This window comes from Faecalicatena faecalis (genome assembly GCF_012524165.2).
GTDB lineage: Bacteria > Bacillota > Clostridia > Lachnospirales > Lachnospiraceae > Faecalicatena_A > Faecalicatena_A faecalis.
This window is the reverse complement of sequence record NZ_JABACJ020000004.1, coordinates 1-115,343: the sequence shown is the minus strand read 5'-3', so window position 1 is coordinate 115,343 and position 115,343 is coordinate 1. Positions and strand designations below refer to the sequence as shown.

Here is a 115,343-nt window from a genome sequence, read left to right as displayed (position 1 = left end):
GCGGAGCACAGTAAGGCCGCTGTCTCTGGGTCCACCTCCACACATTCCTCCTGGTACATCTGATAAATAATCGTGGCAGTACATCCCACCGGTTGATTCCTGAAAAATACAGGCCCCATAGTCTCAATACTGCTTAATCTGTGATGGTCAATGATTTCCAGTACGTCAGCCTCCTCGATTCCATCGACCGCCTGGTTCTTTTCATTATGGTCTACCAGAATTACCTGCTTTTTCCTGCTGTTGAGCAATCTGCGCCTGGAGATAAAGCCTAAAAAGTTCCCCTTATTGTCCACGATCGGGAAATCACGGAAACGTTTGTGCGCCATGACATCTTTAACATCATCCACATAATCACGCATTTTAAATGTGACCAGACCATCCTTTGTCATAAAATGTCTGACTGGAATGCTCTGATTGATCTGTCTGGCAACCGTAAAGGTATCATGCGGTGTGCTGATGATGACAATCTCCTTCTCTCTCGCCTGATCGATAATATCGTCGCTGATCTCGGCTCCCTGGCAAATGACCATACATGCAACATTCAAATCGACAGCACACTGCTGTGCTTCTTTTCGATTCCCCAGAATGACCAGATCATCTTTCTCAACGAAATCTGATAGAAGATCACGGCTGGATGCAGCTACACATACCTTTCCTTTCAACAGATAACTGTGGTCATTCCCAATCACGACTCTGCCCCCAATGGTCGTGGCTATATTACGATACTGTGTCCTGGCAGTGGACAAAATGGTACTATCATATACATCCATATAAGAAGTCGCGATGTCTCCGATGGTAATCAATCCTTCCAGCTTCCCATCTCTAGTGACCGGAAGAGTCTTGATATTCAATTCTTTCATTCTTGCCCAGGCCGTCTTGATGGAGACACTCCCGTTCAGACCGTCTATTTTCCTTAGATCCACATCCTTCACCTGTACTCTGAGGTCTGAAAGAAGTGCGGGCACCTTAACGCCAAAGCGCTCTAATACATACTGTGTCTCCTCATTGAGCTGCCCTGCCCTGCGGGGGGTATACTCCTCCTTCGTCAGTCTGCTCTTTAGCCTGGCATAAGCAATGGCAGAACAGATGGAATCTGTATCCGGGTTCTTGTGTCCCACTACATAAACTTTTCTTTTATTTACTCCATTATCCATTTTATATCACCCTTTATTTTACATTCATTTATTAGTAGCTTGCCATTTTTTCAGGAATTCGTCAACCCAATTTTCAAGATTGGTTGTTTTTTATGTGAAACATATGATATACTAGACACATACCGTTTTGCGGCCTGGATAGCACACTTTTGAAGTATATCCATGTGGCTGCTGTGTGGTTACACGCGAATTAATAAGATAAGTTGAGGTGCTACGATGAGTGAAGAAATGAGAACAGAAGAATTACAGACAAATGAAGGACCTGTTGAAACAATGGCTGATTATGAGGAACATTTTGATGATGCCAATCCATGGAACCGGGTTCTTGACTACATGGAGAAGAAGACCATCCTTCCTGTTAAAGTAGAAGGGATCGTAAACGGCGGCGCTATCGCCATGGTAGAAGGCTTACGCGGATTCATCCCTGCATCCAAGCTTTCTCTTTCATATATTGAGGATCTGGAGACATATTTGTTAAAGGATATCGAGGTACGTGTCATTGATGTTGATCAGGCCAACAACCGCCTTGTATTATCCGCCCGCGAGATTTTAAAAGAAAAAGAGCAGAAAGCACGTGCAGAACAGATTGCAAGCATTAAGACTGGTACTGTTATGGAAGGAACTGTTGAGACCCTCCAGAACTACGGTGCATTTGTGAAGTTAGAGAACGGATTGTCCGGTCTGGTACACATTTCACAGATTTCACAGAAGAGAATCAAGACTCCAGGTGAAGTGCTTAAAGTCGGTGATACGGTTAAGGTAAAGGTCATCGGTATCAAAGATGGCAAGATCAGCCTGAGCATGAAGGCTTTAGAAGAAGTTCAGGAAGAAGTGGAAGAAAAGGTCGAGATTCCAAAGAGTGAGAATATCGGAACAAGCCTTGGAGATCTCTTCAAGAATATTCAACTGTAAAACGATTGAATTGATAAGATTTAACGCGGAAAACAGAAGCAGTCAGTCTATATAGCTGGCTGCTTTTTCCTGTTCTAAAACAAACTAGCGGAAAAATGGAATCAAAAAATGCCGTTCCACAGCTACGTTTTTACTATGGTACGGCATCTTTTTTATATTACAGTTCAATATCTTTTAAGTATGGATTCTCAGTCTCATAGAACTTCTCAGCCTCGACAGCCTCTGCGATTTTCGTATCGATCGGCATCTTTCCAAGAACCGGAACACCGAGTTCTGCTGCGATCTCATCAATATGGCTTTCGCCAAATACTTTGATTTCTTTGCCGCAGTCAGGACATTTTACATAGCTGTAGTTCTCCACAACACCGAGCACCGGAATGTTCATCTGCTTTGCCATGTTATAAGCCTTCTTCACGATCATCTGAACCAGATCCTGCGGAGATGTCACGATGACAACACCATCTACAGGAAGTGACTGGAATACAGTCAGCGGTACATCACCTGTTCCTGGCGGCATATCCACGAACAGATAATCGATATCTCCCCACATAACATCTGTCCAGAACTGTGTTACAACACCAGAGATAACGGGTCCTCTCCAGATGACCGGTGTATCTTCGTCCTCCAATAACAGGTTGACAGACATGATCCTTGTCTCATCCTTCGCTATACACGGGAACATTCCCTCTTCACTGCCTTTGGCAGTCTCGTGGATTCCGTACATCTTCGGGATAGACGGCCCCGTAATATCTGCATCCAGAATTCCGACTGTATATCCCTTTTCACGCATCATCCTGGCCAGAGACGCCGTCACAAGAGACTTGCCAACACCGCCCTTACCACTGATAACGCCGATTACCTTCTTCACCTGTGAGTACTTGTTGCCAGGGACTCTAAAGTCCTCCTTCTTGCTCTCACATGTACCTGCATGCTCACATCCTGCACAGGATTCTTTGCTGCATTCTTCTGCCATATCAATCTACCTTCTCTCTATAAATAGTAAAATTCAAAACAGGAGCCTGCCCAAGCGGCACGTTCCGTTTTTTATTATAACATAGTTTCTTCAAACGTCAAAGCCCCGAGTTTCGGTTTAAACCTCTTCCCTCTACTCGATCTCGCGTGTCACGTCTTTAATCCATTTATAGCTGCGGTATCTTGCCCATGAGACAGGCACCTTGAGCAGCTCGTCACACATCAGTATCATATAGACCACCGGCACGCTGCACTTGAATACAAAGGCAGCGATCCACCCGCATAGGATGGAGCCGCCCCACATAGTCGAGACATCCAATATCAATCCGAACCTGGTATCTCCACCGGAACGGAATGTTCCGACGATCATGGTGGTATTGAAAGCCTGTGCAATTACAAAATAGGACATTACGAAGAACATAAATCTTAAATATCCCTTTGCTGCATCCGTCAAGGATAAAAATGATGCTGCGATCGGAGACGCGATCAGAATCAGTACACCACCTATGGCCCCCATCACGACACTGAGGATGAGGAAACGATGGGCATATGCCTTGGCATGTTCATATTTCTTCTCCCCAATCGTCTTCCCAAGGTAAATGGCTGTTGCACTGGACAGCCCAAATGCGACGACCGTTGCAAGCTGCCTTGCCACCTGTGCAACGGAATTTGCCGCGACAGCAGCACTTCCCATATGCCCTAGAATTGCAGTATTTGCTGCTGTTCCAAGTCCCCACATGACCTCATTCATAACAACAGGCAGCGCATAGCGCAGGAAATCCTGTAAGAGCACTTTATCTGTTTTCAGGAAATAGCGCACCCTGAATTTAATATCTTTATTAAAGAGTCTGGCATAGCCGAATACAAGAATCAATTCCACGAACCTCGCAATCAGGGTTCCGAGGGCGGCTCCCTGTATTCCCATCACCGGACAACCAAAGAGTCCGAAAATAAAGATGGCATTCAACACCACGTTCACCAAAAGTGAGATCATATATACCACAGTTGCAACGACTACACGTTCCACGCTTCGCATCACATACAGATATACCTGCGTGATTCCCATCAGAACATAGGAAAACGCAACAATTCGAAGATACAGGATTCCCTGTGCAATGACATCTGGATCATTCGTAAAAATCCTCATCAGCAGTCCCGGGATGACCAGGGCCGCCACCATAAAAATCGCTGTAACAACTACTGCTGCCTTCATTCCCAGCGCCAGAATCTTCTCAATTGTCTTCCTGTCTCCTTTTCCCCAGTACTGTGCCGTCAGCACCGTTGCGCCGGATGTCAGCCCAAATAGGAAAAGGACCATGATATACTGTACCTGCCCGGCAAGTGAAGCACCTGAAAGTGCCGTCTCACCTACTTTTCCCAACATAATAACATCGGCCGCAGTCACTCCCACATTGATCAGATTCTGCAGTGCCATGGGGATAACAAGAGCAAATACGCTCTTATAGAACTTCCCCCAGTCGATGTTCAACTCATTTGTCTTATGTATTTTCTTTTTTCCTAACGTCATAAATCTTCTAACCTTTCCTTCTCCCGCTATCCTGTCCGCAGACAGTCTTTACTCCTTATGCTCACCTTAGAAAAGATGTTCCCTGCAAGCTGCAAAGAACATCTTCTAAGAGGATATTATCATAAATTTTGAAAAAGGTACAGCAGAATCTTTATTTCTGATTTTAGTTCTGCATTTTTGTCCGTTCTATTTTTCTAGCGCTCTTTAGGTGCCCAATATCAACACATTTTCCATCATGATCCCAATCTCTGCCTTCTTCCCACGACCATAGCCACACACAGAATTGCCACAGCGAACACCAGTTGGATTCCAAACGCCTGGAAGATCTCCACCCTGATACTTCCGGTGACGGTACCAAACTCAGCCAACAAGTCATTACTCTTTTCATACCAGTAGACAGGCAGGAACTGTGCCACTGTCCTCACTCCTTTTCCCAGCATTTCCATAGGGACGAATACGCCGCACAGGAACCCCATCCCGAGGGAAAGTGTATTCACGATTCCGTTCAGTGCATTGATATTGTTCGTCAGCATCCCGACCAGGTAGGACATGGCCAGAGCCACCACCAGCATGATAAGGGCATTGAGCATATAGTAAAGCATACTCCCGCTCTTCATGAATTCGCTTCCATGTAATGCAAAACCGCCCGCGATGCTGATTCCCCACAGGAACAGCCCGAACAAAAATGCTGCCAGAAGCGCTTCCAGATTCTGCCGCTGTACGGAAACAGCGCTTGCCTGCATCCTCTTGCGGATATCCGCCTTGTGAAATGAGGAAAGGATACTTCCCAGCACATAGCAGAGGACATTGATCATCATATACGGAATGAAACGATAGTAGTAATTATAACCGGGAGTCACACCTCCATTACCGCCCTCATCCAGCATCGTGACCTTCGGCTCCTCTTTTCCATTGACTGCCTTTACAGTCTCCTCCACAGTATAACCGGCCGCATCATAGGTCTTCGCACTGTTCAAAAAGCTGTTGATCTGCTGGTCGATGTAAAAGCTTGTGTAGGAACCTGGAATCTTGGTCACAGAGAGCTTTTCATCCTGCTTAAGACATTTCTCTTCAAATCCTGCCGGAATCTTTACGATATATTGAATATTTCCATAAAACAGATTCTCCTGCAGTACTTTCTTGTCATTCTCCATCGGAATTACCTGATGATATTTCTCCAGATATTCGTGCAGTCCCATTGCCAGGGTGCCTCCATCTTCATCCACAAATCCGATTTTCATGCTCTCTGCCTGATAAGTACCATCCATGCTCTGTTTTGTTGCCGCCTGAATCATCAATGTAATGAAAAAGAAAATTCCCACGTACAAAAGAATAATCGGGGCATTTTGTTTTATAATCTTAAGATATCCCTTAAATACTGTCATAACGTTCCCTCCTGACCACCAGAAATGAGCCGATTGTCAGCACCGCCGACATGATGACCAGTGTCACCAGATTCCGCGTATACCGCGCCGGGTCATCATAGACATTGATACAGTAAAATGCATCCGCAATCAGCGCTGCCGGGTTGATGCGGTTGATGATCGGGAAGCTTCTATCCACCGTGTCTTTCACGTTTCCATTCATCAATCCTGCCAGGAAACTGCAGATCATCGAGACTCCCAGAATCAGGGCAACCTTTACGCCTTCTCCCATCCTTCCAAGACTGCTGATAAAAAGCCCCATGGAGACCCCGATCATGCATCCAACGAAGGATACAAGCAGCATCTTCGGCATTTCTCCCGTGAATTCCATATGAAGCCCATAACGCAGATATAAAATCAGAATCACGACGTTGATAAAATGCAGTCCGAATGCCGTCACCATTTCCGAGAGGATCAGCTTCATCTTATGGGTCGGAGTCACACACCGCCGTGCCGCCAGAGCCGACAGGTTTGCCTGCAGCGTCATTGCCGATCCAAATCCGATAAAACAGCCATACAGACATGCCATAGCAATCAGTGCATAGAAAGAGGCTGCGTTACCGTCCGTTGTCTTTCCGCCGAGTGAGACCTGAGTCACCAGCTCCTCATAATTTTCCAGCTGTGCTGCCGCCGCACCAAGTCCCTCCGGATGATCTGCGGCAATATTTTCCATCGTCGTCTTTGCATCCCCATAACTATCCAACAGGGCCTGAAGAATGCTCTCCTCGATTCCGACGCCGCCTACAGTCAGTGACGGTGTCTCTCCTGCATAATAGATGCCTGCTACCTTCTTATCCTTCAAAGCCTTTAAGGCATCCTTTTCCTTCATCTCTTTAATCTGGATCAGCCTGGAGTCATCCGATTCCACCCCATTCAGGAATTCCAGAAATGCGTCATCCTTCTCCTGCGAAACCACCACTGCTGCCGGCACCGTCTCGAAGTCCGCCTCATCCGCTTTCCCAAAGGAAATATAGAAAAATGTCGCCAGTATCAGCGGAAAAATCAGAGGCCAGAAGATCTCGTTGAAATTCTTAAGCTTCACTTTCACGTCATATTTCATTAAATGTAACATAAGCTCCCTCCTAATCCCTCAGTTCTTTTCCCGTGATTTCCAGGAAAACATCATTTAACGTAGGCAGTTCAGAGAAGACTCTTCCGAAAGAAATATTCTCATCCTGCAGATAATTCAGGATCCTGACCAGGTTATGCTTTGCCCCCGTACAGCGCACAGTGAGCACCTGTGACTCGTACTTCACATCAAATACATGTGGAAGATTCCTGACTGCCTGAATCTGCTCCTTCTCCAGTACCGCTGCCTCTATGGTCACTGTCTCGCCCGTCTTGATCATTGACTTTAATTCTTCCGTCGTCCCTACTGCAATGCTTCTGCCGTGGTCCATGATGGCGATCCGGGTACAGATCTGCTCCACCTCTTCCATATAATGAGAGGTGTAGATAATTGTGGACCCCTGTCGGTTCAACTCCTGAATCCCTTCCAGAATCCGGTTCCTGCTCTGCGGATCTACCGCCACCGTCGGTTCATCCAGGATAATCAGGCGGGGCTTATGTGCGATTCCACAGGCGATATTCAGACGCCTTAAGAGCCCTCCCGACAATTTCTTCGGACGTATCTTCACATATTCCTCCAGCCCCACAAAATGGATGGCTTCCTCCACCAGTTCTTTCCTTCGCCCCTTCTCCTTCACATACAGCCCACAGAAATAATCAATATTTTCATAAACTGTCAGCTCATCAAATACCGCTACATTCTGCAGCACAATACCAATCTGCTGCTTCACCTTATAATTATCGGGGGCCATCTTCTCCCCCATGATTTCTACAGTGCCCTTTTCATATTTCAATAGTGCCAGCATACAACTGATCGCTGTCGTCTTTCCTGAGCCGTTCGGTCCCAGAAGACCAAAGATCTCACCCTCTTTTATTTCCAGGTTCAGGTGGTCCAATGCTACTAGACTGCCATAACTTTTTACTAGATTATTTATCTTGATCATGTTCTTTCCTCCTATGTCCGGTCTGCGTGGTTGTCTATGCATCACTCCCCAACCGGTTTTCTATAATTACAGTATAAAGGAATCTCACACCGGATAGTAGTGTCATCCGTCACAACATCGGCATGACAAATGTCCTGAATCGTCTCTACAGGTTCCTCCAACGCCTCCGCGGCCTCTGCAGGAGATATTCCTTTGTCATATTTTTTCCTGATTAGTGCAATTAACTTTAATAACTCCCCCTTTTCAATTCCCTCTCTTATCCCCTGATTTGTAGCCGTCCTTATCCTGCTGATTTCATCACTGATGGCCATCTCTCTGCGAAGATAGAGATACCGTTCCATCTCGCTTTGATTGATCTTCTCCATCTCATCTTTTGCTGCTTCCATATAAGGATTCTCCCTTGCTTCCATATATATTGCCTCCCAGTCCGTTGCCGCCAGCATCTTCGCCCAGTGATAAAGGTCCTGGTCCCCTCCATCCCGGCATGTGCTTTCCAGTTTTTTTAATTCTATCACATGGAAAATAAATTTACTACTGTAGACTTCCTTCGTCTTGTCATCCATCAGCAGAATCCGGTGATGGAATCCTGGACTCTCCATATACGAAAAATTTAAGATTCCGATATGGATACATGGCTCCATCTCTCCATATGTATTTCCATGCAGAAACCCTTCTGTAAACATCCTGCAATTGTAGAATAAGCTCCGTTCCGACCAATCCTCCTGATAGCGGTTCTGCAGTTCGATATTAATCTTCCGGGAATCATTCAGATGGAGTTTGATATCAAGGATTCCTTCTTTCTCATCCTCCATCTCTCCGGCTTCGGATAGGTCAAGAATTTCGAGCCGGACAATCTCCTCTTCCTTTAACTCCATAACTGCCATCAAAAAACCTTTTGTGACTTTAGGATTCTTGAAAACTTTCCGAAAAGCATAATCATTAGTCAGGCAGATGTTCAGACGTTCATTGCTGGCCGCAAGTGAACGAAGATATTCCTCCCGGGAAAGAGCTTTTCTAATGGGTTACTGCTGCTGTTTTTGTTGCATCATAGACTTATGTCCTCCTTTATATGTTGAAAGGAAGAAAATACTGCTATACGAAACAAATATCACCCTCGAACGATTTAATCATAACATGAGGGATGAAGCGTTACAAGTGGAGTCGTACTATAAAATTCTAAAATTAATTATGCGCTTTAGCCGCGGAACAAATGAAGGAGGACGCCAATTTTCCTATCCATTCCGCGGCTAAAGCGCGTCACTATCCTCTGATTCTTGATTTGTTTCGCAAAACAGATTTGTTTCACAAGACTTTCATGAGTTTTGAATTCGTGTTATACTGAGGATAACTTATTTTTGATTTTCGCTATCGGCACGAAGGAGACTTCCATGAGAAATATAAAAGATACTTGTCTATTATTCATTTACTGTTTTTTTACACTCTTTACTGTCCGTGCGGATTTTTTCTATGTACTGGCATTCCTGGCCGCTCTGATTCTGTGCTGCATGGATTATTTTATAGAGAGCCGTGGAATTCTTCTGCTATGTTCTTTTCTTTTTCTGGCTGCTGCATGGATCAATCCGACATTTTTATACTTCCTTCCTGCTGTTTCCTACCTACTTTTCCGAAGGAGATATTACGCGCTGATACTGGCAGGAGGCTGTGCTGCACTTTACTTTTTCTGTCTCAAAGACGTGAATTATTTTCCATTCTGCCTCTGCATATTCGGAGGAATTCTGGCTTACTTTATGGAACAGAACACAAGAGATTATGAACAGTTAGATTCCTTATACCGACATACCCGGGATGACAGCAGAGAATCGAACCTGCTGCTTACCGAGAAAAACCATATCCTTCTCGAAAAGCAAGATTATGAAATCTATACCGCGACTCTAAAGGAACGCAATCGGATTGCCCGGGAGATTCATGACAATGTGGGGCATCTCCTCTCCCGCTCTATCCTGATGGTAGGTGCCTTAAAGGCAGTGAATCAAACTTCTGCTTTAGCCGAACCATTAGATACCTTAGATTCCACTCTGAATTCTGCAATGGACAGTATCCGCAGCAGTGTGCATGACCTGCACGATGAGGCCATAAACTTAAAAGAGGCTGTCTTAAGTCTTCTCAAGGATTTTACCTTCTGCCCGGTCTCCTTTCAATATGATATGGACAGGGAGATTCCCAGGGACATTAAGTATAGTTTTATCAGTATTACAAAGGAAGCTCTGTCCAATATCATCAAACACAGCAATGCCACCCAGGTCCGGCTGGTCATGCGTGAGCATCCTGCCCTATATCAGTTATGCATCGAGGATAACGGAACAGAGGCTGTGTTATCTGATACCGGAATCGGGCTAATTAATATGAAGGAACGCATCCAGGCATTAAAAGGCAATATGCAGGTTCAGACACAGAATGGATTTAAGATATTTATTACAGTTCCAAAGGAACAATAAAATAATTTTTGACGAAAGGCGAGTAAAAATGAACATTTTAATTGTAGATGACGACTGCCTTGTAGCAGGGGCATTGAAGACAATTCTGGAGGCAACTAAAGGACTTCATGTCCCAGCCTGCGGCAGTGACGGAACGGAAGCGGTTTCCCTATATCGTAAGTTTCAACCAGATGTACTTCTGATGGACATCCGTATGAAGGAAATGAACGGGCTCGAGGCTTCTGCCGAGATCTTGAGGGAATTCCCAGATGCACGAATTCTTCTGCTTACTACTTTTTCCGATGATGAATACATTATCAAGGCGTTGAAACTGGGTGCAAAAGGATATCTGTTAAAACAGGATTATCAAAATATCGTGCCGGCCATCCAGGCAGTTTTTTCAGGACAGACGGTATTTGGCAATGAGATCGTATCGAAGATTCCCTCTCTACTGCAGAAGAAGCAGTCCTTTTGTTATGAGGATTATGACATCAACGACAGAGAATTGGAAATCATCGGATTGATCGCCGAGGGAATGAGCAATAAAGAGATTGCCTCAAGGCTCTATCTGAGTGAGGGAACGGTAAGGAATTATCTGAGTGCGATTCTTGAAAAACTGAACCTGCGCGACCGTACCCAGGTTGCGGTATTTTTTTACCAGCACAAATCCTGACGTATTTTAGCCTTCATCCGGTATCTTTCATCAACTATTTGACCTATTTTCAAAAAGGATTCCGCCATCTGCATTTTCTGCGGAAGAAAGGATATGTATATGACTGTACACGCTACTGACTTGTCCCTTGTCCCCACCGACCAGCTTCAGCCTTTAGATACCATCGAAGGCTTTCAGGTACGGCCTGGATTTTTCAATACCTTTGGGGCAACCATCATCCCTGGCGGGGTGAATTTTACCATCCAGTCACACGGTGCCACTTCCTGCGAACTGCTGCTTTTCCACCGCATGGCAGAGGAGCCCTTTGCGGCCCTTAGATTTCCCGAAAACTATAAAATCGGCTTTGTCTATTCCATGATCGTATTCGGCCTGGATATTGAAGAATTTGAATATGCTTACCGTTTGGATGGCCCTTACGATGAACAAAAAGGGCTTCGATTCGATAAGACCAAGATTCTTTTAGACCCCTACGCAAGAGCCGTAACAGGCCAGAGCCGTTGGGGCGTCACTAACTGCTGCGAGCATGGCTACCGTGCCAGGGTGGTGCGCAACAACTTTGACTGGGGCCTGGAAAAGCAGCCGCAGATTCCAATGGAAGACCTAATCATCTATGAGACCCATGTGCGCGGTTTTACAAAAGATACTTCCTCAGGAGTCTGCTGTCCCGGTACTTTTCTCGGACTCAATGACAAGATCCCTTATCTGAAAGAGCTGGGCATCAACGCTGTTGAACTAATGCCAGTATTTGAATTTGATGAGATGAGGGATGTACGTGTGGTGGATGACCATCTACTAATCGATTACTGGGGATATAATTCTGTCTGCTTCTTTGCCCCCAATACCAGCTATGCCTCTTCCATTGAGTACAACCGGGAAGGCCGCGAATTGAAGGAGCTTATCAAAGCGCTTCATGACAATGGCATCGATGTGATTCTAGATGTGGTATTCAATCATACTGCCGAGGGAAATGAACTGGGGCCAAGCTTCTGCTTCAAGGGCTTCGATAACAATATTTACTATATGCTCACGCCGGACGGCTATTACTATAATTTCAGCGGCTGTGGCAATACCCTGAACTGCAATCATCCTGTAGTACAGCAATTGATTCTGGACTGTCTGCGCTACTGGGTGACAGATTACCGGGTGGACGGGTTCCGCTTCGACCTCGCATCCATCCTGGGACGAAATGAAGACGGCTCCCCTATGAACCAGCCGCCATTATTAAGAAGCCTTGCTTTCGACCCGATTCTGGGAACGGTGAAGCTAATTGCAGAAGCCTGGGACGCTGGCGGCCTCTATCAGGTTGGCTCCTTTCCTTCCTGGCGCCGCTGGGCCGAATGGAATGGAAAATACAGAGATGATATGAGACGTTTCCTGAAAGGGGATGGTGGGCTTGCAGAGGCTGCCGCACAGAGGATGCTTGGATCACCGGACCTTTATGACCCTGCCTCCAGAGGCTTGAGCGCATCCGTTAACTTTATTACCTGTCACGACGGATTTACATTAAATGACCTCTATTCCTACAACGAGAAACACAACGAGGCAAACGGCTGGAATAACACCGACGGTTCGAACGACAATAACAGTTGGAACTGCGGTGTGGAAGGTGAGACAGATAATCCGGAAGTACTGGCACTACGCCTCAAGATGATGAGGAATGCCTGTGCTGTCCTGATGTGCAGCCGCGGAACTCCTATGTTCCTCGCAGGAGATGAATTCGGAGATACCCGGTTCGGGAATAACAATCCCTACTGCCAGGATAATGAGATTTCCTGGCTGGACTGGAGCCTGCTTGAGACGAATCAGGAGCTGTTCGGGTTCTTCCGGTATATGATAGCCTTTCGCAAGAAACACCGTGTGATAAGAAAAGACTTGGATGCAGGCAGCTTTGGTTTTCCAAATACCAGTATTCATGGACTGACACCATGGACACCGGATACAAGCCCGGAATCCCGGACTGTCTGTGTCATGTTCGCGGGCTTTGATGCAGAAAATCAGAAAGAGGACGTGGTTTATGTGGCTGTCAATCCCTACTGGCGGACGTTGGAGCTTATACTGCCCGAACTGCCGGAAGGGATAAGGTGGCATATTGCAGTCAATACCGGGGATCCGGCACATACGACATTTCCAGAGGGCCAGATGCCAATGGCAGACGGCAGCGTACTGCTTGGGGGACGGTCCGTGATTGTATTCGTGGCTGAATAAAACACCGTGATTTGGAAGATACCATGTTGAAAGCCCCCATAAAGAATTTTGTTGATCCTTGTTGCACAAATAAGGCAGATGCAACTACATCTGCCTTATTCATATTATTCTATTTCTGATCAGTTTTGTTTTCTTACTACCTTTTATTCATGAGATGAAATGGTAAGAATATTATGATTGTTGTCAAAAACTGCAAATTCGTCTTTCCCATAAAAGGTCTGATGGAGTTCCTTAACCACCTCGACATTCCCTTTCAATTCTTCATAAAGCTCTTTTACATCATCAACAGTTATAAATAAAGTAAATGCTGGCTTTATTAAATCTGTCTGCAAACTAGGATATTCTTCCTCCAATGATTCTTTTGACTGGAACATGATCGAAATATCATCCTTAACAATAATCGCAAAGTTAAAATCTTCCGACTCATTTGGAACTGTAACAACGGGTGTAAACCCCAATTTTTTCTCATAAAACTCCATGCTTTCTTTTACACTATCCACCATGATATTTGTAGTGATCGTCTTATACATAATCATACACTCCTTTCTCTTTTCGCCATAATTATAAAATAGTATTGGCAGAGTGTATTGTATAAATTGGACATATTTTATATTTTTCTAATAGGGCTGTGGGCAGGATGCCAGTATATCTTTTAATCTCTTTAATAAAATGGGCCTGGTCATAAAAGCCACTTTCTACCGCAATATCCTGTAAACTTATGCTTTTATCAAACAATAGTGTCACGCATTTATGCAGACGTAAAATATTCAATAATACTTTCGGAGAAATCCCATAATGTTTCAGAAATACCCTTTGAAGCTGACGGCTTTCGTAACCCAGTGTTTTACCTATATCACGGACACATTGATTTGTTGGATTATAATATAAATCATCCACAAAACGGATAAAACTGATATCGTCTGCATTTGAAATATGAAACCGTAAATAATTCTTTAGAATCTCTATCTGTTCCCAGATATCCGTTGTATGAAAAACAGCCGACAAATCATACTTCTTTTCTATATCAGAAAACGCTACTGTATGGTCCATTACTGTATCACCTTTGACATGAAACAGGCTGTAAACAGCTCCCGGCTTAAAACGGATTCCCATTAAATTTATGCTGCCCTCTAAAGAAACCGTTTCTGTATTTTTACTAAAGCCAGTAAATACCATCATGTGAGTATTTAAATCTATCAGCAGGTCAATACATCCATCAGGCAAGACTGTATTGAAAACCGGCTTCACCAGCCGTTGTTTAGATGTGATATGCCATATACACATGATGTAATCTTGTAGATCACCAATACAATATTCATGGTATGTGAGATTTTTTCTGTATGTTTCGTCTAATAACTGGGGGATCTGTCTTGGGTAGTACATCTTATAATTTCCTTTAACTCTTTTTTCAGTAATAGAATTTTACCATTCTAATCTTCCTGAATACTTTTGCGATACTGCTTCAATTTGTATATTTTATCACTCATAATAACCTTCCCCTTACTGCCAAAATCAGCAAGCTTTAACTCGACACATCTGAACAATTGATTACTCAACAACGTCTTTTGATTTGAACTCTTTTGAGAAAATAAATAAAAAATGAAACTGTTCCATATCTTCTCTATTGTATCAGATGAACCTAGACAATGTATATCAATTTAACTCCTCACCACTTTTACCTAAAATGAAATTTTAAATTCCATCCCCACATTTGAGGGTGGAATTTACTCCTGCACAGTAAAGGTTTACTCTTTCATATATAAATGATAAGGTTATCTTTCTTTTTTACAGCAGTAGAAAGAAGGATATCTATGAGTAAATATATTCCTGGAAACCAGAAACACCTTTCCCTTGAAGACCGCATTTATATCGAAAATGAACTGAACAAAGGGGAATCATTTAAGAACATTGCCTGCTTTCTTTGCAAGGATCCAACAACCATTTCCAAAGAAGTAAAGGCCCACCGTCTATCAGACTGGTATCACAAAGGTACCTTCTATAATGCCCGTAACTTTTGTGCAAAACGTTTCCATTGTAAAAAAACGAATGCCTGCGGGAAAATCATCCTTTGTGGTGTAAAATGTACCTCCTGCCCTACCTGCAATCAGACCTGCAGGGACTTTGTAAAGGAACAGTGCAAACGATTAGATAAGGCTCCCTATGTATGTAATGGCTGCACAAAGAGAATCAGTCATTGTACAATAGCCCATAAATATAGATACGATGCACGTTTTGCTGATAGAAAATACAGGAAAAACTTTCCAGATCCAGAGCTGGTGTGAACATGACAAAACATGAAATGCACAAGAAGGATAGCATTGTATCTCCCTTAATCGAGCAAGGACAATTGCCCTACCAGATCGTTACAAACCATCTAGAACTGGATATGTCTGTCCGGTCCCTATATATCTACCTTGATCAAGGCCTGTTCACAGCCAGAAATATTGATTTGAAACGTAAGCCAGGATTTAAACCTCGAAAATGTCACAAAACACAGATCACAAGCAGAGCTGTATTTGAGAACAGATTATACAGCGATTTTTGCGAGCTGCAGTTATCCTCTTTCGTTGAAATGGATACTGTTCACTCGTCTAGAGGATCCAGCAAGACGCTGTTAACCTTCTTCTTTACCAAGGACAAGCTCTTTCTTGCTTTTCTCCTGAATCGTTGCACAAAAGGAGCTGTGCGGCTCATCTTCGACCGTTTGGAAAAGCGGATGGGGACTTATGAATTTTTATCTATCTTCGAGCATATCCTGACCGACAGGGGATCAGAATTCGGTGATCCTGTTGCCCTGGAAACAGGAATAGACGATTTCCAGCGAACCAGCATCTACTATTGTGCCCCCATGCGTAGTGGACAGAAGGTTGGACTGGAACAGGCACACACTATGCTTCGCATGGTACTCCCCAAAGGAATCAGCTTTGAATTTCTGACTCAGTGGGATGTGAATCTAATTGTGAATCACATCAACTCAACTCCGAAAAAAAGTCTAAATGGCAGAACAGCCTATGATGCCGCAGTAGAGACACTTGGAGAAGAAGCCTTAAACGCATTTCAGCTTAAGCGCATTGAGCCTGATCAGGTCAGTCTGACGCCTAAGCTGATTCGCTTTAACCGTTAACAACCACCTAGAAATCTGCTGTCGGACTAGAAATTAAACTTCCACATTTTTCCAATGTGACCAGTGGAATTTAGTCTAGCACACTACCTTCCAGTGGTCCGTTTGTCATATCCTGAAATCAACTTATTTCTAAGAAGTTGTTCTTATTATAACAAAAATATGCGTTTTCAGCCTACAAAACTCCTAGAAAATCAATAACTTTTAAATAGGTGTGGAATTTACTTCTGCACTGGAATTTACTTTTTCAAGTTAGCCTCACCACTTTTACTCCTCATTCATCCGAAGGTCACTCTTCCTGTTCCTGTATTGTTACCCTGATTGTATCCCCCGGATATTTGTTCACTTTTTTCTGGATACTTTTAAGAACGCCTATGATATAACAAATAGAGCCATCTGAGTTTTTTACTCCCATATTCACAACACTGCCTTCATATGGAACACCGTCAAATACTGCGTGTACTTTCACACGACCTTTTCCAAATTCTTTTCTTATATCATATGGGAACCTGACAAAAGCTCCACCTTTTTCTGGCACAGCTTCAATCACTGCTTCAAATTCATATACTTTATCATTCATAACAAACTCCCTGTATTATACTTTTTATTGTGCCAGTTTCTTCAATGTATCACCTGACAGCCTGTACACAGTCCAATCCGACATAGGTTCTGCACCAAGTGACCTGTAAAAATCTATACTTGGTTTATTCCAGTCAAGGCACCACCATTCCAGTCGGCCGCACTTACGCTCAACTGCTATCTCTGCTAGTCTTTTCAGTATAGCTTTCCCATATCCTTTGCCTCTATATTCCGGCAAAACATACAAATCTTCCAGATACAGGCCTGCTCTCCCTAAAAAGGTAGAAAAGTTATGAAAAAATAAAGCAAATCCAACTTCTTCGCCGCCAACAACAGCAAATATTACCTCTGCCTTTTTCTTATCAAAAATCTGCTCTTCTAGTGTAGGCTCGTCAGCTATCACCTCGTCCAACATCTTCTCATATTCAGCCAAATCTTTGATAAATTTCAAAATCAACGAAACATCTTTTCGCTCTGCAAATCTAAACTTTAATTCTGTACTCATGATCTCTGTAATCTCCATTCTGAATTTCAGTCTGACAAACCCCATATGTTATTATACCTATTTGCTGTTTCAATTACGATATCCCTACAATAACGGCGTCTTCAACTTTAAAATAATCGCTCATGCTGCTGCTCAATCCACTGGCCTTCCATGCCTGTTCAAATGTAATATTCTCAATATTACTGAGAATCACAAAAGTACTATCCCTGGCAGCATTTCTCAATCTGCCTGTTACTTCCAACTTGTATTTATAAGTGTACTCATCTGTTTTCCATGTACCATCACTCATCTCATAATATTTCGTAGTTATGATCACTTTTGAATCTTCAGGATATGCATTAATAAGTTCTTCCGAGGTTTCTTCAAAGGTATTAACTACATAGGGCTCATTCTTACTTTTCGAGCATCCAAACAGTCCTGATACACATATTATTGATAAAATTATCATAACTTTTTTCATATAGATTCCTCTTGATTTGCAATACAATAGTCCTAATATCCAATGTTCAGTTCCTAATTTTTATCCTCTATATGAACTTATTGTAACACTTCACTTTATAAAAAACACCTTATTTCTCAATTGTTTTATTCGTGTAAAACTGCTTACCCTATTAACTGTTTCAAGCCGCCCATCTGGACGGCTCAAATCATAAACTTACTATTTCTTTATTGTTTTTCTTCTTTTGGGAAGAGATTTTCCGCCTCTTCATCCAGCCTGGTGATCTTAAATACTACGGGGCGAATTCCATCATTGCAACAGTTGATTGATACTCCCGGTGTCTGGATCCAGTCTCCGTAAAGAAGGGTTTTATCATCCATGTGGCACAAAGCAAATACATACTGATAAATCGCCTTCCAGGCTTCATCACAAAACCCTTCTGGTTTTGCAAAGTCGGCATAAAATACTTCTCCGACCTTATGAGCCGGACATTTGCATGTGACGCCATACTCTTTTGCAAGTTCTTCATCCCATGTAGTTTTAATTACTTCAATCTTACATTTCTTCATAATTCATATGTCCCCTTTCCGATTATAATTCCAGAACGCAGGCATCCACCTACGCCCCGGCATTGTATTTACTTCGCTATTTTAAAGACTCTCCATTTGTTTCAATTACGTTTTTGTACCAATAGAATGATTCCTTTTTATATCGATTCAATGTACCGGAACCGTCATCGTTTCTATCCACATAAATCATACCATATCTCTTTGAGATCGCAGCTGAAGTATTTGCAATCAAATCAATACAGCCCCAGGCTGTGTATCCCAGTACTTCAACACCATCCTGAATCGCTTCTGACACCTGTAATAAATGTTTCCGCAAATAATCAATACGATAAGAATCCTTTACAGTATATGTATCATTTTCTTTCACTAAGGTATCTTTTGCGCCTAATCCATTTTCGACAATGAAAATAGGAAGCTGATAACGATCATAATACTGATTCAAAATATATCTTAATCCCTGTGGGTCAATCTGCCATCCCCATTCTGATTCCTCTAAGTATGGGTTCTTTACCGCACTCATGATATTTCCCTGTGAGAGGATGTTCTTCTCCTCATCTGCGGTTGCACAATAGCTCATATAATAACTGATTGATATGAAATCCACTGTATTTTTCAATGCTTCTCTGTCTTCATCCGTAATTACTAAATGAATATCATTTTCCCGAAAGAACCGTTTCATATAGCCTGGATAATCACCTCTGCAATGAACATCTGCAAAAAAGAGGGACTGTCTGTCTTTCTTTAATGCTTCCAAAACATCGGATGGTTCACATGTCAAAGGATAGTGAGGGCTTCCAGCAATCATGCAGCCTACCTTCATATCTGGATCAATTTCATGACCAAGTTTTGTAACCACTGCAGAAGCCACCAATTGATAATGAATCGCCTGATACAGCTCTGTCTGGTCCATCTCTTCCGCCTTCTGATTAATTCCACCTCCATTAAAAGGAGCATGAAGCATCATATTGATTTCATTAAATGTCAGCCACATCTTAACTTTATCTTTGTATCTCCTAAATACCGTTTCTGCATAATGCAGGAAAAAATCAATCATTTTACGATTCGTCCAGCCGCCATATTCCGTTGCCAGGTATAATGGCATCTCATAATGTGATAATGTAACCAATGGCTGAATTCCATATTTCAATAATTCATCAAATACATCATCATAAAACTTGAGACCAGCCTCATTCGGTTCCTGTTCATCTCCTTTCGGAAATATTCTGCTCCATGCAATCGACATGCGGAACACCTTAAATCCCATCTCTGCAAATAAGGCGATATCTTCTTTATATCTGTGGTAACAATCTACTGCTTTTTCTTTCAGGGAAAATCCGGCAGGCGGAATTAATGGCTTTTCAAATACCCCCTCGGTTAACGCGTCTGCAGTACTGTATCCTTTACCGTCTTCCAGAATGGCGCCCTCACACTGGTTTGCCGCTACAGCTCCGCCCCAGAGAAAATCTTTAGGAAAATATACTGTTTTATTCATAATTCAACCTCTCTTATTTCACTTTTAAAATTGCTGTTCCATGTTTCTGGTCCTCTAAATTTACAATTTGAATCTCTGTAAATTCATCGGTGTTTGTTACAATAAGTGGTGTTACTGTCTGGAAACCTGCTTTCTTCACCTTTTCAATATCACAGATAAGGAGCAGATCCCCCTTCTTTACCGTTTGTCCTTCTTCTACTTTTACATTAAAGTACTTTCCATCCAATTTCACCGTATCAATTCCTACATGTATTAAAAGTTCTACTCCATCTTCACTTACCACACCAATTGCATGTTTTGTTGGAAATACAGTCACAATTGTTCCATTAACTGGCGAATAAATCTCACCACCTGTTAATTCTACTGCGACCCCTTTACCAAGCATTTCTCCGGCAAATGTAGGATCCGATACTTCTGATAGAGGAATTCTTTTTCCATCTGCAACTGACACGATCTCGACTTTTTCTTTAACTGCAGCTTTTAATGCTGTCTCTGTATTTTTCTCCTCCACACTGGCTGCCACAACATCTTTGTATCCATAAAGCCAGACAAGAACAAATGTAATGACAAAGGCAATCACCATTGAGATTACAGAATGAATCAGATTACGCCATCCATCCGGTCCAATATAAGCTACTAATGCCAATAAGCCAGGCGAGCAGAAGCTGTAGCATTTTGTATTCATAATACCTGCATAAAGACCTCCTACAGCACCTCCGGCCATAACACATCCAAGGACCTTTTTAAATCTTAATGTAACACTGAATAACGCCGGTTCTGTTGTTCCGAGAAGTGCTGTAAATCCTGATGTTAATGCTGTCTGCTTTAACTCTGTCTTTTTTGTTTTTAATCCTACCGCCAGTGATGCCGCTGCCTGTGCCATATTACTCGGTAAGTTCCCTGGTCCGGATAATTGCTCATATCCGGTTGCCGCTATAGACTGTAACATAAATGGAACCAGACCATAATGCATACCAACTGTAATCATTAACGGGAAAATTCCTCCTAAAATTGCCGGAATCAGCCAGCCGATTGGAGAACTCATTGCTCCATTTAATACAGTACTTATTCCTACTCCTAAAACAAAACCAATAGGTCCTAACACTATAAATGTCAACAGACCGACAATCAGTAAACTTAATACTGGCTTAAAGAAGAATTCCACAATTTTTGGAATTACTTTATCCAGTAATTTATCAACATATTTGAATGCAACTGACATTAAAATAACTGGTATAACACTTGAATTATAGGACGCCAGTGTTACCGGAATCCCAAATGCAGAACTGAAATGAATATTAAAAGCATCCGTAATCAGTGCTGTATAATTTGGATGGATCAATGCTGCTGCCAATGCAATATTTAAAAATGTGTTGGTATTTAATTTTTTCGAACATGTAACTGCAAGCATCACTGGCAGGAAATACAAAGGCGCATCACCAATTACATTAAGAAACAGATATGTACTTCCTGATGAATCTAAACCAATCAGTACTGCCAGAGAAAGAAATGCTTTGATCAGTCCGGCACCGATAATTGCCGGTAATACTGGTGTAAAAATAGAAGCGACAAAATCAAAAATGATTTCTGATACTTTCATTTTCTTTCCTGAAGCTTTCCCATTACTATTTTTCCCATTACTATTCATATCCCCTAAAAGCTTTTGAACCTCTGCGTATGCCTCTGGAACATTCTGTCCTATAATGACCTGAAACTGTCCTCCATTTTTTGCAACACCTAAAACACCTTTTATGTCTTTCACCTGTTCTTCATTCACATTACTATCCTCTTTTAATGTGAAGCGAAGACGTGTCGCACAATGTGTCAGACTTGAAATGTTGTCTTTACCTCCAACCTCGGAAATCAACTCTTTTGCTAAATTTTTGAAATCCATTTTTCTCCTCCTTGTTCATATCCTTATGTTTTTCCTTACTTTATGTTGTTTTATATTGTTGCCTGCAACATGTTTTATGAGATTAAAATACATGATTTTTTTTATTTATAAAAGTGAAAATGGACCGATTGTTCCAATGGTCCATTTATCATCTTTTACTATTTGGTTGTTTTGAAACTTTGTTTCATTTTTGCCGCATTTTCCATATTTCAATAGCAGCCTCTAAATTCTCTTGATAATGATCAACAATTAAAGAGGTAAAAATCACATCAATGATATAATTTGCAGAAGTAATAGATGTAATCACTTCCATACTCATAATATTCTTCTTAGTATCGATCTGAATGAACTCATGACAGACTTTTCTTAACTCTTCACTGTCTTCGCCACCCAGCCCAACAATAAATACACCGTGCTCGCTCAGAAATTTTGCTGTATGAATCATCCCTGAATTACTGCCTGTAAAAGAAATGACAAATGCAACACGTTTCTTTTTATTGACCATGATATTATGTTCGTTCACTCCGTTATAAGCGGATGCCTCCACTCCTACTGTCATAAATTTGAATGCAGCTGAACGGGCCACTGTATAGGTAATACCCATTCCATAGAACTCAACTTTTTCTGACTGCCTGATTCGGTTAATAACCCGGCGTATCACATTTCTGTCAAAACCAAGCTTTGTATTCGAAATTGCTTTATCATAAATAGATGGCAATACATTTACAATATCTTCATATGTACTTTCTCCATTTACTGGTTCTTCGCTAAGTAAAGCTTCTATTCTCGTAACTTCCTGCCTTTCCAAAACAATCTGCTGCCGGAAATCCTGATATTTTTGAAATCCCAGCTTTTTGCATAATCGAATCACACTTGCTTTGCTCGTATAAGACTGATCTGCCAGCTGAATGACCGTCATACCGCCAATTTCATTCATATGCTGCAATATAAATTGCGCAATCATCTTTTCACTGTTCGTAAATTCTTTCTGTTCCTTCAAAGTATCCAGTACCATAGACATTCTCCTTTGATAAAAAACATTTTATTTTCTCTTTATTTTATAGCGGAACAAATGATAAAACAATATTTATTTTCTGCTTTTTATGCTATGATAATCACGTATTTGAAGGATTGATCATCATCCTATTGAAGGAAAATGAAAGGAGCAATTGCAAATGTTAATACCGCGCTACTACTTTTCTGGTGAATATACCCAACTCTATGATTATTTTCTATCACAGCCGCATTCCGTCCGCACCTTTCACAAGGGAGATTACATATGGAAACCAGACGAATACATTCAAAAAACGTATTTTATCTTATCAGGAATTTGTGTCACTTCCGCCACTCATGAAGATGGCTATCAGAAAATTTTATATTTTCATAGTGTGGGTTCCGTTTTTCCTGGTTTTCATCAATCCAATTTTAAAATTGAAAAGTCTCTGACTACAACCGCTCTTTCTGACATGGATACTTTAGAATTTTCGCGGGATGATTTTTATCGCATGTTTCAGGAAAATCAAAAGCTAAGTGCAATTGCTTTTGAATCGTACGCAAAATATATCAATTTGCTCATTTACGAGACTGCACATCAGGAATACAACAATTCATTTATTAAGCTATGTAACTTATTATATTTATTTTCACAGAATTCTCCCAGCGGGAGTTCTAACCACATTGATCTGACTCAGGAAAATATCGCTGATATTTTAACCTTAAATCGTGTCAATGTTGCTAAGAGTCTGTCCCGCCTGAGAGATGAGGGAATTATCATATCTCACCGAAAGTGGATTGAGATTTCTGACCTGGAACGTTTACGTGACTATTGTTCACACGAAACACTTGATATATAATTTTTCTTCTTTGGCATGGCATATCTGCATTTTATATGCCATGCATTTTTACAGATTTCTTGCGATTCGATACCCTTCTGTGACTGCATCTGCAATTTTCCTTGTCTGTCTGAAATCACCAATCTGATATACTTCTTCCACACAATTTTGAAGTCCATCATATAAGGAAGAACTGTTTCTATAACCAACTGCCAGGATTGTATCATCTACAGAAATGGTTTCATTTTTACCATTCACTTCTACAATGATCTCCTGGTCTTTTACTTCTATCAGCTTCGTATTTTTATGTACGGCCGCACCTGTTTCTTTCAATACTTTTAACTGGGAATGCCGTGTTACATAAGAAGCATCTTTTAACACATCATCCTGCATTTCTACAATATGTACTTTGCATCCCTGCGCCGACAACACATGTGCCGTCTCACATCCAACTAAGCCGCCGCCAATGATCGCAACAGTTCCTGCAACGCTCTTTTCTTTTCGAAGGACTTCATCCGCTGTGACTGTCTTTTCAATTCCTCTTATTGGAGGTATGATTGGTTCAGCTCCGGCTGCAATAATGACTGCATCTGCCTGACATTCCTGGATGACATCTTCTGTTGCTTCTGTTTCCAGACATACCATAACATTTGACTCATTCAGACATGATCTCAGATACTGTAAATACTCTTCATACTGTTCCTTTTTATAAGATGGCGCCGCTACAATATCCAGTTTCCCACCTATTTTATTTGTCTTTTCAAACAGTGTTACACGATGTCCTCTTTTTTCTGCTGTTAAAGCTGCCTGAATTCCTCCTGGTCCAGCTCCTACAACGACAACATTTTTCTTCTTTGCAGCTGGCTGTATTTCACCCTCAAATTCCTTTCCGTGTTCTGGGTTAATCGCGCATGATGTGCATTTCCCCATCCATAAGGTATGAAGACAATAATTACATCTAAGACATGGTTTTACAGGCTTATTATGTAATGCTTTATTCACCCATTCTGGATCTGCAATCCATTTTCTTCCCACACTGACAAAATCAAGTACATGATTCTCCAAGAGATTCTGCATTTCTGCTGGATCTGATAATTTATTTTCGAATATAACCGGTTTTGTTACAGCCTGCTTGAATTTACGGAAATTTTCCATATAAATATCATTTGTTACATAGGCACTAGGTACAATGTATTCCTGATCATAGTAATTACCAATTCTAAGATGGAACGCATCTGCAAGATTCATTCTTTCCAGAGTCTGTGCGACTGCAATTGTTTCTTCCACAATCATTCCTCTCTGGACAGATACGCCTTCTGGTAAAAGGTCGTCCATATTCAGGCTGACAATCAGTGGATATTCTTCTCCTACAACTTTTTTGACTTCCTGTAATGTTTCAATAAGAAATGTCATTCTCTTCTCTAAACTTCCACCATATTCATCTGTTCTTTGATTCCAGGCTGGTGATAGAAACTGATTGATTAAATATCCACCTCCGCCCATTACTAAAAGAGCATCAAAGCCCGCAGTTTTTAATCTCCCTGCCGCTTCTGCATACGTACGGATCATATGCCTGATTTCTGCCTTTGTCATCGTTCTTGCTTTAATAGAGGGGTCATACTGTGTATCGCAGTCAGATGGTGCCAATGGTGGATATTTATCCTCCACCTTATCCGCATACCTTCCACTTCCCATTGTTAATTCACATGCTATTTTTGCTCCATAAACATGAACTGCATCAGCCGCTTCTGCAAATTCCTTCACTCTCTCATCACAGTCAATTACCGGAAACTGCATCAATCTTGGATAAGGCATAATTTCTCTTTCCGCCTGTGTTGCACAAGTAAAAATTAATCCACAGCCACCTTTCGCGCGGGCTTCAAAGGTCTTTACCTGTCTGTAGCTCATGCTGGAATCTTCTTCATTTCCCGAAAAGTATTTAAAGTCCATTGGTGCCATGCAGATACGGTTCTTCAACTGCATATTACCAATCTTTGCTGGTTTTAATAACTCTCCATAAGTATTCCTCATTTTTAATTGCCTCCTGATATTCTGTTTTTGCCAGCTGCTTTGCTGACACTTGAGACAAATTTAATACTTTTACAATAATAGTTCTGTAGTAAAAGCTACAAAAGAAAATTTTATGGAGCTTCTTAGGACACACCATCACTCTGATTCTATTCCTCTGTAATTAACTCAAGTCTCTTTCCACCATTCCAGATGGTATAAATGTAATTCATCCACTGTGAATCTGCCCCCTGCTTCCTTATTTACTTAATATCCTTTTTAGAAAAACTATAACTCATAAAACAGATCAGCATTGCAGAAAACAACAGCAAAAATACCACAGACAAAGCCGTCTGCATCCATGGCACATCCCCTTTCATCATTAACTGATTACTCCAATATGGCGGCATGAGTCTTGCAATCACATTTTCGGCTCCGGCCATATAATTCACAGCATACATGATAACCATAGTGAGAATGAAGGTGACAAACGGCCCTGTTTTGATTCCTATCAGGAAACAGATGGCAGTCAAAGCAAAGTATACCACCGCCTGGAGCATCATGGATGCTATGATTTCCCATGTAGAAAGGCCATCTATGGTAGAGGCAAACGTACCTGCTCCCAGCGGAGAATTTGAAACAAACAGATAATAGGAGACCATGCAGGCAAGAATGGTCCCTGCTATAGCCACTGCAGCCACAATCATAACCGCCACATATTTTCCTGCCACCACTGTATGCCTTTTCCCGATCCTTAAAAGCTCCATCTTAATCTGCCCATGTTCAATTTCTCCCGAAAACTGAAATGCAGCAAAAAGAATAAGAAGTATCCCCATGATTCCAAGGCCTGACAGTACGTTCCATATAATGAATACAAAATCCATACAGGAATACCTTCCACCTGCACCTACAGTCAGATTTAATTTTATAAATCCTTTCGCGTAACCAAAGGAAATCAGTACAGCCAGTATCATAGGTATCAATAAAATGAGGCTGCTCTTTCTATGTGTGTTTTTATATAGTTCGGTCTTGATCACCTGTTTTAATCCCATTCCATTTCTCCTCCTATCGCATTAACTCTATCAATGATGCACCGCTTTTTTTCAGGTTCATATAGGTGTCAGCATACTTGATTACCCCATCGTTCAATACCGCAATATCATCTGCCAGGTCACAGACCTCGGTAAGCTGATGACTGGAAAAGATAATTGCAGTCTGATTTTCCCTGCACAGACTGCGCAGTAAATCCTTGACCTCTTCGATGCCAATCGGGTCCAGGCCTACAAACGGTTCATCCAAAATCAATATCTCCGGCCTGGTGAGCAGCGACTGTGCAAGAGCCAGCCTTTGCTTCATGCCAAAGGAAAAATTCCTCACACATTTATTCTTTGCCTCCGTAAGTCCTACGAAAGACAGCAGCTCCTCAATCCGGCTTTTTTGTTCTGATAATGGAACAGAATCGGTCAGCATCACAGCCACTTTCATATTCTGCCAGGCTGTCATATCCTCATAAAAAACCACATCCACTAAAGAACCCATTCTCGCTTTCATATTTCCATCCGAAGGGTTCAACTTTTTTCCGTCAAACAGGATCGTCCCCTGGTAATTGGTATTCAATCCCAGAACAGATTTCATCAGCGTAGTCTTTCCTGCTCCGTTTTTTCCAATTAGCCCCAGGATTCTGCCCTTTCTGCATTGAAATGTCACATCTTTCAGAACTGGGAAATTTTTATAACCTTTCTGTAAATGTCTGATATCTAATAACACTTCCTGATTCATTTCGTCATTTCCTCCTACTTGTCCTTTATATAGATAATAACTGCCGCAACCGCCAGCAATATCAAAATCAGGATTGGAATGATTAATTTCCACAGCCTTGCGTTCCCCCTTTCCACTTCCTGATTCTAACAAAAAAAAGAACAGCCCTCCAAACTGTCCTTAAAACACTGGAAAACTGTCCCTGAGTTGTTGATAAAAAAGCATGACTCCCACGCTGAAACAGGAATTCTGATATTCATACTTCATGGTTCCATGATATTTTTCTGCCGCTGCTTTGACGCTTTTCATTCCCCATCCATGATACTTGCTGTCTTTTTTTGACGTCACAAGCATACCATCTTTTATAACCGGCTCATGGCTGCTGGTATTTGTAATTTTGATGATAATAAACTGGTTAATCCGCCGTATCGTAACCTTCAGCTCCCGTTTGGCCCCCTGGGGCTGCTTCATACAGGATTCTATCGCATTATCCATAAGATTGGTAAGAATGGTACATAAATCCACGGGATCAATGCTGCAGTCTTTCGGATATTCCGCATGTATCTCTGTATGAATCCCTTCTTTTTGGGCAGCTGCAATTTTCTGCCCCAATATATAATCTACCGTATCTATGCCTGTCCACCGTTTCTGAACATAGGCTGTACTGGCATTGTTGATTTTTCTCAGATAATCCTGTGCCTCTGCAACCTTGCCCTCTGCCAGATACCCCTGCAGCAAAGAGAAATGGTTGCGCATATCATGGTATAATTGTGCATTTGTTTCATACGCTTCCTCCGCTGTCCGGTAGTTTTTTTCCAAAATCTGATTTTGAAGAACTGTATCATCCTTCTCTTTCCTTATGTCACGCATCCTCATATAAAAATATCCGGAACAGACTATAAAAGCACAGCACACCCCTAAAATTGCCTGATAAGACTTTAATCCTAACGGAAAAACCATCTGGTTTGCCCAGTAAAGGACTATAAAGAAAAGGAAAGAGGAACTGAGCAGGGCTGCATAAGATACTTTCAAACGCAGCTTTACCGTTTTCAACAGGCGGCATCCCCCAACAGTAACTAGAATTTCTGCTGCTTTCATTCCAGCTATGATACAGATTCTTGTATCGCTGAATCCATGCAGCATTTTATACACCGCATCCTGAAATCCTATATTCTTAAGGACAAACAGGATGGTTCCCTCCAGAATATTCAGCCCTGTAGTAAAACAGATGGAAATAAATACAAATTCCCGAAACTTCCCCTTAAATAAAATGGCGCCCCCACAGGAAAGGGAAAAAACTGCATACACAATCGTCGGAAGGCTCAATGTAATACTGACCATGTTCAGCAAAAGGACTCCTGTTACAATCGCCAGGCAGACAAGCAGTGTCAATCCCACCTGTTTCTTACGTTGATATCTTGGCTGCGCGGCCGCATGTACGATGCAAAAATACAGCATGGTTTCAATCATGGTCGCAAGCCATTCGCACAGAATCTGAACCGCTGTCATAACAGTCCCTCCCAAAATTCAAGCATTGCGTTTTTAAACCCACTGCTCCCCGCTTTGCTGATACAAACAGATCTGTTATTCTGAAACAGAATACCCGTATCATCCATTCCGACTACATTGGCCAGATTTATAATACAGCCCCTGTCGGCAAAATAGAGATATTCTTTTTTCATCTCATCATATATCTGATTCAAAGACCTGCGTACCGCTATGGTTTCGTCATTTGCCAGATATAGAACTGCATATTTCCCATCCTTCAGAATATACAAGATGTCTCTGTATGGAATCTGCCTCACGTAATTTTTCACCTTTACAGTATAGTAATCGTTCCGCTCCAGGCTGTACAATTTAAAATAGTCCTCTAACGCTAACGGCAATTTTTCTTCCATCATACTTTTAGGAATATATCTGAAAACTGAAAATTCATAGGCAGTTATGGCATATTCCAAATGAGAGGTTATGAATATAATCTTTGCCCCTGGTATCTTGTTTTGAATGGTTTCAGCCAAATCCATTCCATTCACTCCGGGCATTTCAATATCAAGCAAGAGCAAATCGAAAAATATCCCATCCGTTAAATCATATAGCAGATTTTCACTCAACTGATAGCAGACTATATCGGTCTCTTTGCAATGGGTCCGGAAGTATAGTGCTGTCAGTCTTTTAACCTGTGTGGTCATTTCCTGTTCATCATCACAGATTGCTATCCTAAGCATATCGTCACCTCAATTACAATCTCAAATCTTTGAGCCCCAACAACTGGAATTTTTCACTACAAATCAATCTCTACATCGTACTTACCATCAATAAAAATATAATTAACATTGAACCTTTTTGCAAGTTCCAAAAACTGTGCATTATCTTCTAAAACGCTTTCCATAGTACACCATTCATCGTCTAAGCGATTTTCTACAGCATTTGCATACTTCTTGATATTGTCGAAATGATTTTTAATATAATTTTCACTCATTACAAGACAAAAATATCTAATGTTATCACGGTATTCTTTTGCAAAGTCTTTTTCCCAATCAAAAGGGATATAACACCCTTCAATAATAAGATTTTGCTTATTCTCTATGGCAGTTTTAATTATTTCACGAACAACAGGCCACAGATACTCTGTGAGCTTATTATCATCTTCAGGTGTAAGTTTGGTATAGCCGCTACGAATTAAGCCCATTTTCAAATGGTCTATTGATAAATAGGGATATTTATATCTTTCAAGAAGCTTCTGAGCAAGAACTGTCTTGCCTGTGTGAGAAGCACCAGTAATTAAAACTATCATTTTGTGTTCCTTTCCCATTCTTCAAATTCATATTTTCCAGTTCGTCAAACCGGAATTTATAGTGTCTTTGTGAAATCATTCATCAAAATAAAATAGCTCTTCAAATTTTTTATCAAGTGCTATGCATAAAATCAATGCCAATTTAGCCGTAGGACTAAATTGCCCAGTTTCAATGGAACTAATCGTATTACGAGATACTCCGACCATTTCTGCTAATGCTGACTGTGAAAGTTTATTTTCTGTTCTAGCTTCTTTTAAATTATTTTTTAAGATCAATTTATCATTCATTAGAACAATCTCCCACAAAACCTATAAAAATAGTAACCTGCTAATAATAAAAACACAATACCGCTAATTGCAGTCAATTTCTTTTTTAGTTTAAGCCCCTCATAAGTAAATGCAAGGCCTGCTGTACAAAATAAGATAGATATTATATCTGCAGGAGACTCTGCACGAAATAGTTTAATAACCATTATAATCAGACCTAAAACAATAAGCCCCCATAGAGAGAAGGCATCTCGTTTCGTGCGAATCACCTTTTCCCGTTCATCCCCATAAATATTCTCTTTTTTACTTCTAGCTAAAATTTCTTCTTTTTTCATTAATAGTATTTTCCCCTTTGTGCAAAGTTTTCTTGTCACTCATAGTATATCATTACCAAGTTTTCTTATCAATACTATTACCAAGTTTTCTTTACAAAGATGTTGAATGAAAGAAAATAAAGCAAAAATTGAAAAATTCTCGACATTCCCTCTCTTATAAAAAATCCCAGGAGATTATTCCCCTGGGATTGCTTCAAATTTGTATCCGACATCTCGGACTGTATGGATGTACTTCGGATGCCGCAGATCCGGCTCCCACTTTTTACTCAAACTGCGGATAAAGCACTGGATAACTTATATCAATCACCCCAAATCAACTCCGAATTTTCAACAATAGCTGCATAGTCCGCCAAGCCTTCCAACTCAAACTCACCATAATATATCTGATCAATCTCTTCTTTGTCCCCTAAACAAAAGGTATTTTTATAATCATCTTTTTTAAGAATTGGTTGAATGTATTTTGACCACGGTGTTTCATAATAATAGAATACTGTTATGTTTTTTTCGCTTCCATTTATTTTTGTTTTGGACGGGGCAAGAGATACTGTCCCTGCTAAATTTTCATCTTGATAGGTAGCATAAAGTTTTCCGTCTACTTCATCAATACTGATTATATCATTACCATATGGAATACAGGTTTTCGTTAAAATCGCATAAGAATGTAAACCAACAGCTATAAGAATGGTAGCAATTATAGTACTTATCAAAATAATTGTATTCTTTTTCCGCAAATGCGATTTCAGTTTTTTGAATACCCTTGCTTCTGAAAGCTGGATATTTCTATTTGACGGTAAAATAATATCTTGTTTCAAGATTTTCGCCTCATTTCTACAAGAACCACAATAACTTAAATGTTCCTCTACCATTTCTTTCGTATCATTACTCACAACACCATCTAAGTAAAGAGGAAGCACATCTTTAATAATATCACAACTAATTTTTTTCATGCTCTATCGCCTCCATATATTCTAATATTTGTTTTTTAGCTCTATAAAAAGTTACTCTTGCCCAACTGGGGCTTTTCCCAAACAATATTCCAATTTTCTCAAATGGCAATTCTCCAAATACCCGTAAACTAAACACTTCTTTATATGGCTCGTTCATGTCATGAAGAAACTGGTGAATGAGAAAAGCGTTTTCTTCCTCTACAAACTGCTCTGCAAAATCAATTTGCACATCTGCAACATTTTCGGAGATCTCTTCATCTGCATAAATTTTTTGCCGTTTACAGAATGTATAATATGTATTTCTTGCAATCGAAAATAACCACGCCCGAATATCCTTTGCTCCATCAAATGTATCTATAGATTTTAGTGCCTTTGTAAAAGTTTCTTGCGTCATTTCTTCGGCAATATCTTCATTCGCTGATAGGCTACATAAATATAAAAAAACATCTCGAAAATAAGATTTATAGATTTGTTCAAAGTCCACGCCTCTCACCCCCTCTCACTCTATTAACTATTAAGTTCCAAAAACGTTACAATATTTTATCAGAAAATTTTTCTATTTTTATCTAACCAAAAGTTTATTGTATTTACTAGAGAATTTCAAGCATCGCATATCTACTTACAAAGTAATACGTTCAGACATTCAGAATAAATTCTGTAGAGCAATTCACCATATTTCTCGAAAACTCTTTCTGCAGAGCTTTGCCTATGTAAGTCCGTCATAGTTCACTCCCTCAAATATTTGTGACTCAATAAAAAAATCCCAGGAGATTACTCCCCTGGGACTACTTTCATACACATGTACAATACCCAATTATTTTTCTTCTTTCTTATCTTTCTTTTTTTTACTCCACCAAGTACCAGCCAATGAACATCCTCCGCCTAAAAGAAGCACAATGATTAAAATATATACCCATATATTACCCATTCTTATTCCTCCCTTCCAGACATTGTGTTCTATTGTAAATCTTAACTTTCCTTTGGCAATATACTAAAATCCAACCGAAAACTGCTTTACCACAATAAATGGACACCTGCGGTCGAACTCTGTAACCGTCGCAAAAGCAAGGTCAAAACCATAGTATTGCCAGTCTATCATCAGCAGGTGCAATAAGGCAATTTGACCTCCATCATAATTCCAGCGTAATTGATAATATATCTGCTTTCAAATCAGCATAAACCGTTCCTCCCAGCTTATCCGTCAGTATTTTCACAATGTTAAGGCCCAGTCCTGTCCCCCCATTGTGTCTGGATTTATCCCCTGTATAGAATCGCTCAAAAAGCCGGTTAGGATTTAATTCTGAAAAGTTATGAACCGAATTTTCAATCCGAAACACGACTTTTCCATTTTCTTTTTGAAAGAGAGTGATTCTTATGATTCCAGAAGAGTACCGTATCGCATTGGTGAGCAGATTTTGAATCATTCGCTCCACCGTGCCTTTATCCGAGTTAATATATATAGAATAATCTGGCAGGTCAACTTGTGGAGAAAGATTTTTAGTTTCCAGAGCGGGTGCATTTTCCGTAATCAAATTGATGAGTAAATTGGAGAGATTAAAAGTTTCCATGTGTAGAACAATCTGCTCTGCATCAAGCACTGAAAGGTCATAAAAGTTCTCCAATAGTTCTTTCATTCTTTCGGCTTTCCCTAAGACAATTTCTACCCGCTGTGCCTGCCCATCCTCTAAATTTTCTTTTTTCAGGAGCTGCATGTGTCCTAGTATGACCGTCAGGGGCGTGCGCAGATCATGGGATATGTTTGCAATCGACTCTTTGAGGTATTCTTCATGCCCTAAGGCACTTGCAACTGCCTGTCTCTGCCTTTCATTATATCTGTTCAGTGTCCCGGCTAATTGTTCTAAATCCTGATCGATCAAGGAGATGTCTAACATTTTTTCTGTTCTTTTCTCCGACAGTTCATTCACTTGTTCCGTAAGACTGCGAATTTGCTTTTTGAGCCGTATATGCCGGAACAATAACAGGAAGAACAGCCCGCCCGTTATTAAAAATAATGCCTCTATATCAGACACCCCCTTTCATTTACTTTAATTCACATCTGCTAAAGCATATCCAGGAAAGAAAAGTCAATATACTTATCCAAATCACACCGATAGCAATTGGCAGTGGCTGGAGAAACATGGTTGTGCTGACAGCCTCCCTGATCTGATAGAGAACTAAAAAGGAAACCGGCAGTTTCAACATCATTCCATACCCTAGGTACAGACTCAGTAAAAAAGTGATCATAGCAGTCACTGATACCGCCTTCACAGAACTTCGCAGACAAATGCAGATTAAGACTGCCATGAGAAAAACCGCACTGTTCAGCAGAACTGAATAGAAAGCTGCTTTTACTATTTGATAAAGGATCTCTCCAAAATCAGCAATCCCAAAGCGTGTAAATTCTCTGATACAACCGGCAACAGGATAAACCAGCGCCATAAAATTAAAGGCAGTCAGATACGCAGCTACTTTACTGATGAAAATTGTTTTTCTGGAATGACCAGCACTTACTTCCAAATCCACTGTCCGGCAGGAAAACTCCTGTCCCAAAATGAGAGAAAGAATGCTGGAAACAATAATAAGAAGAAAAGTAGAGTCATAAACCATCCCATTAAAAAAATCGGCAAGTGTAGCCGCCGCTCCCCCGGTTGGTCCCATCACTTCCATAGCATAGGTATCAGCAGTCAAAAAACCCAGGAAGAAAATCCCAGCGATACCACACCAGTAAAACAAATTATGCGTTAGCTGATATCGTTCCATTTTCAATAAATTTCCCATGTAAACCCCCTCCTACTTCAAATCAGAACGTCGGAATTTTAAATACGCCCCTATATACAAAACGGTAATCCACAAACAATCTATGAAAAGAATGTTGTCAGTTCGGGTTGACGCCTGTTGCAATGAGATGAGCCGAAGCTGCCCCATCGGCAATGCCCGTGAAATCACCTGTGACTGATCTCCGTTCAATATAAATATCGTCAAAAAAAACAGAACCATCGGAACCGCCAGTGTTTTCCCCATATCACCAAAGAGGAAGCCTAAGAAAAAGGGCAGCATACACATAGCCATCACAGAAAAAACGATAGTCAAAATGGTGAAAAAATTGCCATCTGCCGTTTGCAGATGCTGGTTTCGGCAGACAGACCCAAGAATTCCATGAATAAGCAGCGGAAAAAGCAATATTCCTAAACAAGCCACCTGGTATGCCAGCATTTTTGCAAATAATACCTGTCCACGGCTATGTCCTGCATTCATATAGGTTTGTAATGTTCTTTGTCCAAAATCATTTCCAACAAATAAAGCAGCAAAAACAATCGTCAAAAAATAGAGCAAAGGGATATTAAACAGGGACGCCAAAAACAAACTCGAGGCATTTTCCGTACTGTCCAGGAGCAGCACGCTGCTCAGCAGAAAATTGAATCCTGCAATGCCCCAAAAGTACCAGCTATGGACCAATTTATAAAATTCACTTTTCAGGAGATTTGACACTTTCATTCCCCCCTATTTTATTCAGAAAATAATTTTCCAGTGTATCGCCGGACACCGAAAGCCCTGTAACAAGAATATGGGCATCGGAAAAAACGGATGCAACTGTTTCGATATCGTCCAGATAATCGTATAAGCGAATCACTCCATCTGGCATTAACTTAAAGTTTTCTGTATGCAGCTTTTCTTCCAGAACCAGCAATGCGTTCTGCGGATCTGTTGTTCTGAGTACAATATGGCGTTTGCACCTCTCATTCAGCTCATAATCAGATAGCTCTTCTATAATCTTTCCCTTGTCTATAAAAATGAATCTGGAAGCAGTTTGGTACAGTTCCTCCAGAATATGGCTGGATACCAGAATTGTCATGCCATATTCCTTGTTCAAAGATTTTAATAGATTTCTAATTTCCACAATTCCAGCCGGATCAAGGCCATTGACGGGCTCATCCAGAATAAGAAATTCCGGTGTGTTTAAGAGTGCAATTGCAATGCCCAGGCGCTGCCGCATTCCCAGAGAAAAATTGCGGACCCTCTTTTTCCCTGTCTCTTTTAAACCGACCATGTGTAACGTTTTTTCAATGACTGCCCGGTCAGGAATTCCACGTTGAATCCGCTGTACCTCCATGTTTTGGTATGCCGTCATAGTAGGAAACAGTGCGGGCGTTTCAATCATACATCCAATCCGTTTCCGCTGCGCCTGAAGCCCGGCCGTTCCAGATTCCCCCCATAAAGTGATCGTTCCGTCTGTCGGAAAAGAGAGCCCTGTTACGATCCTTAATAATGTCGTCTTTCCAGCACCATTCTGACCGATAAAACCATAGATTTTCCCCTTTTCAATCTGCAGGTCAATCTGGTCCAAAGCTGCAGTCTGTTTGTATTTTTTTGTCAGACCATGCGTTTCCAAGATAATTGAATTCATCTGCAAAACCTCCTTTATGTTTTCACTATAAAAGGCAATCATAAAGAATTTCTTAAATGCTGTCTGAAAATCCTTAAAAATACATAAAGCTAAGAGCTTACCCCTTAGCCTTATGCAGACGATAACCGATCCCCCATACAGTATCTATATATTCCCTGTCTGGGCAGACCGCTTTTAGTTTATTCCGTAAATTGCTGATATGGACATTTAATGTGTTGTCCTCGCTAATATATTCCATATTCCAGACACTTTGGAACAGGTTTGCTTTAGAAAAAACTTTTTCAGGGAATTTCATCAACAATTCTAAAATGGAAAATTCCTTTGCCGTCAAAGATAATTCAATCCCCTGTAGAATGGCCGTATTTCTTTCCAAATCCAGTTCTAAGCCATCATACTGCAAACAGCCCTGTAAACCACACTGAAACTGCACCCGGCGTAGATTGCTTTCTATTCTGGCAAGCACTTCCTCCATATCGAACGGTTTGGTAATATAATCATCTGCACCAAGCCTCAACAGATCAATCTTATTTTGTGTCATTTCTTTTGCAGAAATAATAATAACCGGAATCGTAGACTGCCTGCGTATCTTAGCAAGAACTATATCTCCACTGCAATATGGCAGCATAATATCAAGTAATATCAGATCGATCTTGTTCTCGTTAAGGCAGTCCAAAACATGAAGCCCATCATATAAGCAAAACACCTCGTATCCGTTCTCCTTTAAGAACCCGGACAGCAGCCCATTTATTTCTACATCATCTTCAACAAGCATTATTTTATACACAGAATTTAACCTCATTTCTAAATCGTCTTTTTCATTCTACCTTTTTAGTTTTTGCTCCCATCAAAATTATGACAAGGCTTCACCGAAATACCAGCACAATTCCCATCCCGTCCTTCTCCCTCTCAGCAAATACTTCCCCATCCATCTTCCGCATGATCTCCCGGCAGATATAGAGTCCCAGCCCGCTGCCCTGCTGCCCAAGACTGTTGGTTCCTCTGAAAAAGCTCTCGAAAATATGATTAAAATCATTCTCCGACACAGCCTCCCCCGTATTAAAAATGCGGATGAGCTGGCAGAAATCTTCCTCATAAAAACTGATCTCGATTCTTCTGCCATCTCCGTATTTAAAGGCATTTTCCATCACATTGTCAAACACTTCCAGTATGCGGTCAAGATCCCCGCGCACCAGTCGGTTCTCATATCTGCCGATCTGCAGCTCCACCATTCGTACAGCACACATTTCCACGTAGGTATCTGCCAGGCGCTTTACCAGTTCCTCCAGATAAAATTCTCCCATCTCCACCTGGATATCTAAAATATCTTCCTTTGAACTTCTTATGATCTCGGCCACATATCCCTCAATTTCTTCTGCTTTTGCGCTGATCTGCCGGGCAGCATGGAGCTTCTTCTCCTCTGTATCGTAGAGCCCCTGCTCCAGGGCTTTCCCGTAAAGCCTGATGGTCCCAAGAGGTGTCTTCATATCATGGGACAGGGACAGCAGCATTTTTTTCTTTTCCCTTTCCAGCTCAAGCCTCCGCTTTTTCGTTACTTCTAGCGTATCCTTTAACTGGGCGATTCCCCAGAGAAAGTCTCTGAAATACCTGTTTTTCTCCTGCTTTACCTCACCTTTCAGATGGCCTTTTGCCAGCTCATAAGGCAGCTCTCTTACCCGGTTGAACGGGCGGATGACCCGGTATTTCAGATACAGTAAAATCCCCAGCACAAACACCGCCATAATAGCAAGAGCAGCCTGCGTGGTCACCATCACACCACCCAGGCTCATATTTTCTTCCCTGTATGAAAACCGCAGATATCCTTTCAGGCTGCCGTCCGTATACCAGGGTTTTATCACACTGTTTCCGTTACTTACATCACTGTAAAATGCCTCTGACTTCTCCCGGTCTGCCACGTCTGCAAGGGACAGACTGTCAATTCTGTATACATCCCGAAACCCACTCAGATTTACTTTTTCCGGGTGTGTCCCCGCTGATATGGTATGGTACAGACGGTTGATCTCCACCCTGAATTCTCTGTCTCTGTGCTCCTGCATCCGGAAAAGGATCTGACCTGTTCCCAGAGCCAGCAGCAGATAGAGACATACCGCTGCCGCCAGAATCCTGTTATATTTCCTCATACCGGTACCCCACACCCCAGACAGTCTGAATGCGCCTGGGCGCCCTGGGGTCTTCCTCTATTTTGTTTCGCAGCATTCTGATATGCACCGTCAGCGTCTGATTCTCACTGAAGCTGTCCATCCCCCAGATCCGGTCAAAGAGATACTCCTTGTGAAGTGTTCTCCCCGGATTTTCGGCCAGTAACAACAGCAGTTCGTACTCTTTTACATTCAGCTCCACTGCCTGATGATCCCGGTAAACCTTCCTTGCATTCCTGTCTATGGTAAGGCCGCCTGATACCAGATAGTCCGTCTCGCTTCTGGTCCCGTAAGTTCTCTGCAGAAGCGCCCGCACCTTAGCGGTCAGCAGGTCCGGGTCCACAGGCTTTTCCATATAGTCATCCGCTCCCAGGCCGAATCCGTTCAACTTATCATCCTTTTCTGCTCTGGCACTCATGATCAATATGGGGATATCCCCCTTCTCACGCACTGCCCGGCAGACGGCAAAACCGTCCATGCCAGGAAGCATGATATCGAGGAGCATGATCTTCACACTGTTCTCTTTCAGATATGCCTGTGCCTCCTCCCCGGTAGGTACAGGATAGACAGTTAATCCGTCTTTTTCCAAAAATGTCTGCAGAAGCTCTGCCAGCTCCCTGTTGTCTTCCACCAGCAAAATATCTTTCATACAAATCCTTTCTTTACCAGCCCAGCTTGACCAGCCAGTCATTCAGTGTACGCTCTCTTACCCTCATATCCTGGTCTTTCTGCCATTTCCCAAGCGTGATGTCCTCCCGGATATCACCGTCCTCTATATAAAGCACCCGCTCACAGCGCGCCGCCACCTTCATATCATGTGTGACCAGAAGGATACTGGTCCCGTCCAGGTTGATGCGGTTCAACTCATCCATAACCTCTATCGAATTTTGTTTATTCAGCGCCCCGGTGGGCTCATCCGCGAAAATGATCTTGGGCTCATTGATCAGGCTCCGGCAGATGCAGGCCCTTTGAAGCTGCCCGCCGGATACCTCGTTGATATCATTGTCCGCCACCTCACTGATTCCCAGCTTCTGCATCAGTATCTTTGCCCTCTCATTAACAGCCGCCCTGCCTTTCTTTGTCTTTCCTCCAGATGTCTGGTAGGCCGGCATAATAATGTTATCATAAATAGAAAGATTTTTCAGCATATACATCTGCTGAAACACAAATCCCATTTCTTCCAGCCGCATATCACTGATCTCATTTGCAGTAAGCCCTGTCATCTCTTTTCCAAAGAAATCCACCTTTCCTGCAGTGGCATCATCCATACCGCTGACGGTGTAGAGAAGGGTCGTTTTACCGGAACCGGAAGGTCCCATAACAGCCACCATCTCCCCTTGTTTTATCTCCAGACTGACATTCCTTAGAACATTATTCTGACGCTTTTCTATGATATATGTTTTACACAGATTTGAAACTTTCAAAGACTCCATTTTTCTCTTCCTCCACCTGAATTTTTACTCTATATTATTCATTTCACGTATATGGATCTGTTTCACTTTTCCGGTTGCAAATATGGTGGCGGCAATAATTCCTACCATAAGAATTCCCGGATAGACACCGTACACCTGCCAGGGCACGACCTGGATCTTTACATTCGCTCCCATGATGGCAAAGATGGGTCTAAGCATAAACCGGTTGCTCAGAAGAGACATAGGAACTGCCGCTATCATAGATAACAGAACTACCCAGACCATACGCAGGATCTGCCACCTGCGGATACTCCAGTTGCCAAATCCCACACTTTTCATCATGGCGATCTCCCCCTTCTCCCTTACAATAAACAGCTTCTCCATGAGAGCGGTAATCAGCATGATGATCGCGCAAAGAAGGCCGGTCATAGGCATCAGAAGCTTTGCCAGGGAATCCTGTATCCCGCCCACGTTCTGGTCAACAAGGGACTGGGCGTCATTCCACTCATAAGAAGGAAAATCCTTTTTCAGGTCATGGGCCAGCTCCTTTTGTGTCTTATCCGTCTTCATATCCACAAGGATATTCCAGTAATCCGCCATCATCTCTTCCTTCATATCGATCACAGGGTTCAGCCTGCCGGACTGTCCCATCTGCATATAGTCCGTGTACGTCCCTGTTATAATAAATTTTTCTGCTTTGCCGCCGATATTCACATCTACCCAGTCTCCAATGTTCCATTTATTCTGCTTTAACACCGCCTCGGAGAGGGCGATTTCATTTTCCAGTCTGGGGGCTTTTCCTTTGTCATAGAGCAGATAATCATTGTTCTGTCCCAGGTTTTGTAACAACAAAAGCTTCTGGTCTGAAACAGTACCATTTTTGGAGACTTTCAGAAAATAAAACGGAATGCCAGTAAGCTCTGCATCATATCCCTTCTCCTTCATCTCCTGCTTTACACGCTGCATTCCCTTCAAAAGGTCATCTTTGTATCTGTAATTTCCCTCACCTGCATTCCCGATTCTTCTCACATACACGGCGCTGTCAGGATCCAGGGCAAACTTGACAACCATCTCCCGGCTCCTCATGGTATTGATGGTATTCAGCGGTATGGTGATCAGCACAAAACTGATGCAGAAGGTGATCATAAGCACCAGATACCGCCTCATATGAGTGAGTATATCGTTCAGCCCCAGAAACATGGGAACAGACATTTTCCCTCTCCTGTTCAGTCTGATTCCAGTTCTTCTTCCGAATCTTTCCCCTGTCTTTCCGCTTCTGATGGCAGAGATGGCTGATATCTTATCCAGCTTTCCGGTACTGGTATAGCAGAAAAGCATTACCAGCAAAACAATGCATCCGGAACATATAAAATTGACCCACAGGTTTGAGCTACTGTCCTCCATGATCATATTTCTGCTGACACTGTCCACCATGGCCCTGCTGACCGGAATACTGGCCGCGAAGCCCGCCACAGTGCCTGCCGACACAAGAACCAGGTATTTTAAGAGGTATACCTTTTTCACAGCAAAATTCCGGAATCCCACTGCCTTCATGATTCCGATTTCCCGGTATTCCTCCTCCATGGTGAACACCAGCGTAAAGCGTAGTACCAGCAGAGCAATGAGAATCAGGCAGATTCCAATCAGGATCAAAAGCGCTGCCATAATCATATCAAAAGAATAAATCATCTTATACGCACTCTTTGAGATTGTGTTTAAAACAGTGCTAAAATCCTGGCTGTTCAGTTCTTTTACAAATTCTGTCTCCTTGTCAGTCATGACGCAGAACATACGGATATTCTCTGCCTTCTCATCCTTCCGGAATGTTTCATAATCCTCTTCGCTGACAATGATCCGGTTCATTCCGGACATGTCACTCCCGAACGCCGCGTCCTTCATCTGCCGGGAAACCGTCAGGTCCATTTCGGTCTTCCCCACTGAGATGGAGATCTTATCCCCTGCCCCCAAATGGTTTCTCTCCATGGCATCCCTGGTCATGGCAGCTTCCCCTTTTTTCAGGGAAAATGGTTTCCCCTCCATGTCAAAAACTTTGCAGTAATCCATACCTGCAGCGGCTAAATATATGCTGGTGCCTGCCGTGTCGTATTTCTTTTTCTTTCCGTTTTTTATGGACTTTACATTCTGGTCACTGAGCGCGATCATACGGATGTCTCCGTATTCCTTCACATCCTCCGCCCCATCGTCCAGCCACTCTTTGACTTTCTCTTTCTCCGAATCTCCCTTCACAAAAATGTTCACATCCGGGACCCTGGAAAACTCCATATAATAACCGATTGCCGAACTCACCACCAGGATATTGTTCACACTGCTGGACAGAAAGATCGTGGCGATTGTGATGAACAGAAACAATATCACATTAACCCCTTTTCTTCTGAGCAAATCTTTCTTTAATATTCTGTAAAGCATCTGACTATCCTTCCCTTTCCTGTTTTCTGAGAGGATTATAACCCGGGAATTATGAAAAAATCCTTAAATCGGGGATTTTTCCTGTTTCGTGTATCATATCATAAATGCTGTACAAATCTCATTCTTTTTGTATGAATTATCATCCCTTCTCTTTATTAAGCATAAAGAAATGTACGAATGTCTCGTTATTCTCTAATAATTCATCAAAAGTTCCCATGGTACATTTTCCCTTTTCCATAAAGATGATTTTATCGTAAGCCTGGAGCAGATCAGGGTGAAAAGAATGAGTAATTGTAAGAACTGTAAGTTCCTTTATCGCAAGCAGCCTGCTTTCAATATCAAATGCCGTCTGCAGATCAATTGCCGAAGTGCCTTCATCCAGAATTAAAATGGGCTTATCCTGAACCAACGCCCTCGCAACTGCGATACGCTGCCGCTGCCCGCCGGATAAACTGGCACCATTTTCTCCTACATTCGTGTCAATAGTCCTGTCCGCATCAAGAAAGTTCTCTACGCCGCTCACCTCCAAGGCCCATTTCATTCTTTCATCCGGAATATTTCTATACAGGCATATATTATTCCGTATGGAAGAATCAAACATATAAACATTCTGATGAATCACGGCAATCATCTCATTGAGCTTTTCTATATCAAGTTCATGCAGTTCTACCCCGTCATACAAAATCTCACCCCTGTAATGAGCGAAATACCCATTTAACAGATTAATCAGCGTTGTCTTGCCGCAGCCGCTTTTTCCGATAACAGCGTATTTTTTTCCTCTTTCAAAACTGCAGTCCGCTCCATTCAATATGTCATTTCGATTCTGGTATTTGAACGAAACGTCCTTTACTGTAATCTTGTTATCAAATGTCGGCTCTTTTTCTCCGGTCATCGTAACACACTGGTATTCACTCAACTCTCTGAGCCGTCTGATAACCGACTTTGTCCCCTGGATTTTGGGTATGCTCTGGGATAAGATTTGTATGGGGTTCACAATCTGCCCCGAAACCTGCAATACCCCCACCAGCACACCAACTGTAATATTCCCTTTGATAATGAGATAAACCGCTACACAAAAAACCACGATTAAAACAGCAGAGCTCAACACAACGGAAACGGACTCTACCGCGGCAGTAATTTTATCTACGCCGTATTTTGACTTTGTGGTAATCTCATTTTTGCTGTTGAATGATTGCTCAAAGCAGTCAATCATTCGAAAGGATTTTATAATCTCAAAACCTGACATGAAATCCTTGACTGCAATGGTTAACTCTGCCATCCTCTTTGAAAGATTGCACTGCCTTTCTTCCAGGACTTTATTAAATAAACCCGGAATTACAGTAAGCAGGATGAGCAGTGCTATAAGCGTTGCAAAAATAATGGGACTGAAATAAATGAGTATAACAGCAGAAGCAGCCAGTTCCACTGCTCCCAGCAATCCCTGCAGGAGAGGCGTGCAGTAATGATCCTCAATGAGCTTAATGTCATTTGTTAAAGCAGATATATAATCCGCGGAATTCACTGACCGGAAATCAGAAATATTCCTTTTCAATATTCCCTGGAATACATCAAACCTTAATGCCTGCGTAACCCGGCAGATAATTCTCTTACACAAGGCAGCATAGCAGAAATGGATCAATCCGCACATCACGATATAGACTGAAGTAAAAATAACCATCCGGATAAAAGCAGATATATCCTTTTTCACTGCAATATCAATTAATTGTTGAACCATAATTGCAAAAAAGGCAGACATAACTGAGAATATCGTACCCGTAAAGATTGCCGCCGCCAGACTCTTTTTGTTCTGTGAAACATACTTTTTCATAAAGCCCTCCTTTTCATACATATAAATGTATGTATATGTGCTAAAATTAACTGCCATTTAAGGCAGTTAATTCATTCATTTTCATGTACCTTTTTAAATATTGCCATGATTAAACCCTTTGTATCCTGATCCAGAATCGGCAGTCCGACACTGACCAGAGCCGTCGAAAAGGTATCTATTACATTTTTAAACTCCACTTCATCACCAGATTGAGAATATTGTGGAGAAACCCACATGGTCACTAAATAGCTGACCATCTCAGCAGCCTGTGTGGGACAGGATACCTGCAGTGAACCATCTGCATTTCCTATCTCAATCAGCTCCTTTATATAGGGAATAATAACTGTCTTACAATCCTTGATCTGCTTTGCTATAAGCTGCGGGCTTTCCCTGACGGAATCAGGGATCTGCTTCACTAATCTGATACTGTCCTCATTAGTCAAAAATAAAAGTAATACCTTTCTCAACATCTCAAGACCGCTCAAATCCCCATCATTTTTTACTTTTTCAAAAGGATTTTCGTTTGTGAACATTCGGTCTGTAACAGCATCAATAATGTCTTCTTTAGATTTAAAGTGATGGTAGAACGCTCCCCTTGTCAGGTCACCTAAATCATCAATAATATCTTGTATCGTTGTGTTATCCCACCCCTTTTCTACAAAGAGCTTATATGCGGAATCTAAAATACGCTGTTCCGTTATTTCGGGGTACTTATTTCTTGCCATTTTGTTCTTTCACCGCCTTACATACATTTATATGTATCTATGCTACCACGGTTATCTTCCAGTGTCAAGTTTATCCCTTCTACATGTTTATCCCTTCTACATCATCGTATCATCCCGCAATGCTTCTGCCAGATTGATTTTACGCACATTCCGCCAGCCAAGATAATAAGCAAGCGCCACCGTTCCCACTATGCCCAGCATGAAAACAGCAATCGGAACAAACGGAGCCTCGGCTAGAAAGATTTCAACTTCAAGATAGCTTGCCTTCAACAGATAACCAACTGTAATTACTGCCAGCGGAATGGTAATTATAATCGGACGCCCTGCAATGACCAGAGCTTCGATACAGAACATTTTTCTAATCTCTTCCGGTGTCAGTCCCACAGACATATATCTGGCAAACTCTCTTTTTCTCTGGCGGACAAAGCCCAGTGTGTTTGAAAATACACTGCCAGTCCCAATGATTGCAAGCAGTACACAAAAACCGCCGAAAATGGCCATCATGCCCTGAACCTGCCTGTCATTCGACTCTTTTTTCAGAATTCTGTTTTCACTTTCCGTGACATAAGCTCCTGCAACAATCCGATTGATTTCTGCCTGCAGTGTATTCAATTCCTCCAGATCTGCATTTTCGTTTCCCAGAACACAGATGTAAGAATCCTCCCCGGCATCCGCAATCTGCCCTTTGATTTCCTTCCACAGGGACATGGGAATAAAATGTACCAGTTCGTAATAATCTACAGTTGCATATTCTTCTCTCAAAGCAGGGACGTGCTCTGTGTAGGACAGAACAGGGATTTCTACCCCGGTTCCTTCTTCGCCGGATTTTCTCAAAATACTGACCGTATTGCTGCCTTTTACATAGGGCATATAACGTGGGTGCCTGAAATCCGGGTTCGTCACATCGCGGATCTGATTTCGTATGACAGCCCCATCGAGACGTGGTGTAATGCCAATCTCCTCACAGTAATCCTGAAAACTGGCATCATCCAGTATCATGATAGGGGCATTGACGCTCCAGCCCGCTTCCGTCTGCACAGCATCATTACCCGAAGCATGAGAAAAGCCTCCAAAGGATTTCATCTCATCACTTATTTCTTCCTCTGTGATGATTGTTTCTGCCGCTGCTTTTTGATATACGATAGCACTTCTCACACCGGGAAGTGTTTGTATTTCTTTCGTTTCTGCAAAAGAATCTGCTTCCGTATCCTTTACCGTAACCATGATGTCCCAGACATCCTGATATTTTTCAAAATATGTCTCTCTTGTACTGATTCCTGAAAGTGTAAAGAAGCACTGCATAAGCGTAAACGCCATGAATGAGAATATCAGGGACAGGGATGCTGTCCGCAGGGCTTTTCGCTGTGCTTTTAAGGCATTTCCTGCCAGTTCTCCTTCCATGCCAAATATAAACGTAAGTACAGGTGATTTTTTTTTCCGTTTGAGCATAAGCTCCCCTGTATTTTTAATCGCTTCCAGTGGCGTAAGCCTGCTTAACTTTCTTGCCGGCAGCCATGCAGAAATCCATATCGTGAACACGGTTACAAGAAGCGTCAGGACAAGGACAAGCGGATGATATCCAAAAACCGCCTGGTGTCTGCCTGACACACTGCTTCCCAACAGAGTATTGACCATCTGTATCAGCACCATACTAATCCCGATTCCCAGCAGATTCCCTGCTATAACCGGTATGGCGCAGAGTGCCGCCGCTTCCTGCAGCAGACATACCCGGATCTGTTTCGGAGTGGCTCCAATACTAGAGAAAATGCCAAACTGGTGAATTCTTGCATTCATGGATACTGCAAAGGAATTGTGGATAATCACAATCAGGGAAAGAGATGCCATTCCCATTATGATGAGAAACATCGGGAACAGTAGTCTCGGCGCTGTATCCTGCGGGCTGCGGATCAGATACATTGCCAGAAGTTCATAATTATAAATCGCTGTTTCCGGGGAAATTCCGGCTATTTCGGCAATTCGGGGCGTATCTTCCAATACCGCGTCCATATCATCAAAATAGAGATCCAGAACTGTTTCATGTCCCTGTGCTGCCTTCTCGTTGACGACTGCATCTTTGACACGTGCAAAGTTTTTAATGGCTTCTATATCCCCGGGATCTATATCTCCTGCAATACGGCTCTGCCATCCACCTTCTTCCAGCTGAATCCTCTCCACTTCATATTTCCATGCATTATAAAACAGACCACAAAGCAAGGATAACAGAAGAGCCGAAATAAATGCCGCTATCATGACAGCGATGCCCGAGGAACGATTATTTTTTATATATCCGGATGAGTAATCTTTCCACATATCTCTTACCTCCGCCATTCATCACTGATGATATGCCCATCCTCGATCGTGATAATGCGCTCTGCCTCCAGAGCCACCTTTTCATCATGGGTGATCAGCAGAATGGTCTGGTCCAGATTCCGGTTGGATAATTTCAGCATATCGATGATCTCTTTTGAATTTTTCTGATCCAGATTTCCAGTCGGTTCGTCTGCCAGAAGTAAGGCAGGCCGGTAAATGAGGGAACGTGCAATCGCAACCCTCTGCTGCTGCCCGCCCGACAACTGGCTCGGCAGAGCCTCCAGTTTATCAGAAATGCCAAGAGATCTGACAACCTTTTCAAAATATTCCTTATTTGGTTTCTTTTTATCCAGTGTAAGGGGCATCAGAATGTTTTTTTGCACGGTAAGTGTAGGAATCAGATTATAAAACTGATACACAAGCCCTACTTTTCTCCGCCGGAATATTGCGGCCTGTGTAGGATTTAGTTTAGAAAGGTCTGTCCCATCTATGGTTACCGTCCCACTGGTAGGTCTGTCTACACTGCCCAGAATATGCAGAAGCGTGGATTTTCCGGAGCCGGACGCTCCGATAATCGCTACAAATTCGCCTTTGTTGACTGTCAGATTGATTCCGTCCAGTGCAGTCACCTGATTGTTGCCGGAACCGTACACCTTACGGACCCCTTCGCAAGTTAGAATGTTCATTCGCATCTTACCTCCTGCTATCATGTTTTAAAAACTTCTTATCAGCTTCATTATAGCAAATGAAAATTACAACTTAGTGACTGTAGAACCGAATTTCAAAACAGGCTCCGGCACCCTTTTTATTACTGGCCCGTATGGTTCCATTCTGACGCTCAATGATTTCTTTCGCCAGCGCAAGCCCGATTCCGATGCCTCCTTCATGGGCATTATGTCCACGATAGAAACGTTCAAAAAGATAGGGGATATCCTCTTTCAAAAATCCCTCTCCCTCATCCCAAATCTTGATTTCCGTATAGAGCGGATTCTGTTCATAAATGCAGTGAATGGTTCCACCCGGATGATGCTCCATACAGTTTTTCATCAGATTCATAACTGCCTCCATTGTCCAGTCCAGATCGACGCTTACCGCCATCCCGCCCAGTTCTGGAATATCCACATAAGTCCCTGTCTCTGTTAATAATTCCTGCAGGTTGTCTGATGCCAGAACAAGTATGGTAAAAACGTCGACCTCTTCCTTTTGGAAAATCAGTGTGCCCGCATCAAGACGTGATAACACAAGCAGTGCTTCCTCCAGATGACTGAGCCTGAGAAGCTGCTTTTGTATCTGCTCTGACTTATTTTTACTATTATCTTTCTGCATGGTCTGCAAAGACAAAGAGATTGCAGTAATCGGGGTCTTGATCTGATGTGCAATATTGGACAGATTTTCTGCAAAACCATTTCTTGCCTGTACCGCCTCCTCCTTTGTCTGATAGAGAAACGTAACTGTCTTATAAATTTCATCTTCCAATTTAGAAAAGTCATCCTCTCCGGTTGTTGAAAGGATGACGGCTTTTCCTGTATTCGCCTGTTCCAGATATTCTGCCAGAGCCTGAATACGCACAGCTTCTTTTTTATTACGATACAAAAGGGTAACGGTCAGAAGAAGAAATCCTGCCAATGCTCCTGCTGCCACAAATAAATAATTCCCTCTGTGCTGCAATTTCGAAAAATCAGAAATACGGTATCCCAATGCGGATAACACATCCCCCTTCGCCGTCCCGTCCGCATTTCCACCCGTATATTCCTTCAATGCGGCGGAAATAATTTTTTCTGCTCCCGGATCCTGCTCCAGCACTTCCCCACAGACCGAATTCAGCAGATCAAACTGCATCCGGCTGTCATAATGAGCGGTCAGCATGACAGCAAATGCAGAACATATGAAACTGACAGATAACACAAGTCCAACCGTGACCAGGATGTTTTTTCGCCCACTCATATCGTATCCTCCATACGGTATCCTACACTTCTGACTGTCTTTAGACAGGATGGCTGGTTTAATTTATCCCTCAGACGCTTCATTGTAACTGTCAGAGTGTTGTTATTCACATAGTTTCCCTTCACATCCCATACCTGCTCTAAAATTCTCTCTCTGGTAACAGTTTTTCCCTTATTCTGCATCAGGTACAAGAGCAGTTCATATTCAGCCAGACTCAGATTCACTTCCTCCAAATGCAAAGTAACTGTTCTGCGGTTCTGGTCGATGATAATCCCATCACAGGAAAGATACTGTTCAGCCGCATTACGTGTCCTGCGCAGTAATGCCAGTATACGCGAATACAATACTTCCAGTTCAAAAGGCTTTACCACATAATCGTCCGCGCCATTTTGAAAACCCGATACAATGTCAGGGGAGTCGCCGCGAACTGTGAGAAAGATAATCGGAAGCTCCATCCAGTTCCTGCGGATCCAACTGCATAAATGATCCCCATGGCCGTCCGGCATATTCCAGTCCAGAAGAATCATGGCCGGCACATGAATTTCCAGGGCTTGTTTCACTCCTGCAAGCGTATCATATATCGTTACTTTAAAATTTTTCTGTTCCAGATATTCTTTCACAATCGTTGCAATATTGGGATCATCTTCGGCATAATATAAATCAATCATCTCAATTTTCCGTCCTGTCTTTTTGTATCTATTATAGCAGGATAAAGTTACAGTTGCGTGACTAATTTTGTGGCAGCCATATCCATCACTTACTTCTCTTTAAACCACGCACCGCCGCTTCTGTCACCACCAGGCAGATCACCGCAAACCCTAATAGAAGCGCAAGCTCCCACCCAATCGGATACTGGAAATCAAAGTAGGAAAGCTTTGTCTCCATATAAAGCGAGATCCACCTCAGAATCCCGTTCCCTGCCGTCAACGTCAGGATTCCTACCAGCCCGCAGTAATATCCGCCCTCTATTAAAAACATTTTTCGCATCTGCTTTTCTGTCATCCCAATATTATACATCACTTCCAGTTCCTTTTTCCGCGTCAAAATCCCGGTAATCACAACATTAAAGTAATTGGTAAGGCCCGCAAACAGAAGCACTGCGCTGATGCTTCCCAGGATCAGCCGGGTGCCGCGTATATAGGCCGCTGCCTCCGAGAGCAGATCTGATTTACTGATATAGAAAATCCCTGCCTCTCCAATTCCACCATCCACATCCGTCCCAACTGCCTGCGCCCGGCTCATATTTTCCAGTGAGACGATCTTCTGGATATCACGTTTGATCTGAGGCTCCTTTTCTTTCTCCACATTCAGTTCCATATACAGGGTCTTCTTTTGTATCGGCAGCTTCTCAAATCCCTCCTCGCTGATCAGATAGTAAATGTTTCCCTCTGATCCGTGCCACGTCTGCCGGATATGTGGGAATCCCTCTGCCTGGTTATCCAGATAGCCGCTGATACGAAAGGTTTCCGATTGTTTTCCGTTTCCTTCTCCTTTGTCCACCGCTGCATCCCTTTCCTTCGGTGTCATCTGGTTCCAGCGTATTCTCTCCTCTTTTGATAACAGACCGGTAAAAAATACAGGCTCCCCCACACTCTCCTGTGCCAGCTTTTCCTGCGCTGGCGTCAGCTGATGGTCATGAAGAATCATAACGCCCCTTCCCTGCTCCAGACTCTTTATATCCACCGGGAGTTTTCGTTCGGTAACATAACGTTTCAAATCCGCCATTTCTTCTCTGCTCAAAATCTGAATCACATCTTGATTAAATCCCTCGATCATTTCAAACCCGGAGTCATAGCCGTAGCCTACGCCCTCTTTTTCCCCGGCCCCCGCATCCTCACCCTGAGATTCCGCCGTCTCACTCTGCATGGGCCGGATGCCTTTTCTGGAAATCGTAGAGATCATATACGCCCCTTCCATGATATAAGACCGCTCCTGATCCACGCCATCCAGATTCAGCAGCTTTGTTTTCACGTCCGGGGAGATCGGTGAAAATTCATCATAGTCATTTCCATACAAGAGTGTAAATGCGTCCCCTTCTGTCTTCATAGGGTCCTCCCCGGCATCCCGTGACTGATACTCACTGCCGTATCCCATCTCCTGTCCCCAACTGCTGAACTGACCTGCAATCAGAAAATCAGGACGTTTTTCTATCACATGTGCATAATCGCTTCCGGAAGTGACCACCGCCACTCCGAGAAATGCCTCCACTCCAAGAAACAGGGAAAGTACGGTCACCAGAAAACGTCCCCGGTATCTGTTCAGATTCTGCCATGCCATATACCACAGTTCCAACCTTACGCTTCTCTTTTCTCGCTTTGTCTTTCTGTCCTTTCCTGTCCCCTTATCCGCCTTTTTTCCAGCCCTTTTCCTGATCTTCAAGCCTGTATAATGCATCGTTTCTACGCAGGATGCATTGACCACGCGATGGACCACTCCTGCCGCCACGCTCATGGTCAGCAGGATGACAAATATCGCAGAAGCCGCCAGAATCTCCGGGCGGAAAATCACAAGCTCTTTTGCTCCGCCATATTCATTCAGATATTGTTTTCCCAAAATCCGGGGAAGAACAGCGAGCAGTATTCCGGCGGATAGAAACGCACCTATGCATACTCCCGGGACCAGTATTCTTAAAATCTGTCCATAATATATCTTCCGAATCTGTTTTCTCGTTGTCCCGATCGTGTTCAAAAGCCCCAGCTGCCGCACATCCCCTGCCATGGAAATCTGCATCACATTGTAGAGCAGGAAGAACATGCCGCTTAAGATCACAACTGCCCCAAGGGCCGCCATCCCATAGCTTCCTGCAAGCTGACTGACCGCATCATATGCAAAAGTGTTGGAAGCTGAAACTGCCTGTCCCGAACTCTTCATCGGTACATCCGTGTACAATTTTTCTTCCGCCTCCTGCCAGTTGATATTGTCTGACTGACAGATTAGTATATCCGCTTTTTCATCCGGATCATAGCCCCAGTCCTCTAACTTTGCCTCCGCTGCATAAGCCGGTGCTGCATGAGACGCCCCATCCGTATAATCGGTAAACCACCCGCTTAACTGAAACTCCTCCTGCCTGGTTTCAAAAAGCCCCATCGATACTTCAAGACTGATTAACATTCCTTTTTCAGGATTGTCAATGTCCAAATTCTTAAGTGTTCTCTTAGATAGCATGATTTCCTGCGGTTTTTCGGGATATTCCCCGTGGATTCCGGTATAGGCTGGCTTCATCATCTTTTCCCAGGCATTCTCATCCAGCCACTGTACCTGACAGACAGCCTCTCCTCCCGATGCCGCCTCACCCACACTCACACGCCTTCCCGCCTGTTTTACATAACCAAGCCCATTGACGATCGCATACTGGGACTCATCCGCATCCCGAATACATACCGAAGCGGTTGTCCCCGCCGCCCGCGCTGCCTTTGTACACTCGGCCCGGACCTTTCCATAAGAAATGCCAAATACCATGGTCAGCGTGACCGTACATAAAATTACTGCTCCCAAAAGGATCCGGTTCCTGCCCCGATTGCTTTTCCCAAATTCTTTGGAAAGCATTTTGATGACAAAGTTATTATTGTTTGGAGTAAATCCTTTTCCTGCCATAGTTTACCCCTCCTGTCCGGCGATCCGCCCGTCTTCCAGCCGGATGATACGGTCTGCCATCTGTGCCACCTCTTCCTGATGAGTGACCACGATCACAGTCTGGTGGAACCTTGCGGCGCAGGACTTTAGAAGCCCCACAACGTCCATGCTGGTTGCGGAGTCAAGGCTTCCCGTCGGTTCGTCTGCCAAAAGAATTGCCGGTTTTGTCAAAAGTGCCCTGGCGATTGCCACCCTCTGCTGCTGCCCTCCTGATAAAGTGTCCGGTAAACGCCCCAGCTCTTCACGGATTCCAAGAAGCCCCGTGATTTCCTCCAGCAGTGTTTCATCAATTTCAGCCCCGTCCAGCCTCAGGGGCAGAACAAGATTTTCGTAAACATTGATTACCGGAACCAGATTATACTGCTGGAATACAAAACCAATGTTGCGCCTTCGGAAAACCGTCCGCTCCTCTGGTTCCATATCTCTCAGACTATTTCCGCGGATCCATACGCCCCCTTCCGTAGGGGTATCCAGACCCCCCAGCATATTCAGCAAAGTCGTTTTTCCACTGCCTGAAGTTCCGATAACCGCCACAAATTCCCTCGCTTCAATTGAAAAAGACACCCCGTCCAGCGCATGAACCTCGTAGGTGTCCGTGATATAATATTTTTTCAGACCTGCTGCCCTTAACATCTCCATAAAGTGCATTCTCCTCCTGTTTTCCGTTGATACATTGAAAGTGTGTCTGAAAATTCATCCTGGCAAACTGTGAGGCACAGCTTACCGGAAATCCATTTTCAAACACACTTCAGTATAAGACAGAAATCTAACAAACTTCTAACAAACAGGAATTCTGACTTCCAGCGATACCCCGGGGCTCATTCTCTTTGCTATCAGAAATCCCCCGTGAAGGTTCACGATTTCCCTTGCAAGATACAGCCCGATCCCAAACCCTGCCTGTGTGGTCACAAGTTTTCCCCGGTAGAATCTCTGGAAAATTTTGTGTTCCTCTCCCTCACTGATCCCGAGTCCATAGTCTCTCACCCGGATTTTCATAAACATCTCATTCTCTGAGACTGTCACCTCTATTTTCCCGCCATTGTCACTATACTTGACTGCATTCTCTAAAATGTTGTAGAGCGCCTCCCCAAGCCAGTTTGCATCATGGGCACAGACCGCTTTTTCCGGAAATGTGATGTCAAATTGAATCTCTTTTGCCTCTGCATAGCACTGTATCTGCCCCAGCACATTGAGCACAGTCTGCAGAATATCTTTTTCCTCTTTTTTAATCTGAATGATGTGCTGCTCCAGACGGGACATTTTGATAAAACTTTCCACCAGGAAGTGTAACTTCTCCTCACTTTTTTCGAGTGCTGCCACATATTCCGGCGCCATCTCCCCCGGCGTGTCTTTCATAAATCCCAGATAGGTCTCCATGTTGGTAAGCGGTGTTCTCATCTGATGGGCAATCTCTGAAATCAGCTTCTGTATCTCGTCACGGCTCTTTTCCGCCTCTTCCTTTCTTCCGTCCAGTATTTCCTGTACCCGCACCAGCTCATACTCAATTTTCCCATACAACGTCTCTTCACCCATTGCTCCCGCCTGGATTTCCCGCTCATTCAAAATGTCGTATGTCAGCTTTTCCAATTGTTTTAGTTCCTTCATCCGGCGAGTTCTCTGGAACCAGAACATCATTCCTGCCCCGGCAGACAGACCAAGCAGAATGGCTGCCACAATCTCTAAATTCATGTATTTACTCTCCCATCCGGTATCCCAATCCAAACACATTTTTGATGTATTCCGGCTTTCCTGCACCTGGTTCAATCTTCTTTCTCAGACGGTTGATCGTCACACTCACCGCATTGTCCACCACAAACTGCCCGTCCAGTCCCCATATGTTTTCCAGGATATTTTCTTTGGTCAGCACCCGGCCCTGATTCATCATCAGATACTTAAGCAGCTGGTATTCCCTGGCTGTCAGCACAATCGGCTGTCCACTTACCAATGCCTGCTTTCTGTCAATAAATAATGTGAGATCCCGGTAAGTAATCTTTCGGTCTTCACTGCTTCTTTTTAATACGGTCTCAATCCGCTTGAGCAGAACCTTCATGGAAAACGGCTTTACGACATAGTCCTCGGCCCCCTCGTCAAAGGCGGCCAGCATATCCGCTTCTTCATCCCTTGCAGTCAGAAATATGGCAGGTATCTTCCACTTCTGCCTTAACTCGCGGTACAGACTGATGCCGTCCCCGTCAGGAAGCCCGATATCGATGAGAAGGATGTCTGCACGGTCACTGACTGCGTGGTGCGCCTCAGACTTGGAATAAATGCATAACGTGGAATAGCCCTCTTTTCTAAGGGCAATGTCTAACGCCTGGTTTAATAGTCTGTCATCCTCAATAATTGCGACTGTCATAATCGTCTCCCTGTGTGTTCTGGTTTCCTTATCTTTAAATCTTTTTATGTAAAATTGCCACATTCATTCTACCATGAAAGCAAAACTCATGAAAGCCCCCGCTGACAATTCAGGTATAAGCATTCAGGCACAAGTAATATATTCTCTACTCTTTCCTACCAAGTTCTTTATGCAGATGCACTGCCATAAACACAGTAACAACAGCCGAAAGTACATCCGCAATCGGCTGTGCATAAAGAATTCCATTCATTCCCCACACCTTAGGGAGAAGCAGAATGACCGGAACAAAGCAGATTCCCTGCCTGCATGCTCCGAGAATAAATCCAGCCATCCCCTTTCCAATCGCAAGAAACAGGGACGAGTACACGGTATAAAACCCAAAGAGAATAAACGAGAAACCATTTGCCATAAGGGATTTTGCCCCGACTGATATCAGCTCTGCATTCCCATCCGTGAATTGTGAGATGATCTGTGTAGACAGGGCAGCCATCAGCAGTCCCACAACCACGCAGAAAACGGTGGACCACAAAATCGAGGTCCTGATTGCTTCCCGCAGGCGGTCAAACTTTTTTGCCCCATAACTAAATCCGGCAACCGGCTGAAAACCTTTCAGGAATCCGAATACCACGAGCGTTCCCATAGAAGTGATCCTCGTAACTGCACCCATCCCGGCAATCACCGCATCTCCATACCCTCTCGCCCCTCTGTTAATCAACATAATGGAAAGGCTGGTAAGAATCTGAAACATCAGCGTGGGGACACCGATTTTTAAAATCTCTGCCATCATCCGTCTGGTTGGGGCAAACGCCCTGATACTGAACGTGAAAACACTCTGCTTTCGCAGCACATAGAACAGATAGACCAGGAACGATACCCCCTGTGAAATCGCTGTCGCGATTGCCGCCCCCGCGACACCCATTTCAAACACATAGATGAAAAGCGGGTCCAGACCAATATTCAACACAGCGCCCAGAAGCAGAGCGCACATGGTTGTTTTCGCGGCTCCCTCGCTTGCCACAATGTTATTCATCGTTACATTGAACACATTAAAAATGGATGAAATCACATAAATCCTCGCATACGTCAGTGCATAGGGCATAATCGTATCCGTTGCTCCAAGCTGATTCAAAATCGGTTTCAGAAAAATTGAAGCTAAAAGTATCATGGCTGCCCCGATCAATACACTGCTGTACAGTGCGGTACTTGCCACCTTATTCGCGGTGTTTTTCGCTCCCTGTCCTAATAGTCTGGAAAGATAAGATGCGGCTCCGTTACCGAACATTAATCCCAGACCTACTACCACCTGCCCCAGCGGAAACACAATGGAGATTGCCCCCATCTGCCTTTCTCCCAGTCCACTCACAAAATAGGCGTCCACCAGATTATAAAGGGCGTTGATCAGCATACCGATCATAATCGGAATCCCCAGTGCCATGAGTGCCTTGGGAACAGGCGCACTCCCCAAAAGTTCCATTTTTTTGTTTGCTTCATTCATATGTAGTCTCCTTTTCTTAATATAATATTTTATAGTAATATATTTTATACTATTATGTCACAAGGAATACTACTATAAATTATAGTATTTGTCAAGAGGTTTCTGATACCCGTGGCATCTGATACCCGATGTATCGGATATCGGGTATCAGATATCCGGCATCGGGTATCTGTTACTAAACATCTGTTAGCAACAAAATAATTCACTGTCCATTGACAAAAGATATAAAACAAATTACTATAATTTATAGCGTCATCTGTAACATTTTGCTTACTATAAAATAAAAAGAGAGGCGGAATTATATGGCAACAATCGATCTAATTGTCCTGGGAATATTAAAGAAAAGTCCTATGAGCGCTTACGATATACAGAAGTTAGTGGAATACCGTAATATATCCAAATGGGTAAAAATCAGTACTCCTTCTATTTATAAAAAAGTAATTCAATTGGAATCGAAAGGATTTGTCAAGAGCGATATTGTGAAAGAAGGGAAAATGCCAGAAAAAGCCGTATATTCCCTGACTGATGCAGGAGCGAAAGAATTTGAACGGCTCATGCAGGAAATCTCTGACATGCCTATTCATATCTTTTTGGATTTCAATGCGGTGATCGTCAATCTTGACAGTCTCCCACCCGAAAAGCAAAAAGCATGTATTACGGATATTCAGGAAAATGTTAAAACTCTAAAATCCTATTTGGAAGAAAATCTCCGGCTCAAAGAAAATGTGCCAGATATCCCTGAAACAGGAATGGCCGTTTTGCGCCAGCAATTGATTTTGGCAGAAGCAATTGAAACCTGGGTCGCTTCCTTGGAATTAGACTCTTAAACCCGAAAATAAGACACTCCCGGAGGAAATATTCCCCGGGGAGTGCCTTACCTATTTATTCACCTATTATTTTTCATAAATTCCCTTTAACACCGCTTCGTCAAGGATATGTCCCTCCATTTCCCGATACAGTTCATTGAGATAAAATCCTTTCTCTAATTCCAGCGTTTTATCCAGGGCAAACACATGAAGTTCATACGTATGCGCTTTATCCGGCGGTGCCATCCCGCCATAATAACTCGCCTGTTCCCTTGGCAGCTGGTTCCCCTGTATACTGATCCAGCTATTTGCCCCCTGCACAAAATCTGTTGCGGTCCGGCTCTCATTTTCATTCAGCTCTTTCCTAATCAGATTAGCCCCTATCCAATGCACCCATACAAATCCGGTCACTGGATATGCATCCTTATCTTCCAATATGAATGCAAAGGAAGCCGTCTTTTCCGGTTCATTCTCAATTTTAAATGGCAGTGAACAGCTGGAAATATGATTAGAATCAAACTGGTCACCCTGATCACCATACTTTTTCTGAATGATGCCATTGACTATTCCTGTACTTGAAATTAACATAATTGTACCTCCTTGTTCTACAGCTTTTTCACTTGCATCATACCAAGGATATAAAGAAGAGTAAATTGCCCACTTTTTCGTGGGTATTAGTCAGGAATAACATTTTTGGCTATCAACTCCTGTTCTTTTCCGCTCTTTTTCAGGTATTCAATTCCGATATGCTGCATGATCCGCAGCGCCTCTAAAATCTGTTTTCCCATGTTTTCAGTTAAAAAATATTCTACATGGAGTGGATATCCTAGATAAGTCCTTTTGTCAACAAATCCATATTCTATAAGTTCCTTTAAATGCTCCAAAAGCATTTTTTGAGTAATCCCTTCGATATCCTGCTCTAATTTTGCAAGAGAAGTTGCCCCCAAACGGAGCCGCCACAGAATAATAGGTTTCCATTTTCCTTTTATCATATCGTGCACCAACTCTAAAGGGCACGTATAATCTGCTCGTACTTTCATTATCCATCATCTCCCGGTGACTATTTTAATGCCCCTATTGGTATAATATTTCTAACGCTGTATGACATATCGATAATGTGGCATATCTATACCACGATAGTGCTTTGTCCAAGTATCCACAATTCTCATACCGTTTCGAACAGCTACGTTTTGTGAGGCAGTATTTGTATCTCTAATGATGGAACAAACTTCATCTGCCTTTAATTTCTCAAAAGCATACTTTTTACAGGCCTTTGCAGATTCTATTGCATAACCTTTATGCCAATAGGACCTATTGAAAAGATAACCAATTTCGAGAACTTCTGTTTCTTTCCATGATTGCATGGTAAGTCCACACTGACCTATCATTTCATCGGTTTCTTTTAAAATCACTGCCCACAGCCCAAAGTTCCACTTCTGATAACGAGAAATCTGTCTGTCAAGCCACTCCTGTACTTCTTCATCACTAAAAGCTCCCTCATACGCATACATTGTATCTTCATCCTGCAATATTTTGCACAAGGAGTCGAAATCACCCTGATTCATCTCCCGTAAATATAGTCGTTCAGTTTCCAGTATCATATTGTCCTCCAGAAATAAATATATTTTTTGAGATTGGACGTATTATTAGGATAGCCATATCATATTAGTCGCAATCTATCCAAAGGAGATGTTTCCCACAGTGCAGGCATTGGAACAGGTAGCCTTGCACGCTTCCCCCATTGACCACATCCATCAAAAGCTGTTCTGCCGCCGTGCCCCACTCGTCACACACAGAATCTTCTAAAATTTCCTCCACGATTCCCATCTGCTTCAATTCCCGGTACCCCACATAGCCGATAAAAGCACAATAATCTCCACAATGGGCGCGCCAATGTTCCTGCTGCCAGCCCTGATAGCCAGGCGTGCGGTGGATCAGCTCGTCCAATTTGTCCGGGCTTTCTACACCGCTGTCCAACGTACACTCGTCTTGAAACACGCCATCATATTTTCTGGCTGCCTCTCCACTGGCAATACACTCAGGGCAGAGGTGAGCGATGTTCTTCACCGCATAAAAGGGACCGTCATAGGAAATATGCGTAGACTTTCCACAGCAATCGCAGGTCACAGAAGAATCTAACAATTGAAAAGCCTCCGTAGCCAAAGGGTTAGGATGATACCGAAAGAATGGCAGTTTGGTCAACAACGCCAACTGCCTATCCTGATCTTTGCCGCCTTTGGGACGTCGCAGAGCAAATTTGTCTCCCTGCTCCTTAAGGCTTTGCAACTTACTCAACCGTTTTTGCGCTTTTTTATTATCCCGCGTAACCAATGGAAGTAGTGTTTTATAAGCAGTCTTCCACAACTCAAGTGTCTCACATACATCGACCAAAACCCACTTAGCTTCCGGTGCAGCCTGCTCCTCCAAAAAATCCTTATACTCATAAAGTGCCTGAACACTCGCGGCATTGCCGTCTGTCCGCTCATATTCTTCTTTTAACTCTATATATTGCTGTTCATAAAAATTCATAATACGAATGCCTCTCTATTTATTTCTTAACATTTCCAAAGCATCTTCCTCTTTATCAGTCAAGAACCCCCCCCCCGCTCTCTGCTCAGTCAATTTTAATTCCTATCTTAGCAAATCGATATTTTCCCTTACCATGTCCTGATACAGGCTGAATCACATGAAATCCAAGTAGTTTTTTCAGTAATTCTGATACCCTTGCTGACTTGAGTCCCAACACTGCTTCAACATCAGACCTTCCAAATATATTTTCCACACCGAAGGTATCATACATCTTTTTAATATGGGAAATCGTTCGTTTTGTAAATTCACATGGCAAACTATCCGCATACACTGTCCGTGCATCATTAATGTATAAACTTTCGGTAACAATATTTGATTTTCCGGTCTCAATATACGGTTTTTCCATCTCAATGTCTGGTTTTTTCGCCTCAATGTCTGGTTTTTCTATTTCAATGTCTGGTTTTTCCGCCTCAATGTCCGGTTTTTTCATCTAACAGCAAATTTCTTAGAAAAAGCTCCAGATATTCTTAGGTATCCAAAAGCGTCTGTGCTTCATCAAATGTAATTTTACCTTCAATATTTTTAATAGCCGTGTCTATCAGATACCTGGGAGGAGTCAAGCCATCAACATCCTGCAGACCTATTACAGTATGCCATGCATAACTTTTTTCTCTTTGGTCCGGCTTAGTTTGTTTCTTATATTCTTTAAACGGATCTTGATTCATAAGTCCTCCCACCTAATCAATTCTTCTATTTTTCGCAGCATCTGTTATTAGCCCGAGGCTGCTAAATTTTCAAGTTCAACCAATTGGAAATTGTCTAAATCTCCATTAGTTGTATTGTACCAAATCACCGACACGATGGCTAGAGTGTTACGCTGTAAACAGCAAATACTTTCCAGCAAAAATACTTTCCAGCAAAGATAGAAAATTTTTTCAGCACTTTTTAACAAAAAAAATCCAGGCTCTACTCTCCTGGATTTTAACTACTAATCTTAAATATTGCGGTAGCTCCTTCTTCTACCATTCCCAAAGTTGTCGCAGATCAAAACCGCATTCTTCCTGCTGCTATTATAAATTTGATTCGAAGAAATGCCGGATTGTCTCCATATCTGCGTCTTCTGTATCTCCTTCTATACTAACTTTCACCGTGTCTCCCTGTTTTACAGCCATTCCCATAACTGCCATAAGCCGCAAGGCATCCGCTGTTTTCTCACCTTTACTAATCTGTATCCGGCTTTTACAGTTTTTTGCGCATTTTACCAATAGCCCTGCCGGTCTCGCATGAATTCCCAGTTCATCCTTTATTGTATATGTAAATTCTTTCATTTAGCATCTTCCTTTCCTAAAACAATAATATCAAAATAGTATTCTCTGCTCATCTTACTTTTTACAATCTGGACATTTCTCTTTTCTTCAAAAATATCTCCTTCATCACTGCATGTAGACAGACCAAGCCATGGTTCCAGTGCGATAAACGGTCCATGATTTGTACTAGACCACAAAATCAAGTAAGGAAAATCCTTAAAATCCAGTTGTATACCTTTTTTATGGTTTCGAGACAAGAGCTTTACACTTCTTGACTTTATCTCATCCAAAATTACTGCATCCTTCTCAAACATTGCATGACTCAAATAAAGTTCGCTCTGATTCTCCAAAAATGGGCTTCGATTCTCAATATCTATTAATCCAGTTTCCGTTACAGGCATCGGTACACTACAGCTTTCCGCCATTGAGAATTCCAGTCTGTAATCCTCATAACTTTCTTCATCATAGAACGGACAGTTAAATCCCGGATGTCCGCCTATAAAAAACGGCATATCCTCATCAGATAAATTTGTAACCTTATATTGTGTACGTATTCTATTCCCCTCCAGCTCATACTTTATTTCCAAAATAAACGAATATGGATATTGGAGAAACATCTTGGCGTCATTTTCTATTTGAAATACAATTTCTTTTTCCGTCTGCTTTACACAGACAAAATCCCGTTTGCGTACAATTCCATGCCTTGGCATTTCCGTTATTTTCCTGTTACCAATTTGAGCCCTGTCACCTCTGAGACTGCCGCAGATAGGGAAAAGCACCGGGGCTTGGCCGCCCCAGTATGCTTTATCTCCCTGCCATAAATATTCTAATCCGTCTGTATCCTGAATAGAGGAAAGTGCGCCTCCCAGTGATTGGAACTTTAACTTTAGGACTTTGTTTTCTAAAATATATTCCATAACATAGCTCCTATCTTGCTTTTCCTTCACTTCCACAGACTTTGATCTTGCTCATCACATACTGCATTACTTCTTCCCTGCCCTGTGCATTATATTTTTTCGGATCAATCGTATCGGGATGCTCGCTCAATACTTTATTGATTCCCTTTGAATAGGCAATTCTCAGATCTGTAGCGTAATTTACTTTACACATCCCCCTTCTAATACACTCACGCACAGCATCATCCGGCACCCCAGAGGTCCCATGAAGCACTAAGGGAATGGAAACAACCTTTCTGATCTCGCTGATTCTTTCCATATCCAGCTTTGGTGTACCTTTGTAGACTCCATGTGCAGTACCAATTGCAACAGCCAGAGAGTCTATCCCCGTTGCTTCCACAAACTGTCTTGCTTCTTCCGGGTCAGTATACGGATTTCCTTCTCCGCCTTCCAGATCATCTTCTTTACCCCCTACTTTTCCAAGCTCTGCCTCAACCGGAATTTCTGATGGATGACAAGCATCTACGACTGCCCTTGTGACTGCAATATTATCTTCAAAGGATTCATGTGAACCATCAATCATAATAGAGGTATAGCCGGTCCTTAAAGCCCGCATAGCCAGTTCAAAGCTGTTGCCATGATCCAGGTGCATCACCACCGGAACACTGGCCATTTCTGCCGCCGTCTTGACATTTGCGTAAAAATATGCGAGATCTGCATATTTTACAGTGGAAGGAGTTGTCTGCATAATAACCGGGGATTTCAATTTCTCCGCTGCTGTGACTACTGCCTGAACCATTTCCATATTTTCCACATTAAATGCACCTACTGCATAGCCGCCTGCCTGTGCATCTAATAATAACTGTCTGGTTGTTACTAATGCCATATTTTCTACCTCTTTCTATAATTTTCTTAATTCTATCTGCTCCAGTAATTCCTGGCTTGTATTTGGATCAAAATCTCCTGTTTTAGGTGAAAGCGCATTAGCTGTAGCCACAGCAACCGCATATTTGATCGCCGTTTCTGCCGGAAACTTACACTCCAGTGCTACCGCAAAAGCACCTACCATAGAGTCACCACAGCCTACCGTATTTACTACTTCCATAACCGGTGGTACTGCCTGGAACACTCCATCCCTGTATACCATTAATGCGCCGTCTTTTCCCAGGGACACAACCACATATGGAATACCCATCTCATAGATTTGTTTTGCAAATCCAACTACATCATCAATGTCTTTAATCTTACTGTTAAAAATCGTCTCCAGTTCTTCCTGATTTGGTTTTACCATCGTCGGAGCAGCCTCCATACCGTGTTTCAATAATGCTCCACTGGTATCCAAAATCACCTGTTTTCCCTCTTCTTTCACAATATGAACCATTTTTTTATAAATGTCTGTCTCAATTCCCTTTGGCACACTACCGGAAATGGTAACCACTTCACTATCTGCAATCACTTTTGGGAAGACCTGTTCCAAAAAGTCTGCGCATTCTTCTGCAGAGACTTCACAGCCAGGTTCCAGATATTCTGTAGAACCATAAACCTCATCTAAAATATTGATGCAGCTCCTTGTCTCTCCTTTAATATGTGCAAACTGGTTCTGTATCCCATCCTGTCGCAAAAGTTCTTCCAGATATGCACCGTTAAAGCCTCCTGCCAGTCCTGTAGCCACTACCTCTCTGCCACACAGCTTTATAATTCTTGCCACATTGAGTCCCTTGCCTCCTGCCGTATTGCGGCAGACTGAAACCCGCATTACTGTGCCATTCTGAATGCTTCCCTTCATTTCATAAGCTTTATCAATGGACGCATTTAATGTAACTGTTGTAATCATAAACCGCTCCTTTACTGCTCACTGTCAATCAATATTTTCCCTTTGACTGTTCCCGGAGTCTTATATAATTCAAAAGCATCTGCAATACTGCTCAGCGGCATCTTTCGGAAAATAAAAGATTCATCGAACTTAAGATCACCAGTCTTAAAGTAGTGTGCTACCAGTTCCCATTCCTTTCCAGGGAACGGAGCACTGTAAGACATCCAGGAGCCTGTCAGATTAAATTCCTTACGATTCATATTTTCCCACTCTTTTACAGAGAAACTCAGCTCCTTTGTTGGTGTCCCGACAAAGCATACATGAGCTTTATTAGCTGCCAGCTCGAATGCCATTTTCATAGTAACAGTATTTCCGGCTGTCTCAAATACATAGTCAAAACCTCGTCCTCCTGTCACCTTCATTGCCTGCACCATATAATCATCCTGTAACGTATTGATTCCAGCCGTTGCTCCCAGACGTTTTCCAAGTTCAAGACGTTCCTCGGCAATATCAAAAACTACTGCTTCTTTTGCCCCAAAGATCTTTGCCCATTGCATGACAAACATACCGATCGTCCCGCCGCCCAGAATGGCTACGCTTTTACCACCTTCATAGGGAACTCTGTTCAGACCATGAAGCGCTACTGTTGCCGGTTCAAAAAAGGCACCCTGTTCAAATGAGACCGTATCCTCGAAAGGAACTGCATTTCTCTCAGGTACTACTACGTATTCTGCAAAACTGCCAAATTCCCTTGAACCGATAAAACTGTAATGCTTACAAAGAGAGTAATCCCCTCTCTGACAGTCTTCGCACTCCATACATGGAACAAGCGGAACTCCAGCCACCCGGTCGCCCTTTTTTACTCTGGTAACCCCTTCTCCTGTTTCCTCTACTGTTCCTGAAAATTCATGTCCTAAAACATTTGGGAAAAAGTGGCAGGCATCTCCATTTACCCTTGGTACATCGGAACCACATATTCCTGTATATTTTACCTTGATGAGCACCTGTCCCTTCTTTGGGACAGGTTTTTCGATTTCCTCAAATCGAATATCTTCTCTTGCATGAACAACTCCTGCTTTCATCTATATCATCCTTTCTTTTCTCCAAAGACCGTTTATTCTTCTCCTGCTTCCTGTTCTTTTGCTCTATTTCTGGAACAACGGACTGCAAACAACAGACATACTACATAAATAGCTGCAATTACAACCATTCCAACGATATTATCTCTGGTAAACAGCTGTGTGAATACATATGTGATCGGGCATCCTCCCTGATCCAATGCTGCAACCAGGCTGCTTCCATCTGTACTGCCTGTCGTTTTTGCCAATGCTGTCATCCATGGAATTGTCTGATTAGCAATCCAGATTGTCATGAACATAATGGCACTGCCTGAAAAAAGTGTACGGAAAATATTTCCCTTATGTACGGATACCGCAATGGCAATAAAGAATCCAATTGTTGCGAGATCTCCGAAAGGCAGAATCTTATTTCCCGGAACTAATACTGCAATCAGAAGAGTCAGTGGAATAAAAATCAGCCCGGTAGTTACTACCTGTGGATCGCCTAACAAAATCGCCGGGTCCAGCCCAATATAAAACTGTGAATTTCCAAACCGTTTTGTCAAAATTTCTTTTGCCCTCTCTGACAGAGGCATAAGTCCTTCCATAATACATTTCACAATCTTTGGCATCAATACCATGACCGCAGACATCTTTACACCCAAAGGAAGTGCTTCCTGTGGACCATACCCTGCAAGAAATCCAATCACTGCTCCTAAAAGACCGCCAATGACGATAGGTTCCCCCAATACACCAACCTTTTCCTGAAGAGAGTCTGCTGTAATATCCACTTTTCTAAGGCCTGGTATCTTGTCGATCACTGCATCGATCACGCAGGCAATCGGGCCCATATAAGCTGCTGTGCCATGCGGTACTGTAAGTCCGTCAAGTTCAAAATAATCACTCATCAGAGGCGCCCATAAATCTCCCAGCTTATATGCAATTGCTGCATGAACTACAACACCTAAGATTCCAATCCAGAAGTTTCCTGTTACCGCATAGGCAATCGCTCCTGTAAAAGTCATATGCCAGATGTTCCAGATATCAATATTCACTGTCTTTGTCAGTTTTAGTAAGAGCATGACAATATTTACCAGAATGGCTACCGGTATTGCTACCGTAGCAATATTCGAGGCCCAGGTCATAGGAGACGCTCCCGGCCAGCCGATATCTACAACACTTAAGGATAAACCGAACTTCTCCGACATTGCGGACGCTGCCGGTCCCAATTCTGCATTCATCATATCCACTATCAGGCTTAATCCAACAAAACCTACTCCAATCATCAAACCGGAACGGATCGCTTTCCCTGCTTTAACCCCAATACAGATACTGATGATCGCTATCACAATAGGAAGCATAACAGAGGCTCCCATATCAATCACATACTGTATTGCATCTGAAAATACCTTTAACATCTTCACATCCCCCTTTGTATTTTATGCTTCCTGCAGAACCTTCAAAATAGCTGCCTCTGTCTTTTCCACCCCAACTCCAGAAATAAATGGCATTCCTGTGATAAGCGGCACTCCGTAATCCCTTTTCACTTTTGATGTAGTAACAATCAGTGATGTTCCTGGAAGATTTGATTCAATCTCTGAAATTCTAATTTGACATATTTCCACGTCAATACCATTTTTCTTACAAAGTTCTACCACCTTATTTGCTGCGATTGTTGAAGTTGCTACTGCTCCGCCACATGCTACAATTACTTTCTTTTTCATAATGATTTCTCCTTTTCCCTTATAATTTCAATGATTTGTTCTGCATCTTTTACTTCTAATATTTGATTTAATACATTTGTATCCTGAATGATAGATATGATTCTCTGAAGCTGGTCAATATGAGCATTCGGATTTACAACTGACAACATAAATACCAGCTTTACCTCCACCGTCTCATCATCTGTTCCCATTTGAACAAATGTTACTGGCTTTTTCAAAACTCCGATGGCAATTCCCGCTTTCTTTACATGACTCACATCCGTATGAGGAATTGCAACTCCAATGCCGTCCACATCCAATCCTGTGGGGAACTCCTTTTCTCTGGCTATCAAAGCCCCCACATAGGATTCTTTTGCATAACCATCTTTCACCAAAGCTCCACCTATCATCCGCATGACATCTTCATAGGATTCTGCTTCTACTTCCGTCATAATAAGCGAATTTTTAAGTTCTTCCCATATCATGTCTATTTCCTCCTCGTAACTATTAAGATTGATATTCAGCTGATTTCTCTTTCTTTAACTATATCCTAACATGAGATTACCTTGAAAAACAGTCAAAGGTATTTCCCATTTTTTGCAAAAAAATAGAACGGTTGATTCTCTTTCCTGATTTACGAAAAAAAATCAACCATTCCTTTTACTCCACGACTTCATATTCGAATCGTTCAATTAGAAGAGCTGCTTCTTCGGACGTTTTACACTCATGGAGCTGTTTCTTGAAAGCCTCTGTCTTAAGCATATTGACCAGATTAAAAAAAGCTTTCAGATGTGTCTTATGATCGACAGCGCTCAAACAGCATACGAACTCTACTGGATCAAGTTCCTCGTCTCCAAATGTTACCGGATTCTTCAGGCGGATCAAATTCATTCCAACCTTAATGCTTCCCTGTTCCAACCCTTCGTGTGGAACTGCAAAACCTTTGGAAATCACAATATACGGTCCGTTTTCTTCAATATTTGCTATCATTGCATCTATATACCGTTCTTCGATATATCCACACTGCAGCAGTTTCTCTGCTGACTTGCTGACCGCCTGCCGCCAATCCTCACACTCTATATCTAACTGAATATGTGATGCCGGGAGCAAATGGTGCAAATACGGTGCAAATATTTCTGCTTCTGTTTCAATAGGCTGCCTAAAGTATTCTCTCACAACCTTTTTCAATTTCTTCATCAGTCCATCCGCATTTTCCGGTACGGTATTATAAATAACCGGAGCTATTTTTTCAATCAGACCTTTTGCTGTTATCTCTTTATTTTCTATTCGTGACGGAAGATTCCTGCTATTCCTCAGTGCATCAATTTTATTTCCAACTCGGATATAATCTTCATCGCTAAGCAATGGTGATACAGTCACATAATCTAATTTACACTCTTTCAGAGGAACTGTTGATATAATAAAATCCGCTGCCTGCGCAGGTAGATTTGCAGCCTCATGAGAAGATATGATATCCACGATTTGAAAATTAAAGTGCTTCTTTAACCGTTCCAACAGCAGCCTGGATGTCCCAATCCCTCCATGGCAGGCAACGATCACATGAAAGGCAACTTCTTTATTTTTCTTCCGTTCAATAGCTGCACATACATGAACTGCAATATATCCAATTTCTATCTCCTGAATTTCCCTGTTTACATATTGCCGGATAATATAAATCATCTTATGTACAGCAGCTACAATCTCATGATTTTCTTCTAATACTTCGTCAATAACAGGATTTTCCGGGTATGTAGGCGGATTAAGTGTAAAAACGGATTCCAAATGGTTCGAAAGATTCTCAAAAAAGTCATAATCACTATTTAAGTTGATTCCTAATTCCTCAGAAATATGCTCAATAAATTGTCTCGTAATCATCTGAATTTTTATGGCATTTTTGTTAAATGATTTTTGTTTGATGTATTTTGCCATAGCCAGTATTTCACTTAAAAACTGAACTTCGTCTTCTGTTGAATTAATCTGACAATACTGGGATATATATTTAAGAATATCCCTGGCCATCGAATACTTGCTATTTTCACTCTTCTTTCTGACCTCAATATATTCTCCCTGTCGATTACGGTTGGTCATAATCCCCAGATAAAGTAATACTTTTGCAAAAGAATCATCTGTCAGAAAGCTTTTGTGGAAATGCTCCTGCTCGGATAAAATCTTCTGTATGATAATCCGGTTTCCAGCTTGAACACTAATGTGTCTGGAAACCATGTCCTGATGAGACTGATCTGCTGAAAAACTCGACAGCCTCATCAAAAACAGTCTTTTATCACTTTCCTTTCCATCCACACGCAGTCCTTTGTTCGGATGCGACACAACTTCCAGATTCCCTTGTTTCACAAATGCTTTGATTGCATCCAGGTCATTAATAATAGTCGCTCTGCTGACAAAGAGATTTTCTGCAATTGAAGAAAGTGTAATGAACTCTGATGAACTGACTAATAATGCTGCCGCAATCCTTTTTCGTTCTTCCTTTGACAACTTATATTCATAAAAACTCTTTTCTGCGATAAAAGGAAGAAGTTCCTTAAATGAATCTTCTCTTACGATCTCTCCGCCTTTTTCCAGTACAAGTTCCGGCAATTCGTGTTCTTGCAACATCTCATTTACTGTATTCAAATCATTCCGTATTGTTCTATGAGAGACCTGAAACTCCTCAGCTAAATGACTTATTGTAACACCCTTCTCTGATTTACATAATTCCTGTATTATAGAAATCGTTCTTTGGTTCATCTCTTCACCTCATTTATCTTACAACAGCTTATGAACTGCACTTAAAATCTCATGTGGTGTTTTTACAATAATGTCCGCCTCTTTTATTTCCTCTGGTGCATATCCATAAGCACATCCTATAACTGGTATTTGATTTTTCCTCGCAGCTTTTATATCATACATGCGGTCTCCCACCATACAAATGCAGTCTGGTTTCAGTTTCTGAATAAGACTACCCAGAATTTCGCTTTTATCATTCCCCATTTCAAGAGAACCAAACTCATCGAAATATTCCCAGACACCTATAGCGTTCAAGACCATCCAAATGTGCTCTTTAAAAGCATTCGAGCAGATTGCCAAATTAAATCCTTCTTCTTTTAGTTTTTCCAATACCGTTTTGATTCCTTCAAAGGTCCCTGACTTTTCTTTCATCAGTGCAAATTCGTATTCTCTAATATCTGTTCTCCATTCTTCCAACTCTTCCTGTTCCAGACTTCCGAATAGCCGTTCAACAATAGACATCGGACTCATTCCAATACAGGAAATTATTTCCTCTCTTGTCACTTTTCTTCCGCGCTTTTCTAATGCCTTCTGATATGCCTCTACTGCATAGAGATCTGTCTGGTTCAAGGTACCATCTACATCAAATACAACATATTTTATCATAGCTTTTTACCATCCAATATTTTTTATTATACCAATCATATCACATGCACAGGACAAATAAAAAGAATAATTTACTTCTAAAAACCTGAATCAAATTATACTGTTAAGCAAAAAAACATTCACAAATAACCTTATTCCGTAAGTTTCTTTTTTAATCATCCCCAAAAACAGAAAAAGGAACGCTCATCCATAGCGTTCCTTCCTCCATAACTATTCTTCATTTTTCTAAACTCATCTACTCGTCAAAGGCTTCTTTCATTTTATCCATGAACCCTTTTTTCTTCCCTTTTCCGGCTTTCCCTCCGCCGCTGTTTGCACTTACATCCTGATTCAATGAGTTCCCAGCCAGTCTGTCGAACTCACGCAATGCTTCTTTTGCCTCCGGGCTTAACTTCTCCGGTGTCTGGATCACCAGTGTTACATAGTGGTCCCCGCGTACCTGGGAATTTCTAAGGGACGGCACACCTTTTCCTTTCAGGCGCACTTTTGTATCTGTCTTTGTTCCTGCTTTCACAGTATAGATGACATCTCCATCCACAGTCGGAATTCTCACATCACCGCCCAGTGCCGCCTGTGCAAACGTAATCGGTACAGTTGAGAAGATATGCATATCCTGTCTCTGAAAAATAGGATGTCTGGATACATTTACTTCTACCAGTAAGTCTCCTCTTGGTCCGCCGTTCACTCCCGGCTCGCCCTTTTCGCGGATTCTTACACTCTGGCCATTGTCGATACCTGCCGGGATAGATACCTGGATTCGCTTCTTGCTTGAAGTATATCCTGTACCGGAGCAGGATGGACATTTCTCTTTGATAACTTTTCCTGAGCCGCCGCAGTTCGGACAAGTCTGAACATTCTGTACGGTTCCGAAGAAGGACTGTGAGGTATAAACCACCTGTCCTTTACCACCACACTTCGGACAGGTCTCCGGGGATGTTCCCGGCTTTGCTCCTGTTCCGTTACATGCGGTACATGGGTCTTTTAAAACGACCTCCATCTCTTTTTCGCATCCAAAGACTGCCTCTTCGAATGTAATTCTAATACTCTTGCGTATATTCGCGCCCTTCATCGGACCATTATTCGCACGGCCGCCTCTTCTTCCGCCTCCGCCGAATAAATCTCCGAAAATATCTCCAAATATATCACTGAAATCAGCACCGCTGAAGTCAAACCCGCCGAAGCCACCTGCTCCACCGGCCCCACCTTCAAATGCTGCGTGTCCAAACTGGTCATACTGGCGGCGTTTTTCAGGGTCGCTAAGTACTGCATACGCTTCTGATGCCTCTTTGAACTTCTTCTCAGCCTCGGCATCGCCCGGATTCATATCCGGATGGTACTTTTTCGCCAATGCACGGTATGCTTTTTTGATTGCTGCATCGTCAGCATCCCTGCCTACGCCAAGCACCTCGTAATAATCTCTTTTTGACTCTGCCATAACACTCTACCCTTTCATCTGTCTGCTTATGATTTGGTACAAAGAAATTCTACGAAACCGCTTTTCGCGGCCTCGTAGAATCCTTTTTTATGAATGCACCGCTTATGTTTACTGGCACATCCTGACGGACATCTTAGACTTCTTTGTAATCTCCGTCTACTACGTCATCACCTGTGAAACCTTCCGGTGCCGGACCTGCCTCAGGTGTTGGTCCTGCCTGCGGGCCTGCTCCAGCCGCACCAGCCTGCTCATACATCTTTGTAAAGAGCTTCTGAGCGCTTTCCATCAGTTTATCTTTTGCTGCTTTGATCTCAGCGACCTGAGCTTCTGTAGTCTCTTCCGGAGCTGATTTTGCAAGGATATCTTTCAATGCCTGGCAGTCAGCCTCTACTGCTGCTTTATCTGTAGCATCCAACTTGTCGCCAACCTCTTTGATTGCCTTCTCTGTCTGGAATACCATAGCGTCTGCTTCATTTCTTGTATCGATTGCTTCTTTACGTTTCTTGTCCTGAGCCTCGAATTCAGCAGCTTCTTTTACAGCCTTGTTGATGTCGTCATCAGACATGTTGGAACCTGCTGTAATTGTGATGTGCTGCTCTTTTCCTGTTCCAAGGTCTTTTGCGGAAACATTAACGATACCGTTCGCATCAATATCGAATGTTACTTCAATCTGTGGGATTCCACGTGGAGCCGGCGGAATTCCATCCAGTCTGAACTGTCCGAGGGACTTGTTGTCTCTTGCGAATTGTCTCTCACCCTGTACAACGTTGATATCAACGGCTGTCTGATTGTCTGCTGCTGTTGAGAAGATCTGGCTCTTCTTGGTCGGGATTGTTGTATTTCTCTCGATCAGTCTTGTAGCAACACCGCCCATTGTCTCGATAGACAGTGACAGCGGAGTAACATCCAGAAGAAGGATGTCGCCTGCGCCTGCATCTCCTGCTAATTTACCACCCTGTACGGAAGCACCAAGTGCTACACACTCGTCTGGGTTCAGGGATTTACTTGGTTCTTTTCCTGTCAGGCGTTTTACTTCTTCCTGAACAGCCGGGATACGTGTAGATCCACCTACTAACAGTACCTGGCCTAATTCAGATGCAGAGATTCCTGCGTCAGAAAGTGCACGTCTAACTGGTTCTGCTGTCTTTTCAACCAGATCATGAGTTAATTCGTCAAATTTAGCTCTTGTCAGGTTCATATCAAAATGCTTCGGTCCCTCAGCTGTTGCTGTGATGAACGGAAGGTTGATGTTTGTTGTTGTTGCAGAAGAAAGCTCTTTTTTCGCTTTTTCAGCTGCTTCTTTTAATCTCTGAAGAGCCATCTTGTCTGTAGACAGATCAACGCCTTCTTTTGCCTTGAAGTCTGCTAACATGTAGTCTGTGATCTTCTGGTCGAAGTCATCTCCACCAAGTCTGTTGTTACCTGCTGTTGATAATACTTCGATAACTCCGTCACCGATTTCGATGATAGATACGTCGAATGTACCACCACCTAAGTCGTAAACCATGATCTTCTGCTCTTTTTCGTTATCCAGTCCATAAGCCAGAGCTGCTGCTGTAGGCTCGTTGATGATACGTTTTACATCCAGGCCTGCGATCTTACCAGCATCTTTTGTAGCCTGACGCTGAGCATCGTTGAAGTATGCAGGAACTGTGATAACTGCTTCTGTAACTTTTTCTCCAAGGTATCCTTCTGCATCAGCTTTCAGCTTCTGAAGAATCATTGCTGAAATCTCCTGCGGAGAATACTTCTTGTCGTCGATTGTTACTTTATAATCAGATCCCATCTCTCTTTTAATAGAAGAGATTGTCTTGTCTGCGTTTGTTACTGCCTGACGCTTTGCAGGCTCACCTACCAGACGCTCGCCTGTCTTTGTAAATGCTACAACTGACGGAGTTGTTCTCGCGCCTTCTGTATTCGCGATAACTGCTGGCTGTCCACCTTCCATAACTGCTACGCAGCTATTTGTTGTACCTAAGTCAATACCAATAATTTTGCCCATGATCTTTTCCTCCTGAATTATTCTCTAAAATTAATTTGCAACTTTTACCATACTATGTCTTACTACACTGTCGCGGTATGTGTAGCCCTTCTGGAACTCCTCAGCTACGATGTTCTCTCCGAATGCTTCATCTTCGATATGCATCACTGCATTATGGAAATCCGGATTAAACTCATTGCCAACTGCCTCGATTGGCTTGACGCCAATCTCTTCCAGTGTAGTCATAAGCTGTTTATAAATCTTCTCCATTCCTTCCGCGAAAGGATTGGACTGATCTTCCTCTGGCACAGCTGCCAGGCCGCGTTCAAAATTATCAACGACCGGAAGAATCTTTTCTATGATATCTTTCGCTCCAACCTCGTACATCTGGGATTTCTCCTTTTCTGTACGCTTGCGAAAGTTATCAAACTCTGCCATCTGACGAGTGAGCCGGTCAGTCAGCTCTTCAATCTTCTCGTCCTTTTTGTCTTTCTTATTCTTTCTGCCAAACAGCTTTTTTTCTTTTCCCGACTTTACATCCTCTGCTGCCTCAACCTCTTCCGCAGCATCCTCAGTTGTCTCTTCTTCTGCTTCCTCTGCAGATTCTTCTAAAGTCTCCTTAGCTTCATCGGCATCTTCTGTCTGTTCCTTGGCATCCTCAGCGTTCTTAAGCGCTTCTTCTGCTTCCTTCGCCGCCTTTGCCTTAGCCTCTTCTACGGCTTCTTTTACCATATCTTCTTTGCTCATATTCTCTTCCACCAGCTATCCACCTTCCTATTCTTTTGGGTCTTTGTAATAAATTGCATCCAACTCGTTCTGCAGAGTCTTCAGCGACTTCATGACATGTTCGTAATCCATACGCTTGGGACCTATGATACCGATCGTACCCTTCATGCCCTCGCCCAATTCGTAGGTTGCTGTCACAACGCTGCAGTCTTTCATGGTCTTCACTGGTGCTTCGTCTCCGATGTAAACCTGAATTCCATGATTATCTTCACTGGCAAGTGTCTCTGTGACGAGCTCCGCCAGTTGCTGCTTCTCTTCGAATGCACTGATGATCTCCTGAGCGCTTTCCTTATCACTCAGCTCTGGATATTTAAAAATATTAGTGGTACCGCTTGTATAGATCTCCATGTCATCATTCACATGTATGATCTCGGCCACCGCATCCAGAACATCACTGATCACCTGGCTGTGAATGCCTGCCTGCTCTTTCAATTTTGCGATCAGCCCCAGGTTGATCTCTTCGATTGACATTCCATTCAATGTCGTGTTGAGAAGCATATTCAATTTAAATAAATGTTCATTACTTAAGGCTTCACTGACTTCAATAATCTTATTCTTGATGACGTTACCATTCATCACGATCACTGCTACGATCTGTTCCTCATCTACCTGGGAAAGCTGGATGAACTTTAACCGATTCCTGCTGTTGACCGGCGCGGAAATCATCGTCGCGTAGTTCGTATTCGCTGCCAGTACTCTGGCTGCCTGCTTTAGAACCTTGTCGACCTCGTCCGTCTTCTCAAGCATCGTATTGCGGAGTTCTATGATTTCCTGCTCCTTCTCTTCCATCAGCATATCGACGTAGAGCCGATATCCTTTATCAGAAGGAATACGTCCGGCAGATGTATGCGGCTGAAAAATGTAACCCAAATCCTCCAGGTCTGCCATCTCATTACGGATCGTTGCTGAACTTAAATTCAAGTCCGTGTATTTGGAAAGTGTTCGTGAACCAACCGGCTCTCCCGTCTCCAGATAATTCTGAATGATAGCTTTAAGAATAACCATCTTTCTCTCACTCAGTTCTGTGATTCCTGCCATAGGCTCCTCCTTTCCCTCGCAGAGTAGTTATTTTCTGCTTATTAGCACTCCTTAGTTTTGAGTGCTAACACCTTACGTATATTAAGATAGCACTGGGAAATCCTTTTGTCAACACTCTTTATATATTTTTTATACTTTAAATTTTTAATAAGCGAACTTGTAAAGCGAATAGATCGAACGCTTAGCAGAAGTCAGGAGCATGACTGGGAAAGGTGTGTCGATTATTGCTTTATATATCTTTATATAAATGTGTTGAAAAATGCATTATAATATAATAAGGATAAATTGATATCAAAATTTTTCAAACTAGAATCGGGAGGATTTTATGAAGAAGCTTTGGGAATTGTATTCTACTTTTTTTCGAATTGGAGGACTTACGTTTGGGGGTGGGATGGCTATGCTGCCTATGCTGAAACGGGAGGTCGTTATTAAGAAGAAATGGGTCACGGACGAGGAGGTCTTGGATATTTATGCGATTGGACAGTGTACACCGGGGATTATCGCGGTGAATACTTCTACTTATATTGGGTATCAACAGGCAGGAATTGGCGGTGCGGTCTGCGGGACTCTGGGGATGGTGAGTCCCTCTGTCATCATTATCTGTCTAATTGCCAGTATTTTAAATCAGTTCATGGGAGAACCAACTGTACTTCATGCCTTAGCCGGAATTCGGGTTGCTGTCTGTGCTTTGATGCTTGGAACGGTTATAACGCTGGCTAGAGCTGGCATTAAGGACAAGCTAGGTCTTATTTTGTTTCTTGCCGGATTTCTGCTGGCTACTTTCTCACCTATTCCTACAATTATCTTAGTGATATGTGCCGCTGGGGTCGGGATTTTTGTAAATGTCCGAAGGGAGAAGAACAGAAAATGATTTATCTGACTTTATTTATAGAATTTTTTAAAATCGGTCTTTTTTCCATCGGAGGCGGAATGGCCACGGTTCCTTTCCTCATGGAATTGACAACAAAATATACCTGGTTTTCTACAGAAGAACTGGCAAATATGATCGCGATCAGTGAGAGTACGCCTGGACCGATTGGAATTAATATGGCAACCTTTGCCGGGTTCCATACAGCAGGTATCCCTGGAGCCTTGACTGCTACTTTTGCACTGGTCAGCCCTGCCCTTGTCATTATAATTATAATTGCAAAATTCATGGCTAATTTCAGTGATAATAAATATGTAAAGTCCGCCTTCTATGGAATTCGGCCTATGATTGCAGCATTGATAGGGTTCGCAGTCTGGCAGATCGTAGGGATTACTTTTGCAGATACCTCTAATGGGACGATTACCCTGCACTATTCGGCCGTTATCATAGGACTTATTATATTTATCTTAACGCAGATAAAACCACTGAAAAAAATCCATCCAATCATTTGGATCATAGTCGGAGCTGCATCGGGAATCTTCTTTCAGTTATAGCACATTTTGGGGTTCCCAGACACAGGGGATATTTAGTGGCCGCTCCGCGTCTTCCTCAATGAGGGCATTTTGTAAAAAACATAAGGGAGAAATCCCGTTCTATCATCGGACTTCCCCCTTATATTTTTCTATTTCTCTTATAAATCTGGATCTAAAAAATCTACAAAAACAGCATTGCTCACATCAATACCATGTTCTGTTAATCGGATTCTGTCTCCCTCGATCTCGAGCAGCCCCTCCCGGCACAACTTTTCTATCTGTTTTCCATAGACATCCAAGACAGGCCTTCCAAAAATCTCCCTGAACCTTTGAGAGGATACACCACTTGTCTCTCTTAACCCAAGAAACATGAACTCTTCTGCCTCATTTGCTATGGTCAGCTCTTCCATATCTTCTCTGAGATCTTCACCTTTTTCTATCTTTTCTATATAGGTCCTGTAATCCGCAGTATTATGGAACCTTTTTCTGCCAAGCAAAGAAGAGGCTCCTAGTCCAATGCCGAGATAATTCTTTCGCTCCCAGTATCCGAGATTATGACGGCAGGCATAACCTGCTTTTGCATAATTAGAAATTTCATATCTTTGATAGCCATATTGAGCCAGCAGTTTCGCAGTCAGTTCATAAATCTCCCTCTCCGTATCTTCATCAGGAAGCTGCGGCTGGGATACCACTCCCCTTACATACCGCTCATAAAAAGGGGTTCCTTCTTCTAAAATCAGGCTATATGCGGATAGATGCTCCGGGTTCAGCTCTGCTGTTTTACGAAGTGTCTCTGTCCAACTTGCCACAGTCTGTCCCGGAATCGCTGAAATCAAATCAATATTTATATTATCAAAGCCCTCTTTTCGAGCCATATAATATGTCTCAAGGAACTGATTCCAGGTGTGAATCCTGCCGAGCATTCTCAATTCCTCGTCATTTGCTGACTGCAGGCCGATGCTCAAACGATTGATTCCTGCCCTTTTCCAGGCCTGCAGCTTATTCCCGGTAACAGTTCCGGGATTGACTTCTATCGTTATTTCAGCGTGTTCTGAAATCACAAAGCTTTGTCTCAGCGCAGTAAGGATCGCCTCGATTTGATTTCCCTCTAATATAGAAGGAGTCCCTCCGCCGAGAAAAATTGTAGATATCTGATATCGATCATAAAAAGCCTCTTTATAACCCTGTATCTCCTTTATGATTGTATACACGTACTCCTGACGTGTCCTTTGATCTGCCGGAGCTGACAGGAAATCACAGTATGCACATTTCCTGACGCAAAATGGGATATGCAGGTATAATTCCAGTTCTTCTTTCATCATCTCACTTCTACTTATCATCCAGTTTCAGCACGCTCATAAAGGCCTTCTGTGGAATCTCTACGTTGCCGACCTGGCGCATACGCTTCTTTCCTTCCTTTTGCTTTTCCAGAAGCTTTCTCTTACGGGAAATATCACCGCCATAGCATTTTGCGAGCACGTCCTTTCGCATCGCTTTCACAGTCTCACGCGCTATGATCTTACTTCCGACAGCCGCCTGAATCGGAATTTCAAAGAGCTGACGCGGAATCTCTTCTTTCAGCTTTTCACACATCTTTCTTCCACGCTCATATGCCGTACCACTGTGGACGATAAAGGAAAGTGCATCGACCTCCTCTTTATTGATCAGGATGTCCAGTTTCACAAGATCAGAACGCACATATCCCAGCATCTCATAATCAAAGGAGGCATATCCTCTGGAACGTGATTTCAATGCATCAAAGAAATCATAAATAATCTCATTCAATGGCAGATGATAATGCAGCACAGCACGTGTTGCTTCTATATATTCCATTCCCTGATATTCTCCACGGCGCTCCTGGCACAGATCCATGATCGCTCCGATAAACTCGGAGGTCACCATGATCTCCGCTTTTACAACCGGTTCTTCCATGTATTCAATTTCTGCAGGGTCAGGCAGATTCGTCGGGTTCGTCAGCTCAATTACATCTCCGTTCGTTTTGTGTACCTTATAGATAACACTGGGCGCCGTAGTTACCAGATCCAAATTATATTCTCTTTCCAGACGCTCCTGAATGATTTCCAGATGAAGAAGTCCCAGAAAACCGCACCGGAATCCAAAACCTAATGCAACAGAGGTCTCTGCCTCGAACTGGAGCGCAGCGTCATTGAGCTGCAGCTTTTCCAATGCGTCCCGCAGGTCAGGATATTTCGCGCCATCCGCCGGATACATACCGCAGTAGACCATCGGATTAACCTTCTTATACCCAGGAAGGGGTTCTGCACATGGATTCTCCGCATTCGTCACAGTATCACCCACACGGGTATCTTTTACATTTTTTAGGCTGGCGGTGATATAACCTACCATACCAGCACTTAACTCCTCGCATGGGATGAACTGTCCGGCCCCAAAATATCCGACTTCTACGACATCAGCCGTCGCTTTCGTCGCCATCATACGGATAGGGGTTCCCTTTTTCACTGTCCCCTCCTTGATCCGGCAGAAAACGATGACACCTTTATAAGAATCATAGACAGAATCGAAAATCAAAGCCTGCAGCGGTGCGGAGGCATCCCCGCCGGGAGCCGGTATCTTTTCCACAATCTGCTCCAGGACCTCCTCGACATTCAGGCCTGTCTTCGCGGAAATCAATGGTGCATCCTCTGCATCGACTCCGATCACATCCTCAATCTCTTCTTTTACTCTCTCTGGTTCTGCACTCGGCAGATCTATTTTGTTGATGACCGGCATGACATCCAGGTCATGATCCAATGCCAGATAAACATTCGCCAGCGTCTGTGCCTCCACGCCTTGTGCCGCATCTACGACCAGAATAGCTCCATCACATGCTGCAAGACTTCTGGATACCTCATAGTTAAAATCCACGTGTCCTGGTGTATCAATCAGGTTGAAGATATACTCCTCCCCGTTCTTTGCTTTGTATACAGTGCGGACCGTCTGCGCCTTAATGGTGATACCACGTTCCCGCTCCAGTTCCATATTATCCAGGACCTGCGACTGCATCTCTCTGCTCGTGAGAAGTCCGGTCATCTCGATGATACGGTCTGCCAGAGTAGATTTGCCGTGGTCGATATGCGCAATGATACAAAAATTTCGTATTTTACTCTGATCTATTCCTGACAATTTACATTCCTCCAATATATTCCTATCTAAATGAACATTGTTATCCTATCACGCCAATTCCCCGCTTGGCAACTCTTTCTTGAAAAAAGGCGGAAAAAAGTACCTTTGCTGTATTCTCTTTGAGTATTTAACGCTCAGATTTGGATGAATATTTTACGATAAAAAGCTCGACTGCAAGTGTATCTGTCAACCGCCCAGTCTTCACCCGCTCCTCTATCTCTGCGCTGTCCTCCATAATTGCCAAAAGTTCACTGCTTTTGAACTGCTTTGCCTGGTCCATATACTTCCCGGCTGCAAATGGATGAAGTCCTGCCTTGGATGCAACCTCTTTCCTGCCGTAGCCCTTTTTTATCAGATCCTTTACTTGATGGAGGATTCTGTACTGCCTGGTCATAAGGTATAGAATACGCATAGGCGGTTCTTTTAATGCTAAAAGCTCGTAGTACAGATCCAGAGCCCTCTCCTGCCTCTTATCAGCTACCGCATTGACCATGTCAAAGATATGATTGGAAATCTGGGTAACACAGACCGCATCGACATCCTGCGGCATGATACTGTCCTTTTCCAGCGTATAACAGAACAGCTTTTCCAGCTCCTTTTGTATATTCTCCATATCCGTGCCCACCTTATTTAAAAGGTATGTGACTGTAGACTCTGAAATCTGTTTATTCTCTTTGCGTACCTGACCGAGTATCCATTTCTTTAATGTTGTTTCGTCCTGAAATGGAAGTTCCACGATATGTCCCTTTGCCTTTACTGCCTTATAGAGCTTGCTGCGCTTATCCACCTCATTCTCTATAAAAATAAAATATGTGGTATCTGGCATTTCTTTGATATAATCAGCCAAATCTGCTCCGGCACTTTTAAAGAACCCGGTATTCTCAAATACGATCAGACGCCGCTCTGCAAAAAACGGCAGCGTCTCCGCAAGATCGATGACCTCCCGGACATCTACGCCTTTCCCTTCATAATAGGCATAGTTCATTGTATCCCCGTCCGGAAGCATCGCTTTGATAAATCGGTTCTTATACTGCTTCTTCAAATAATTTTCTTCACCAAAGAGAAGATAAATCTGCTTAAATTGTCCTGTTTTTAAATCTTCATTCAAACTTTTCATAATATGACTATTATATAAGAAACTTCTCTATTTTGCAAAATATTTTCCGGTATAAAATGAAATTGCTTTTTCTACTAATGCATTCAACGAGAGCCCTTCATTAGCTGCGCATAAAGCTGCCTTTTTATGAAGTTCCGGTGTAATACGAATGTTAAAGCTTCCTTTATAATTTTTTTCCGGTGTAATATGTCTTGCTTCACAGTCTGCCAGATATTCCTCCACCATTTCCTGAAAGGATGCCTTTAATTCCTGGACACTATTCCCTTCAAATGTCACAAGCCCATTAATTCCAAGTACCTTTCCATGAAAACATTCGTCCTCATCTGAATACTCCACAGTACCATAATAATCCTTATATTTCATGCAATTACTCATTTCAATTCCTCCTTGTCTAGTATTTCTATTAGTTCCCTTAAAATATATTTCTTTACAATATTTCCCGGATGGGGTCTATGAAAATACATCCGCATTCCTGAAACCTTATTATAGAACTTAACTGATGAACCACTCGTTTTACCTGACTTCACCTCCTCAAATCCATAATATTCTAAAAGCTGCTTCATCTCTTCATATGTAAAATCGCTGGGAATTGCATATAAACGCTTTATCAACTTATCCTTTTTACTCATTTGTTCTCCTTTATCTTAAATCATTTTTCCGTTAATTGCAACCGCTATTTAGTTGCATTCTATTTATATTTCTTATCCATATAGCTCTTGATCTCAGCCTCTTCTCCATCCGTTACCAGCGTTACTGCTCCCCGCTCCTGCGTCCCATAAATCTCACTTCCAATTTCGTTCAATTTTTGAATGGTTTCTTCATGCGGATGTCCATACCGATTGCCGATTCCTGAGGATATCCAGGCACATTTCGGCACAGTCTGACTTAGAAATTCCTCTGAGTTAGAGTTTTTCGAACCGTGATGTGCAACTTTTAGCACGTCATACAGTTTCAGTTCCCCGCTTTTTACAAGCAGCGACTCTCCCTCGCCCTCCACATCTCCTGTAAAAAGCATCTGAAATTTGTGAAAGGAAACTTCAAGTACCATGGAAGCAGCGTTTCCCGGTTCTCCCTGATAAGCTGCAAATGGACCTTTACACATCATGTGAAACTCTTCCTCTCCTAATTTGTCCCCCTCGCCCATCACCAGAACCTTGGTCCCACATTGTACCGCCTTCTTAGCCAGGCCCTTTAGTGTATCATCCTGCACTGTTACCGGCGGAAGAACCAGATTATGGATTCGGATTCCGAACTGCTGATTCTCTAGCATTTCTTCTATCCCATTCATATGGTCAGCATCACCATGGGAAATAAAAACATAATTCAAAGATCTTACCCCCTGGGATTTCAGATAGGGTTCTATCCGATATTTTCCCACCGATGATACATCGCTGCTCCCACCATCAATAAAATAATTTGTTCCATTAGAACCTCTCAGATAGAATCCGTCCCCCTGCCCCACATCCAGCATAGTTATAGTAAGTTTTCCCGGACACTGATAACGCAAAAAACATGAAATCCCCAGGAACAGGCAGAGACTTGACATGGTACAACTTCCCAAGACTCGTTTAAGACCTGCCTTCAACATCATGCCTTTTTCTTCTGCTATTTCTTCCCTCTCTCTCATGCGTAAACTGATTGCACAGAATCCCACCAGTACAAGATAATAACAGATGATCCATCCTTTTCCCGGCTGTCCTGTCACGATCCTGCTCATGGGCAGAGACATGCTCATCTGGCAGGCTTTTTCATACAGGACCAGAATCCACTTACACACTTTAAGTACCATCCCTCCAAGACCAGGAATAAAAATCATGAACAAGGAACCTGCTGCGCCAGCTCCAAGCAGCAATGACATAAGCGGAATGACCAGTAGATTCAGCAGGATAGAATACAGCGGAAATTCGAAATAGAAATAAAGCATAATCGGCAGTAAAGTTAGGTTCACTGCCAAACTGGCGCAGATACTTTCCATCCAGGCCTTCCTTTTCTCACTTTGTACTTTGTCCTGCTTATTCTTTCTCTTTAGCCCCTTTTTGTGCCCTCTCTTTTCTTCTGTCCTTCCTACCTGCTCCACTTCCCGTTTTCCTCCTTGAAGAAACCAATACTGCAGACAAGGATTCACCCCCACGATTCCCAGCAGTGCCCCAAAGGACAACAGAAAGCCCGCATCCATCAAATAAAGCGGCTGCCACGCCGCAAGCACTCCTGCTGCCAAGGCAAGACTGGTTGGCACATCATAATCTCTGCCTGTAATATCCGCTCCCATTCTGACGAAAAACATGACAAATGCCCGGATACTCGAGACCCCACAGCCAATCATCAGGGTATAAGCTAACAAAAAACAGATTCCCATGCCGCCGGCCGCTCCAAAGCTGAGCCCTATTTTCCGCAGAATCTGATATAATCCAATCCCTAAAAAAGACATATGTAATCCCGATATGGCCAAAATATGGCCGATTCCGCTTTTTTGATATAAATCCTTTAATTCACTGTCTAGTTCACTTTTCTCCCCCAGGAGAATTGCACTCATACTGTTCCCATAATAAGTTCCTAAGCTTGAGATCAGCATCTCTTTCCAGCCTGCGCGCAGTACCGCCAGATTTTCCCGCAGATGATATACCCGGTCCTCTTTTATTTCCACCTGATCTGCCCATACAGAGGCGTGTATTCCCTGTTTCTGATAATAGAACTTCTGGTCAAAATTTCCTGGATTTCTGGCCCCCTGAAAGGTCTTTGCCTCACCTGATATCTTGATCTTATTTCCTATTTCTATTACATCCGTATTCTCTGATGCTATGTTATTTTTTATTTTTACTTGATTTTTTACTTTTACTTGATTTTCTGTTTCGACATAAACAAGAATTTTAGATTCCTGATAGATCCGATTGTTCAGAAGGACTTGATTGTCCTTGAGATATAAAACTTTATAATCCGGCTTTTCCTCTCTCCGATAGACAGTGCCAGCAAGCGTCACCTGGCTGCTCTTTCCCGCCTTTTGTCCTGATTCCTTCCCTGCTGCCGGCCCTTTCTTCTCATCCGAAGCCTGCTCCAGTGCTATTTCCAGACTGCCGGGTCTCAAATCGGGTGCGATATGAAATCCAGCAGTCAGAATCGCCTGGATACAAAGGTAGAGGACAGCCGCCGTACATAACGGCCTTTTTATCATTCTTCCTCCGCATTTTCCACCCACTCCATATCACGCTGGAGCGGCTTTGTCAAATCGACTGTTTCCATATAAGTTACATTTGTCTCTCCATTGATCGATATCTGGACTTTGCTTGCTGTCGTCCCTTCTATCAGGGAATTGACCAGAGAATAGATCGTGATCTCCGGCCTGACATCCACACCACCAGTCAAGAACTCGCTGTCAAAGTTCACATAGCAGATACCATCCTTGATGGTGACGCCCAGGATACTCACTTTCGGGTTCTGAGTCGCTTTCGCCGTATCTTTTCTCGGCCCCCTCATCAGCTTTTCTACAATCAGCTTTTCCTTTGACATATTGCTGCTGTAGCGGACATTCATCTCCTGTCCGACCAGTTTATCCCCTGTTTCATTTGCAAAATAAAGCATCAGGGTTCCCGTCTGATAGGAGCTCAGCGCAGAATCCGTATTCTGTACAAAATCATCTTCATTTAAAAAACCGACCAGCTTTCCATTCTCATCATGCAGATCCTCCCCGTCCACCGTCAGCCACAGGGCACTGATTCCCTCCACCTTCACGACAGACTGCACGATTGCGGCTCTGACAAGCTTCTCTTCCAGAGGAGGTATCTCGCTGTATGCCTCATTAAAATCAAGATACAGAACCGCTCCCTCTAACCTGCTCGCCTGCACCTTTACATCCTTTGGAATAGGAGGCGTATACTCGATGTCCTCCGCCGGCTTCTTTAATTCTTTGATTATTGCAAGGGCCTGCTTTAGCGGGTCCTTTTCCTCGAACTCATAAGAAATCTTTACCAGACCGGTCCTGTCCGAATTCAGACAGTAAATATAGGAGTCTCCCCGCTTCACATCCGTCCGTTTTGCACAGGCAGAAAGGAGCAGGGCAAAAACTGACAGGCAGATCACCATGGAGATGACCCTTTTACTTTTCCTCATCTTTTCAGACCTCCTTTTAAGCTACATAAGTCAGAGGAATTCTGACTGTAAAGGTCGTACCTTCCCCCTCGCTGCTGTACACCTTGATAGACCCGCGATGTACGATCACCGCATTTCTGGCAATTGCAAGGCCCAGTCCTGTACCACCCATTTCGCGGGAGTGAGACTTGTCCACCCGGTAAAAACGCTCAAAGATATTGGCCTGATCTTCCTCTGGAATACCGATTCCAGAATCCGCCACCTTCACATAGAAATATTTATGATCTGCATTTAATGACACATGCACCCATCCATCCTTGTGATTGTATTTAATTGCATTTTCAACCAGATTAGAAAATGCAAGTGTCAGCTTTACTTCATCGATCTCCGCACTTACGGGCCTAAAACTCTCCAGGACCACCTCTACATTTTTCATCTCTGCGATCGGCTTTAACCGTTTTAAAATCAGTTCCAGCAGTTCATTGATATTTATCGTCTTAATATTTAGATCCTTTGCTGTCTTATCCATCTTGACCAGCGATAAGAGGTCCGTAATAATATCATTTTCCCGGTCAATCTCTTTTGCAATATCCCCCATGAACTCCTGATACAGTTCAATCGGTACATTATCCTGAGCCAGCAGGGAATCCGCAAGCACCTTCATAGAGGTGAGCGGTGTCTTCAATTCATGTGAGACATTCGATACGAACTCTTCCCTAGATTTGTCCAACTGTTTGAGGCGTCCAAGCATCTTATTGAATGCCTCGGAAAGCAGTCTTGTCTCTGTAAATGTATTGACATGCAGTACTTCATCATCATATCCTTCTGAGACATCTTCAATCGATTCCGTAATCTTTTTCAACGGCTTGACGATACGATCCGCGATAAAAAAGCTGATGACAAGCATCAGAATGATGACGATTCCAACGATCATTCCGCCCTTTGTCTTAAGAATATTGATATTATCCACAATAGAATCTGTAGACACACTGGCAAGCATGACGCCCGCTATCCTTCCAGTCTCCCCCTCCATGATCGGTGAGGTCACTGCTATGTAGCGGTTCTGCTTGTCATAATAATTCGTACTTTTGCCCTGCATACAGCGTACAACATCCTCTGATACGATGGTCTTACCTTCATCCAAAGAATACGTATCCTTCACTACCTGCAGGTTCTTGTCGATAATCATGACCCTGCCGTTATATATATTCGTTAACTGAGTTAAACTTGCATTGATCACTTCGGAAGACATATCCGACAGATAATTATAACTGTTGAGCTGATTACTTAGAATAGTACACTGATTCTGTATCTCTGCGGTCCTCACTGACACTGCTCTTGATTCATATGCTTTGATAATTCCATTATATGCGGCAAAGCACGGTATAATGGACACTAAAAGCAGCAGCAGAATGATACAGAACCGCAGACTCTTTAAGAACTTTCCGTTAAATCTGAAATGAAAATTACCCTTGGAAATAATAACCAACTCCCCACTTTGTATGTACATATTTTGGCTCGCTCGGATTAATCTCGATCTTCTCACGAAGACGTCTGATATGTACATCCACTGTTCTCGCATCTCCTGGATAATCATAACCCCAGATGAGATTCAGCAGGTTCTCCCTGCTATATACTTTATTCGGATTCATGGCCAGAAGCTCCAGCACATCGAATTCCTTGGCCGTCAGGTTGATCTCCCGCTCACCGATGAACACTCTGCGGCTCTCACAGTCGATCCGCATATTTCCTTTTACGATCATCGTGCTGCTTACAGGTTCCTCACGCTTCGCTGTCCTTCTCATGATAGCCTTGATACGGGCCTTTACCTCCAGGATATTAAATGGCTTCGTGATGTAATCATCCGCACCATACTCCAGCCCCAGAATCTTATCCATGTCCTCACTCTTGGCTGTCAGCATAACGATCGGCATATCAGAAAATTCCCGAATCTGCTGGCAGACCTGAAATCCATCCAGTTTCGGCAGCATGACGTCAAGAAGGACCAGGTCATACTCACAGTTCTTCGCATATTCTAAAGCTTCCTCGCCGTCATAGGCACAGTCAACCTCCATGCCGTCCTGCTCCAGACTAAAACGAATCCCTTTTACTATTAATTTTTCGTCGTCAACTACTAAGATTTTCTTCTTGCCCATACTCCTCTTTCCCTTAACTTTTACTTTATGATGTCGCTGTTATCTTGTCTTCTATCTTATGAAATACTCCCTCTTTGATGCCCTCTACGTTCATCAAATCTTCAATGGTCCCAAAAGGACCATTGGATTCCCGGTAGGAAATGATGCTGTCCGCCTTTGCATCTCCTATACCGGGCAGGGTCTTTAACGCCTCTTTATCAGCCGTATTAATATTTATCTTTCCCTCGTCTTTTGCATCCGTTCCTGTCACCTGCGGCAATTCACCGCTATCTACAATCCCTTGTTCCAGCTCTTCCTTGGTAGGAATACAAATGCGCTCCCCATCCGTTACCATCCTGGCCTGGTTCAAGGCCTCTGCCGCGGCGTCATCCCTCACACCGCCCGCCGATGAAATCGCTTCATATACCCTTGCATCGCTGGCTAATTCATATACTCCCGGAGTCTTCACGGCACCACATACATAGACAAACACGGTACTGCCGGCTCTTTTGTCCTCTTCGGCCGCTTTTCCCTCTGCAGTACGTTTCCCTTGGGCAGCTTTTTCCTTCCCTGAATCTTCTGCCTGCGTCTTTGTCTCTGCTGTATCTGTACCAGACACCCCTAACTCCAACTCGGTCAAATCCTCTGCTTTTTCCTTCGCACATCCTGATATGAACGCTGCAATAAGCAGGATACACAAAATATTACAGATTCCTTTTACTCTTCTGTCCTTCATAATTTCCTCCCGTTTTGAACCATACGCTTGGAAATCCCCTCTTGCCGGACATTAATATTGTAACGAATTCCAGATTAAATTACAATACATATTTTTACGATTTTGTTACGTGATTATTACAAGCCGCATAAAAATCACATCGCAGTACCTTTTTTATGCATAGATCCTCTATTCCCACTGAAAGATTGCAATCCCAATCAAGGCCAACGCCAGACCGCCTACTTTTCTCCAGTCGAGCGGCGCCTTATCCACGCCAAAAATTCCCATCAATTCAATGACATATGCCACGATCAGCTGGGCAATAACAATCAACAGTGCCGCCTTCGCAGGGCCTAATGCAGACATGCTCTTGATCACGGTCCAGGTGATTCCCGCACCAATCACGCCTCCCAAAAGCATATATTTCGGTTCCACCTTGGCGATCGTTGAAATGCTGTCCCTGCCAGTCACGAACCAAGCAATCGCACAGACCACAAATGCAGAAAGCTGTACCCATACATTTCCGACCCACATTCCCGTGGTCTTTGTGACCTGCGTGTTAAATACTCCCTGTACACTCATCAATGCTCCTGAGAGCAGTGCAATAAAAAAACCAATCATCTTTCCCATACCTCCTGCAGTTTTCATTCTGCGTGTTTCTAGTAGTATGTCCCAATGACTGGTTTTTATAAGTATTTTTATTTTGCCAGGGCGTGTTTCAGACGCTTAATCATCTCATCCACATGTTTCTCTTCCATGATGAGCGGGGGCAAAAGCCGAATGACATTTCCCTGAGCCTGGATGACCAACAGACCTTCCGCAATTGCCTTTTGGATGATCTCACCCACAGGAATGTTGAATTCCACTCCCTGCATCAGGCCTGTTCCTTTTCTCCTTACAGCACAGTCCAGTTCCTTTACAAGCTCTTCCAGCCGCTGTTCCAGATATGGAGCCACCTGGTTCACATGGTCTACGATATGGTCATGCTCAAAAATCTCGATTACCTTCTTGACCGCGGTACAGGACAGCGGATTTCCACCATAGGTCGCACCATGATCACCTGCCCGCAGGGAATATCGTGCCACTTCCTCTGTCATTGCAAATGCACCAACAGGAATCCCATTCCCAATCGCCTTTGCCATTGTGATGATATCCGGCTTCACACCAAACCCCTGCCATGCAAAATAATTTCCGGTACGTCCCATCCCGCACTGAACCTCATCACAGATCATCAGAATATCATTTTCATCGCAGATTTTTCGAATTCCTTCCATAAAATCCTGGGAAGCCAGATTGATTCCGCCCTCTCCCTGAAGAGGTTCCAGAATGATCGCGCAGGTCTTATCGCTCACAAGAGCCTTCACGCTGTCCAGATCATTGAACTTCGCAAAGTGCACTCCCGGCACGACCGGCTCAAAGGGTTCTCTGTAGGAATCATGTCCGGTCACAGACACAGAGCCAAAGCTTCTGCCGTGGAACGAATTCTCCATAGCAATATACTCATAGCGCCCATTCTGCTTTGTATAAGCATATCTTCTGGCCGCCTTTAGAGCTCCTTCATTCGCTTCGCTTCCACTATTTGTAAAGAAGATACGGTCCATCCCGCAGATTCGGTTCAATTCTTTGGCTGCCTCTCCGCAGTTCTCGTGATAATAAAGATTGGAAATATGGCAGATTTTATCGATCTGCTCTTTTAAAGCATCATTTAACTCCTGATTATGATACCCCAGTCCGGTCACTCCGATACCTGCAGCAAAGTCCAGATATTTTTTTCCTTCCGTATCATATACATACATGCCTTCCCCGCGCTCTATCGCAATCGGAAAACGGTTGTATACATGCAGCAGGTTCTCTTCTGCTGCCTTTATCTTACTATTCACCATGATAATACCTGCTTTCCTCCCCATTCAAAATTGCGGTCCCGATTCCTTTATTCGTAAAGATCTCCAACAATAGACAATGCGGAATCCTTCCATCCAGTATATGCACCCTTGAAACACCACTTTCAATAGCATCGATGCAATTCTGCAGCTTCGGCAGCATTCCACCGCCAATATACCCTTCCTTCATCAGCTTCTGTGCTTCTTCTACCCAGAGTTCAGAAATCAGTGTCTTAGGATCATCCGGGTCCTTATATACGCCTTCAATATCTGTCAAGAATGCCAGCTTTTCCGCTTTTACGGCACGTGCAATCGCACAGGCAGCATCATCTGCATTGATATTGTATGTATTGAATTCATCATCCATTCCGACCGGACACACGATTGGAAGAAAGTCCTTTTCCAGAAGATCATATAAGATATCAGCATTGACTTCTTTGACTTCTCCTACAAATCCGATGTCTTCCCCATTCGAATACTTTTTGTCAACCTTTAAGAGTCCGCCATCCTTGCCGCTGATTCCAATTGCACGTACACCCAGCTCCTCTACGAGCTGTACCAGGCTCTTATTTACCTTGCCCAGCACCATCTCTGCGACCTCCATTGTATCCGCATCTGTGACACGCAGGCCGTTGATGAAATGTGGTTCCATCCCTACCTTGTTTACCCATCGGCTGATTTCCTTCCCGCCTCCATGTACAATGATCGGTTTGAAGCCGACCAGCTTGAGCAGTGTGACATCCTCGATCACCTGCTTCTTTAATTCCTCATCGATCATAGCACTTCCACCGTATTTTACTACGATGATCTTGCGGTTAAAACGCTGGATATATGGAAGTGCTTCAATCAAGACCTGTGCCTTATCCAGATATTGCTGCATATTGTCGTTCATAAGATTCTCCCTCCTGACTCTCTTTCCAGTCCTGCAAACGAATACTATCTATTCCTATGCCCTCATTATTTAACTACGGTAATCCGCATTGATATCGATGTATCCGTGTGTCAGATCACAGCCCCATGCAGTTGCTTTTTCAGATCCTTCCTTGATATCTGCGACCGCCTTTACTTCCGGCTGTGAAAGGATCTCTGTCGCCTTTTCCTCACTATAAGCTACTGCTGTACCATTTTCACAGATTTGAATTTTCCCGGCTTTACTTTCAAAGAATAAATCTACTTTCTCCGGGTCGAACTCTGCCCCTGAATATCCCATGGCGCACAGAATACGTCCCCAGTTGGCATCGTGTCCTGCAATAGCAGTCTTCGTCAAATTGGAGCAGACGATTGATTTTGCAATGATCTTTGCCTGTTCCTTCGTAGATGCTCCCATGACTTGAACCTCGAAGAGTGCGGTCGCACCTTCCCCATCCCCTGCGATTTTCTTTGCAAGGTATTCATTCACTACATGAAGAGCCTCGGCAAACTTCTTATAATCTTCTGTATCATATTTAATCTTCTCATTCTTTGCCATACCGTTCGCTAAAAGCAGTACCGTATCATTGGTAGAGGTATCTCCGTCTACGGAAATCATATTATATGTATCGTTGACATCCTCGCTCAGTGCTGCCTGAAGAGCCTTCTTAGAGATGGCAGCATCCGTCGTAATAAAGGAAAGCATAGTACACATATTCGGATGAATCATACCAGACCCCTTTGCCATTCCTCCGATGGTCACTGTTCTATCTCCCACCTCGATCGTCACGGCGATTTCCTTTTCATAGGTATCCGTCGTCATGATTGCCTTAGCTGCCAGAGTTCCGCTTTCTATGTCTTTGCTCTTCCCTTCTGCCAGCTTCACAATTCCATTTTTCAGCTTCTCGATCGGCATCTGCATTCCAATGACACCCGTAGAACCGACCAGAACCCCTTCTGCATCAATGCCAAGGGCCTTTGCCGCCGCCTCTGCTGTTTCTTTACAATATCCATATCCTTCCTCACCGGTACATGCATTGGCAATTCCTGAATTTACAATGACTGCCTGGGATTTCACACCGCTCTCCACAACATTTCTATCCCATTTTACCGGCGCTGCCTTTACAACATTCGCAGTAAATGTTCCTGCTGTCTTACACGGTTTCTTACTATATATAAGAGCCATGTCCGTGCGGTCTTTATACTTGATTCCTGCTGCTGTTGATGCTGCTTCAAATCCTTTTGCTGCGGTCACTCCGCCTTTGATGATCTTCATTTTGTTCCATCCTTTCTTACTCTGCTTTTCTCTGTTATCTGCTTTTATTCCCGCAAGGTCTTATCCTTCAACGAAAGCGGTTATGTTTTCTTTGTTCAATACGAAATCGTAATAATTCAGGTCAAGTCTCTCTGTCCATCCAATTGTATTCCAGAATGCATTTCCCACATCATTCTTCGTAAATGCAATCAGGGACACCTTACTGATCTCTTCTTTTCTTAAAGCCTCCATCGCCATGACTACCATGGCTTTTCCAATACCTCTTCTTCGGTATGCTTCATCGACGCACACATGATACAGACATCCTCGTCTTCCATCATGCCCGCAGAGGATACTGCCGACGATCTTCCCATCCTCCACTGCAACAACACTTGTCGTGGGATTTCTTTTGAGGAACCGTCTCACTCCTTCCCTGGAATCATCGATACTGCGGATGCCAAAACCTTTAATCTTCATCCACAATGCATATACTCCGTCATAGTCTTCTATTGTCATTATACGTACCATATTTCTCCTCACATTTCCAGTTCACTCTTCTGCCTTTTCTTACGGGAACATCGGTACAAGCTCAAGACCTTCTGTTTCTTTCAATCCGAACATCAGGTTCATATTCTGAACTGCCTGCCCTGCTGCCCCCTTTACCAGATTATCCATTGCTCCCATCATGATAATACGTCCGGTTCGCTCATCAATTTTAAAGTTGATATCCACATAATTGCTGCCTTCCACCCATTTCGTCTCTGGGCACACATCCTTATCCAGTACACGGACAAACTTTTCATCTGCATAATATTTATCATAGATGGCTTTCACTTCTTCATATGTAACCTCTTTGGTCAGCTTTGCATATTCTGTGGCAAGGATTCCTCTGTTCATCGGCACCAGATGGGGCGTAAAATTCAAAAGGACCTTTTCTCCCGCAGCATATCCTAACTGCTCCTCGATCTCAGGGGTATGTCTGTGTGTTGCCACACCGTATGCCTTGATATTTTCATTCACCTCACAGTAAAGGTTCGCAAGCTTAGCTCCCCTTCCTGCACCCGATGTACCAGACTTCGCATCGATGATCAGTGTGCTCATATCGATCAGCCCTTCCTTTGCCAGTGGGTACGCTGTCAGAATCGAACAGGTCGTATAGCATCCCGGATTCGCCACCAGTCTTGCCTTCTTTACGTCCTCCCGGTTGATCTCACAGAGGCCGTAGACAGCTTCCTTAATAAATTCCGGGCTCTTATGCTCAATGCCGTACCATTTTTCATACACAGATACATCTTTTATTCTGAAATCTGCACTCAGATCTATAATCTTAACCTTCGATAAGATCTCCTCATTCACAAGTGATGCACAAAGTCCCTGGGGCGTTGCCGTAAAAATGACATCCACCTGTCCTGCCAGCTCCTCCATATTATCATCCATACAGACCGCATCTACAATCTGGAACATGTTCTGGTAGACCTGTGCGTACTTCTTATCTATATAACTTCTGGAACCATACCAGACGATCTCTGCCTCTTTATGCCCTGTCAGAATTCTCACAAGCTCGCCGCCTGCATAGCCTGTTGATCCAATAATTCCTACCTTAATCATACGTAAAACTTCCTTTCTTTTTCTAATTTATTATCATAAACCTCTTTTCACATGAAGTAAAGTGAATGTCATAGGACTTTGAATAAACATAAATAACACTTGCATAATTATACATCTGTATTGTATATTATGCAAGTGTTATTCAAAACTTTTTTATAATTCCTTTTTCATAATTCTTCTATCCAACTGTGAACAGTTACACATTCAACGAATCTGCCCGTCCCCGAATATGATGTATTTCGTGGTCGTCAATGCTTCCAGCCCCATAGGACCTCTGGCATGAAGCTTCTGAGTACTAATTCCGATCTCTGCTCCGAACCCGAATTCGAACCCATCTGTAAACCGAGTCGAGGCGTTGACATATACGGCCGCCGCGTCGACTTCATCCTGAAACTGCATAGCATTCCTGTAATGCTCAGTAATAATGGATTCGGAATGTCCGGTATTATAGGTATTGATATGGCGGATTGCTTCATTTAGTGAATTCACCACCTTCACCGAAATGACCGCATCCAGATATTCCATTCCCCAGTCTTCCTCTGATGCAGGGATGATTTCTTCACAATATTCACAGGCTGTCTCATCTCCCCGAATTTCCACCCCATGCTTTTTCAGACGGCTGACAATCATAGGGAGGGCCTGCTCTGCCACGCTTACATGGATTACCAGCGATTCACAGGCATTGCATACGCCCATCCTCTGCGTTTTCGCATTTTCGATGATATCCACCGCCATGCTCAGATCAGCATATTCATCTACATAAATGTGGCAATTTCCAGTTCCTGTCTCAATCACTGGCACAGTACTGTTCTGAACAACACTGGAAATCAGCCCTGCGCCACCTCTTGGTATTAGCACATCAATGTAACCATGCAGCTTCATCATCTCATTCACTGCTTCTCTGCTTGTGTCCTCCACATACAGAATCAAGTCCTGCGGAAGCTTTTCCTTGCGCAGCCCTTCTTTTATGGCATGGACAATCGCCTTATTGGAATAGATCGCATCGCTCCCGCCTCTTAAAATCACTGCATTCCCCGTCTTGAAGCAAAGTCCGAACGCATCTGCAGTCACATTGGGCCTGGATTCATAGATGATTCCCACCACCCCCAATGGAACTCTTTTTTTCCCGATTCGCAGTCCGTTCGGCCTCGTTTTCATAGATAAGACCTCTCCGATCGGGTCGTCCAGGGCTGCAATCTGGCGCAGCCCTTCTGCCATATCAAGGATTCGCTGCTCACTCAGACGCAGACGGTCAATCAGTGACGCTTTCATTCCATGCTCTTTTGCGGCTGTAAGATCCTTTTCGTTTTCGTTAAGAATCGACTCCGTCTTCTGGCATAATTCATCTGCCACTGACAGAAGCACCCGATTCTTCTCATTTGTTGCAAGCTTTCCTGCGAACCTTGATGCCTCCTTTGCCCTACTGCCCAATATTTCCATATAACTGCCCATAATGCCCTCCTATCATATCAATTGCGAGTTCCATATGATTCATTTCCTGATTCTTAATTTGACTGTTTTCTCCCTTCTTCTGCCTCTTCGCCTGTCTCCGGTACATGGCACGCTGAGGTGCGAGTTCATTCTCCAACGCTTCCCCGTGCTCTCTGGACAAAAAGAGAGTTCCTACCTTCTTTCCTGCCATAATGTCGTTGATGGAATAAATATTGTTGCCGTTCGCAATAATCATATCCGCACCGCACGCTGTAGCGATTTTAGCCGCTTCAATCTTGGTCGACATACCACCTGTCCCCAAATCATTGGAAGCTCCTTTTGCCATCTGTTCCAAGTTTTCATCAATTTCGACAACGGTATGGATAAATCTCGCGTTCGGATTCTTCTTTGGGTCGTCCGTATACAGCCCTTCGATATCCGACATCAGAATCAAAAGGTCCGCATTTACAAGGTTTGCCACATAAGCGGCCAGAGTGTCGTTGTCACCAAAATTACCGTAGGAAAGTTCATCTACAGATATGGCATCATTTTCATTCACGATCGGAACCACATTCATGCGGAACAGTTCATCAAATGTCTGTCTGGCATTCTTCCTGCACTCTTCATTGGTAATCGATTCCTTGGTCAGAAGCACCTGTGCCGTCAATTGGCTGTATTCATTAAATAATTTTTCATAAATCATCATCAGACGCCCCTGACCGACTGCTGCACATGCCTGCTTTGCCGCTTCTGTCTCCGGCCTTTCAGCAAGACCCAGGACATTTCTTCCGATTCCGACCGCCCCGGAGGACACAACAATGACTTCTCTGCCCTTATTGCGAAGATTAATCAGAATTCTTACAAACTTTTCCAGCTTATCTAAGTTGATATTTCCAGTTTCATCATAAGTGATTGTCGTGGTACCTACTTTAATTACAATTCTTTTCTTACTTCCTAAAATTTCTTTTCTATCCATCATTCTCTGCCATCCCTTTCTATTCTCTGTGCCATGTCCTTTCGCTTTTGAAAGAAAAAAAGAGCCGGATATGATTCCGCCTCTTCTTTTATGCCGCCTTCCCCGACCTCTGCAGCCATCACAGAATCCAGAAAAGCAAAAAGGATAGAAGCATATTGCTACACTTCCATCCTTTGTATTTTATCCATACAAGACATTCAGCACAACGATATCCTCTTTACTGCCAATATTCATTTTTATACTCTGCGCATACCCCAAAGGGACTGGGAACGCACGGCATAAAAACAACACTGTCAGCAAACGGCAGAGTCTGATCAAACTGATTCATGATGTCAAAACTGTAAAATTTCACTTCCATCACTGCAACTCCATTCATTCGTGTGGTCATCTGGTTTCCATTAGTTGCTTTTATTTTACCCACATTTTATGATTTGTCAAGCAATTTCCGTCATTTTTTCAGTCCGCAAAAACTAGACGACAGTCTAATTGAACTCGAGTCTATTGCTGTAATTACGCTATTTTCAATATATACGATAAAATTCTTTATTTCTTAAAAGCTTCAGATTTTCATTTCACTTTTTCTTACTTCACGCCAATATACAAATGGATCTCTGCCTCATCCATCTCACTATCTTGATACTCTTCGAAATCACATACAAAGGTACGTTCAAGATCCATCTTCCAGAGCTCCTGCCAAAATTCTGAAACGGCTGTCTGTACATTCCCTTTCACAATAAATTTTGCATAATTTCCCTCTGGTATTGTAAAAAGCGTCACGTCCTGGGGCATATCTCCTGTCCCATCGATTTCACAGGCAACAGAGATGTCATAATCCGCTTTTTCATCGCCCGCATATCCAGAATATACACCAAGAGCCTTACCAGTCACTTTCCCAGGGATCTGACCGTAGATATCCTCCTGATAAAAACGCTGCCACAATCCCCCGATCACCATGCCCATATCCGGTGAAAAATTATTGGTCCTTGCACGCAAGCCCGCAGCCTTCTTTTCCTGTAACTTTACTAATTCGTATTCCATGTGATATAACCTTCCCTTCTTGTGATAAATCAAGGTTACCACACGAAACACGACATCTATATGTCATGATTTGTATTTTTTCTGCATCCGCTTTAACATCTGTTCCAACTCTTTTCTCAGATCAGATGGCTCCAACAGCTCTGCATGATCTCCGAAACTCAACATCCAGCCAAATACACTCTCCTTATCCATGAATCCAAACTGAAAAAGAAGCTTCCCATCCTCCATCTTCTGAAAACTATCAATCCCGTACTCCTCAATCAGCCTCCATTTCATTTCTGGCTCAAAGAGCGCTTTTACATCAATCATAGCCGGAAAAATCTCCTCATTTTGAATCCTGAACTCGGGCAGCTGCCGGGGCGTAAATATCTCCCCTGTCCCCTTTATCTCGGGCATCCTGTTCAGCTTGAACATCCGGTAGTCCTGTCTGGACAGGCAGTATCCCCATACGTACCAAGACGCCCATTGGAAAACAAGAAGATACGGCTCCAGGGTCCTTATACTCTCACCACCTGGTGCATAATAAGAAAAAGAAAGCAATTCGTTTCTGTCAATTGCTCTCTGAATCAGTTCGATCTTAGGCGCTAATGAATTTTTGTACCAGGAGGACAGATCGATTACGATATGTTGATTGGACGTCAGCACTGAAGAATTCTCCAAGGAGAGCTTATCCATAAGCTGCTGATAACGGTTGCTGCCTGAAACACTGTCCAAGCTCCGAAGACCTGCCAGGATTGCCCGCATATCCGCGGATGTCAGCAAGGTCTTATCCATCCGGTAACCATCCATAATCGAGATTCCGCCTCCTGCCCCCTGGGTCGTCACTAAAGGGATTCCTGCCTTACACAGCACCTCGATATCCCGGTTGATCGTCCTTCTCGACACCTCAAACTTTTCGGCCAGATAAGGTGCAGTCACCTTTTCCTGCTGAAGCAATATCGATAGAATTCCTATTAAACGATCAATCTTCATCTGACTGTCCTCCTTGTCCCGCGGACATTCTCAGTCCACTTTGCTGCTCACTTGCAAACACAGACTACTTTACAGCCCTCTGTGCTCACCTAATGAATACTGCTTTCATATCTCTTTACAATTCTTAGGAATTCCTCATCCTCTCTTAAGAATTCCATGTCCTCATCTGTCTTTAACCCTTCCACGATCTTCTGGGTAAAGGCCTGCCAATACTCTCCACGCCCTATGCTTTCCTTTTTCTCGCCAATATGTTCATACAGCCTGGATTCACCCGGCTGCCATCCTTTTTCCAAGGAAGGCAGCATTTTCTTTAAGGCTCCAATCGTCCCATGCTTGTCCCGCTTTGAGACAGCCAGTTGGAACTGGGCCACCCCGGCAGAATATTCCCACATTTCATATAACTGAATGGTCTGAACTGCTTTTTCAGTAAAATATCCGGCATCCTCTATCCGCTTTTCCTTGACTGCAATCTCCATCAAACTCAACAGATTGGAATAAATATCGTTGACAGATTCCAGGATTTCCGTTTCCTTGAGACGTACTGCCTCATCATAGCGCCCCGTCCGAACATATAACTGAGCCTGCATCTGCCTTTTATTCTTCCAGGATGGGTCCGGCAGAAGCTCGATCCGCTCCTGTGCCCCATCGTAGTCTTCCCGGTTCATGCACTTCGCTGCCAGCAGTGCATTGGCCTGTATGCGTACGGACTCCTCCTTGCTCTTAGCCGCCCGCTCATATAATACTTCCAGTTCTTCCAAATACTTCTGTTTCTTCTCCTCGTCTATCCCCTCTGCAAATATCTGGAGTCCCCCCTCCAGAGTTCCTGCCACGTTAAACAAAAGTGCTCCACTGCCTGGATACTCACGGACCTTCTCCATTCCCATCTCATATGCCTTCTCAAACCCATCTTTCATTAAGATCTCTGAAATCTGGCTGCACCACAAAGCGATTTCCTCATTCGTAAGCTCTTCCTGAAAAGACAAAAGAGTATTCAAATCTGTCTCTAGCAGCCTTGCCAGTGCAGGCAGGATCGTAATGTCTGGACAACTGATTCCACGCTCCCATTTATTGAATGCAGAAGCTGTAACCCCAAGACGCACTGCCGCCTGCTCCTGCGTCAGCTCCAATGACTTTCTCTTTTCTCTGATAATTTCATGAATCCGCATGATGCATCCTCCTTTTCTGTTCGAAACAAGCGTGCTGAGACTATCATATCGCCTCTATTCTTCACTTATTTCGTGCATTTCATGTTCCATAATGAGCATATCAGATTCCTAACTTCCTGCACAACGGAGTCTCATTCATATTCAGGCCGCAAAATATGAGCATCCAGCACATTCCTACACAATCGTCACACCGAGCAGTTTTGCAATCTCCGCCGCCTGGAACATGTTGATTTTCATACCGGCCACTTCACGATATGTATCTGATACCATGATACTTTCGATCACACTGTCTGTAAAATCCATTCCCCTTAAAGAAGTTCTGAAAAAATCCACTTTCGTGAAATCTGACTTTTCAAATTTCGTCTTCTTAAGCCTTACCTCTGAAAAGAATGCTTCCCGAAAGCTGCACATCTCTGCTTTGCTTCCCTCAAAAAGACTTCCTCCAAAATTTGCAAGATCAAGCTGGCTCTCTGACAAGACCATATTTTTAAATACTGCCTTATCAAACCTGCTGCCATTTCCCTTGCATTCTGTAATCCTGCAATTTTTCCAATAACTACCACTAAAACTACAGTTGGAAAAATCACATTTCTCCAACTGTGTCTGATAGAAACCTGCACCTGTAAAATCGCAATCCACAAATCGGCATCGCTCGAATCTGACCGACACGAACTCTACCTTATGTGCCATACTGCCCGTTATCACTTCATCCCTGAACTCTCTGGATTCAATTGGCATCTCATCCAGCAACGCGAGTCTTATCTCTTCTTCTAACATCATTTATGCCTCTCTATTCAAGTATATTATTCCGGTTTTACCGCTGACACAAGAAGCATCATCGGTCTGCGCATTTCATCTTTCATCCCCGGAATATCCATCATATGTTCCGGCGGCATCGGTTCTACAATCTGCTCAATCTGAAGACCGCAGTTCAACAGGGTATTCAAATAGGTCGTCAGTGTCCTATGGTATTTGGTCACCTTTTCCCCAAGGAAAACTGCCTCACGTTCCCCTTCATAATAGTAATTGTCAACCGGGAAATGCAAGATTTCTCCTGCTTCATTATAATACCAGTCCTGTGTTCCATAAGCAGTAAATACCGGGTGCTCCACGGAGAATACAAATCTTCCGCCCGGCTTTAGCCATCGACTGATATTGAAAGCCAGCTCTTTATAATCCTTCACATAATGAAGTGCAAGTGAGCTTAGGACCACATCAAAGCTTCCCTCTGCACACTCTATGTCTTCCATCGCGGCTTTCTTAAACTCGATATTAGGGAACTCATTTTTTTCCCGTGCAGTATCCAGCATTTTTTCAGAAATATCGGTTCCCAGTACATACGCTGCCCCATGCTCTGCTGCATAAAAGCAATGCCAGCCATACCCACAGCCAAGATCCAGCACTTTTTTTCCTTCAAAATCAGGCATCAGTTTCTGCATCTCATGCCATTCCCCTGCACCGTCCAGGCCTTCCTTGGAACGGCTCATCTGACTGTATTTTTCAAAAAATACAGAATCATCATATTTATTTTCTTTCATAAATCATATCTTCCTCTTCCTTTATCTTGCATCCATATAAATTCTGCGCATATCCTCCCTATCCAGCATCTTGACGCATCCAATCGTGCGTTTTCCGAAAAAGCTGCATTTTTCTGCCAACTCTGCAATCTGTTCATCACTCGGTGAAATCCCAAGTTCCTTCATCGTAATCGGCATCTTTACGGACTGGAAGAACACTTCCATAGCCTCAATTCCTTTTTGCGCTGTCTGCATCACATCTTCGCTTTCCTCTACACCCATCACATGGACAGCAAACTGTGCAAAACGCTCCGGGCGTGCTTCCACGACGTATCTCGCCCAGCTCCCCCACACTGCCGCCAGTCCTGCACCATGAGCCACATCAAACATACCGCCCAGTTCATGCTCCAGTTGATGGGTCGCCCAGTCTCCACCATCTGTACCACAGCCTGTCAACCCGTTATGGGAGAGACTTCCTGCCCACATCACCTCTGCCCTGGCCTCATAATTTTCAGGGTCGGCAAGCAGTATTTTGGCATTCTTCATCACCGTACGAATCAAGTGCTCACTGATTCCATCGGTCAGCTCCATATTCTCCGTATGGTTCAGATAGCGCTCCATGGTATGCATCATGATATCCACACAGCCGCTCATCGTCTGATACTCCGGCAGTGTCATGGTCAGCTCTGGATTCATCACCGCGAACTTTGGACGGCAGTAATTACTGCTGTACCCCCTCTTGATCCAGCCCTCCTCCTTTGTAATAACAGAGGAGTCACTCATCTCAGAACCAGCCGCCGCAATCGTAAGGATGACACCAATGGGCAGACATGCCTGTGCCGTCCTTTTCTTCTCATAAAAATCCCACACATCCCCTTCATTCGTCACACCATATCCGATAGCCTTAGCAGAATCGATTACACTGCCCCCGCCTACCGCAAGGATAAAGTCTACCTCTTCCTTCTTACAAAGCTCAATCCCCTCATACACAAGAGACAAACGTGGATTCGGAACAACACCGCCCAAGGAAATATAAGCAATCCCCGCCGTTTCTAACGACCGGAAGATTCGGTCAAGCAGGCCGCTTTTCTTTACGCTTCCACTTCCATAATGGACCAGCACCTTTTTACAGCCATACTCCTTAACCAGCTCCCCAGCCTCTTCTTCTGTTCCCTTTCCAAAAATCACCTTGGTCGGTGTATAATACTGAAATTGATTCATCTGAAATCCTCCTTTTCACTATCTATTCATAATCATATCATAATGCCTTCTGGCATTTTCTATCTGTTCGGCCAGTCTCATTTCCTGCAGCCTGATTATTCGTTTATAATCTCAATCTGGCATACCTTCATTGCTTCCAAAGCCTGTTTATGTGTCTCTGGGGTCACCCCGGCACAGCAGGATGCATCCACAATAATCGGTACTTCAGGCAGGTAAGCTTTCAGCAGCAGGGCATTGGAAATCACACAGATGTCCGTACAGACACCGATCAAAGTGATACTTTCAATCGGTTCCTCATATGTGTGATATGCTTTTAGGACCTGTCCCAGTCCCAGGCTTCCAAAAGTCGGCTTATCGATGGGGCCCTCTTTGAGCCAGGGTGAGATCTCTGGATGAATCTGCCAGCCTGACGTTTTTCTGACACAGTGGACAACAGGAAGCTTCTTCCCTTCCTGTGTCTCCATATAATTCTCTTCATGAGTATCCCTGGTTGACAGAACCCTGCCGTTAAAACTTTTTATTTTCTCTATGACTCTTGGCACAATCGCTTGTGCTTCCTTTGTTCCTAATGCTCCGTCAATAAAATCTGTCTGCATATCAACTACCACTAATATCTTCATAACTGCCTCCTATCTCTTCTATGATATGGGGATCTGTATTATCTCTTCTTCTCGTACCATATATTCCAATCCGGTCATACAAAACACACCTTTTGCATCTTCTCCGCTCAAAAACGGCCTCGAAAAACAAGAGGTCAGCACACCACCATGTCGTGGTTTTTTGTCCTCTTTACAGCCAGCCCAAAAAATAGCCGTAGGTCCTGCCTGGCCGCCTATGACTGCCGCCGTACCCACACCCGTTCTCCGGCCTTTGTCACGCTTTGTAAAAGAAATCGAACTGTCAAACATTAACCGGTCTCCTGGAGGCAGTCCCGGCACAAGCTCTGCTGTCCCTATCACATAAGAAAGCTCCATGCCTGAAATTGTATGATTCCAAACCTCTGTATCATATAGGAAGACCTGATGACGTTCTCCCGTGACTGGATGAACGAAGGACAGGCAGGCTTCTTCGCCCGGATTTACCTCTGCCTCCAGATTAAGGACCTCTGTCCTGCACTGCTTCCTTGTCCTGATCTGCATCGCATGCAATGTTTTCTTTCCCCAGGCTTTTGGGGTGTTTACCTGAATTCTCTGACAGCCAAAGGAAAGACCTTCTTTTAGATATTCTGGATAAGCCTCTGTAAGCTCACAAAGTTGATGCTCCTCCATCACATTTTGATACCCAGGGATATGCCACCTGCCGCTTGTACAGATCTGTTTGATCTCTTTTGTACCATTCAGTCTAATGTCTGCAATATCCACATTTTGGTATGGATTCTCCTGCTCCACCTTCTGTATCTGCACCTCTGATAATTCGGACACCGTTTTTTCCCAATCCCGGTACTTATCATAGTATGCTTTTATCTGGATCTCATCCATAATCGTTAAGAGATCGAACACGATTCCTTCTTCAAAATGATAAATAGCTGGTATCACGCGTTCTTTTCCGCCCGCCATAAATCTTGCATGAACCATCTGAATGGTATCACAAGGTTGTCCCTCCCCGCATCCCCATAGGGAACTGTCAAAATATACCTGCATCTCTTCCTCACTATTCTGGTGCACAAACGCGATGATACTTTGTGTTCTCATCTCATGGCATCATATTAGTACGCAATTTAAAAGAATCCTTTTATCTCCGGGAAATATTCGAATTCTGCTTTCCCGATGATTTCATCCTTTTCTACGTATTTATTTACCCAGAACCGGGAATCCCAGGAATTATTCCGATTATCTCCCATCATGAAGTAGGAATTCCTCGGCACCTTATAAGGTCCAAAATCCTGCTTGAATTTGATTTTGATATATGGTTCTTCCAATGGCTTTCCATCGATATAAATCACTCCATCCTCACCCTCAATGGTCTCTCCCGGTAGGGCGAGGATTCGCTTCATATATTCCGTCTTCGGCTCATCTGGACAATAAAAGGTCACAATATCCCCGCGTTCCGGCTCATGGAACAGATAAGCCTGCCGGCTCACCAATACTCTGCTTCCGGTCATGACCGTATCTTCCATAGACCCGGAAGTCACCTGTGCATTTACGACTAAGGTCTTACTGATAAATATGCCGACCGCTGCTGCAACAATTATAATCTTCAGCCAATCTGACAGCTCACGCCACACATGGCTGGTTGTCTCCTCTTTTTTCATATCATCCTCTATCCTAAAATATCATCGACAAGTTTCTGCACATTCTCTCTGCTCGTAGCCCAGCTTGTACAGATGCGGACGGCACTGTGTGTCTCATCCACACGTTCCTGATAACAGAAGCTGTACTCTTTCTGTAGTTCTTCCAGCTTGTCATCGGGCAAGATCACAAAAATCTGGTTGGTCGGGCTTTCCACTAAAAATGGGTATCCGGCCTTCCTGCAGGCACTGCGGATATCTTCAGCCAGCTCATTAGCATGCCTTGAAATTTCAAAGTAAAGCCCATCCTCCAGAAGCGCCTGAAACTGTACTCCCAAAAGACGTCCTTTCGCAAGCATGCCGCCTTTTTGCTTAATCATGTATCGGAAATCCTCCTTGAGTGCCGGATGGGAAATCACGACTGCCTCACCGAACAATGCACCGACCTTCGTTCCTCCAATATAAAACACATCACACAGCTTTGCGATTGCCTCCAGATCCAGATCGTTTTCCCTGGAAGTCAGTCCATAACCAAGCCTTGCGCCATCCATAAACAGATACAGTCCCCTCGTTCTGCACACCTGTGAAAGCGCCTCCAGCTCTGCTTTGCTGTAGATGGTTCCCAATTCAGTCGGATTGGAGATATACACCATCTTCGGCTGGACTTCATGCTCGAAGCTGTCATTCTCAATATGACTTAGATAAGCGTGTTCCACCTGTTCAGCCGAAATCTTTCCATCCACAGCCGGCAGTGCGATTACCTTATGCCCGGTAGATTCCACCGCACCAGTCTCATGTACATTGATATGACCCGTATCCGCTGACAGAACTCCCTGATAAGACTTTAAAGCCGCAGCGATCACCGTCATATTTGCCTGGGTACCTCCTACCAGAAACTGCACCATCAAACTGTCATCCCTGCAGAGCCCCCGAATCACATTCCTGGCCTGCTCACAATATTCATCTTCCCCATAGCCGATCGTCTGGTCCATATTTGTCATGCACAGCCGTTCCATGACCTTCTCGTGAGCACCCTCATTATAATCGCAATTAAAATAAATCATCTTCGTTTTCCTCCTGATGTCATAGTCGTAATCTGATTATACTACTGATAAAAGAAGTTTTCCATCACTTTTAAAAACGGAGCGCAAAGGGGGCTGGCCCCTTTACGCTCCGTTTTTAGAATATCCTCATTTTATTAATTTTCTCTACAATTTCTTTTTATGAAAAACTGCACAAGCCGCGACCACACATCCCACCGTACAGGCTCCTGCTACAATCATCGGTTTCACCAGGCTCCCTGCCTCCAACTGTCCCTGCAGTAAAGGTGTTCCTCCTGCTGCCAATTGGATGGGATTATACTTCTCCACCTTTGGTATCATATTCAAAAGGAACTGTGCTACGACTGCTAATCCTGTAAAGAGCAGCGTGCCATAGGAGGTTCGAACAAGTACTCCCCCTAGAATCGTGACGGCTACTAGAAAAACTCCAAAAAACCATAATGCAAAGGCCGCCTCTGTAAGTCCAGGTGTATTGACGGTTTTCCTCCAATAAAACCAGGTATATGCATATGCAGTACCAAAGCATACCAGATATGCCCCTGTCCATAAAAGGACTGCCGCTGTGAACTTGGAAAGTATCACAGTCCGTCTCGGCAGGCCTTTGGTCAGAATATTGACCAGCGTGCCTCTTGAATACTCCCCTGCCATCATCCCACTCATCACAATAACAATTACAAACAGACCGATCTGTGAAATGTTCTTTTCAAACTGCATCCAGGAATCTAACGCTGTTGGATCAGCGATTGTAATCTGCATTCCTTCCGGCATGAAGCTGGTCAAGAGTTCCGGCATGAACTTTGCTGCAAGCGGGCTCATGATTCCAAACAAGAGAAATACCAATCCGATGATCAGCAGCTTATATGTCCTTGTAAATTCCGTCAATTCCTTTGCTGTATATGCTGTATATGCTCTCATTGTATTGCCTCCATAAATAATCCTTCCAGGGATGGTTCCAGTATTTCCAGACGGGACGGCATCAGTCTTGTCTCGTTCAGCCCGCGGATCAATTCGGCCTCTGCCTGCTCGATGTCCTTCGCATGGATGATGACCTGACATCCCTCTAGTTTGGCCCGGGACAATAAGTTTTGAAAGATTGGTTCTTCTACGAATTGTTTTAAGAGTTCCTTTCTTGGAAACTCCAGCAGAAGACTATCTTTCTTATGTTTCTCCTTCATCTCTTCCAATGTTCCTTCCATGACCGACTTACCGTCATTCAGGACCGCCACCCGGTCGCAGATACGTTCTACATCGGACAGCACATGCGTGGAAAAAATTACAGTTGTCTTCTCCCTGACCTGTTCCATGATCTCCAGCACTTCCCGGCGCCCCACCGGGTCGAGTGCAGAAGTCGGTTCATCACAGATCAAAAGCTTTGGCTCGTGGAACAATGCCTGTGCGATTCCCAGACGCTGCTTCATACCTCTGGAATAACCACCTATCCGCTTTTTAACGCCCTTTAGGCCGACCAATTCCAGCAGTTCTCCGCTCATTCTCCGTATCTCTTTTTCGCTCATTCCTGTAATACGACCGCACAGCCGGAGGTATTCTACTGCACTCATATAGCTGTAAAATTCAGGCACATCCGGCAGATAACCGATAAAGCGGTTGGTCTTTGTCTGACCATACACCGCCCTTTCACCACAAACCCGTATTTCACCAGCATCTGCCTTAAGAAGCCCTAATACGATCTTCATGGTAGTCGTTTTTCCTGCACCATTTTTTCCAAGGAAACCAAAAACGGAATGCTCAGGCACATGGATAGTCAGACCGTCCAGAACCTGATGGGAGCCAAATTTTTTCTTCAAGCCTTCTATTTCAAGTATGTTCATTCCTCTTCCCCTCTTCCAAATACAAAGTAAACAACCGGCCCGATGATCTGGATAAATACGACGACCAGAATCCAGACGACCTTATTGCCGAATCTGTAATTTGGATGCCGAAGAACATGAATCAGAGCCGTCAGCATCAGAACCAATTCAATAATCAATACTGGAATAAATACCGGTAAATATTTCAAAAACAAATCTACATTATGCATAATCCAAACCTCCCATAAATCCTTCATTATACTCTATTTTCTAAAATGCTTATTTCCCACAATGTTCCTCCAAACGTTTCACAAGATGGTGGAAATGCGGATACTCTTTGAGACACTCAAAGGCCGGATTTCCTACAACAGACTGTAAAATACTCTGCTTCACGCTCTCCTCACTTCTCGGTGCTTCCTTGCCCAATGCCAGTTCTGCCAGCCAATCATCTACCTTGTCAAAATAATGGTCGCCATGCAGCTTAAGCGGCAGCTCTTCTGTTACCGCACACTCCACATACCGTTCTATAAGTCTGACAGCCTCCTCTGGCTTTTGTGCAATGCAGTCATATCGGGCAAATGTCAGATAAATCTGAGCTGCCACATTAAAGTGCAATTGTTCCACCTGAAATAATTCCATCAGATCCAGCGTCCGCCTGATGATTTCCTCCGTTTTTTCTGAAGCCTCCTCTTCCCACGATACATACACCGCTGTATCCCCGATCAAACTCAAGAGATGCTGATACATGGCGACCTGAAGTGTGGCCTTTGCCTCCTCCTCATTTCCCTTCATCTGATAGGCCATCGCCTGAAGCTCCTGGTCCTGTGGAATCGCCTGTACCTGTTCCCCCAGCATATCCAATATTTCCTCTGGCTTGTGCATCATCAGACAGCAGTTTCCTTTCAGCATCATAGCCTCTTTTATTAGGCGGATATCATTCCCATTTTCAATCACACAATCCAGTAATTGAGTCACTTCCTCTAAGACCTCTTGTGGGTTAGGTGCCAACTGGAAATGATTGAGAAGCAGCACTGCCATCTGTAAAAGGAGCGGAAAACAGGCATGGTACTTCTTAATATACTCATCGCATTCTGCCTTTACCGTCTCATAAGGTTCACTGCTAAATCTCCTGGCAAGCTCGTGATACAACTTTCTAATATCTTCCTTCATCATCTGCGGCTCATATCCTAACAGTTCATCCACGGAAAGATTAAAGTATGCCGCCAGTATCGGCAGCAGTGTAATATCTGGATAACTCAATCCCGTTTCCCTTAGTTAAAGATATTGTTGGGTATCTCAAGATGTGTCATTCGATTTTGCCGATAAAGCGGTAGAAGATTTCCACTTCCTGTTCCCGGCTTCCGTCCTCACTTTTGACCGCTTCATGGACAAGGATTTTTTCAATCAGCGTATTCAGAAGTTCAGCCGTCAATTCTGTGGGATTGACATACTGTTTCATCAGACCTATCCACTTTTCAGCGTCAACCGCTGTCTGGGCGGCGGTCTCCATCGCTTCGTGAAGCCGTTCAATTTTTACGTCCAATTCTCGCTGTTCGCCCTGATACTTTTCGGACAGCATATTGAAATTGTATTCTGTAATGCGTCCGGCAGACCAGTCCTCATACATTTTTGCAAACAGGGTGTCTACTTCTGCTTTGCGCTTTTCCGCCTTTTTCAGTTCGGCTGTCTGCCGCTTCCTTGCAGTATTGCGTTCCTTGTCGCTGGCGTTAAGTAGCCGTTTCAGAAGTTTGTCCCCATCCTGCTGTGCCAGCACAGACCAGTATTGCAGACGGGAAAGGACATAGGCGTAAAGCACATCATAGCGGATATAGTGCATGGAACACTGGTGCAATCCTTGCCCGTACTTGCTACAATGGTAGTGGGCATAGGGATTTTTGTTCTGGCTGTTCATACCATAGGCCAGCGACCAGCCGCAGTCCGCACATTTTACCAGCCCGGAAAATATCTGTGTTGTGCCGTTCTTCTGCCGTCTGCGCCTGTTGCAAATCTGCTCCTGTACTTGACGGAACACATCTTCGGAAATAATCGCTTCGTGGGTGTTCTCCACACGATACCATTCCTCTTTTGGCTTGCGTACTTTCTTCTTGTTTTTGAATGAAATGTTGGTCTGCTTATTGTGGACGCTGTGTCCGATATAGGTTTCCTCTTTCAGAATACTTTTCACCTGCGCTATCGTCCACGCATAGGCTTTTTCCTCCGGCGCTCCGGCATAGATATTTGCGAAAGTGCCGTATCTCTGGAAATTCAGCCAGCCGGGAGTAGGTACTTTTTCTTCGACCAAAATCCGTGTAATGCTGGCGGCTCCCCGGCCATGAACGGCAAGGTCAAAAATCTTTTCGATAATCCACCTTGTTTCCGGGTCAATCAGAAGATGGCCTTTCTTATCTGGGTCTTTGACATAGCCAAGCGGAGCATAGGCTCCATAGTGTGCGCCATTTGCGAACCGTGTCCGCATGGCCGCCTTTACCTTTTTGCTGGTCTGGCGGGCGTGCATTTCATTCAGAATGTTGAGGAATGGGGCAAGCTCATTCTCTCCGTTGATGGTGTCCACATTGTCATTGACAGCGATATAGCGGACGCCTTTGCTGGGAAAGTAGATTTCCGTGTACTGGCCGGTCAGAATGTAGTTTCTGCCTAAGCGGGATAAATCCTTCGTAACAACGCAGTTGATTTTCCCGTCCTCAATGTCATCAATCATTCTCTGAAAATCCGGCCTGTCAAAGTTCGTTCCAGACCATCCATCGTCGATATATTCATCTATGACATTCAGGCCATGCTCGGCGGCATATTGCCGGAGCATCATGCGTTGTGTCTGAATACTCCCGCTTTCTCCTTGCAGTTCATCGTCCCGGCTCAATCTCATATAAAGCGCCGTGTTGTAAATCGTAGTATTGTAAGGTTGTTTCACCGTAAAAATCCTCCTTCTAAAGAAACAACCCACGCTTACAATACTTTTGCTCTATGGCAATTATATCATAAGCGTGGGCGTGTTATCAATGATGGGCTATCAGGTTGAAGCGGCTTTTTCTGCGGTATGCCGCACCACATCTACAATCAGATCACCGAGGGGCTTCCCGCCTGCGGCGAAGTGTTCGGAGATTTTTATACGGTTGTTCCCACATACAAAATACTGCGTGCCGTTCTCTGCTTGTATAACCTGCCCTGTTCGGGGTGTAAAAATATCGCTTTCACTTTTTGCCATCCAGTGTCCTCCATATTCAGTTTTCAAGGTACAATGCCGCACAGAGGCGGCGAAAATTTCTGCTTATATCTATCACCTTTCCTTTACCGTGTGCCGCTGCTGACGTTTCAGTTCCGCCAGTATATCCGGCGGGATACGGTCAACCAGCCGCTGTAAATTGTCCAGTTCGCTTTTCAGCTTTGCCCGTTCCATCGTATCTTTCATCTTTCCTTTTTCGCTGGCCTTTGCCCTTGCTTCCAACTTCTCATTCTCCGCCAGCAGGTCATTGATTGTGACCTTGTACTTTTTCAACTGCCCGGAGAAATTCTCCATCTGCGGGAACCACTTTTTCAGCATGGAGAGGGCTTCCTCTTTTTTCTTTCCGGCGTTCAGCGGGTTAATGCCGTCCAGTGTGGCTTCAATGGCTCTTGCCTGCCGGGAGAGGGAAACCGCCTGTTTGAAAAGCCGGGTGGGGATATGCTTCCGGCCTGTCCTGCTGGCGCTCTCCCCACGCTCCAAGTCAGGATATTTCTCCACCATATAGGCGTGAAAATCGTCCTGCCACTTCGTCAGGTTTGCCCGGTTGCCGATAATCTCCTTTGCACACAGGCGGTTGTCCTTTGTCAGCGGAACAAAGGTCAAATGCAGGTGGGGCGTTTTCTCGTCCATGTGTACCACCGCCGACACGATATTTTCCCGTCCTACCCGGCCAATGAGGAAGTCCGCCGCCCTCTGGAAAAACGCCTGTATCTCCTTTGGGGATTTCCCCTTGAAAAACTCCGGGCTGGCAGTTACCAGCGTATCGACAAACCGTGTGCTGTCCTTGCGGGTTCGGCACCCGGCCTGTTCAATGCGGTTTTGAATGAAATGATAGTACCTGCCCTCTGGCTTGACGATATGAAAGTTGTACTTGCTCCGGCTTGTGTCAATGTCGGGGTTGCTGGCGTATTGTTCTTTCTGTCTTTCGTGATGGGCTTCCAGCGGCCTTGCCGGGTTGCCCTTGTGCTTCTCAAACCGCAAAATTGCGTGTTGTGCCATTCTGCTCCTTTCCCCATTCCTTTCCTATCCGGGGTTTTCCACAGGGAAAATCCCGCAGAAATTAGCTCGGATAGGATTGGAATGGATAGAATATAAATAAATCTTTTTAATCTTTGTATTTCTATATACCGTCCGGTTTTCGTACTTCCGGGGAGTGATTTCCTCACTTCATAAGTACGGTTTTCAGCCCTCCGGCGTACCAGAACCGGATTTCTTGAAGTCGGTGTTTGGAACCGCTTCATAGGATTTTGGGAAAATGCGGTTGGGTTTTCCACAGCCCTGCTTCTGGATCTCCACCAGCCCGGCGTATTGCAGTTCCCGCAGGGTGTTTACCGCTTTCTGCCGCCCACAGTGGAGCAGGTCAACCACCTCGCAGATGGGATAGTACAGATAAATCCGTCCGCAATCATCCGCCCACCCATTCTTGCGGGATAACTCTGTCCGGCGCAGGATAAAGGCGTACAGAACCTTTGCCTCGTTGGACAAGGGCTTGAATGTGGGGGCTTCAAAGAGGAAATTCGGGAGCCGGGTGAAGCTGAACGCCTTTTCCGGCTGATGGATATAGATGGTATTTGTCATAGTGCGTTTTGTGGACGGTTAGAAGCCCGTTTTCCGGGGCGGGCGATACTTTATACCACCAGCCCCGGTTTGGGGCTTGCGAAGCCTGATAAATCAAGGCTTTTTTCGCTCCTAACTGTCCACAGCAGACCTCCTTTTCCGTTCACTTTCTGTTTTCTGCCGCCTGTGAACTCTGGCGGCACAGCCGGGGCAGTATTTTGCCCGGTTGGATTTGGGGACGAACACACCGCCGCAGACCTCACAGCGTTTCAAGTCCTTATCCCGGAAAATCTCCGCTTCCAGCGTCCCGTCCAGCGGCAAGACCGCCCAGCGGAACCACTTACAGCAGACCGAGAAAGAAATCGTCTGCGGACAGGTGCAGGTGTCCCCATCGTCAAGGACAATGCAGTTGCCGTCCTCACAGCAACAGCACTCCCGGCGTATCAGGCTGGCCGCCTGTTTTCTCTGCGCCGGGGTCATGCGGTAAAGGGAACCGTCCGGCCTGCGTTCCAGCGGCGGCAAGTCTTTATAGGGGTTATCTCTCATGCGTTCCCTCCATTTTGCTTTCCGTTGCCGTTCTCCCCGAAAAGGTTTCCTGCCCCATTCCTGCGGCGTGTTCCGGCGTTGGCACGCTCCTCGCAACTTCGGGACATTTTGTCCCGAAGTCCGACTCCTTGCGGTGCTTCCCCAGCCGGGGTATTCCTTTTCGGACGGTCATTCTGTTTTCAAGGTGCCGTCCATCGATGAACTACCCTAAGTCTACACGAAAAAAATGCAATTCCCGGAATATTGCGAGAATTGCATTTTGATGAAGTTTACACTTTGGACATTGCATTTTTGCAATCATTCTGTATAATGGAAGTATGCGGAGGAGGTGCGTATCTATGGCTTTACCCGGAACGCCCGGACAGCGGATTTCCGATTTATGCAACGGGAACCACATCACACAAAAGGAACTTGCGGAGAAGATAGGCGTTTCCGCTTCCCAGTTGAGCCGCATTGTCAGCGGCGAAACAAGAACGGTCAGCAGTGATATTCTCATAGGTGTGGCAAAGGAATTTAAGGTATCGACAGACTACATACTGGGCTTGTCTACCGTGAGCGTTCGTAAAAGCTACGATATTTCTGAATTAGGCTTGTCCGAGGGAGCCGTGAGGGGGCTTGTGACGGGTGCTGTTGATGTGCAAATCCTCAACCGCCTGTTGGAACACAGGAATTTTCCTAAGCTGATAGATTTGATACGGATTTATTTTCAGGATACGGCGGCAAAGGGCATAACAGCAAGAAACCAGCTTATCGAGATGGCAACGGCTTCCCTGTCCGACCTGATGAAAGAACACCCGGAACACCGGGCAGAAGCGAAGCAGGATTTACAGCTTTTGAACGCCCAAAAGATAGGGGAACATGAAGCGGAGATTGAAAAAATCAAAAATGTGTTCCTGGCTATCCTGCGGGACATTAAGAAAGACATTGACAACGGGGAACAGCCGGGAGAAGCTGTGACCGCCGCTATGTTCCAAGCCATGCGGGACGCACTGGCGGAACAGAAACAAAAACCACTTTCCATTGACGATGTAGCGGCGATGGTTGCCGGACAGATCGGACAGCTTACGCCGATGGATGAAGAAACTGCCGACCTGTTCAAGCAGTTGGCAAAAAAGATGATGAAAGGAATAGAATAATAGCCTGTTATTCGAGATAATAATATGCCATTAGTAAAGCATGACTACCCTGTTTTAGAGTACGATACCGCATCAAAAGCTGTTTTTCAGCCGGGAAATGGGAAAAAATGTTTTCCTGCAAAAGCAGTGTTTGCTTTTTTAGGAGACGAGGTTGAAAATTATGCACATACCCATGATGGAATACAGATAGATGAATTTGAAAGTGCAACAAGACGATATCCTATTTATGAATGTCTTTATAATCAGGAGAAAATATGTCTATGTCCGGCTCCTGTGGGAAGTGCTGCTGCCGTCCAAGTTTTAGAATATTTAATTGCAGGGGGTGTAACAAAGATTATTTCCGTCGGCTCCTGCGGCGTATTGGAAGACATCCCGGAAAATAGATTTTTGATACCTGTTTCTGCATTGAGAGATGAGGGAACATCTTACCATTATCTTCCTCCCTCCCGAGAAGTAGAGATTTCAAAGGCTGGTATAAATGCGATTGAATCTGCTTTAAGCCAAAAGAATATACCATATTGGGAAGTTAAAACATGGACAACAGACGGTTTTTATCGAGAAACAGTAGAAATGGTTCAGTATCGGAAAGAAGAGGGATGTCAAGTAGTAGAAATGGAATGTTCCGCATTGGCGGCGTGTGCAAAATTTAGAAAAGTTACATGGGCTATGCTGCTTTTTTCAGCCGATACTCTTGCAGACCCTCATAAATACCAAGAAAGAGAATGGGGAAAAACAAGTATATCCATAGCCTTAGAATTAGCCTTAGACGCTGTTTTATCAGTTGTTGAGGAGTAAAAATAAATACATATAGGAGTTACAATGAATATAAATGAATTTCCACAACAAGTAAATCAAGTTATTTCAATAGCAGAAACCATATTACAAGGTCAAATATTGGGGATATATTTATATGGTTCAGCAACAATGAATGGGCTGCGTCCAGATAGTGATATAGATATACTGATAATTACTAAACAAGAATTGAGTAATTCAATCAGAGCAGATCTAACAAAGCAATTATTGAAAATTTCTGGCTCCGTAGGCTGTATTGAAAAAAGACCTTTAGAGGTAACTATTATCAATCAATCTGATATTGTTCCGTTGCAATTTCCGCCAAAATGTCAGTATATGTATGGTGAATGGCTAAGGGGAGAGATGGAAGCAGGAGAATATCCGCAAGCCTGCAATGACCCAGATATAATGATTTTATTATGGCAAGCAAGAAAAAATAGCATAACTTTGAAGGGGGCGGAAAGCAAAGAGCTTATTCCCGCTATCCCATTTCACGAAATTAAAAAAGCAATTCGGTTTTCTTTACCTGGTTTGATTTCCAGCTTTAAGGGTGATGAAAGAAATGTGTTATTAACCTTATCACGAATGTGGTTTACTTTAGTAACAGAAGAAATCACGACAAAAGATGTTGCCGCAAAATGGGTAATTTTAAAATTGCCGGAGAGATTCCCCCCCCTGCTAACAACGGCAAAGGAAGCTTATTTGGGAAATTTGTCTGATGAATGGGAGACAGTAGAAAAGGAAGCGATGGCACTTGTAGAATATATGAAAAAACAAATTGAGGAATTACTTAGAACAGAGTAGCAAAGTTAGCGGGGCCAATCAACGGTCAAGATGAACGGCGCATAAATGCGCCGCCGTTGACAGTCCCGCCCGTCTTTGCTGATGGGCAATCAAGGCGGGAAAGCCCTAAAATGGCTTCCCGCCCATTTCAATCTTGAGAGAAGAAACGCTCCAAAACCAGAAAGAGAGCGGTAAATCTGAATTGCGAGGGAGAATGTAGATGAATCAAGGAAGAATTATTGTGATTACAGGTTCGCCGGGAACAGGAAAGACAACAACTGCGTCGATTGTCGCAAAAGAATCGAACATGGATAAATCTGTGCATATGCACACAGAC

The 115,343-nt window shown here is 43.5% G+C and carries 116 protein-coding genes and 1 pseudogene (1 of these 117 running past the window's edge); 13 read left to right on the top strand and 104 right to left on the bottom strand.

Going from position 1 to position 115,343, the window contains the following annotated elements; all coding sequences use genetic code 11:
- Positions 1 to 1,154, bottom strand: partial view of a putative manganese-dependent inorganic diphosphatase gene (locus HGO97_RS06435; protein WP_216240452.1) — the 5' portion only. Its footprint begins 499 nt before the window's first position; only the first 1,154 of its 1,653 coding nucleotides appear in the window; it begins with the start codon at positions 1,152 to 1,154; the stop codon falls past the left edge of the window.
- Between the two features lie 216 nt (positions 1,155 to 1,370).
- Here HGO97_RS06435 and HGO97_RS06430 point away from each other — a divergent pair, with 216 nt between their 5' ends.
- Entirely contained in the window at positions 1,371 to 2,066 is a 696-nt protein-coding gene (locus tag HGO97_RS06430) for a S1 RNA-binding domain-containing protein (protein ID WP_216240451.1), read from the top strand.
- A gap of 157 nt (positions 2,067 to 2,223) precedes the next feature.
- On the opposite strand, the gene HGO97_RS06425 is transcribed toward HGO97_RS06430, so the two are convergent.
- The 6 genes from HGO97_RS06425 to HGO97_RS06400 all read right to left on the bottom strand — a co-directional run bounded on the left by HGO97_RS06425 (position 2,224) and on the right by HGO97_RS06400 (position 8,949).
- A complete protein-coding gene (locus HGO97_RS06425; protein WP_216240450.1) occupies positions 2,224 to 3,039 on the bottom strand; it encodes an Mrp/NBP35 family ATP-binding protein in 816 nt (271 codons plus the stop codon).
- A 132-nt stretch (positions 3,040 to 3,171) separates the two neighbouring features.
- Positions 3,172 to 4,566, bottom strand: coding sequence for an MATE family efflux transporter (locus tag HGO97_RS06420; RefSeq protein WP_216240449.1), 1,395 nt, complete (start codon positions 4,564 to 4,566; stop codon positions 3,172 to 3,174).
- Between the two features lie 233 nt (positions 4,567 to 4,799).
- Positions 4,800 to 5,951, bottom strand: coding sequence for an ABC transporter permease (locus tag HGO97_RS06415; protein WP_216240448.1), 1,152 nt, complete (start codon positions 5,949 to 5,951; stop codon positions 4,800 to 4,802).
- A complete protein-coding gene (locus HGO97_RS06410; RefSeq protein ID WP_216240447.1) occupies positions 5,938 to 7,062 on the bottom strand; it encodes an ABC transporter permease in 1,125 nt (374 codons plus the stop codon). The genes HGO97_RS06415 and HGO97_RS06410 overlap by 14 nt, the downstream gene beginning before the upstream one ends.
- A gap of 10 nt (positions 7,063 to 7,072) precedes the next feature.
- On the bottom strand, positions 7,073 to 8,002 hold the full coding sequence (locus tag HGO97_RS06405) for an ABC transporter ATP-binding protein (protein ID WP_216240446.1): 930 nt from the start codon (positions 8,000 to 8,002) through the stop codon (positions 7,073 to 7,075).
- Positions 8,003 to 8,043: 41 nt separating this feature from the next.
- On the bottom strand, positions 8,044 to 8,949 hold the full coding sequence (locus HGO97_RS06400; protein ID WP_281419940.1) for an Rpn family recombination-promoting nuclease/putative transposase: 906 nt from the start codon (positions 8,947 to 8,949) through the stop codon (positions 8,044 to 8,046).
- 441 nt (positions 8,950 to 9,390) lie between these two features.
- Here HGO97_RS06400 and HGO97_RS06395 point away from each other — a divergent pair, with 441 nt between their 5' ends.
- From HGO97_RS06395 to glgX, 3 genes are all read left to right on the top strand, one after another.
- Positions 9,391 to 10,458, top strand: a complete 1,068-nt coding sequence (locus HGO97_RS06395) for a sensor histidine kinase (protein ID WP_216240445.1) — start codon at positions 9,391 to 9,393, stop codon at positions 10,456 to 10,458.
- A 28-nt stretch (positions 10,459 to 10,486) separates the two neighbouring features.
- On the top strand, positions 10,487 to 11,110 hold the full coding sequence (locus HGO97_RS06390) for a response regulator (RefSeq protein WP_216240444.1): 624 nt from the start codon (positions 10,487 to 10,489) through the stop codon (positions 11,108 to 11,110).
- A 93-nt stretch (positions 11,111 to 11,203) separates the two neighbouring features.
- Complete coding sequence (gene glgX / locus HGO97_RS06385) at positions 11,204 to 13,315, top strand: glycogen debranching protein GlgX (RefSeq protein ID WP_246597335.1); 2,112 nt, start codon at positions 11,204 to 11,206, stop codon at positions 13,313 to 13,315.
- 143 nt (positions 13,316 to 13,458) lie between these two features.
- On the opposite strand, the gene HGO97_RS06380 is transcribed toward glgX, so the two are convergent.
- Both HGO97_RS06380 and HGO97_RS06375 read right to left on the bottom strand, forming a co-directional pair.
- Positions 13,459 to 13,845 carry a VOC family protein gene (locus HGO97_RS06380; protein WP_216240443.1) on the bottom strand — a complete coding sequence of 129 codons (387 nt, stop codon included), beginning with the start codon at positions 13,843 to 13,845 and terminating at the stop codon, positions 13,459 to 13,461.
- 31 nt (positions 13,846 to 13,876) lie between these two features.
- The gene (locus HGO97_RS06375; RefSeq protein WP_216240442.1) at positions 13,877 to 14,698 is read right to left on the bottom strand and encodes a helix-turn-helix domain-containing protein; all 822 of its coding nucleotides are present in this window, start codon (positions 14,696 to 14,698) and stop codon (positions 13,877 to 13,879) included.
- A 428-nt stretch (positions 14,699 to 15,126) separates the two neighbouring features.
- Here HGO97_RS06375 and HGO97_RS24600 point away from each other — a divergent pair.
- A pseudogene (locus HGO97_RS24600) lies at positions 15,127 to 16,439 on the top strand (transposase).
- 286 nt (positions 16,440 to 16,725) lie between these two features.
- On the opposite strand, the gene HGO97_RS06365 reads toward HGO97_RS24600, so the two are convergent.
- From HGO97_RS06365 to HGO97_RS06335, 7 genes are all read right to left on the bottom strand, one after another.
- Positions 16,726 to 17,016, bottom strand: a complete 291-nt coding sequence (locus HGO97_RS06365; protein WP_216240441.1) for a DUF1905 domain-containing protein — start codon at positions 17,014 to 17,016, stop codon at positions 16,726 to 16,728.
- 24 nt (positions 17,017 to 17,040) lie between these two features.
- Positions 17,041 to 17,520, bottom strand: a complete 480-nt coding sequence (locus HGO97_RS06360; RefSeq protein WP_216240594.1) for a GNAT family N-acetyltransferase — start codon at positions 17,518 to 17,520, stop codon at positions 17,041 to 17,043.
- 73 nt (positions 17,521 to 17,593) lie between these two features.
- The gene (locus HGO97_RS06355) at positions 17,594 to 17,980 is read right to left on the bottom strand and encodes an immunogenic protein (protein WP_216240440.1); all 387 of its coding nucleotides are present in this window, start codon (positions 17,978 to 17,980) and stop codon (positions 17,594 to 17,596) included.
- 206 nt (positions 17,981 to 18,186) lie between these two features.
- On the bottom strand, positions 18,187 to 18,528 hold the full coding sequence (locus tag HGO97_RS06350; protein WP_216240439.1) for a TIGR04076 family protein: 342 nt from the start codon (positions 18,526 to 18,528) through the stop codon (positions 18,187 to 18,189).
- Between the two features lie 76 nt (positions 18,529 to 18,604).
- Complete coding sequence (locus HGO97_RS06345; protein ID WP_216240438.1) at positions 18,605 to 20,020, bottom strand: glycoside hydrolase family 1 protein; 1,416 nt, start codon at positions 20,018 to 20,020, stop codon at positions 18,605 to 18,607.
- 13 nt (positions 20,021 to 20,033) lie between these two features.
- Complete coding sequence (locus tag HGO97_RS06340; RefSeq protein WP_216240436.1) at positions 20,034 to 21,914, bottom strand: beta-glucoside-specific PTS transporter subunit IIABC; 1,881 nt, start codon at positions 21,912 to 21,914, stop codon at positions 20,034 to 20,036.
- 184 nt (positions 21,915 to 22,098) lie between these two features.
- Positions 22,099 to 22,929, bottom strand: a complete 831-nt coding sequence (locus tag HGO97_RS06335) for a MurR/RpiR family transcriptional regulator (protein WP_216240434.1) — start codon at positions 22,927 to 22,929, stop codon at positions 22,099 to 22,101.
- A 160-nt stretch (positions 22,930 to 23,089) separates the two neighbouring features.
- On the opposite strand from HGO97_RS06335, the gene HGO97_RS06330 reads away from it, so the two are divergent.
- Complete coding sequence (locus HGO97_RS06330) at positions 23,090 to 23,767, top strand: Crp/Fnr family transcriptional regulator (RefSeq protein WP_216240432.1); 678 nt, start codon at positions 23,090 to 23,092, stop codon at positions 23,765 to 23,767.
- Positions 23,768 to 23,815: 48 nt separating this feature from the next.
- On the opposite strand, the gene HGO97_RS06325 is transcribed toward HGO97_RS06330, so the two are convergent.
- The 30 genes from HGO97_RS06325 to HGO97_RS06180 all read right to left on the bottom strand — a co-directional run bounded on the left by HGO97_RS06325 (position 23,816) and on the right by HGO97_RS06180 (position 56,545).
- Positions 23,816 to 25,777, bottom strand: a complete 1,962-nt coding sequence (locus tag HGO97_RS06325; protein ID WP_216240431.1) for an oxidoreductase — start codon at positions 25,775 to 25,777, stop codon at positions 23,816 to 23,818.
- Positions 25,778 to 26,016: 239 nt separating this feature from the next.
- On the bottom strand, positions 26,017 to 26,805 hold the full coding sequence (locus HGO97_RS06320) for a hypothetical protein (protein WP_216240429.1): 789 nt from the start codon (positions 26,803 to 26,805) through the stop codon (positions 26,017 to 26,019).
- A 13-nt stretch (positions 26,806 to 26,818) separates the two neighbouring features.
- On the bottom strand, positions 26,819 to 27,664 hold the full coding sequence (locus HGO97_RS06315; protein WP_216240426.1) for an ABC transporter ATP-binding protein: 846 nt from the start codon (positions 27,662 to 27,664) through the stop codon (positions 26,819 to 26,821).
- 27 nt (positions 27,665 to 27,691) lie between these two features.
- The gene (locus HGO97_RS06310; protein WP_216240424.1) at positions 27,692 to 29,020 is read right to left on the bottom strand and encodes an ATP-binding protein; all 1,329 of its coding nucleotides are present in this window, start codon (positions 29,018 to 29,020) and stop codon (positions 27,692 to 27,694) included.
- Positions 29,017 to 29,736 carry a LytR/AlgR family response regulator transcription factor gene (locus tag HGO97_RS06305; protein ID WP_216240422.1) on the bottom strand — a complete coding sequence of 240 codons (720 nt, stop codon included), beginning with the start codon at positions 29,734 to 29,736 and terminating at the stop codon, positions 29,017 to 29,019. Before HGO97_RS06305 ends, HGO97_RS06310 begins: the two co-directional genes overlap by 4 nt.
- 56 nt (positions 29,737 to 29,792) lie before the next feature.
- On the bottom strand, positions 29,793 to 30,305 hold the full coding sequence (locus tag HGO97_RS06300) for an ATP-binding protein (protein ID WP_216240419.1): 513 nt from the start codon (positions 30,303 to 30,305) through the stop codon (positions 29,793 to 29,795).
- A 75-nt stretch (positions 30,306 to 30,380) separates the two neighbouring features.
- Positions 30,381 to 30,593 (bottom strand): helix-turn-helix transcriptional regulator, encoded by a 213-nt coding sequence (locus HGO97_RS06295; protein ID WP_216240417.1) that lies wholly within the window; start codon positions 30,591 to 30,593, stop codon positions 30,381 to 30,383.
- Complete coding sequence (locus tag HGO97_RS06290; protein ID WP_216240415.1) at positions 30,593 to 30,907, bottom strand: DUF6442 family protein; 315 nt, start codon at positions 30,905 to 30,907, stop codon at positions 30,593 to 30,595. Before HGO97_RS06290 ends, HGO97_RS06295 begins: the two co-directional genes overlap by 1 nt.
- 299 nt (positions 30,908 to 31,206) lie before the next feature.
- Positions 31,207 to 31,854: a zf-HC2 domain-containing protein gene (locus HGO97_RS06285; protein WP_216240413.1), complete on the bottom strand. Its 648-nt coding sequence runs from the start codon at positions 31,852 to 31,854 to the stop codon at positions 31,207 to 31,209.
- The gene (locus HGO97_RS06280; protein WP_216240411.1) at positions 31,841 to 32,338 is read right to left on the bottom strand and encodes an RNA polymerase sigma factor; all 498 of its coding nucleotides are present in this window, start codon (positions 32,336 to 32,338) and stop codon (positions 31,841 to 31,843) included. Before HGO97_RS06280 ends, HGO97_RS06285 begins: the two co-directional genes overlap by 14 nt.
- Before the next feature lie 646 nt (positions 32,339 to 32,984).
- Positions 32,985 to 33,746: a sensor histidine kinase gene (locus HGO97_RS06275; protein ID WP_246597332.1), complete on the bottom strand. Its 762-nt coding sequence runs from the start codon at positions 33,744 to 33,746 to the stop codon at positions 32,985 to 32,987.
- A gap of 148 nt (positions 33,747 to 33,894) precedes the next feature.
- A complete protein-coding gene (locus HGO97_RS06270) occupies positions 33,895 to 34,632 on the bottom strand; it encodes an ABC transporter permease (protein WP_216240408.1) in 738 nt (245 codons plus the stop codon).
- A 12-nt stretch (positions 34,633 to 34,644) separates the two neighbouring features.
- The gene (locus tag HGO97_RS06265) at positions 34,645 to 35,349 is read right to left on the bottom strand and encodes an ABC transporter permease (RefSeq protein ID WP_246597331.1); all 705 of its coding nucleotides are present in this window, start codon (positions 35,347 to 35,349) and stop codon (positions 34,645 to 34,647) included.
- On the bottom strand, positions 35,321 to 36,259 hold the full coding sequence (locus HGO97_RS06260) for an ATP-binding cassette domain-containing protein (RefSeq protein ID WP_216240404.1): 939 nt from the start codon (positions 36,257 to 36,259) through the stop codon (positions 35,321 to 35,323). The genes HGO97_RS06265 and HGO97_RS06260 overlap by 29 nt, the downstream gene beginning before the upstream one ends.
- Positions 36,260 to 36,356: 97 nt before the next feature.
- Positions 36,357 to 37,043 carry a response regulator transcription factor gene (locus tag HGO97_RS06255; protein ID WP_216240401.1) on the bottom strand — a complete coding sequence of 229 codons (687 nt, stop codon included), beginning with the start codon at positions 37,041 to 37,043 and terminating at the stop codon, positions 36,357 to 36,359.
- 79 nt (positions 37,044 to 37,122) lie between these two features.
- Entirely contained in the window at positions 37,123 to 38,397 is a 1,275-nt protein-coding gene (locus tag HGO97_RS06250; protein WP_216240399.1) for a sensor histidine kinase, read from the bottom strand.
- Positions 38,384 to 39,064, bottom strand: a complete 681-nt coding sequence (locus HGO97_RS06245; protein ID WP_216240397.1) for a response regulator transcription factor — start codon at positions 39,062 to 39,064, stop codon at positions 38,384 to 38,386. The genes HGO97_RS06250 and HGO97_RS06245 overlap by 14 nt, the downstream gene beginning before the upstream one ends.
- A 13-nt stretch (positions 39,065 to 39,077) precedes the next feature.
- Positions 39,078 to 39,848 carry an ABC transporter ATP-binding protein gene (locus HGO97_RS06240; protein WP_216240395.1) on the bottom strand — a complete coding sequence of 257 codons (771 nt, stop codon included), beginning with the start codon at positions 39,846 to 39,848 and terminating at the stop codon, positions 39,078 to 39,080.
- 24 nt (positions 39,849 to 39,872) lie between these two features.
- Positions 39,873 to 42,254 carry an ABC transporter permease gene (locus tag HGO97_RS06235; RefSeq protein WP_216240393.1) on the bottom strand — a complete coding sequence of 794 codons (2,382 nt, stop codon included), beginning with the start codon at positions 42,252 to 42,254 and terminating at the stop codon, positions 39,873 to 39,875.
- A 139-nt stretch (positions 42,255 to 42,393) separates the two neighbouring features.
- Complete coding sequence (locus HGO97_RS06230; protein ID WP_216240391.1) at positions 42,394 to 44,082, bottom strand: ABC transporter ATP-binding protein; 1,689 nt, start codon at positions 44,080 to 44,082, stop codon at positions 42,394 to 42,396.
- A gap of 71 nt (positions 44,083 to 44,153) precedes the next feature.
- A complete protein-coding gene (locus tag HGO97_RS06225; protein WP_216240389.1) occupies positions 44,154 to 44,807 on the bottom strand; it encodes a TetR/AcrR family transcriptional regulator in 654 nt (217 codons plus the stop codon).
- A gap of 96 nt (positions 44,808 to 44,903) precedes the next feature.
- On the bottom strand, positions 44,904 to 47,117 hold the full coding sequence (locus tag HGO97_RS06220; protein ID WP_216240386.1) for an ABC transporter permease: 2,214 nt from the start codon (positions 47,115 to 47,117) through the stop codon (positions 44,904 to 44,906).
- A gap of 5 nt (positions 47,118 to 47,122) precedes the next feature.
- The gene (locus HGO97_RS06215) at positions 47,123 to 47,803 is read right to left on the bottom strand and encodes an ABC transporter ATP-binding protein (protein ID WP_216240385.1); all 681 of its coding nucleotides are present in this window, start codon (positions 47,801 to 47,803) and stop codon (positions 47,123 to 47,125) included.
- A 73-nt stretch (positions 47,804 to 47,876) separates the two neighbouring features.
- Positions 47,877 to 49,061 carry a sensor histidine kinase gene (locus HGO97_RS06210; RefSeq protein ID WP_216240382.1) on the bottom strand — a complete coding sequence of 395 codons (1,185 nt, stop codon included), beginning with the start codon at positions 49,059 to 49,061 and terminating at the stop codon, positions 47,877 to 47,879.
- Positions 49,058 to 49,729, bottom strand: coding sequence for a response regulator transcription factor (locus tag HGO97_RS06205; RefSeq protein WP_216240381.1), 672 nt, complete (start codon positions 49,727 to 49,729; stop codon positions 49,058 to 49,060). The genes HGO97_RS06210 and HGO97_RS06205 overlap by 4 nt, the downstream gene beginning before the upstream one ends.
- Before the next feature lie 85 nt (positions 49,730 to 49,814).
- Positions 49,815 to 52,655: an ABC transporter permease gene (locus tag HGO97_RS06200; RefSeq protein ID WP_246597329.1), complete on the bottom strand. Its 2,841-nt coding sequence runs from the start codon at positions 52,653 to 52,655 to the stop codon at positions 49,815 to 49,817.
- A gap of 3 nt (positions 52,656 to 52,658) precedes the next feature.
- A complete protein-coding gene (locus tag HGO97_RS06195; RefSeq protein WP_216240379.1) occupies positions 52,659 to 53,333 on the bottom strand; it encodes an ABC transporter ATP-binding protein in 675 nt (224 codons plus the stop codon).
- Between the two features lie 138 nt (positions 53,334 to 53,471).
- Positions 53,472 to 54,383 carry a sensor histidine kinase gene (locus HGO97_RS06190; protein WP_216240377.1) on the bottom strand — a complete coding sequence of 304 codons (912 nt, stop codon included), beginning with the start codon at positions 54,381 to 54,383 and terminating at the stop codon, positions 53,472 to 53,474.
- Between the two features lie 4 nt (positions 54,384 to 54,387).
- The gene (locus HGO97_RS06185) at positions 54,388 to 55,050 is read right to left on the bottom strand and encodes a response regulator transcription factor (protein ID WP_216240375.1); all 663 of its coding nucleotides are present in this window, start codon (positions 55,048 to 55,050) and stop codon (positions 54,388 to 54,390) included.
- Positions 55,051 to 55,195: 145 nt separating this feature from the next.
- Entirely contained in the window at positions 55,196 to 56,545 is a 1,350-nt protein-coding gene (locus tag HGO97_RS06180) for an MATE family efflux transporter (RefSeq protein WP_216240373.1), read from the bottom strand.
- Between the two features lie 302 nt (positions 56,546 to 56,847).
- Between HGO97_RS06180 and HGO97_RS06175 the strand changes: the two genes are divergently transcribed.
- Positions 56,848 to 57,372 carry a PadR family transcriptional regulator gene (locus HGO97_RS06175; RefSeq protein ID WP_216240371.1) on the top strand — a complete coding sequence of 175 codons (525 nt, stop codon included), beginning with the start codon at positions 56,848 to 56,850 and terminating at the stop codon, positions 57,370 to 57,372.
- Between the two features lie 66 nt (positions 57,373 to 57,438).
- Here HGO97_RS06175 and HGO97_RS06170 read toward each other — a convergent pair whose 3' ends face one another.
- From HGO97_RS06170 to hrcA, 20 genes are all read right to left on the bottom strand, one after another.
- On the bottom strand, positions 57,439 to 57,939 hold the full coding sequence (locus HGO97_RS06170; RefSeq protein WP_216240368.1) for a YbhB/YbcL family Raf kinase inhibitor-like protein: 501 nt from the start codon (positions 57,937 to 57,939) through the stop codon (positions 57,439 to 57,441).
- Between the two features lie 86 nt (positions 57,940 to 58,025).
- Positions 58,026 to 58,391 (bottom strand): winged helix-turn-helix transcriptional regulator, encoded by a 366-nt coding sequence (locus HGO97_RS06165; RefSeq protein ID WP_216240367.1) that lies wholly within the window; start codon positions 58,389 to 58,391, stop codon positions 58,026 to 58,028.
- 51 nt (positions 58,392 to 58,442) lie between these two features.
- The gene (locus HGO97_RS06160; protein WP_216240365.1) at positions 58,443 to 58,952 is read right to left on the bottom strand and encodes a GNAT family N-acetyltransferase; all 510 of its coding nucleotides are present in this window, start codon (positions 58,950 to 58,952) and stop codon (positions 58,443 to 58,445) included.
- A gap of 64 nt (positions 58,953 to 59,016) precedes the next feature.
- Positions 59,017 to 59,880, bottom strand: a complete 864-nt coding sequence (locus tag HGO97_RS06155) for a CbrC family protein (RefSeq protein ID WP_216240362.1) — start codon at positions 59,878 to 59,880, stop codon at positions 59,017 to 59,019.
- 85 nt (positions 59,881 to 59,965) lie between these two features.
- On the bottom strand, positions 59,966 to 60,370 hold the full coding sequence (locus tag HGO97_RS23695; protein ID WP_246597328.1) for a hypothetical protein: 405 nt from the start codon (positions 60,368 to 60,370) through the stop codon (positions 59,966 to 59,968).
- Between the two features lie 37 nt (positions 60,371 to 60,407).
- On the bottom strand, positions 60,408 to 60,605 hold the full coding sequence (locus tag HGO97_RS23690) for an antitoxin VbhA family protein (protein ID WP_246597327.1): 198 nt from the start codon (positions 60,603 to 60,605) through the stop codon (positions 60,408 to 60,410).
- 345 nt (positions 60,606 to 60,950) lie between these two features.
- On the bottom strand, positions 60,951 to 61,208 hold the full coding sequence (locus HGO97_RS06145; RefSeq protein ID WP_216240360.1) for an HPr family phosphocarrier protein: 258 nt from the start codon (positions 61,206 to 61,208) through the stop codon (positions 60,951 to 60,953).
- Positions 61,205 to 62,104, bottom strand: coding sequence for an aldose 1-epimerase family protein (locus HGO97_RS06140; protein WP_216240358.1), 900 nt, complete (start codon positions 62,102 to 62,104; stop codon positions 61,205 to 61,207). Before HGO97_RS06140 ends, HGO97_RS06145 begins: the two co-directional genes overlap by 4 nt.
- Positions 62,105 to 62,114: 10 nt before the next feature.
- A complete protein-coding gene (locus HGO97_RS06135) occupies positions 62,115 to 62,969 on the bottom strand; it encodes a class II fructose-bisphosphate aldolase (RefSeq protein ID WP_216240356.1) in 855 nt (284 codons plus the stop codon).
- Positions 62,970 to 62,984: 15 nt separating this feature from the next.
- Entirely contained in the window at positions 62,985 to 63,917 is a 933-nt protein-coding gene (gene pfkB / locus HGO97_RS06130) for a 1-phosphofructokinase (RefSeq protein ID WP_216240354.1), read from the bottom strand.
- An 11-nt stretch (positions 63,918 to 63,928) separates the two neighbouring features.
- On the bottom strand, positions 63,929 to 64,978 hold the full coding sequence (locus HGO97_RS06125; RefSeq protein WP_216240352.1) for a galactitol-1-phosphate 5-dehydrogenase: 1,050 nt from the start codon (positions 64,976 to 64,978) through the stop codon (positions 63,929 to 63,931).
- A 32-nt stretch (positions 64,979 to 65,010) separates the two neighbouring features.
- Positions 65,011 to 66,372 (bottom strand): PTS galactitol transporter subunit IIC, encoded by a 1,362-nt coding sequence (locus tag HGO97_RS06120; RefSeq protein ID WP_216240350.1) that lies wholly within the window; start codon positions 66,370 to 66,372, stop codon positions 65,011 to 65,013.
- Positions 66,373 to 66,393: 21 nt separating this feature from the next.
- Entirely contained in the window at positions 66,394 to 66,678 is a 285-nt protein-coding gene (gene gatB, locus HGO97_RS06115; protein ID WP_216240348.1) for a PTS galactitol transporter subunit IIB, read from the bottom strand.
- On the bottom strand, positions 66,675 to 67,142 hold the full coding sequence (locus tag HGO97_RS06110) for a PTS sugar transporter subunit IIA (RefSeq protein WP_216240346.1): 468 nt from the start codon (positions 67,140 to 67,142) through the stop codon (positions 66,675 to 66,677). Before HGO97_RS06110 ends, gatB begins: the two co-directional genes overlap by 4 nt.
- A gap of 175 nt (positions 67,143 to 67,317) precedes the next feature.
- On the bottom strand, positions 67,318 to 69,402 hold the full coding sequence (locus HGO97_RS06105; protein ID WP_216240344.1) for a BglG family transcription antiterminator: 2,085 nt from the start codon (positions 69,400 to 69,402) through the stop codon (positions 67,318 to 67,320).
- Between the two features lie 18 nt (positions 69,403 to 69,420).
- Positions 69,421 to 70,047, bottom strand: a complete 627-nt coding sequence (locus tag HGO97_RS06100; protein WP_216240342.1) for an HAD family hydrolase — start codon at positions 70,045 to 70,047, stop codon at positions 69,421 to 69,423.
- A 235-nt stretch (positions 70,048 to 70,282) separates the two neighbouring features.
- A complete protein-coding gene (dnaJ, locus tag HGO97_RS06095; protein ID WP_216240340.1) occupies positions 70,283 to 71,482 on the bottom strand; it encodes a molecular chaperone DnaJ in 1,200 nt (399 codons plus the stop codon).
- A gap of 133 nt (positions 71,483 to 71,615) precedes the next feature.
- A complete protein-coding gene (gene dnaK / locus HGO97_RS06090) occupies positions 71,616 to 73,484 on the bottom strand; it encodes a molecular chaperone DnaK (RefSeq protein ID WP_216240338.1) in 1,869 nt (622 codons plus the stop codon).
- A 30-nt stretch (positions 73,485 to 73,514) separates the two neighbouring features.
- Positions 73,515 to 74,210, bottom strand: a complete 696-nt coding sequence (gene grpE / locus HGO97_RS06085; protein WP_216240592.1) for a nucleotide exchange factor GrpE — start codon at positions 74,208 to 74,210, stop codon at positions 73,515 to 73,517.
- A gap of 27 nt (positions 74,211 to 74,237) precedes the next feature.
- Positions 74,238 to 75,287 (bottom strand): heat-inducible transcriptional repressor HrcA, encoded by a 1,050-nt coding sequence (gene hrcA / locus HGO97_RS06080; protein ID WP_216240336.1) that lies wholly within the window; start codon positions 75,285 to 75,287, stop codon positions 74,238 to 74,240.
- A gap of 325 nt (positions 75,288 to 75,612) precedes the next feature.
- Here hrcA and HGO97_RS06075 point away from each other — a divergent pair, with 325 nt between their 5' ends.
- A complete protein-coding gene (locus tag HGO97_RS06075; protein WP_216240334.1) occupies positions 75,613 to 76,158 on the top strand; it encodes a chromate transporter in 546 nt (181 codons plus the stop codon).
- Positions 76,155 to 76,709 carry a chromate transporter gene (locus HGO97_RS06070; RefSeq protein WP_216240331.1) on the top strand — a complete coding sequence of 185 codons (555 nt, stop codon included), beginning with the start codon at positions 76,155 to 76,157 and terminating at the stop codon, positions 76,707 to 76,709. Before HGO97_RS06075 ends, HGO97_RS06070 begins: the two co-directional genes overlap by 4 nt.
- 137 nt (positions 76,710 to 76,846) lie before the next feature.
- On the opposite strand, the gene hemW is transcribed toward HGO97_RS06070, so the two are convergent.
- From hemW to HGO97_RS05880, 38 genes are all read right to left on the bottom strand, one after another.
- Positions 76,847 to 78,007, bottom strand: a complete 1,161-nt coding sequence (hemW, locus tag HGO97_RS06065; protein WP_216240591.1) for a radical SAM family heme chaperone HemW — start codon at positions 78,005 to 78,007, stop codon at positions 76,847 to 76,849.
- Between the two features lie 10 nt (positions 78,008 to 78,017).
- Positions 78,018 to 79,832, bottom strand: a complete 1,815-nt coding sequence (gene lepA / locus HGO97_RS06060) for a translation elongation factor 4 (protein WP_216240329.1) — start codon at positions 79,830 to 79,832, stop codon at positions 78,018 to 78,020.
- A 127-nt stretch (positions 79,833 to 79,959) separates the two neighbouring features.
- Entirely contained in the window at positions 79,960 to 80,949 is a 990-nt protein-coding gene (gene holA / locus HGO97_RS06055) for a DNA polymerase III subunit delta (protein WP_216240328.1), read from the bottom strand.
- A 27-nt stretch (positions 80,950 to 80,976) separates the two neighbouring features.
- Positions 80,977 to 81,324, bottom strand: coding sequence for a type II toxin-antitoxin system HicB family antitoxin (locus HGO97_RS06050; RefSeq protein ID WP_216240326.1), 348 nt, complete (start codon positions 81,322 to 81,324; stop codon positions 80,977 to 80,979).
- Positions 81,321 to 81,578 (bottom strand): type II toxin-antitoxin system HicA family toxin, encoded by a 258-nt coding sequence (locus tag HGO97_RS06045; RefSeq protein ID WP_216240324.1) that lies wholly within the window; start codon positions 81,576 to 81,578, stop codon positions 81,321 to 81,323. The genes HGO97_RS06050 and HGO97_RS06045 overlap by 4 nt, the downstream gene beginning before the upstream one ends.
- 59 nt (positions 81,579 to 81,637) lie before the next feature.
- On the bottom strand, positions 81,638 to 84,118 hold the full coding sequence (locus HGO97_RS06040) for a DNA internalization-related competence protein ComEC/Rec2 (RefSeq protein WP_216240323.1): 2,481 nt from the start codon (positions 84,116 to 84,118) through the stop codon (positions 81,638 to 81,640).
- Positions 84,115 to 85,053 carry a GerMN domain-containing protein gene (locus HGO97_RS06035; RefSeq protein ID WP_216240321.1) on the bottom strand — a complete coding sequence of 313 codons (939 nt, stop codon included), beginning with the start codon at positions 85,051 to 85,053 and terminating at the stop codon, positions 84,115 to 84,117. Before HGO97_RS06035 ends, HGO97_RS06040 begins: the two co-directional genes overlap by 4 nt.
- Positions 85,054 to 85,069: 16 nt before the next feature.
- Entirely contained in the window at positions 85,070 to 86,542 is a 1,473-nt protein-coding gene (locus HGO97_RS06030) for a sensor histidine kinase (protein ID WP_216240319.1), read from the bottom strand.
- A complete protein-coding gene (locus tag HGO97_RS06025) occupies positions 86,499 to 87,188 on the bottom strand; it encodes a response regulator transcription factor (protein WP_216240316.1) in 690 nt (229 codons plus the stop codon). Before HGO97_RS06025 ends, HGO97_RS06030 begins: the two co-directional genes overlap by 44 nt.
- 25 nt (positions 87,189 to 87,213) lie before the next feature.
- Positions 87,214 to 87,903, bottom strand: a complete 690-nt coding sequence (locus HGO97_RS06020; protein WP_216240315.1) for a ComEA family DNA-binding protein — start codon at positions 87,901 to 87,903, stop codon at positions 87,214 to 87,216.
- A 168-nt stretch (positions 87,904 to 88,071) separates the two neighbouring features.
- On the bottom strand, positions 88,072 to 88,503 hold the full coding sequence (locus tag HGO97_RS06015) for a DMT family transporter (RefSeq protein WP_216240313.1): 432 nt from the start codon (positions 88,501 to 88,503) through the stop codon (positions 88,072 to 88,074).
- A 77-nt stretch (positions 88,504 to 88,580) separates the two neighbouring features.
- Positions 88,581 to 89,765, bottom strand: coding sequence for an aspartate aminotransferase family protein (locus tag HGO97_RS06010; RefSeq protein ID WP_216240590.1), 1,185 nt, complete (start codon positions 89,763 to 89,765; stop codon positions 88,581 to 88,583).
- A complete protein-coding gene (argB, locus tag HGO97_RS06005) occupies positions 89,755 to 90,654 on the bottom strand; it encodes an acetylglutamate kinase (RefSeq protein WP_216240311.1) in 900 nt (299 codons plus the stop codon). Before argB ends, HGO97_RS06010 begins: the two co-directional genes overlap by 11 nt.
- A 69-nt stretch (positions 90,655 to 90,723) precedes the next feature.
- Positions 90,724 to 91,947, bottom strand: coding sequence for a bifunctional glutamate N-acetyltransferase/amino-acid acetyltransferase ArgJ (gene argJ, locus HGO97_RS06000; RefSeq protein WP_216240308.1), 1,224 nt, complete (start codon positions 91,945 to 91,947; stop codon positions 90,724 to 90,726).
- A 60-nt stretch (positions 91,948 to 92,007) separates the two neighbouring features.
- A complete protein-coding gene (locus tag HGO97_RS05995; protein ID WP_216240306.1) occupies positions 92,008 to 92,454 on the bottom strand; it encodes a GNAT family N-acetyltransferase in 447 nt (148 codons plus the stop codon).
- A gap of 39 nt (positions 92,455 to 92,493) precedes the next feature.
- Complete coding sequence (gene argC, locus HGO97_RS05990; protein ID WP_216240304.1) at positions 92,494 to 93,534, bottom strand: N-acetyl-gamma-glutamyl-phosphate reductase; 1,041 nt, start codon at positions 93,532 to 93,534, stop codon at positions 92,494 to 92,496.
- A 204-nt stretch (positions 93,535 to 93,738) separates the two neighbouring features.
- Positions 93,739 to 94,986: a glutamate-5-semialdehyde dehydrogenase gene (locus tag HGO97_RS05985; RefSeq protein ID WP_216240302.1), complete on the bottom strand. Its 1,248-nt coding sequence runs from the start codon at positions 94,984 to 94,986 to the stop codon at positions 93,739 to 93,741.
- Positions 94,955 to 95,941 (bottom strand): glutamate 5-kinase, encoded by a 987-nt coding sequence (gene proB, locus HGO97_RS05980; RefSeq protein ID WP_216240589.1) that lies wholly within the window; start codon positions 95,939 to 95,941, stop codon positions 94,955 to 94,957. Before proB ends, HGO97_RS05985 begins: the two co-directional genes overlap by 32 nt.
- A 217-nt stretch (positions 95,942 to 96,158) precedes the next feature.
- Positions 96,159 to 96,362, bottom strand: a complete 204-nt coding sequence (locus HGO97_RS05975) for a hypothetical protein (RefSeq protein WP_216240300.1) — start codon at positions 96,360 to 96,362, stop codon at positions 96,159 to 96,161.
- A 161-nt stretch (positions 96,363 to 96,523) separates the two neighbouring features.
- Complete coding sequence (locus HGO97_RS05970; RefSeq protein ID WP_216240298.1) at positions 96,524 to 96,979, bottom strand: GyrI-like domain-containing protein; 456 nt, start codon at positions 96,977 to 96,979, stop codon at positions 96,524 to 96,526.
- A gap of 63 nt (positions 96,980 to 97,042) precedes the next feature.
- Entirely contained in the window at positions 97,043 to 97,951 is a 909-nt protein-coding gene (locus HGO97_RS05965; RefSeq protein WP_216240296.1) for a helix-turn-helix transcriptional regulator, read from the bottom strand.
- A gap of 89 nt (positions 97,952 to 98,040) precedes the next feature.
- On the bottom strand, positions 98,041 to 99,117 hold the full coding sequence (locus tag HGO97_RS05960; RefSeq protein ID WP_216240294.1) for a helix-turn-helix domain-containing protein: 1,077 nt from the start codon (positions 99,115 to 99,117) through the stop codon (positions 98,041 to 98,043).
- Positions 99,118 to 99,291: 174 nt separating this feature from the next.
- On the bottom strand, positions 99,292 to 99,897 hold the full coding sequence (locus tag HGO97_RS05955) for a pentapeptide repeat-containing protein (protein WP_246597326.1): 606 nt from the start codon (positions 99,895 to 99,897) through the stop codon (positions 99,292 to 99,294).
- Positions 99,898 to 99,920: 23 nt separating this feature from the next.
- On the bottom strand, positions 99,921 to 100,655 hold the full coding sequence (locus HGO97_RS05950) for a class I SAM-dependent methyltransferase (RefSeq protein ID WP_216240292.1): 735 nt from the start codon (positions 100,653 to 100,655) through the stop codon (positions 99,921 to 99,923).
- 21 nt (positions 100,656 to 100,676) lie between these two features.
- Positions 100,677 to 101,855, bottom strand: a complete 1,179-nt coding sequence (locus HGO97_RS05945) for an iron-containing alcohol dehydrogenase (RefSeq protein ID WP_216240290.1) — start codon at positions 101,853 to 101,855, stop codon at positions 100,677 to 100,679.
- Between the two features lie 95 nt (positions 101,856 to 101,950).
- Positions 101,951 to 102,475, bottom strand: a complete 525-nt coding sequence (locus tag HGO97_RS05940) for a cysteine hydrolase family protein (protein ID WP_216240288.1) — start codon at positions 102,473 to 102,475, stop codon at positions 101,951 to 101,953.
- Positions 102,476 to 102,493: 18 nt separating this feature from the next.
- The gene (locus tag HGO97_RS05935) at positions 102,494 to 103,546 is read right to left on the bottom strand and encodes a hypothetical protein (RefSeq protein WP_216240286.1); all 1,053 of its coding nucleotides are present in this window, start codon (positions 103,544 to 103,546) and stop codon (positions 102,494 to 102,496) included.
- A 26-nt stretch (positions 103,547 to 103,572) separates the two neighbouring features.
- The gene (gene lepB / locus HGO97_RS05930; RefSeq protein WP_216240284.1) at positions 103,573 to 104,106 is read right to left on the bottom strand and encodes a signal peptidase I; all 534 of its coding nucleotides are present in this window, start codon (positions 104,104 to 104,106) and stop codon (positions 103,573 to 103,575) included.
- Positions 104,107 to 104,114: 8 nt separating this feature from the next.
- Positions 104,115 to 105,146 carry a threonine aldolase family protein gene (locus HGO97_RS05925; protein WP_216240282.1) on the bottom strand — a complete coding sequence of 344 codons (1,032 nt, stop codon included), beginning with the start codon at positions 105,144 to 105,146 and terminating at the stop codon, positions 104,115 to 104,117.
- Between the two features lie 144 nt (positions 105,147 to 105,290).
- A complete protein-coding gene (locus HGO97_RS05920; protein ID WP_216240280.1) occupies positions 105,291 to 106,058 on the bottom strand; it encodes an ABC transporter permease in 768 nt (255 codons plus the stop codon).
- The gene (locus tag HGO97_RS05915; RefSeq protein WP_216240278.1) at positions 106,055 to 106,972 is read right to left on the bottom strand and encodes an ABC transporter ATP-binding protein; all 918 of its coding nucleotides are present in this window, start codon (positions 106,970 to 106,972) and stop codon (positions 106,055 to 106,057) included. Before HGO97_RS05915 ends, HGO97_RS05920 begins: the two co-directional genes overlap by 4 nt.
- Positions 106,969 to 107,181: a PLDc N-terminal domain-containing protein gene (locus tag HGO97_RS05910; protein ID WP_216240276.1), complete on the bottom strand. Its 213-nt coding sequence runs from the start codon at positions 107,179 to 107,181 to the stop codon at positions 106,969 to 106,971. The genes HGO97_RS05915 and HGO97_RS05910 overlap by 4 nt, the downstream gene beginning before the upstream one ends.
- Before the next feature lie 49 nt (positions 107,182 to 107,230).
- Entirely contained in the window at positions 107,231 to 108,211 is a 981-nt protein-coding gene (locus tag HGO97_RS05905) for a transcriptional regulator (RefSeq protein ID WP_216240273.1), read from the bottom strand.
- 46 nt (positions 108,212 to 108,257) lie between these two features.
- Complete coding sequence (locus HGO97_RS05900; protein WP_154410947.1) at positions 108,258 to 109,835, bottom strand: recombinase family protein; 1,578 nt, start codon at positions 109,833 to 109,835, stop codon at positions 108,258 to 108,260.
- 144 nt (positions 109,836 to 109,979) lie between these two features.
- A complete protein-coding gene (locus tag HGO97_RS05895; RefSeq protein ID WP_002334813.1) occupies positions 109,980 to 110,174 on the bottom strand; it encodes a hypothetical protein in 195 nt (64 codons plus the stop codon).
- A gap of 72 nt (positions 110,175 to 110,246) precedes the next feature.
- Complete coding sequence (gene mobV, locus HGO97_RS05890) at positions 110,247 to 111,191, bottom strand: MobV family relaxase (RefSeq protein WP_002334814.1); 945 nt, start codon at positions 111,189 to 111,191, stop codon at positions 110,247 to 110,249.
- Positions 111,192 to 111,374: 183 nt separating this feature from the next.
- Complete coding sequence (locus HGO97_RS05885) at positions 111,375 to 111,770, bottom strand: replication initiator protein A (RefSeq protein ID WP_002588752.1); 396 nt, start codon at positions 111,768 to 111,770, stop codon at positions 111,375 to 111,377.
- Between the two features lie 111 nt (positions 111,771 to 111,881).
- Positions 111,882 to 112,295 carry a cysteine-rich VLP domain-containing protein gene (locus HGO97_RS05880; protein ID WP_002588751.1) on the bottom strand — a complete coding sequence of 138 codons (414 nt, stop codon included), beginning with the start codon at positions 112,293 to 112,295 and terminating at the stop codon, positions 111,882 to 111,884.
- Between the two features lie 338 nt (positions 112,296 to 112,633).
- Here HGO97_RS05880 and HGO97_RS05875 point away from each other — a divergent pair, with 338 nt between their 5' ends.
- The 4 genes from HGO97_RS05875 to HGO97_RS05860 all read left to right on the top strand — a co-directional run.
- On the top strand, positions 112,634 to 113,431 hold the full coding sequence (locus HGO97_RS05875) for a helix-turn-helix domain-containing protein (RefSeq protein ID WP_168866356.1): 798 nt from the start codon (positions 112,634 to 112,636) through the stop codon (positions 113,429 to 113,431).
- 24 nt (positions 113,432 to 113,455) lie between these two features.
- On the top strand, positions 113,456 to 114,226 hold the full coding sequence (locus HGO97_RS05870; protein WP_002578723.1) for a nucleoside phosphorylase: 771 nt from the start codon (positions 113,456 to 113,458) through the stop codon (positions 114,224 to 114,226).
- 24 nt (positions 114,227 to 114,250) lie between these two features.
- Positions 114,251 to 115,027, top strand: coding sequence for an ANT(9) family aminoglycoside nucleotidyltransferase (locus HGO97_RS05865; RefSeq protein WP_002578722.1), 777 nt, complete (start codon positions 114,251 to 114,253; stop codon positions 115,025 to 115,027).
- Positions 115,028 to 115,226: 199 nt separating this feature from the next.
- Positions 115,227 to 115,343 (top strand): AAA family ATPase (locus HGO97_RS05860; protein ID WP_216240587.1); only part of this gene is annotated, 117 nt, incomplete at its 3' end.

Bases quoted from the DNA above. Each gene is read 5' to 3' on its own strand.
- HGO97_RS06430 (WP_216240451.1), top strand. From the start codon at position 1,371: ATGAGTGAAGAAATGAGAACAGAAGAATTACAGACAAATGAAGGACCT.
- HGO97_RS06425 (WP_216240450.1), bottom strand. From the start codon at position 3,039: ATGGCAGAAGAATGCAGCAAAGAATCCTGTGCAGGATGTGAGCATGCA.
- HGO97_RS06420 (WP_216240449.1), bottom strand. From the start codon at position 4,566: ATGACGTTAGGAAAAAAGAAAATACATAAGACAAATGAGTTGAACATC.
- HGO97_RS06415 (WP_216240448.1), bottom strand. From the start codon at position 5,951: ATGACAGTATTTAAGGGATATCTTAAGATTATAAAACAAAATGCCCCG.
- HGO97_RS06410 (WP_216240447.1), bottom strand. From the start codon at position 7,062: ATGTTACATTTAATGAAATATGACGTGAAAGTGAAGCTTAAGAATTTC.
- HGO97_RS06405 (WP_216240446.1), bottom strand. From the start codon at position 8,002: ATGATCAAGATAAATAATCTAGTAAAAAGTTATGGCAGTCTAGTAGCA.
- HGO97_RS06395 (WP_216240445.1), top strand. From the start codon at position 9,391: ATGAGAAATATAAAAGATACTTGTCTATTATTCATTTACTGTTTTTTT.
- HGO97_RS06390 (WP_216240444.1), top strand. From the start codon at position 10,487: ATGAACATTTTAATTGTAGATGACGACTGCCTTGTAGCAGGGGCATTG.
- glgX (WP_246597335.1), top strand. From the start codon at position 11,204: ATGTATATGACTGTACACGCTACTGACTTGTCCCTTGTCCCCACCGAC.
- HGO97_RS06380 (WP_216240443.1), bottom strand. From the start codon at position 13,845: ATGTATAAGACGATCACTACAAATATCATGGTGGATAGTGTAAAAGAA.
- HGO97_RS06375 (WP_216240442.1), bottom strand. From the start codon at position 14,698: ATGTACTACCCAAGACAGATCCCCCAGTTATTAGACGAAACATACAGA.
- HGO97_RS06365 (WP_216240441.1), bottom strand. From the start codon at position 17,016: ATGAATGATAAAGTATATGAATTTGAAGCAGTGATTGAAGCTGTGCCA.
- HGO97_RS06360 (WP_216240594.1), bottom strand. From the start codon at position 17,520: ATGAGTACAGAATTAAAGTTTAGATTTGCAGAGCGAAAAGATGTTTCG.
- HGO97_RS06355 (WP_216240440.1), bottom strand. From the start codon at position 17,980: ATGAAAAAAGTTATGATAATTTTATCAATAATATGTGTATCAGGACTG.
- HGO97_RS06350 (WP_216240439.1), bottom strand. From the start codon at position 18,528: ATGAAGAAATGTAAGATTGAAGTAATTAAAACTACATGGGATGAAGAA.
- HGO97_RS06345 (WP_216240438.1), bottom strand. From the start codon at position 20,020: ATGAATAAAACAGTATATTTTCCTAAAGATTTTCTCTGGGGCGGAGCT.
- HGO97_RS06340 (WP_216240436.1), bottom strand. From the start codon at position 21,914: ATGGATTTCAAAAATTTAGCAAAAGAGTTGATTTCCGAGGTTGGAGGT.
- HGO97_RS06335 (WP_216240434.1), bottom strand. From the start codon at position 22,929: ATGGTACTGGATACTTTGAAGGAACAGAAAGAATTTACGAACAGTGAA.
- HGO97_RS06330 (WP_216240432.1), top strand. From the start codon at position 23,090: ATGTTAATACCGCGCTACTACTTTTCTGGTGAATATACCCAACTCTAT.
- HGO97_RS06325 (WP_216240431.1), bottom strand. From the start codon at position 25,777: ATGAGGAATACTTATGGAGAGTTATTAAAACCAGCAAAGATTGGTAAT.
- HGO97_RS06320 (WP_216240429.1), bottom strand. From the start codon at position 26,805: ATGGGATTAAAACAGGTGATCAAGACCGAACTATATAAAAACACACAT.
- HGO97_RS06310 (WP_216240424.1), bottom strand. From the start codon at position 29,020: ATGACAGCGGTTCAGATTCTGTGCGAATGGCTTGCGACCATGATTGAA.
- HGO97_RS06305 (WP_216240422.1), bottom strand. From the start codon at position 29,736: ATGCTTAGGATAGCAATCTGTGATGATGAACAGGAAATGACCACACAG.
- HGO97_RS06300 (WP_216240419.1), bottom strand. From the start codon at position 30,305: ATGATAGTTTTAATTACTGGTGCTTCTCACACAGGCAAGACAGTTCTT.
- HGO97_RS06295 (WP_216240417.1), bottom strand. From the start codon at position 30,593: ATGAATGATAAATTGATCTTAAAAAATAATTTAAAAGAAGCTAGAACA.
- HGO97_RS06290 (WP_216240415.1), bottom strand. From the start codon at position 30,907: ATGAAAAAAGAAGAAATTTTAGCTAGAAGTAAAAAAGAGAATATTTAT.
- HGO97_RS06285 (WP_216240413.1), bottom strand. From the start codon at position 31,854: ATGAAAAAAATTAGTTGTGATATTATTAAAGATGTGCTTCCTCTTTAC.
- HGO97_RS06275 (WP_246597332.1), bottom strand. From the start codon at position 33,746: ATGTTAGACATCTCCTTGATCGATCAGGATTTAGAACAATTAGCCGGG.
- HGO97_RS06270 (WP_216240408.1), bottom strand. From the start codon at position 34,632: ATGGGAAATTTATTGAAAATGGAACGATATCAGCTAACGCATAATTTG.
- HGO97_RS06265 (WP_246597331.1), bottom strand. From the start codon at position 35,349: ATGAAAGTGTCAAATCTCCTGAAAAGTGAATTTTATAAATTGGTCCAT.
- HGO97_RS06260 (WP_216240404.1), bottom strand. From the start codon at position 36,259: ATGAATTCAATTATCTTGGAAACGCATGGTCTGACAAAAAAATACAAA.
- HGO97_RS06250 (WP_216240399.1), bottom strand. From the start codon at position 38,397: ATGAGGAAATATAACAGGATTCTGGCGGCAGCGGTATGTCTCTATCTG.
- HGO97_RS06245 (WP_216240397.1), bottom strand. From the start codon at position 39,064: ATGAAAGATATTTTGCTGGTGGAAGACAACAGGGAGCTGGCAGAGCTT.
- HGO97_RS06240 (WP_216240395.1), bottom strand. From the start codon at position 39,848: ATGGAGTCTTTGAAAGTTTCAAATCTGTGTAAAACATATATCATAGAA.
- HGO97_RS06235 (WP_216240393.1), bottom strand. From the start codon at position 42,254: ATGCTTTACAGAATATTAAAGAAAGATTTGCTCAGAAGAAAAGGGGTT.
- HGO97_RS06230 (WP_216240391.1), bottom strand. From the start codon at position 44,082: ATGAAAAAGTATGTTTCACAGAACAAAAAGAGTCTGGCGGCGGCAATC.
- HGO97_RS06225 (WP_216240389.1), bottom strand. From the start codon at position 44,807: ATGGCAAGAAATAAGTACCCCGAAATAACGGAACAGCGTATTTTAGAT.
- HGO97_RS06220 (WP_216240386.1), bottom strand. From the start codon at position 47,117: ATGTGGAAAGATTACTCATCCGGATATATAAAAAATAATCGTTCCTCG.
- HGO97_RS06215 (WP_216240385.1), bottom strand. From the start codon at position 47,803: ATGAACATTCTAACTTGCGAAGGGGTCCGTAAGGTGTACGGTTCCGGC.
- HGO97_RS06210 (WP_216240382.1), bottom strand. From the start codon at position 49,061: ATGAGTGGGCGAAAAAACATCCTGGTCACGGTTGGACTTGTGTTATCT.
- HGO97_RS06205 (WP_216240381.1), bottom strand. From the start codon at position 49,729: ATGATTGATTTATATTATGCCGAAGATGATCCCAATATTGCAACGATT.
- HGO97_RS06200 (WP_246597329.1), bottom strand. From the start codon at position 52,655: ATGGCAGGAAAAGGATTTACTCCAAACAATAATAACTTTGTCATCAAA.
- HGO97_RS06195 (WP_216240379.1), bottom strand. From the start codon at position 53,333: ATGGAGATGTTAAGGGCAGCAGGTCTGAAAAAATATTATATCACGGAC.
- HGO97_RS06190 (WP_216240377.1), bottom strand. From the start codon at position 54,383: ATGAATTTAGAGATTGTGGCAGCCATTCTGCTTGGTCTGTCTGCCGGG.
- HGO97_RS06185 (WP_216240375.1), bottom strand. From the start codon at position 55,050: ATGACAGTCGCAATTATTGAGGATGACAGACTATTAAACCAGGCGTTA.
- HGO97_RS06180 (WP_216240373.1), bottom strand. From the start codon at position 56,545: ATGAATGAAGCAAACAAAAAAATGGAACTTTTGGGGAGTGCGCCTGTT.
- HGO97_RS06175 (WP_216240371.1), top strand. From the start codon at position 56,848: ATGGCAACAATCGATCTAATTGTCCTGGGAATATTAAAGAAAAGTCCT.
- HGO97_RS06170 (WP_216240368.1), bottom strand. From the start codon at position 57,939: ATGTTAATTTCAAGTACAGGAATAGTCAATGGCATCATTCAGAAAAAG.
- HGO97_RS06165 (WP_216240367.1), bottom strand. From the start codon at position 58,391: ATGAAAGTACGAGCAGATTATACGTGCCCTTTAGAGTTGGTGCACGAT.
- HGO97_RS06160 (WP_216240365.1), bottom strand. From the start codon at position 58,952: ATGATACTGGAAACTGAACGACTATATTTACGGGAGATGAATCAGGGT.
- HGO97_RS06155 (WP_216240362.1), bottom strand. From the start codon at position 59,880: ATGAATTTTTATGAACAGCAATATATAGAGTTAAAAGAAGAATATGAG.
- HGO97_RS23695 (WP_246597328.1), bottom strand. From the start codon at position 60,370: ATGAAAAAACCGGACATTGAGGCGGAAAAACCAGACATTGAAATAGAA.
- HGO97_RS23690 (WP_246597327.1), bottom strand. From the start codon at position 60,605: ATGAATCAAGATCCGTTTAAAGAATATAAGAAACAAACTAAGCCGGAC.
- HGO97_RS06145 (WP_216240360.1), bottom strand. From the start codon at position 61,208: ATGAAAGAATTTACATATACAATAAAGGATGAACTGGGAATTCATGCG.
- HGO97_RS06140 (WP_216240358.1), bottom strand. From the start codon at position 62,104: ATGGAATATATTTTAGAAAACAAAGTCCTAAAGTTAAAGTTCCAATCA.
- HGO97_RS06135 (WP_216240356.1), bottom strand. From the start codon at position 62,969: ATGGCATTAGTAACAACCAGACAGTTATTATTAGATGCACAGGCAGGC.
- pfkB (WP_216240354.1), bottom strand. From the start codon at position 63,917: ATGATTACAACAGTTACATTAAATGCGTCCATTGATAAAGCTTATGAA.
- HGO97_RS06125 (WP_216240352.1), bottom strand. From the start codon at position 64,978: ATGAAAGCAGGAGTTGTTCATGCAAGAGAAGATATTCGATTTGAGGAA.
- HGO97_RS06120 (WP_216240350.1), bottom strand. From the start codon at position 66,372: ATGTTAAAGGTATTTTCAGATGCAATACAGTATGTGATTGATATGGGA.
- gatB (WP_216240348.1), bottom strand. From the start codon at position 66,678: ATGAAAAAGAAAGTAATTGTAGCATGTGGCGGAGCAGTAGCAACTTCA.
- HGO97_RS06110 (WP_216240346.1), bottom strand. From the start codon at position 67,142: ATGATATGGGAAGAACTTAAAAATTCGCTTATTATGACGGAAGTAGAA.
- HGO97_RS06105 (WP_216240344.1), bottom strand. From the start codon at position 69,402: ATGAACCAAAGAACGATTTCTATAATACAGGAATTATGTAAATCAGAG.
- HGO97_RS06100 (WP_216240342.1), bottom strand. From the start codon at position 70,047: ATGATAAAATATGTTGTATTTGATGTAGATGGTACCTTGAACCAGACA.
- dnaJ (WP_216240340.1), bottom strand. From the start codon at position 71,482: ATGGCAGAGTCAAAAAGAGATTATTACGAGGTGCTTGGCGTAGGCAGG.
- dnaK (WP_216240338.1), bottom strand. From the start codon at position 73,484: ATGGGCAAAATTATTGGTATTGACTTAGGTACAACAAATAGCTGCGTA.
- grpE (WP_216240592.1), bottom strand. From the start codon at position 74,210: ATGAGCAAAGAAGATATGGTAAAAGAAGCCGTAGAAGAGGCTAAGGCA.
- hrcA (WP_216240336.1), bottom strand. From the start codon at position 75,287: ATGGCAGGAATCACAGAACTGAGTGAGAGAAAGATGGTTATTCTTAAA.
- HGO97_RS06075 (WP_216240334.1), top strand. From the start codon at position 75,613: ATGAAGAAGCTTTGGGAATTGTATTCTACTTTTTTTCGAATTGGAGGA.
- HGO97_RS06070 (WP_216240331.1), top strand. From the start codon at position 76,155: ATGATTTATCTGACTTTATTTATAGAATTTTTTAAAATCGGTCTTTTT.
- hemW (WP_216240591.1), bottom strand. From the start codon at position 78,007: ATGAAAGAAGAACTGGAATTATACCTGCATATCCCATTTTGCGTCAGG.
- holA (WP_216240328.1), bottom strand. From the start codon at position 80,949: ATGAAAAGTTTGAATGAAGATTTAAAAACAGGACAATTTAAGCAGATT.
- HGO97_RS06050 (WP_216240326.1), bottom strand. From the start codon at position 81,324: ATGAGTAATTGCATGAAATATAAGGATTATTATGGTACTGTGGAGTAT.
- HGO97_RS06045 (WP_216240324.1), bottom strand. From the start codon at position 81,578: ATGAGTAAAAAGGATAAGTTGATAAAGCGTTTATATGCAATTCCCAGC.
- HGO97_RS06040 (WP_216240323.1), bottom strand. From the start codon at position 84,118: ATGATAAAAAGGCCGTTATGTACGGCGGCTGTCCTCTACCTTTGTATC.
- HGO97_RS06035 (WP_216240321.1), bottom strand. From the start codon at position 85,053: ATGAGGAAAAGTAAAAGGGTCATCTCCATGGTGATCTGCCTGTCAGTT.
- HGO97_RS06030 (WP_216240319.1), bottom strand. From the start codon at position 86,542: ATGTACATACAAAGTGGGGAGTTGGTTATTATTTCCAAGGGTAATTTT.
- HGO97_RS06025 (WP_216240316.1), bottom strand. From the start codon at position 87,188: ATGGGCAAGAAGAAAATCTTAGTAGTTGACGACGAAAAATTAATAGTA.
- HGO97_RS06020 (WP_216240315.1), bottom strand. From the start codon at position 87,903: ATGAAGGACAGAAGAGTAAAAGGAATCTGTAATATTTTGTGTATCCTG.
- HGO97_RS06015 (WP_216240313.1), bottom strand. From the start codon at position 88,503: ATGATTGGTTTTTTTATTGCACTGCTCTCAGGAGCATTGATGAGTGTA.
- HGO97_RS06010 (WP_216240590.1), bottom strand. From the start codon at position 89,765: ATGGTGAATAGTAAGATAAAGGCAGCAGAAGAGAACCTGCTGCATGTA.
- argB (WP_216240311.1), bottom strand. From the start codon at position 90,654: ATGAACGACAATATGCAGCAATATCTGGATAAGGCACAGGTCTTGATT.
- argJ (WP_216240308.1), bottom strand. From the start codon at position 91,947: ATGAAGATCATCAAAGGCGGAGTGACCGCAGCAAAAGGATTTGAAGCA.
- HGO97_RS05995 (WP_216240306.1), bottom strand. From the start codon at position 92,454: ATGGTACGTATAATGACAATAGAAGACTATGACGGAGTATATGCATTG.
- argC (WP_216240304.1), bottom strand. From the start codon at position 93,534: ATGATTAAGGTAGGAATTATTGGATCAACAGGCTATGCAGGCGGCGAG.
- HGO97_RS05985 (WP_216240302.1), bottom strand. From the start codon at position 94,986: ATGGGCAGTTATATGGAAATATTGGGCAGTAGGGCAAAGGAGGCATCA.
- proB (WP_216240589.1), bottom strand. From the start codon at position 95,941: ATGGATAGAAAAGAAATTTTAGGAAGTAAGAAAAGAATTGTAATTAAA.
- HGO97_RS05970 (WP_216240298.1), bottom strand. From the start codon at position 96,979: ATGGAATACGAATTAGTAAAGTTACAGGAAAAGAAGGCTGCGGGCTTG.
- HGO97_RS05965 (WP_216240296.1), bottom strand. From the start codon at position 97,951: ATGAAGATTGATCGTTTAATAGGAATTCTATCGATATTGCTTCAGCAG.
- HGO97_RS05960 (WP_216240294.1), bottom strand. From the start codon at position 99,117: ATGCGGATTCATGAAATTATCAGAGAAAAGAGAAAGTCATTGGAGCTG.
- HGO97_RS05955 (WP_246597326.1), bottom strand. From the start codon at position 99,897: ATGATGTTAGAAGAAGAGATAAGACTCGCGTTGCTGGATGAGATGCCA.
- HGO97_RS05950 (WP_216240292.1), bottom strand. From the start codon at position 100,655: ATGAAAGAAAATAAATATGATGATTCTGTATTTTTTGAAAAATACAGT.
- HGO97_RS05945 (WP_216240290.1), bottom strand. From the start codon at position 101,855: ATGAATCAATTTCAGTATTATACACCGACCAAGGTGATTTTTGGAAAG.
- HGO97_RS05940 (WP_216240288.1), bottom strand. From the start codon at position 102,475: ATGAAGATATTAGTGGTAGTTGATATGCAGACAGATTTTATTGACGGA.
- HGO97_RS05935 (WP_216240286.1), bottom strand. From the start codon at position 103,546: ATGAGAACACAAAGTATCATCGCGTTTGTGCACCAGAATAGTGAGGAA.
- lepB (WP_216240284.1), bottom strand. From the start codon at position 104,106: ATGAAAAAAGAGGAGACAACCAGCCATGTGTGGCGTGAGCTGTCAGAT.
- HGO97_RS05925 (WP_216240282.1), bottom strand. From the start codon at position 105,146: ATGATTTATTTTAATTGCGATTATAATGAGGGTGCTCACGAGAAGGTC.
- HGO97_RS05920 (WP_216240280.1), bottom strand. From the start codon at position 106,058: ATGAGAGCATATACAGCATATACAGCAAAGGAATTGACGGAATTTACA.
- HGO97_RS05915 (WP_216240278.1), bottom strand. From the start codon at position 106,972: ATGAACATACTTGAAATAGAAGGCTTGAAGAAAAAATTTGGCTCCCAT.
- HGO97_RS05910 (WP_216240276.1), bottom strand. From the start codon at position 107,181: ATGCATAATGTAGATTTGTTTTTGAAATATTTACCGGTATTTATTCCA.
- HGO97_RS05900 (WP_154410947.1), bottom strand. From the start codon at position 109,835: ATGAGATTGAGCCGGGACGATGAACTGCAAGGAGAAAGCGGGAGTATT.
- HGO97_RS05895 (WP_002334813.1), bottom strand. From the start codon at position 110,174: ATGGCAAAAAGTGAAAGCGATATTTTTACACCCCGAACAGGGCAGGTT.
- mobV (WP_002334814.1), bottom strand. From the start codon at position 111,191: ATGGCACAACACGCAATTTTGCGGTTTGAGAAGCACAAGGGCAACCCG.
- HGO97_RS05885 (WP_002588752.1), bottom strand. From the start codon at position 111,770: ATGACAAATACCATCTATATCCATCAGCCGGAAAAGGCGTTCAGCTTC.
- HGO97_RS05880 (WP_002588751.1), bottom strand. From the start codon at position 112,295: ATGAGAGATAACCCCTATAAAGACTTGCCGCCGCTGGAACGCAGGCCG.
- HGO97_RS05875 (WP_168866356.1), top strand. From the start codon at position 112,634: ATGGCTTTACCCGGAACGCCCGGACAGCGGATTTCCGATTTATGCAAC.
- HGO97_RS05870 (WP_002578723.1), top strand. From the start codon at position 113,456: ATGCCATTAGTAAAGCATGACTACCCTGTTTTAGAGTACGATACCGCA.
- HGO97_RS05865 (WP_002578722.1), top strand. From the start codon at position 114,251: ATGAATATAAATGAATTTCCACAACAAGTAAATCAAGTTATTTCAATA.